This is a genomic window from Mycobacterium saskatchewanense (assembly GCF_010729105.1).
In the GTDB taxonomy this organism is placed as follows: domain Bacteria; phylum Actinomycetota; class Actinomycetes; order Mycobacteriales; family Mycobacteriaceae; genus Mycobacterium; species Mycobacterium saskatchewanense.
The window spans coordinates 5,481,368-5,594,606 of record NZ_AP022573.1 but is presented as its reverse complement, the minus strand read 5'-3'; the positions used below and the strand labels follow the sequence as shown (position 1 = coordinate 5,594,606).

The following is a 113,239-nucleotide window of genomic DNA, read 5'->3' as shown; positions in this document are numbered from 1 at the left end:
GGCTGGTGCGCGAATCCGATTCCCTGATCACGTGTTCGGCGTCGATGGCCGACGAGGTCACCGAGCTGTTCGGCCCCGGGCTGGCGGGAATCACGGTGATCCGCAACGGTATTGACGCGGCGCGGTGGACCTTTGCCGCCCGCCGGCCGCGGACGGGTCCGGCGGAACTGCTCTACCTGGGGCGCCTGGAGTACGAGAAGGGCGTGCACGACGCCATCGCGGCGCTGCCCCGCATCAGACGCACCCACCCGGGCACCATGCTGACCATCGCGGGCGAGGGCACCCAGCAGGAGTGGCTCGTGGAGCAGGCCCGAAAGCACAAGGTGCTCAAGGCGACTCGGTTCGTCGGCCATCTCGACCATGCCGAGCTGCTGGCCGTGCTGCACCGGGCCGACGCGGCGGTGCTGCCCAGCCATTACGAGCCGTTCGGGATCGTCGCCCTAGAGGCCGCCGCCGCCGGCACGCCGCTGGTGACGTCCAACATCGGCGGTCTGGGCGAGGCGGTGATCGACGGCCACACCGGAGTGTCGTGTCCGCCCCGCGACGTCAGCGCGCTGGCCTCGGCGGTGCGGAGGGTCCTCGACGACCCGGACGCCGCCCAGCGACGGGCCCGCGCCGCCCGCCAACGGCTGACGTCGGCCTTCGACTGGCAGACCGTGGCCGCGGAAACCGCGCAGGTGTACCTGGCCGCCAAGCGCGGCGAGCGGCAGCCGCAGCCGCGACTGCCCATCGCCGAGCACGCGCTGCCGGACCGCTAACGTTGCAGCGATGGGGCTCGAATTCTCCAGCGTCGTCGACGCGCCGATCGCGGACGTGTTCGCCTGGCACTCCAGGCCCGGCGCATTCACCCGGCTGTCGCCGCCCTGGCAGCCCATGCGGTTGCTGACCGAGGCCACCTCGCTCCGCGACGGGCGCGCCACGCTGGCGCTGCCCGGCGGGCTGCGGTGGGTCGCCGTCCACCAGCCGGAAGGCTACGACCCGCCGCGGCGCTTCGTCGACGCCATCGGCGGCGACGGCCCGGCCGCGCTGCCGGCGCGAATGGCCGCGAGCTGGCGGCACACCCACGACTTCGAAGACGTCGGCGGCGACCGGACCCGGGTCATCGACCGGGTCGACACGCCGGTGCCCGGGTGGCTGTTGCGTCCCATGTTCGTCTACCGGCACCGCCAGCTGGCCGACGACCTGGCCGCCCATCGGCTGGCGGCCGAGCACGGGTTGACCGCCGCGACGGTCGCCGTCACCGGCTCGTCGGGACTGGTCGGATCCGCGCTGACCGCGTTCCTGAGCACCGGTGGCCACCGGGTGATCCGGCTGGTCCGCGGGGCGGCGAACGGCAACGACGAGCGACGGTGGGACGCCGACGACCCCGACCCGCAGCTGCTGGACGGCGTCGACGCGGTCATCCACCTGGCTGGCGCCTCGATCGGCGGAAGGTTCACCGCGAAGCATCGAAAAGCCATCCGCGACAGCAGGATTGGTCCGACCCGCCGGCTGGCCGAGCTGGCGGGGCGCGCCGGTCCGCGGCCCCCGGCGCTGATCTGCGCCTCGGCGATCGGCTACTACGGGTATGACCGCGGGGACGAAACCCTCGCCGAGGACAGCACTCGCGGCGACGGCTTCCTGGCCGACGTCGTCGCGGAATGGGAGGACGCGGCCGCGCCCGCCGAGCGGGCCGGCGCGCGGGTGGTGCGGGTGCGCACCGGCATAGTGCAGTCCCCCCGCGGCGGCACGCTGCGGCTGATGCGCCCGCTGTTCAGCGCCGGCCTCGGCGGCCGGCTCGGGGACGGCCGGCAATGGCTGTCCTGGATCGGGATCGACGACCTGGTCGACATCTATCACCGCGCACTGTGGGACACCGCGCTGTCGGGACCGGTGAACGCCGTTGCACCGCAACCGGTTCGCAACAGCGAGTACACACAGACGCTGGCGCGGGTCCTGCACCGGCCCGCGGTGTTGCCGGTGCCGGCGTTGGGGCCGCGGCTGTTGCTCGGCGCGCAGGGCGCACGCGAACTGGCGTGCGCCAGTCAACGCGCGCTGCCCCGCAAGCTGACCTCGGCCGGGCACCGGTTCCGCCAACCGCAGCTCGACGAGGCGTTGCGTCACCTGCTCGGCCGCTAGGGCCGATCCGCTTCGGCATCGGAACTCAGTCCGCGTCTCTGCCGTCGCGGCTGCGCTCGTAGGCGCTGGCCCGCAGTTCAGCGAGCCACCGCGGCGAGAGCTTCACACCGGGTGCGGTGTTGATGGCCAGCGGAAACGAGCCCTACGCCAGATCAAGGGTTTTGAGCCCCCCTGCCCGTCGGGCGTCGCGGTTGCGCCCGGCGTCGAAGTTCACGCGGACGTCAGCGAGGCGTCTACGTAAGCAGGGACGTCTCGTCGCGTTACCTGGCGCCCGATCGGCGGCACCCGGGTGGCGCGGACGTAGACGGTGTCGCCGTCGCGCAGGGCCAACGCCTCGGCGTCGCCGCGGGTGATCTCGGCGGTGAACGGCCGCTTGGTGGCCGCGCTCGTCAACTCCACCCGCACCTCGAAACCCAGCGCGACCACCCGGTCGACAGTGGCACGCACGACCCCGATGGACTCCGCGGTCCCATCACCCCCGGCAACGGCCATATCGGGCTTGCGGCCCACCCGGATGTCGTGCGGGCGCACCAACGCCCCGTTGAGCTCGGAGACCGCACCCAGAAACGACATCACAAACGTGCTCGCCGGCGAGTCATACACCTCAGTCGGCGAACCCACCTGCTCGATGCGCCCTTGTTGAGCACCGCGATCCGATCGGCCACATCCAACGCCTCTGCCTGATCATGGGTCACCAACACCGTCGTCACATGCACCTCGTCATGCAGCCGCCGCAACCACGCCCGCAAATCCTCACGCACCTTGGCATCCAACGCACCGAACGGCTCATCAAGCAACAACACCTGCGGATCGACCGCCATCGCCCGCGCCAACGCCATCCGCTGCCGCTGCCCACCCGACAACTGATTGGGATAACGCCGCTGAAACCCGCTCAGCCCCACCACTTCCAACAACTCATCCACCTTGGCCTTAACTCGGTTTGGGTCGCTTACGGATCTTCAACCCGTAAGCCACGTTATCGCGCACCGTCAAATGCTTGAACGCCGCATAATGCTGAAACACAAACCCGATCCCACGCCGCTGCGGCGGCACCCGGGTCACGTCCTGACCATTGATGGTCACCGTCCCGCTGTCAGGCTGATCCAACCCCGCGATCGCCCGCAACAACGTCGACTTACCCGAACCACTCGGACCCAGCAACGCCGTCAACGACCCCGTCGGCACCACAAAATCCACATGATCCAGCGCAACAAAATCCCCGTAATGCTTATAGGCATCACGCACCACGATGGCGTGAGGGGTGCCATCGGTATCGGTTTCGGTCATTGCGTCACTCTCCTTGTCAGGCAGGGGCGTTCGCTCGCGCCCGGCGAACGAGCAGGATCACCTTCACAACCAGGAAGGCCACGGCGACGCCCATGAGCAGCGTCGACAAGGCGTAGGCGCCGTACTCGGCACCCCGGTTGTAGCGGTCGTTGACCAGCAGCGTGAGCGTCTGGGATTCCCCGGGCAGGTTGGACGACACCATGATCACGGCGCCGAACTCGCCGAGGGTGCGCGCGGTGGTCAGCACGATGCCGTAGGTCAGCCCCCAGCGGATGGACGGCAGCGTGATCCGCCAAAAGGTCTGCCACCAGCCCGAACCCAGGGTGGCCGCCGCCTGCTCCTGCTCGGTCCCCAACTCCACGAGCACCGGTTGAACCTCGCGCACCACGAAGGGCAGCGTGACGAAGATGCTGGCCAGCACGATGCCGGGCACGCCGAAGATGATCTTGAAGCCGAGATTGTTCTCGATGAAGCCGAACGCGCCGGCCGACCCCCACAGCACGATCAACGCCACGCCCACGATGATGGGCGACACCGCGAACGGCAGGTCGATGATCGTCTGCAGGACGGCCCTGCCGCGGAAGCGGTTGCGGGCCATCAACAAGGATGTAGGTATGCCGAAGGCCACGTTGAGGGGTACCACGATGGCCACTACCAGCAGCGACAAGTTCAGCGCCGAGATCGCGGCCGGGGTGCTGATCCAGTCGACGAATTGACCGAGCCCGGGCCGGAAGGTCCGCCACAGGATCAGCGTCACCGGAACGACGAGCATCACGGCGATATAGCCCACCACGGCGTAGCGGGTGAGGTAGCGAACCCAGGGCAACGATGTCATGCGGCCTTCTCCTCACGCTTGGCCGCGCGGCCGCCGACGATCCGCAACATGAGCAGCACGGTGAACGAGATCGACAACAGCACAATCGATATCGCTGCGGCGCCGGTACGGTCGTCATTCTCGATCAGGGCTCGTATCCACTGGGACGACACCTCGGTCTTGCCCGGCACCGCGCCCCCGATGGTCACCACCGAACCGAACTCGCCGATGGCCCGCGAGAACGCCAAACCCGCGCCGGACAGCAGCGCCGGGGTCAGCGCGGGCAGCACGATCGACGTGAATATCCTGGGGCCGGTGGCGCCCAGTGAGGCCGCCGCCTCTTCGACTTCCCGATCGATTTCCAGCAGCACCGGCTGAACCGCGCGCACCACTAACGGCAATGTGACGAACACCAGCGCCACGGTCACCCCCGGCGGGGTGTGTTGCAGGTGCAGGCCCACCGGACTGTTCTTGCCGTACAGCGCGAGCATCACCAGGCTGGTGACGATGGTCGGCAGCGCGAACGGCAGGTCGATGATCGCGTCGAGCACGCCTTTCCCGATGAAGTTGTCCCGCACCAGCACCCAGGCGGTCATCAGACCGAACACGACGTTGACAAGGGTGACCACAACGGAGATCGTCAGCGTCACCCGAAACGACTCGATGGCGGCATGGGACGTGATCGCCAACCAGAAGGCCTGCCAGCCATGGCCGGTCGCCTGCCAGGCAATGGCGGCGAGCGGCAACAGCACGATCACCGAAAGCCACAGCGTCGCCACGCCGACCCGAAGTGACGTGCCGACCGGCGGGCTGGGCGAGGACACGACGGGCAGGGCCCGCTCGAGTTCACTGCCCGGCTGAACGAGTTCGGGGCGGATCGCCTCCGGATCGGGAATGATAGCGGTCGTCATCCGGTGGCCTTCAGGTAGATCTTGGTGATGCTGCCGGTGCTCTTGTCGAAGAGCTGTGGATCCGCCGCCGCCCACCCCCCGAGGTCGGCGATCGTCCACAGCTTTACCGGCACCGGATACTGGTCGCGGAATTTGGCCGCAACGGCCGGATCGACCGCCCGAAAACCCGCCTGCGCCCAAACCTGCTGCGCCGCAGCGGTGTACTGGAAGTTCTTGAACGCGACCGCCGCATCCAGATGCGGGCTGGTACTCACCACCGCCACTGGGTTCTCGATCTTGAAGGTCTGCGGCGGAATGACGTGTTCGACCGGCTTGCCCTGCCGTTCGGCCGCGATCGCCTCGTTTTCGTAGCTGATCAACACGTCGCCGCTGCCCTCGACAAAGACGTCGGTGGCGACCCGCCCCGACCCGGGACGCAGGTTGACGTGCTCACTCACCAGCTTGCTGATGTACGCGATGCCCGCTTGGGCATCGGCACCGCCGCCGCTCTTCGCGGCGTACGGGGCCAGCAGATTCCATTTCGCCGAACCGGAACTCAGCGGGCTCGGCGTGATCACTTCGATTCCCGGTCGCAGCAGGTCATCCCAGTCTCTGATGTTTTTCGGATTGCCTTTGCGCACCACCAGCGTCACCACCGACCCGAACGGGATACCCTTGGTGCCGTCTTTATCCCAGTCGGCAGAAACCTTGCCCGCCTTGACCAATCGAGTGACGTCGGGCTCGACGGAAAAGTTGACGATATCGGCCGGCTTGCCCTCCACGACGCCACGCGACTGGTCGGCCGAGGCCGCATACGACGTGATCACCTGCACGCCCCTGCCTTCCTCGGAGGCGTTGAACGCCGGAATCACCTTGCTCCAGCCCGGTTCGGGGACCGAGTACGCGACGAGGGTGATCTTCGTGTTGCCCTTGGCCAGTCCGCCACCGCCCACGGTGTCGGCGGCCCCTCCCTGACAGGCCGCCGCCACACCGACGAGCACGGCGAGCACGGCGACGCGCCGCGCGACCGACGCGTTCCCGCTGTCCCCGATGTAGTTGGACAATGGTGGCCTTCCCGTGCGGACTTATGGACTTCTTCCGTTGCTGCGCAGGAAGGCATCGAGACCCCGACGGGAATCCACCGACTCCATACCGGACCGCTGCACGGCTCGAGAGTCAGCGACAACAACGCACGAAGACAGGGCACCCGTGAACCGGAGATGTCTCGTACATGGCCGGAAGCCTAAGCCTCTCCGCGATCTGTCAGCAACGCGACGAGCGACCGCACGCACCCTGACGGCACAGCGATGAGTTCTCCCCGGGGACCGGTTTACCCCGGTGTAACGTCCGTCCGGTGAGCGCGGGGCGCCGGCTCGATGGCCTTGCGGCGCAAGCCGTCCAACGCTGTGACCCAGCCGCGGGTCACCGCCGGGCGCGTCACGCGGGGGTGGGACGCCAAATCCACAGGTGGACGGCCTGCACGCCCACTCAGCAACCCCGACGGGGCACCCTCGGCCCAGCGCGGAGGTTGAGCGACACGTCAGCGGTCGGCGGACGGACGCGTCGTCCCGCCCGCGCGCGCCTCGCACGGTGGTCGGCACGCGTTCGGGCCCGGGGGGGACGCCCCGGTGTAAAAGTCACGGTGACGGAAAGGCGGCGGGGCGCGGCTGGCGGATCCCGCCGACGGCCGGTGCGCTCGAGCGGTACTAGGCGGGGCGGTGCGTCCCGCAAACCGTCACCCGCCCTCACCCTGTCGACCGGCGCCGCTGGTATCGAACACCACGTCAGGCGTGCGGGTGGCCAAGTTCATTCTGAAAGTCCCTCATCGCGGCGATCAGCCCGGCGAACACTCGGTGGGCGGCCAGCAGATCCTCATCCGGGAAGTGCTGTAGAGCGGCGCGCGTGTGCGTGGACAGCGGGCTGAAGAACGAGCGCGCCGTGGCCAGAGCCGAGTCCCCGTGGCGGAGAATGACCTTACGCCGGTCGTCCGGGTGGGAGTCGCGCCGAAGGTGACCCGATTCGATCAGCCGATCCACCAGGTAGGTGATGGCCGACCCAGACAGTCCCATCCGTTGGCTCAGATCACCCGACGTCATCGGGCGGCCCGCGGTCTCGGCAACCATGATGTGCAGCAGGGCGCGGAAATCGTTGGGCCTTAAGTCTTGCGACACCGCGAACAGCCGGCCGATCTGGTCGGATTCGGTGGAAATCTCCCGCAGGTCGGCCGAGATCAGCGACTCCAGGGCGTCTCGCCCCCAGCGCTGCTCCTCAGCGTCCATAACCCGACCAGCATATCTTGGATACACGAATTATTTCAGTTGGTTAACGTTTAACTTGGTGAAAAGCACAGCGGCGGGATCGGAGCACCCTCGTCCCCGGCCGCGCTGACGCCGGCGCTGCGCGGGCGAAAAGGCCGGCGACGGGGGATGCACGATTCCTTTCAATAAGTTAATGTTTAAAAAAATGAAACTACGTCGCGTGATACATCGCGTAAGCAGATCCACCTAACGATCTCCGGGTTGGAGCGGGAGGGAAGCGCGTGGGCGAGATGCGTGCATTGTCGTTGAAACCGGTCACCGAAGCGCCGCCAGTTGCCGCCGGCCGCCTGAGCGCCGACGGACTCGACGCCTGGCGGTCCGGGTTGCGGCACGCCGCGCTTGCCGACGTTGCCGAGTTCGTGGCTCGCCAAGCCCGCGAGCTGGACACGACGCGCGTCGACGCGGCCGCCAAGATCTTGGTGGAGTTCGTCTCGGGCGGTAAATGCCTGAGATCGATCTTCATGTATCTCGGCTGGCTGTGCGGCGCGGCGCCGAGCCGGGCCGCCCTGCGCGCCGCGGCCAGCCTGGAGTTGCTGCACGCCTTTGCGCTGCTGCAGGACGACGTGATGGACGGTTCACCCGAACGGCGCGGCCGCCCGGCGGCGCACCTGCAATTCTCCGACTGGCATCGCCGGCGCGGCCTGGCCGGTTCCGCCCGCCGGTTCGGCGAATCGTCGGCCATCCTGCTGGGCGACCTATGCCTGATCTGGGCCGAGCAGATGCTGCGCGAAAGCGGCGTCGGGCCGCGGCGGCTGCAACCGGTGTGGCCGCGCTACGACGCGATGCGCACCGAGCTGGCGGTGGGCCAATTCGCGGATCTGGCAAGCGATATCGGCAACCTGCCGACCCTGGAGGTCGTGCTCGACGTGGCGCGGCGCAAGTCGGGCAATTACACGGTGCGCCGGCCGCTGGAGATGGGCGCGGCCATGGCCGGGTGCGACGAGCGGACCCTGGCGCAGCTCGGTCGGTACGGCGCCGATGTCGGGGAGGCGTTTCAACTCCGCGACGACGTACTCGGCGTCTTCGGCTCCCCGGCCACCACCGGTAAGCCCAGCGGAGGCGACCTGCTCGAACGGAAGGCCACCAGCGTGGTGGTCACCGCCTTGCAGCTGGCCGACGCGCCGACCCGGCACGAACTCGGCGCGCTGCTGAACAGCGAGCGCCTCGACGAGGCCGGGCTGGACCGGTGCAAGGCGCTGATCATGGCCAGCGGCGCCGTCCAACTGATAGAAGGAATGATCAGCGACCGTGTCGCGTCAGCGCGCGAACACGTCGGCGGCATGGCGATCGACGAGGGCCTGCGCGGCGCGCTGGACGAGATGGCGGCCGCATGCACGGACAGGGAAGTATGAGAATGACGAAGATGAGAACCAGTTGACCATGCGGACCATCGGGGGACGCAGCGATCGCGTCGTGGTGGTCGGCGCCGGCCTGGCCGGGCTGGCCGCGGCGCTACACCTGGCCGGCCGTGGCCGCGAGGTCACGGTCGTCGAACGCTACCCCTGGCCCGGCGGCCGGGCCGGGCGGCTCGACGTGGACGGCTACCGGGTCGACACCGGGCCCACGGTGCTGACCATGCCGGACATCATCGACGACGCGTTCGCGGCCGTGGGCGAGAGCCGGTCGGATCGCCTCGAGCTGTTGCCCGTCGATCCGGCATACCGTGCGGTCTTCGCGGATGGCAGCGCGATCGATGTGCACAGCGACGCGGAGCGGATGACCGCGGCGATCGAACAGTTCGCTGGCTTCGGGCAGGCAGCGGGCTACCGGCGGCTGCGCGAGTGGCTGGGGCGCTTGTACCGCATCGAGTTCGACGGCTTCATCGCCGCAAACTTCGATTCCCCGCTGTCGATGCTGACCCCACAACTCGCGCGGCTGGCCGCGATCGGGGGCTTCCGCAAGTGGGAGCGAATGGTCCAGCGCCACATCAGCGACGAACGGCTGCAGCGGGTCTTCACCTTCCAGTCGCTGTACGCCGGCGTGGCGCCGCGCGACGCGTTGGCGGTCTACGCGGTGATCGCGTACATGGACACCATCTCGGGTGTGGTGTTCCCGCGCGGCGGCGTGCGGGCGCTCCCCGACGCGCTCGCCGCCGCGGCGATCGACGCGGGGGTGACGTTCCGCTACGGCGCCGCGGTCACCGGACTGGAACGCGTCGGCGGCCGGGTCAACGCCGTGCGCACCGACCGGTCCGAGCGCATCGAGTGCGACGCGGTGGTGTTGACCACCGAGCTGCCGCAAACCTATGCCTTGCTGGGCCGCAGACCGCGGCGGGTGCTGCCGCTGCGGGTGTCGCCGTCGGCCGTCGTGGCCCATGTCGGATGCCGCGCCGTTGCACCCGAAACCGCGCATCACACAATCCTTTTCGGCGACGCGTGGGATCAGACGTTCACCGACATCGTCCGCGATGGGCGGCTCATGCGGGATCCGTCGCTGCTGGTGACCCGCCCGACGGCGAGCGACCCGACGCTCGCCCCGGCCGGGCGCGACCTGCTGTACGTGCTCGCACCCGCGCCGAACCTCGCCCGCGGCACCGTCGACTGGGCCGCGGTCCGCGGCGCCTACACCGACGACATGATCGACCACGTCACCGAGCGACTGCTGCCCGGATTGCGTGACGACGCGACCGTCCTGGACGTCGTCACCCCGGCCGACTGGGCGCGTCAGGGCATGGCCGCCGGCAGCCCCTTCGCGCTCGCCCATACGTTCGCCCAGACCGGCCCGTTCCGGCCGGCGAACATGGTGCGCGGCATCGACAACGCCGTGCTCGCCGGCTCGTCCACCGTCCCCGGAGTGGGTGTCCCGACCGCGCTGATCTCCGGGCGACTCGCCGCGGACCGCATCACCGGCCCGCATCCCGACGCGACCGGGCGAAAGATGACGCACATCGACACGAAAGCCGGAACGCGATGATCCGCAGCGAGCTCGACGCGGCTGGAATCGACGACCCCCGCCTGCGTGAGGGGTACCGCCGCTGCCGCGAACTCAACGCCGCACACGGCCGTACGTTCTTCTTGGCCACCCGGTTGTTGGCGCCGGACCAGCGGCCCGCCGTGCACGCGCTGTACGGCTTCGCCCGCTACGCCGACGACATCCTCGACGACCTCGACCCGACGGTGGGCACCGACGCCCGGGCCGAACGGCTGCAGCGCCTTGCCGACCGGTTCTTCGCCGGCGGCGACCACGCCGACGACCCGGTCCTGACGGCCGTCACCCACACCGTCCGCCGCTACCGCATCGGCGCCGCGCTGTTCGAGGACTTCCTGGCGTCGATGCGGATGGACCTCACCATCACCGACTATCCCGACCGGGAAGCGCTCAATCTCTACATGCGCGGTTCCGCGGAGGCGATCGGCCTGCAGGTGCTGCCCGTGCTGGGCGCCGTGGTGCCGGTGGAGGAGGCCGCGCCGTACGCCGCGGCGCTCGGCCGGGCCTTCCAGCTGACCAACTTCCTGCGCGACGTCGACGAGGACCTGCTGCGCGGTCGGGTTTACCTGCCGGCCGACGAGCTGGCGGCCCATGGCGTCGACCGGGACCTGCTGATGTGGTGTCACCGGCACCGCCGCACCGATCCGCGGGTTCGCGACGCCCTGGCGGCCCAGCACGAGATCACCCGGGAGACATACAGATTCGCCGACTCGGGGATCGCCACGCTGGCGCCGCGGTCGCGGCCGTGCGTCGCGACGGCCGCCGAGCTCTACTCGGAAATCCTGGACCGCATCGAGGCGAGCGACTTCGCCGTGTTCAACCACCGCGCCACCGTGGGCAAGGCGCGACGGCTCCAGGTCGCCGGTATCGGGCTGATACGGTCGTGGCGGGCGCGCAACAGCGCGGCGACTGTTTCTGATCCTCCAGGAGCCGCATGAGCGATCGGTGGCAATACCTGCTGGTCCTGGCCGCCTGCCTGGCGATCACCGCGCCGTTGGAGGCGTTCGGCCCCGGCGTCTACCGTCAGTGGCGGCGGCTCACCCGAGCGGTCCTGCCGGTCGCGGCCGTCTTCTTGATCTGGGACGAGTTCGCCGTAGCCGCGCGCGTGTGGAGCTACAGCCCCACCTACATCAGCGGCCTAATCATCCCGTTCCGCGTGCCCATCGAGGAAGTGCTCTTCTTCCTGGTGATCCCGGTGTGCGGCCTGCTGACGTACAACGCCGTCAGCACCATCCTCGGCAAGGTCCACCGCCGATGACCGGGCTGGGCTACACCCTGCCCGCCGCGGTGGCCGTCGCGGCGGTCTGCGCGTTGGAATTGGCGGTGCTGCGCACCGGCCTGTTCCGCCGGCCCGCCTATTGGCTGTCGATGGTGATCGTGCTGGGCTTCCAGATCCCCGTCGACGGCTGGCTGACCAAACTCAGCTCGCCCATCGTCATCTACGACGATCACCAGACAACCGGCCTGCGGTTCCCGTTCGACATCCCGATCGAGGATTTCCTGTTCGGTTTCGCGATGGTGACCGCGGTGCTGCTGCTATGGGAACGGCAACGTGCGCGTCGGTGATCTGGGGCTGCCCCACGGCGACCTGTCCGCCGCGTTCGACGCCGGGGCCTCGGCATACGACCGGCTCGTCGGCGCCAACCCCGGCTATCACGCCCACCTGCTGCTCTCGGCGCGCCGCATGCGACTGCCAAACCGCGGCAAGGGATTACGGATACTCGACGCCGGATGCGGAACCGGGGCGTCGACCGCCGCCCTGCTCGCCGTCGCGCCCGAGGCCGACATCGTCGCCGTGGACGCGTCGCGCGGCATGCTCGACGCGGCGCGCGCGAAGGACTGGCCCGCGTCGGTGCGCTTCGTGCACGCGCCCATCGAGGGCCTGGCCGCGGAGGGCATCACCGGGCCGTTCGACGGCATCCTCGCCGCGTACCTGATCCGCAACGTGGCCGAACCCGACGAGCAATTGCGGAGATTCCGCGCGCTGCTGCGCCCCGGCGGCACCCTGGCCGTGCACGAGTACTCGGTGCGTGACTCCCGCGCCGCCACGGCGATCTGGCACGCCGTCTGCTGGAGCATCATCATCCCCGCGGGGTGGCTGCGCACCCGCGACACCGCCCTGTACCGCTACCTGTGGCGCAGTGTGCTGACGTTCGACGGCGCGGAGCGGTTCCGCCGGCGCCTCGCCGACGCGGGGTTCGCCGCGGTGCACAGCGAGACGGTGCCCGGCTGGGAAGCCAACATCGTGCACACGTTCCTCGCGGACGCCCCGTCATGACGGGGACCGATCGCCGCCGTGAGACGTTCGCGGCCCCAGAGGGACTGCCGAATGCCGACGCCCTGCCGGCGCGCCCGCGGGCGGTCGTCGTCGGCGGCGGCATCGCGGGTCTGACCGCCGCCACCGGGCTGGCCGAACGCGGCGTCGCCGTCGAGGTGATCGAACGCGAGAACTACCTCGGCGGCCGGGTGGGCGGCTGGACCGAGCAGCACGGCGCGTCGCCGCTGGCGATGAACCGCGGTTTCCACGCCTTCTTCCGCCAGTACTACAACCTGCGGGCCCTGCTGGCGCGCATCGACCCGCAGCTGCGGATGCTCACCCCCGTCGAGGACTATCCGCTCATCGACGGCGCCGGCCGGCGCGACAGCTTCCGTGGGCTGCCCCAGACCCCGCCGTGGAACGCCGTGGCCTTCGCCGCGCGCAGCCCCACCTTCCGGCTCCGCGACTTTCTCGAGATCGACGCCCGGGCGGCGGCGCCCCTGGCCGCCGTGTCGGTGCCCGACATCTATCGGCGGCTCGACAACTCGGACGCCGCAACGTTTTTGACGAACATCCGGTTTCCCGAAGCCGCGCGGCACCTGGCGTTCGAGGTGTTTTCGCGGAGCTTCTTCGCCGACCCCTCGGAATTGTCCGCGGCCGAGCTGGCCACCATGTTCCACATCTATTTCCTGGGCTCCAGCGAGGGACTCATCTTCGACGTCCCCAACGAGAACTACGACAGCGCCCTGTGGCGACCGCTCCAGCGCCACCTCGAAAAACACGGCGCCCGAGTCCGGCTCGGCACCGGCGTGGCCCACATCGAGGCGGGCCCCGCGGCACCGTTCCGGGTGCACACCGACTCCGGGGAACACCTCGACGCCGAGGCCGTCGTGCTCGCCACCGACATCGCCGGCCTGCAGAGGATTGTCGCCGCGTCCGACGGCCTCGCCGGTGACACCTGGCGCGCGCAGATAGAGCGGATGCGCGTCGCCCCGCCATTCGCCGTGCACCGGCTCTGGCTCGATCGCCCGGTCGCGGCCGACAGGCCGGCGTTTCTGGGAACCGCCGGCCACAAGCCGCTGGACAACATCAGCGTCCTGGAGCGCTACGAGCTCCAAGCCGCCGAATGGGCCCGGGCGCACCAGGGCTCGGTCGTCGAACTGCACTGTTACGCCTTGCACTCCCCCGACTCGCGCGCGGCGGCCATCGGACAGCTACACCGGCTGTACCCGGAAACCGTGGCGGCGCAAATCGTTTCCGAGGTTTCGCTGGTGCGTGATGACTGCCCGTTGTTCGCCCCGGGTTCGTACGATGACCGGCCCCGAGTGGTCACCCCTCATCCGGGTCTGCTGCTGGCCGGCGACGCCATCCGCATCGACCTGCCGGTGGCGCTGATGGAACGCGCCGCGACCACCGGATGGTGCGCGGCCAACGAATTGCTGAGATCATGGGGACTGGCCGGGCACCCGCTGCAATCCGTACCCACCCGGGGCCGCTCGCCACTCCTGCGGTGGCTGGCCACGCGTGAAAGAGCCACACGACGATGAACATTCGCGAACAGATCCGCCAACGGTGGCCCAAAGACTTGCCCCTACAGGTCATCCCGCGCACATCGTGGGCCGCACAGCAGCCGACGTATCGAGAGGCGGATCCGACCCTCATCGAATCCGCGCTCAACCGCTCCCAGCGGAAGCCGACCGGGAACTGGTATGCGTTCGCCCCGAGCCGCGACGTGCGCGCCGGTCGGCCATACGGGGCCCGTGTTGCCGGTGTGGACGTCGTGGCCTGGCGCGACGGCCTGCGCCGGCTTCGCGTCGGTCCGCGCGGCTGCCCCCACCTGGGCGCCGACCTTGCCACCGGAATCGTCGACGACGGCAGGCTGATCTGCCGGTGGCACGGGTTGGCGCTGGACGGCGCCCGACGCGAGTTCGGCTGGAGCCCGCTGCCGAGCCACGACGACGGCACGCTGGCATGGGTGCGGCTCGACAAGGTCGGCGGCGAGGCGCCCCTGGAGGCGCCGGTGCTCCCGGAGCGCCCGGCCGGTGACACGATGGCCGCCGTCACCAGCATGGTTGGGGTGTGCGAGCCGGCCGACATCATCGCCAACCGCCTCGACCCCTGGCACGGCGCGTGGTTCCACCCGTACTCGTTCGCCAGGCTCGAGGTGCTCACCACGCCCACCGAAGCCGCCGACCGCTTCCTGGTCGCGGTCACCTTCCGGATCGGCCGGCTCGGGGTGCCCGTCATCGCGGAGTTCACCTGCCCGGAGGCCCGCACCATCGTGATGCGCATCGTGGACGGCGAGGGCGTCGGCAGCGTCGTCGAAACACACGCCACGCCAATGGGTTCGGGGCCCGACGGGCGGCCACGGACCGCCGTGCTGGAAGCGACCATCGCCCACTCGGACCGCCCGGGTTTCAAGCGGGCGTCGCGGTTGGCGCCACTGATCTCACCGCTGATGCGCCACGCCGCCGGCCGCCTGTGGCGCGATGACCTCGCCTACGCCGAGCGCCGCTTCGACGTCCGCGCGTCCCGGCCGTGAAGAAGGGATACGCCGCCGCCGTGGCGGCGACCGTCGCGGCCCACTTCGCCTACCTCGTGTACGTCCCGTCGGGTGGCTTCCTCGCGCTGCGCTGGCCTCGCACGTTGGTGGTACACGTGCCCGCGGTTGCCTGGGGCGTCGCCGTGGTCGGGCTCGAGCTCCCCTGCCCGTTGACGTGGCTGGAAGCGTGGTCGCGCCGGCACGCCGACATGGATCCCTTGCCGGCGGCGGGGTTCATCGACCGCTACGTCGCCGGGGTGCTCTACCCGACCGGCCGGACTGGGACCGCGCAGGGATTCGCGTTCGCTGCCGCCGCGGCCTCCTGGGTGCTGTTGGCGGCGAGGCGTTCTGGCCGCCGCTAGCTGTCGGGGCCCGCGACGGTGGGCTGCGCCACGTCGACCGGCGGCGGGGTCGTGCCCGCCGCCTCGCGCACGCCCGACCTGCGTTGCCACAACAGCCAGGCGCCCGCCGCCAGCAAGACCGCCGACAGGAGGATGGCCGGCCACAGCGCCAACTCCGCCAGCCAGAGGCGCCGTTGTAGGCCCACCACCCGCCGTTGCCCGTTTCGGGCGCTCCGCAACGCAGTCTTGACGGTCATGCATCCGATATACCCGCAGGCCGGAGGGTCAAACCCCGCACCCCCAGGAGCGTTTGGCCGGGCCCGTTACGGGCTAGTCAACAGCATGAGCACTAATCCATCGGTTCCATCTCAGCCGTCGCCTGGGCCTGCGACGGTCGCCACCCCACGGGCAGGCCGTTCCTCGTTCACGCGACTGGCGGCGGCCTGGTGGGCGCTGGTGGTCGGCTTGCTGATCCTCGTCGTCCTGCTCGTCTTCGTCGCTCAGAACACCGATTCCGTGACGGCTCACTTTCTGATGCTGCACTGGAACCTCCCGGTCGGCGTGGGGTACCTTCTTGCCGCCGTGGCGGGCGCGACCACCACCGTCCTCGTGGGCGCGTCGCGCATGATCCAGCTGCGGCGAGCGGCCAAGAAGAACCTCACCCCGCTCTGATTCGCTGAAGGTGCTTCGGCCGCGACGTTCACCGGCGCCGGCATGTGTAAGCACCGCGATTTTGGGTTACCGACTCGACTATTAAGTTACTTAACCAGCTTTTCCGGCCGAGGCTGAATTCCCGCGCCGTGGAAGGCCCTGGCATTGACAAGCGGGGAGGGGCGCGGTGAAGGACGATGTCGCGCAGGCGGTGGGCAAGGTCACCGAGGCGCTCGAAACCGTCGAGCGGGCGCGGGGCCACCTGTACTCGTTTCACCAGCTGACCGGCCGGGCCGACCAGCAACTCGACGAGGCGGTGGCCCGGTTACGCGACCTCGGGCAGGCGGATCTGGCCGAACACATCAGCCGCGAGCTCGTGGGCCGCAACGTGCTGCCGGGCCGATGGAGTTTTCAGGTCGTCGAGGACTACGACGACGGCTATTACCGGTGCTTCCAGGACATCGAGCGGCTGGTGCGAAACCGGCTCACCGACGGCCGGCGCCACGCCCATGAAGCGGGCATGAAGGAACGCCAGCGCACGCACGGTCACCCCGCTCACACCGCGTCCCCCGACAAGGAGGAGTGAATCGATGCGCTGTGTCGCCTCCGGCACACGACTGGTCCCGCAGCTGCTGTCCGCCGGGTCGTCGACGCCGCCGCCGGGACCGAAACCGCCTGGGTCTGGAGCTCTCCGCGGCCCCGACGGTGACGGCTCGCTGTATCGTCAGCGCGCGCTCTTCCAGCCCTATGGGCTTATCGGACAACTCTTTTGGAGCGCCTCGGCGGCCATCTCGCGACGCGGTGTTCGGCGGCATCGCGCGTGACGTCACCGCCACCGCGCGGCGGGGCGAGAAACGCGCGGAAATCGCGGCGACCGGGAGGTGAATTAGCATGAAAGACAAGGCATTATGTCGGATACCGAGGCGGCCGGACGAACCGTCCGCGCGCCGGACGCACTGAAGTACGCAGACTGAGAGCTCCACGACGACGAAACCACTTGGCGAAACTTCTCCGAGACGGTCAATATGACCGCGCGCGCTGGAGAAGTGGGTCGCCACCGACGACTCCCGCGGCGCGGGCCAGAAGCAGGGCGACCAGGAGTCGACCGGCCATCACAGCGGGCGGCGCATCGTCGAGATACTCAGAGCCAAGCGCGCCGACCTCACCGACGACGACTACGCCCACGTGCGCAAGGTCGGCGGCTACGCCGGCGCCACCTGCCGCAACGGCCATAGGGCGACGTCGAGCACAACCCCTGGCGCTACTCGCTGATGAATTGGGCCCACGACCCCGCCAAATCCTGACCAAAACCTGGTCGACGCGCACGTTCGCACATCCATCGGCTAGAAATGAGAAACGCCCGACGGCGTTCGTCGGCCGCGACTTGCGGTCGCCGATACGCTGATCGGCGGATCTCATCAGAAGGATGCGGACACGTGACCAAGCGCGGCGCTGCTGATCGGCAACAGGACCGGGCCGAACTGGAGAAGCTCATGTCGGCCGACATGCGCGCGCTCACCGCTCAGTCTGACCGCATCGGCCGCCATTTCGCGCGTCAGAACGAGGTCGGCGGCAGCGACTTTCACGCCTTGCTACACATCATGGTCGCCGAAACCGCCGGTGAACCCCTCACCCTGGCCCAATTGCGGCAGCGGATGGACGTCTCGCCCGCCGCCATCACCTATCTGGTCGACCGGATGATCGACGCCGGCCACATTCGGCGGGAGGCCGATCCCGGCGACCGGCGGAAGTCGTTGCTGCGCTACGAAAAGCCCGGAATGGCGCTGGCCCGCTCCTTCTTCACTCCGCTCGGCGACGAACTGCACTCGAAGCTCGCCGATGTGCCGGATCGGGATCTCCTTGCGGCACACCGCGTTTTCCTGGCGATGATGGAAGCGATGGCGGCCTTCGAGGCGCAGCTCGCCGCGCAACGCGCGAAACCGACCGCAGCCCAGCCGAAGGCGGCCGCTGCCAAAGGCCGACGGCGCACCGTGCGCTAGCGGCCCAGCGATTCGGCCGTCGACCCGAGGACGCGTTGCTCGATCAGGTCGGCCCCGTGGGCCACGCCCCCGGTCGCGGCGAATCCGGCGGCCACCCGGCGTGCGCCGCCGGCCATCGTGATCGCCTCGCGGACCCTGGCCCTCAGCCGGGCCGGGGTGAGCTTGTCGGCGGGCAGGCGGGTACCGCAGCGGGCGACCTGCACGCGCCGGGCGACCTCCGCCTGGTCGCGGGCGAACGGCACGACGACCACGGGCACGCCGTGGTCGAGGGCTTTGAGGGTGGTACCCATCCCCCCATGGGTGATCGCGCAGCTGGCCCGGGCCAGGATCGCGGCGTGCGGGACGAATCGGCAGACGGTGGCGTTCGCGGGTCGCGTCAGGCCGGCGGGCACGCCCGCCGGGAACGTCGCGACCACGTGGACGTCCTCGTCGGCCAGCGCCTGCAGCGCGGTACGGCCCAAGGCGGTGTCGGGTTGTTTGATCGAGGAGGTGTTGACGAGCACCAGCGGCCGCCCGATCGCGTCGATCCAGTCCGGCGTTTCCGTCGCCGACGGCTCGAACACGCACGCCCCGATGTGGTGCACCAAGTCACCCCACCCCGGGTGCGGGTATTCGAACGGCTCCCCGCCGACCGCCAGCAGCAGCGGGGCCCGCCGCATGAAGGCGTCGACCGATCGGACCGGCGGCACACCGACCTGGCTGCGAATTCGGTTGAGGCGCGGCAGCATTGGCCGGTCGAAGAGGTGCCGCACAATCGGGCGGACCGAGGCGTCGCGAAAGCCACCGAGGATGCCTGGAAGCGGCCGCATCCCCGGCCCGAACGGCGGCACCCCGCGGGACCGCAGGTACGGGGTGAAGGGTGAGAAGACCAGCCAAGGAATTGTTCCTGCCTCGGAGGCCGACATCGCGCCCCAGCAGTTCGCGTCGACGATCACCGCGTCCGGCCGGACCGCATCCACCGCTCGCCGCAGGTCTTCGACCTCCAAAGCCGCACGGCGGCAGAGCACGTCGATCGTCAGCTTCAGCACTTCCAACGCAGTCCGCGCGCGCCAATCCTCCCCGACGATCGCTTCGATCCCGGGATCGACGGGCTCGGCGTGGATGCCGGCATCGCGCATCGTCGACACCCCGGCGGACATCGTGCGCACGTGGACCTCGTGACCGCGCTCGGCGAGTTCCCGCAGTAGCGCGCCCACGGGCAGCAGGTGCCCGAGCCCCAGCGAGCCGTAGGCCAAGATCACCGACATGTCACCGGCATCACGGGCTGGGGGTCAGGTCGAGTGCGCGCAAGCCGCGCAGGTCGGCGACGCCGCAGCCGTGCAGGCAGACCCGGAGCTCGTCGACGAACGGCTGCAGCCAATCCACAACCGCGTCCGCGGATTGGATCGCGGCCGCCAGCAGCGGCCGCGCCACCGCCACCACGTCGGCGCCCAGCGCGATCGCCTTGGCCGCGTCCATGCCCGTGCGGATCCCGCCGGAGGCCACGAGCGGGACTTCCGGCAGCGCCGCACGCACTTCCACGACCGCGCGCGCGGTGGGAATGCCCCAGTCCGCCAAGTGCGGGTAGCGCAACTTCCCGTACCGGACGAACTGCTCGACCCGAGACCACGAGGTACCCCCGGCGCCCGCGACATCGATTCCGGCGACGGGCAGTTTGCGCTCGGGACCAAGCAGTTCCGCGACGGCCGCGGCGCCGATCCCGTGGCCGACCTCCTTGAGCAGCACCGGGTAACCGATCTCGCCGGCCACCTCACGCAGCCTCGACAGCGAGCCGGAGAAGTTGGTGTCGCCGTTGTGCTGCATCGCTTCCTGCAACGGGTTCGTATGCACGGCAAGCACGTTGGCGCCCACCCGGTCGAGCGCCTTTGTCAGGTCCCGGGCCGCCGCCATGGTCAACTGGGAAAGACCGATGTTCCCGAACAACAAAACGTCGGGGGCCACGTCCCGCACGGTGAAGCTGGTGGCGGCGCGCTCCCCGAGGGCGCTGCCCAGCATGATCCGCTGGGAGCCGAGCATCATCCCGAGCCCGAGCCGTTGCGCGGCGGTGGCCAGATTCCGGTTGATAGTTCCCGACAACTCGGCGCCGCCGGTCATCGCGCCGATGAGTATCGGAGCGCGCAACCGGCCACCGAAGAAGTCGGTGGACAAGTCGATGTCGCCCAGGTTGGTCTGCGTGCATGCGTTGTAGGGCAACTGATAGCGGTCCAGGCCCGTGGTCAGGCCCGCATAATCGACCTGCTCGCTTAGGCACACGTCGATGTGGCGACGCTTGCGCGTCGTCATCAAGTGCGGGTCGCTGCTCATCGCCGGCGAGCCGCCCGCATGCTGTGCATGGCCTCCATATTGCCTCCTGATTGCCTCCTGACGGCATCCCTTACCCGCGGCCCACGCCATCATTTCAGTTGATTAATTGTTAAGCAACTGAAATGATTGCTTGGTGGTGTGGGAGGGCATGGCGGCCGCGGTCACAAGCCGGCGTTCGTGGCTGCTCGGGTTGGGCGTCCTCTTACTGGGTATCGGTTTCATGGTGCTCATCGGGGAGAACGCCGCGGCAGACCAGGCCCCGCTGTCGGTGCCCCCAAGCTCCGATTCGGCCAAGGCCGAGGCGATGGCACGGCAATTCCCCGGCGGCGGCCGGGCGCCGTTGCTGCTGGTGGTGAGCCGGCCGGACGGCGCTGCCCTCGACACCTCCGATGCCGCGGCCGCGCAGGCCGCCCGCGACCGCATGCTGCGACTCACCGAGCCTGCCGGGGCGGCGCCCCCGATGCCGGTCGCGACCGACCGCAAGGCGGCCATCGCCGTGGTCCCGGTGAGCGCCGACCTGTCCGGCCTAGCCCTCGATGACCGCGTGGCGGCCTTGCGGGGCGCGGCCCGCGACGGGCTCCCCCAGGACCTCACCGCCCACGTAACGGGTGGTCCGGCCTTCGGCGCCGACATCGCGAATGCCTTCACCGACGCCAATGTCACCCTGCTGGCGGTGACGGCTTCGGTGGTCGCGTTGCTGTTGATCGCGACGTACCGCTCGCCGGTGCTGTGGCTGGTGCCGCTGGTGGTGATCGGGTTCGCCGATCGCGTCGCCTCGGCGGTCGGCACCGCGGTGGCGTCGCTGACGGGGCTCAGCTTCGACGGCGCCACCTCCGGCATCACCAGCGTGCTGGTCTTCGGCGCCGGCACCAACTACGCGCTGCTGCTGATCTCGCGCTACCGGCAGGAGCTTTCAACCCATCGCGACCACCGCGACGCGCTGCGCCGAGCGGTGCGGACGGCCGGACCGGCCGTCGCCGCGAGCAACGCCACCGTGGTGCTGGCGCTGCTCACCCTGCTCCTCGCCGCCACGCCCAGCACGCGCAGCCTGGGCGCCCTCGCCGCGTGCGAGTTGGTCGTGGCGGCCCTGTCGGTGCTGGTAGTCCTGCCGCCCCTACTGGCGCTGTGCGGCCGCCGACTGTTCTGGCCGTTCATCCCGCGCCCGGACGACGGCGCGACCATCGAGGCCGGGCCCTGGCATCGCGTCGCCGCGTGGGTGGCCCGACGTCCCGCACCGGTGGCCGCCGTCGCGATCGTGACCCTGCTGACACTGGCCACCGGCCTGCTCGGAACCCGAATCGGCTTGTCGCAGACCGAACAGTTCCGGGTGCGCGCCGACTCGGTGAGCGGTTATGACGTGGTGGCCGCGCACTTCCCCGCCGGCGCGGTCAACCCCACGCTGGTCGTCGCACCGACCGCCTCGGCGCCGCGCATCCAACAGGCCCTCGGCGCCGCCCCCGGCGTGGCGTCGGCGGTTCAATCCGGCCAGTCGGCAACCGGCCTGACGAAATGGTCGGTGGTGACCGACGCGCCACCGTCGTCCGACCGCGCATTCGCAACCGTTGCCGCCCTGCGCGATTCGACGAGATCGATCGACGCGAGGGCGATGGTGGGCGGATCCGACGCCCAGGCTCTCGACGTCCGCGACGCCGCCACGCGCGACCGCCTCGTGGTGATCCCGGCGATCCTGGGCGTGATCCTCGCCGTTCTCTTTCTGTTGTTGCGAGCCGCGCTGGCACCGCCGATCCTGCTGGCTGCCACGATCCTCGGCGCGTTGGCCGCGCTCGGCCTCGGCGGCTGGTCCAGCATCCACGTATTCGGTTTCCCGGCGCTCGACAACACCACCCCGTTGTTCGCTTTCCTGTTCCTGGCCGCGCTGGGTGTGGACTACACGATTTTCCTGGTCGCCCGCGCCCGCGAGGAGGCGGCCGGCCGCGGCGCCCGCGCCGGCATGGTCCGCGCCGTGTCGGCCACCGGGGGCGTCATCACCAGCGCCGGAACCGTTCTGGCGGCCGTGTTCTGCGTGCTCGGCGTGCTGCCGCTGATCGTGCTGACCCAGCTCGGCATCATCGTCGGCCTCGGGATCTTGCTCGACACCTTCATCGTGCGCACGCTCGTCATCCCCGCGGTGTTCGCCCTCGTCGGAGATCGCGTCTGGTGGCCCACCGACCCCGTCGGCACCGATAGTCCTGCAGCACATGCCATTCCGGAACCGCCAGATGGGAGCGCACCATGAACAAATCAACACTCGCCGGGACATCGATTGCCGTCGCCGCGGCCGCCGGCGCCGGAAGCACGGCCAGCGCGAAACAGGTGCCGCTGTGGTACGCGCGGCTGCGCAAGCCGCGGTACCAGCCTCCCAATGTCGCATTCCCGGTGGCATGGACGACGCTCTACACCGACATCGCGACGACGTCCGCCGTGGCCATCGACCGGTTCCGCGCCACGGGTCAGCACGATAAGGCCCGCCACTACATCGCGGCCCTGGGCGTGAACCTGATCCTCAACGGCGGATGGAGCTGGCTCTTTTTTCGCTACCACAAGCTCGGAGCGTCCGCGGTGGGCGCCGCTGTGCTGACGGCCAGCAGCGCCGACCTCGTGCGCCGCACGGCCGAGGCGGACCCGCGCGCGGGGCTGGCGCTGTCGCCGTATGCGTTGTGGACCGGTTTCGCGACCGTCCTGGCCAGCCACGTGTGGTGGCTCAACCGCTGAGGAATCCTCGAAGATGTCGTCGTTGTTGTGGTTTCGCCGGGACCTGCGGTTGCTCGACCATCCGGCCCTCGCGGCCGCGGTCCGCGACGGCGATGTGCTCGCGTGCTTCGTCCTCGACCCGCGGCTGGAGGCGTCGGCGGGCCCCCGCCGGCTGCAATTCCTGGGCGATTCACTGCGGCAACTCTGCGAGAACCTGGACGGTCGGCTGCTCGTGGCCCGCGGTCGGCCCGAAGAGCTGATTCCCCGCATTGCCAAGGAGATTGATGCGTCCGCCGTGCATGTCTCGCAGGACTTCGCGCCGTTCGGAAAGCGCCGCGACGAACGGGTGAGCGCGGCGCTGGGCTCGGTGCCGTTGACGGCCACGGGATCGCCCTACCTGGTTTCCCCGGGCCGCGTGACCAAGAAGGACGGCTCCCCCTACAAGGTCTTCACCCCGTTCTTTCGCGAGTGGCGTGCGACCGGCTGGCGGGCACCGGTCAAATCGGGCGCCGAGTCGGCAGGCTGGCTCGAGCCCGACCGGCTCGACATCGAGCAGTGCGACATTCCGGATCCCGGCGCCGCACTGGATCTCGCCGCCGGGGAGCACGCTGCGCGCGTGTTGTGGGAGGCGTTCGTCCACGACGGCCTCGAGCGTTATGCGCAGGATCGCAACCGGCCCGACCGCCAGGGAACGAGCCGCATGTCGGCGCACCTGAAGTTCGGCACGATCCATCCCCGGACCCTGGTCGCCGACCTGGACCCGCGACGCGGTGGCGAGCCAAATTATCTGCGGGAGTTGGCGTTTCGCGACTTCTACGCCGACGTGCTGCATCACTGGCCGGGCAGCGTCTGGCGCAATTGGAACGCGGACTTCGACGCCATCCAGACCGATACCGGCGACGACGCGAAGCGCCGCTTCGAGCGCTGGAAAGCCGGTCAGACCGGATTTCCGTTCGTCGACGCGGGGATGCGCCAGCTCCGGGAGACCGGCTTCATGCACAACCGGGTGCGGATGACCGTGGCGTCGTTCCTGGTCAAGGACCTTCACCTGCCATGGCAATGGGGCGCCCAGTGGTTCCTGGAGCAGCTCGTCGACGGCGACATGGCCAACAATCAGCACGGCTGGCAGTGGTGCGCGGGTTGCGGCACCGACGCCGCGCCCTATTTTCGGGTCTTCAACCCGACCAAGCAGGGCGAGAAGTTCGATCCGTCGGGCGACTACATCCGCCGCTGGGTCCCCGAATTGCGCTCGGTCGAGGATGTTCATCTGCTTAAAGGCGAACGGCCGCAAGGCTATCCGGCGCCGATGGTCGACCACAGCGCCGAGCGCGGCGAGGCCCTGCGCCGATATCAGAGCATCTGAGCGACGGCGCGGCCCCCCGTTGCACCAAGCTGCAACAGCAGGTCGGCAAGGAGCTGGACGCGGTGACGTGCCCGACAACCGGGTGTCGAGGGCGCGACGCTACGGCGTCGACTCACCGGCGGCAGCGTCACAATACGGCGCGAATGCCACCGCCATCGATCCAGCGATGACCGCGAGCGCGGCGCAGCCGGGCGAAGCGGGTCACCGCCATCGATCCAGCGGTGACCGCGAGCGCGGCGCAGCCGGGCGAAGCGGGTCACCGCCATCGATCCAGCGGTGACCGCGAGCGCGGCGCAGCCGGGCGAAGCGGGTCACCGCCATCGATCCAGCGGTGACCGCGAGCGCGGCGCAGCCGGGCGAAGCGGGTCACCGCGATCTCTCTAGCGGGCCGCCTTCTTGCGTTCGATATCGGCGAGGGCGGCGGCCAGCTCGGCGCGCTGCGCGGCGGAGCTCTCCCACGACAACTGCCGGTTCTTGACCACCTTGGCCGGCGCGCCGACGGCGATCGAATAGTCCGGGATTTCGCCGCGCACCACCGCGTGCGAGCCAAGCACGCAGCCGCGCCCGACGGACGTGCCGCGCAGCACGGTCACCTTCACGCCCACCCAGGTGTCGGGGCCGATCCGCACCGGGGATTTGACGATGCCCTGGTCCTTGATCGGCATGGTGATGTCGTCCATGCGGTGGTCGAAGTCGCAGACATAGCACCAGTCGGCCATCAGCACCGAGTCACCCAGCTCGATGTCGAGGTAGGCGTTGATCACATTGTCGCGGCCCAGCACCACCTTGTCGCCGAAGCGCAGCGAGCCCTCGTGCGCCCGGATGGTGTTCTTGTCCCCGATGTGCACCCAGCGGCCGATCTCGAGCTGCGCCAGCTCAGGCGTCGCGTGGATCTCGACGTCCTTGCCAAGGAAAACCATGCCGCGGGTGATGATGTGCGGGTTGGCCAGCTTGAACTTCAGCAGCCGCCAATAGCGCACCAGGTACCACGGCGTGTACGCGCGGTTGCGCAGCACCCATTTCAGCGAGGCCAGCGTGAGGAACTTGGCTTGTCGTGGGTCCCGCAGGTTGGATCCACGCCAGCGGCGATGGACCGGGGCCCCCCACATGCTCGTCATGGCCGGAAAGCCTAACGATGAGAAGTCACGCGATCGCGACGGGTTACCCTCACCTGTACTCGCAAACCTTCGTCGAACGTCGAGTCGTTGCGGGTTTTCTTGCGTAAATGGCCCAATAACTCGACGTTCGGCGGCAAAGGAAGGATTTGGGAAACCGAGGTGCTTGCCCGACTCATGCGTGGGCTTCGGTGTTCGTCATCGGTGGTCCTGGCGGCGGCCCTCGTGGCCGGGCTCGCGGGGTGCGGTAACACCGATTCGTGGGTCGAAGCATCGCCCGCCCAAGCATGGCCCGCGCAGTACGGCGACGCCGCCAACAGCAGCTACTCCCCCATCGGCGGGGCCACCAAGCTTTCCCTGCAGTGGACGCGGTCCGTCAAAGGCAGCCTGGCCGCGGGGCCGGCGCTCAGCGCGCGCGGTTACCTCGCCCTGAACGCCCAGACCCCCTCCGGATGCTCGCTGATGGAGTGGGAGAACGACCACAACGGCCGGCAGCGCTGGTGTGTGCGGCTGTTCCAGGGCGGCGGCTTCGCCGGCCCGCTGTTCGACGGGTTCGACAACCTCTACGTCGGCCAGCCGGGCGCCTTCCAGTCCTTCCCGGTCACGCAGTGGACCCGGTGGCGGCAGCCCGTGATCGGGATGCCCACCACCCCGCGATTCCTGGGGAACGGCCAATTGCTGGTCAGCACCCACCTGGGCCAGGTGCTGGTCTTCGACGCGCACCGCGGAGAGGTCGTCGGGAGTCCGCTGGACCTGGTGGACGGGGTGGATCCCACCGACGCCACCCGCGGCCTGGCCGATTGTGCGCCCGCCCGCCAAGGCTGCCCGGTCGCGGCCGCGCCCGCCTTCTCGGCCGCCAGCGGGACGGCGGTGATCGGCGTGTGGCAGCCCGGCGCCCCGGCCGCGAGCCTGATCGGGCTCAAGTACCACCCTGGCCAGACCCCGCTGCTGGTGCGCGACTGGACCAGCGATGCGGTGACCTCCGGCGTCATCGCCAGCCCGGTGTTGTCCGCCGACGGGTCCACCGTGTACGTCAACGGGCGCGACCAGCGGCTGTGGGCGCTGCACGCCGCCGACGGGAAGGTGAAGTGGTCCGTGCCGCTCGGCTTCCTGGCGCAGACGCCGCCCGCAGTCACCCCGCAGGGGCTGATCGTGTCGGGCGGCGGCCCCGACACCCGGCTGGCGGCGTTCAAGGACGCGGGCGACCACGCCGACCAGGTGTGGCGGCGCGACGACGCCGTCCCCCTGTCGTCGTCGAGCCTGGCCGGCGGCGGTGTCGGCTACGCCGTGGTCAGCGGTCCGGCCGCGAACGGCTCGCCGGGCATGTCGCTGCTGGCCTTCGACCCCGGCAACGGTCATACGCTGAACAGCTACCCCCTGCCCGCCGCCACGGGCTACCCCGTCGGGGTGTCCATCGGCGCCGACCGCCGTGTGGTGGCCGCGAGCAGCGATGGGCAGGTCTACGGTTTCGCGCCGGCCTGAGCGGCGGCCATACTCGTTCAGTGCCCGCTGATGACCCCGAGGCCGCCCACAACAAGACCGGCCAACAAGGCCAGGCGGCGGACCGCGTGGTCACCATCGTGCTGCTCGCCGCGCACGCGTTCCTCGTCACGGTGACGGTCGGTGTGCTCGGCATGCTCGTCATGGCCACCGACCCCTGCGGCTACCGGAAGTGCGGCGATCCGGCCTGGATCGATCGCGCCATGCTGCTGGGAGTTGGCGGGGGCGCCGTCGTCTTCGTCGTCACCCTGATCGTCGCCGTGCGCCGCCTCGCCCGCCAGCGCACCGCGTTCTTCGTGCCTCTCGCCGGGGGTGCCGCGCAGGTGGCGCTGGCGATCGGCGCCGCCGCGATGGAGACACTGGCCGGGCCGGTCTAGCCGCCGAGGGTGGGGGTGCGAGGAGCCCCCGAACGCCCGTTAAACGGCCAGCGGCGGGATCGCATTGCGGGGCACGGACGCCTGGACGGGCCCGGCGAACGCCGGCAGCATCTCCCCCGGGGCGAAGTAGAAGATCAGCTGGTCATCGGTGATGGCGAAGTTCTGGTAGTGCGAAGGGTCGCGCCCGGTCGAGGGCAAGATCGCTGCCCCCAGGGGATTCTGGCGCGCGAGATCGCGCTGAACGGCCGGGAAGAGGCTGTCCATCGGCGTGGTGTTGGGCGGGAACAGCGTGTCGAAGGTGATGGGCTGCTTGGTGCCGAGGTTGTAGTTGAACGCTTTGTACCAAGTCGAGGGGTGCGCTCCGAGGTCCTGGAAGAACTTGAGCACGACGCTGCGCGTGTTATGCGGCGGCTGCCCGGAGCCGTGCTGCTCCGTGGTGGCCTCCATCTGATACGGCTGGTCGCGGCTGCCGGAACTGCGGGCGACGCTGACGAACCCGTCGCGGTTCTGGGTGATGTAGTCGGTCAGGGCCTGTTCGTCGGGATAGTCGGCCGGAAACGTCATGCTGAGCGTGTAAGTGGGGCCGGTGTCCTGGATGTGGCACAGTTGTCCGGCGTCGACCGTGCCGCCCAGGCCGACGCAGGGTGGCGGGGCCGCCGACGACGGCGCTGCCGCCGGCCAGCCCAACAGGACCGCGGGCGCGAGCACCGCGGCCGCTAGCAGATAACGCATGGTCGAACTGTCCTCGCAAACATTAAAGGGGTTGGGCGACCGGGTGAGTGCCGGCAGCCAGCGTACCCGGCGCTACCGGGACGGACGGCAGACGAACGCCGCCGCATGGGCCCCGGGGCCGGTGCCGATGCGGGTGATGACCACCGACAGGCCCGCGTCGCCGCGCGGGCGCAGCCGGCGCCGCAGCGCGTCGGGATCGACCTGCACGCCCCGGACCAGGATCTCCAGTGCCCCGCAATCGAGTGCCGACAGCGTCTGACGCAGGCGCCGCTCGTCGAACGCCAGCCGCTCGAGCACTTCGAAGCCCCGGACTCCCGGCGGCAGCGCATCCCCGGACAGGTAGGCGATGTCGGGATCGAGTTGCCACAGCCCGTGCCGGGCGGCGTAGTGCCGCACCAGCCCCGCGCGCACCACCGCGCCGTCGGGGTCGACGATCCATCGGCCGGCGGGCAGCACCGGGCAGTCGGAAGGCTCCGCGTCGGTGACCTGCTCGCCGCGATCCAGCACGGTGGCCCGTCGGCGCACACCCGGCGACGCCAGCCCCGGTGACCACAGGCACGCCTCCCGGACCGACCCGCGGTAGGAGGTCACCTCGATCTCGCCGTCGAACCCCAGGCGCCGCACATCGTCGAAATCGATGCCCGGAGCGCACTTTACGACGAAGTCGCGGCCGCGGCAGGCGTCCATCAACGAGCCCAGGCCGGGCCGGTAGTCGTCGATGCCGAAGCGCCGGCGGCCGTCCTGCCGCCGCGCCGGGTCGACCAGCAGGACCGCGTCGCGGGTCACCGGATGCAGGGCGTCAGCCCGGCAGAGGTGGGCCGTCTCCCCCAGGTTGTTGCGCGCCATCGCCAGCCGCACCGGATCGATGTCGCTTCCGACCGCGCCGATCTCCGCGCGGTGCAACGCGGCCAGCTCGGTGCCGATCGAGCACGTCGCATCGTGCACCACCGTTGCCGCGCCGGCGAGTCGCCGGGCCCGATGCACGGCCACCGGACCCGCAGTGGCCTGCTGCAGCGCCTCGTCGGTGAACAGCCAGTCCGATACGTCGCCGAGTCCGTCGAGCTTGTCGGCGGCGCGCCGGCGCAGCAGGGTGGTTTCCACCAGAACGGCCGCGCGGTCGCCGAACCGCGCACGCACCGCCGCGACGTCGGCGATCCGGGTGGCGCCGGTCAGCGCCAGCTCGGCGACCTCCCGCAGCGCCGCGGCACCGGGTTGCGACCGCAGGTAGGCGACGTCGTCCGCGGTGAAGGCTAACCCGGCACTCAGGAGGGTTTGACCCCGGTGACCATGACGTTGTAGAACCAGCCCTTCGGCACCACGCGGCGCCAGACGTTCGCGTCGGCCCAGCTCAGCGCCTTCCAGCCGCTGAACGCGAACCTCGCCCAGCCCCAGCCGAGGCGCCCGGGCGGCACCGACGCCTCGAAGGTGCGGACCGGCCAGCCGAACATCGCGGCGGTGAACTCTTCGCTGACGGTCCGCACCTCGGCGGCACCCGCGTTGGTGGCCATGCGTTCGAGGTCCCCGGGGGTGAAGGTGTGCAGGTCGACGATCGCCTCCAGGGCCGCGGCCCGGGAGGATTCGTCCAGCTCGGCCTGCGGCCGCCGCCAGCCGCCCAGGCCGGGGAGCCGGGTGACGTTGGTGGCGACTTTCCAGGTCAGCGTCGACAGCTCGCGGGCGTAGACGTCGCCGGCGCTGGTCGGCTCCCCGGCGAAGACGAAGCGGCCACCGGGGCGCAGCACCCGCATCACCTCGCGCAGCGACAGCTCCACGTCGGGGATGTGGTGCAGCACGGCGTGCCCGACCACGAGGTCGAAGGTGTTGTCGTCGTACGGGATGCCCTCGGCGTCGGCGACCCTTCCGTCGATGTCCAGGCCCAGCGATTGCCCGTTGCGGGTGGCGACCTTGACCATGCCCGGCGACAGGTCGGTGACCGACCCGCGCCGCGCAACCCCGGACTGGATCAGGTTGAGCAGGAAAAAGCCCGTGCCACAACCTAATTCGAGAGCCCTGTCATAGGGCAGTTGGCGCTGAACCTCGTCGGGAACGATGGCGTCGAACCGGCCCCGGGCGTAGTCGATGCAGCGCTGATCGTAGGAGATCGACCATTTGTCGTCGTAAGACTCGGCCTCCCAGTCGTGGTAGAGCACCTGGGCCAGCTTGCTGTCGTGCCGGGCCGCCTCCACCTGCTCGGCGGTGGCGTGCGGGTTGGGAACGGCGTCGGTCGAACTCGTCGTCATGCAGGGCAGCCTAACGGGCGTCGAATGCGGACTCCGCCGCACCGCCTTGACCTGCGGCGAACGCGTCGTTGATGCCCGCCTTGACGGCCGCCAGCGCGTGCCGCGGACCGTCGAGGAAACGGCGCGCCCACGCCGCGGCGGCGTCGTACACATCGTCCGGGGCCACCAGCTCGTCGACCAGGCCGAGCGCCAGGGCCTCCTCGGCGCCGACGAAGCGTCCGCTGAACGCGAGTTCCTTGGCCTTGCTCGCCCCGGCCGCGCGGCTGAGGCGGGCCAGGCCGCCACCCCCCGGGACCCGGCCGGCCAGGATCTCGGTCGCACCGAACCTCACATTGTCGCCGCTGACCCGCCAGTCGGCGGCCAGGGCGAGCGTGAGGCCCGCGCCGAGTGCATAGCCGGTGATCGCGGCTACGGTCGGCTTGGGAATGGCGGCGACGGCGTCCACGGCCTGCCGCCGGACCGCGGCCGCAGTGCGGGCCTCGGCGGCGTTCAGGGTCCGCAGCTCCGGCAGGTCGTCGCCGGCGGAGAAGATCTCGTGGCCGCCGAACAGGATCACCGCCGCGACGTCGTCGCGCCGGCCTAGCTCGTCGGCCGCGGCCACGATCTCCCGGTAGACCTGGCGGGTCATCGCGTTGGTCGGCGGCCGCGACAGCAGCAGCATGGCGAGGCCGGCGTCCCGCGTGCCGTCGCTCACCACGACGCTGACGAACTCACGCCCGGATCCGGTCAATGGCGCCACCCCATCCCGCCGGCCTTGCGTGCCTGGTGGTACCGGTCGGAGTCGAAGAACTCGAATATCCAGTTGTCGCCTTGGATCTCGAGACGCGGCTGCACCGTGACGATCTGGCGCTCGACGGACAGCACGTCCTCGACGGTGCGGCCCGCGAGCGAGTCCAGCTGCGTCCAGGTCGGCGGCAGCAGGAAGCTCTCGCCGGCCGCGAAGTCGTCGATGGCGGCCTGCGGCGTCGTCCATCCGGCCCGGTCGGATTCGGTGTTCTCGCCGTCCGCCCGTTGTCCCGCTGGCAGTGCCCCGACGAAGAAGTAGGTGTCGTAGCGGCGGGTGCGCTCGGCTTCCGGGGTGACCCAGTTCGCCCACGGCCGTAGCAGGTCCGACCGCAGCACCAGCTTCTCGCGGCGCAAGAAATCCGCGAAGGACAGCGTTCCCTCCGCCAGGGCGTGGCGGGAGTCGCGGTACACCGACGCGTCGCCGACGATGCCGTCCGGTGCGGAACTGGACCGGCCGGCCGGTCCGGCGAACAGCACGCCCGACTCCTCGAAGGTCTCGCGGGCGGCGGCGCAGACCAGCGCCTCGGCCAGGTCGGGCTCGATGCCGAACCGCTCGGCCCACCACTGCGGCGGAGGACCGGCCCAGGCCCCCGACCCCAGGTCGGCGTTGCGGTCGCGGTCGTCGACGCCGCCACCCGGGAACACCATGGTCCCCGCGGCGAAGTGCATCCGGGCGTGCCGGCGCATCAGGAAGACGGCCAGCCCGGTCTTTGAGCCCTCCGGCTCGGGGCGGATCAGCATCACGGTCGCCGCCGGCCGGGGTACGAGGGGCTGGTCGTTGGATTCGGTCATTGGGCCCTCCGGTGGGCAGCGCGGGCGCGGATGCGCCGGGCGAAATAGCGCCCGTCGACGACTTCCAGGGCGATCGACTGGCCGAACGCGACGGACAGGTTCTCGGCGGTCAGCACGTCGGTCAGCAAACCCGACGCCACCACCTCGCCCTCCGACAGCAGCATGCAATGGCTGAAGCCGGGTGGGATCTCCTCGACGTGGTGGGTGACCAGGACCAGCGCCGGCGCATCGGGGTCGGCGGCCAGGTCGGCCAGCCGCGCCACCAGCTCCTCGCGCCCGCCCAGGTCCAGGCCGGCGGCCGGTTCGTCGAGCAGCAGGAGTTCGGGATCGGTCATCAGGGCGCGGGCGATCAGCACCCGCTTGCGCTCACCTTCCGACAGCGTCCCGTAGGTGCGGTCCGCGAGGTGCTCGGCGCCGAGGCTCTCGAGCATGTCGATCGCGCGCCGGTAATCGACGTCCTCGTAGCGCTCCCGCCACCGGCCGAGTACCGCGTAGCCGGCCGAGACCACCAGGTCGCGCACCACCTCGTCGGTGGGAATCCGTTGCGCCAGCGACGACGAACTCAGCCCTATCCGCGCACGCAGCTCCGACATGTCCACCCGGCCCAGCCGCTCCCCGAGGACGAAGGCGACACCCGATGAGGGGTGCTCGGCCGCCGCCGCGATGCGTAGCAGCGACGTCTTGCCGGCGCCGTTCGGGCCGATGATGACCCAGCGCTCGTCGAGTTCGACCGCCCAGTCCAACGGCCCCACCAGGACCCGCCCGTCCCGGCGCAGCGAGACGTCGCGCATTTCGATCAGCAGATCGGGGTCGGCTGCCTCGTCAGTTTGGTCGGGCACCCGACCATCGTGCCGTACCGCGGCACCCGAATACGTGCCGGGTCACCGCCTTCCGCGTTGCCCGCCCGACCGCTACGACCCGGGCGGGATCTCCACTCGGCGCACCTCGCCGTCGACCGCGTCGGCGGCCTCGATCTCGCCGCGGGTGATGCCGAGGAGAAACAGCACGGTGTCCAGGTACGGGTGGCTCAGCGACGCGTCGGCGACCGCGCGCAGCGCGGGCTTGGCGTTGAACGCCACACCCAGCCCGGCGGCGGCCAGCATGTCGATGTCGTTGGCGCCGTCGCCGACCGCGACGGTCTGCGCCATGGGCACCCCGGCCTGATGCGCGAAGTCCCGGAGCGCCTTGGCCTTGCCGGCCCGGTCGATGATCGGGCCGGCGACCCGGCCGGTGAGCGTGCCGTCGACGATCTCGAGATCGTTGGCGGCGACGAAGTCGAGCATCAGCTCCTCGGCGAGCGGTTCGATGATCCGGCGGAATCCGCCCGACACCACGCCGCAGTGGTAACCCAGCCGCCGCAGCGTCCGCAGCGTGGTGCGGGCGCCGGGCATCAGCTCCAGCTGATCGGCGACCTCGTCGATCACCGTGGCGGGCAGTCCCGCCAGGGTCGCCACCCGCTGCTCGAGCGACTGCGCGAAGTCCAGCTCGCCGCGCATCGCGGCCTCGGTGATCGCGGCGACCGCCCCCTCGGCGCCGGCCTTGGCCGCCAGCATCTCGATCACCTCGCCCTGCACCAGGGTCGAGTCGACGTCGAACACGATGAGCCGCTTGGCTCGCCGCTCGAGGCTGTAGTCCTCGACCGCGATGTCGACACTTTCGTCGGCGGACACCCGGTTCAGGGCGGTCCGCAGCGCGCCGTCGGCACCCGGCGGCACCGAGACCCGCAGCTCGAGGCCGGTGACGGGGTAGTCGGAGACCCCCCGGATGAGGTCGATGTTGACGCCCAGCGCCGCGGCCTCGCGGGCCACCGCGCTGAACGCGCCGGCGGTGATCGGCCGGCCCAGCACGTAGATGGTGTGGGTCGAGGGGTCGCGGATGATCGGCACGTCGTCGCTGCGCTCGATGCTCACGTCGAGGCCCAGGCCCCGGATGGCGGCTTCGACGTCCTCGCGCAGCACCGTCCCGTCGGCCACGTCGGACGGGCAGCACACCAGCACCCCCAGCGTCAGCCGGTGCCGGATCACGACCTGCTCGACGTTGAGCAGCTCGACGCCGTGCCGCGACAGGACCTCGAAGAGCGCCGATGTCACGCCGGGCTGGTCCACGCCGGTGACGGTGATGAGCACCGACACCTTGGGTGGGGATGTCACTAGCGACTCATAGCGATTCGCCGCTACTGCTCAGCGGTCGCGCGATCCGCTTCCGTCCGTGGGCCGAAACCCTTCGGCGACTCCATCGCCGTCGCGTGGCGACCCACGTGAGCCTCGGCGCGCATCCGTTCCACCATGTGCGGGTGGTGCAGCTCGAAGGCAGGCCGCTCCGAACGGATGCGGGGCAGCTCGGTGAAGTTGTGCCGCGGTGGCGGGCAGCTGGTCGCCCACTCCAGCGAGTTGCCGTAGCCCCAGGGGTCGTCGACGGTCACCACCTCGCCGTAGCGCCAGCTCTTGAACACGTTCCACACGAACGGGAACATCGACGCGCCCAGGATGAAGGCGCCGACCGTCGAGACGATGTTGTAGGGCTGGAAGCCGTCGGTGGGCAGGTAGTCGGCGTAGCGGCGCGGCATGCCGAGGTCACCCAGCCAGTGCTGCACCAGGAAGGTGGTGTGGAAACCGATGAACGTCAGCCAGAAGTGCAGCTTGCCCAGCCGCTCGTCAAGCAGGCGTCCCGTCATCTTCGGGAACCAGAAGTAGACGCCTGCGAAGGTGGCGAACACGATGGTCCCGAACAGCACGTAGTGGAAGTGCGCCACCACGAAGTAGGTGTCGGTCACGTGGAAGTCCAGCGGCGGGCTGGCCAGCAGCACACCGGTCAGGCCCCCCAGCAGGAAGGTGACCAGGAAGCCCACCGAGAACAGCATCGGCGTCTCGAAGGTCAGCTGCCCCTTCCACATGGTGCCGATCCAGTTGAAGAACTTGATCCCGGTCGGCACCGCGATCAGGTAGGTCATGAACGAGAAGAACGGCAGCAGCACGGCCCCGGTGGCGAACATGTGGTGCGCCCACACCGCCACCGACAGCGCCGCGATCGACAGCGTCGCGTACACCAGCGTCGTGTAACCGAAGATCGGCTTGCGGGCGAACACCGGGAAGATCTCGGTGACGATGCCGAAGAACGGCAGCGCGATGATGTACACCTCGGGATGGCCGAAGAACCAGAACAGGTGTTGCCACAACAGAACCCCGCCGTTCGCGGGGTCATAGACGTGGGCGCCCAGATGCCGGTCGGCCGCGAGCCCGAACAGCGCCGCGGTCAGCAGCGGGAAGGCGATCAGGATGAGGATCGACGTCACCAGGATGTTCCAGGTGAAGATCGGCATCCGGAACATGGTCATGCCCGGCGCGCGCATGCACACCACCGTGGTGATCATGTTGACGGCACCCAGGATGGTGCCCAGACCGGCGACGGCCAGGCCCATGATCCACATGTCACCGCCCGCCCCCGGTGAGTGGGTGGCGTCGCTGAGCGGGGTGTAGGCGGTCCAGCCGAAGTCCGCGGCGCCGCCAGGGGTGATGAAGCCGGCCATGCCGATGGTCGCGCCGAACAGGAAGAGCCAGAAGGAGAAGGCGTTCAGCCGCGGGAAGGCGACGTCCGGGGCACCGATCTGCAGCGGCAGCACCAGGTTCGCGAAGCCGAACACCACCGGGGTGGCATAGAAGAGCAGCATGATCGTGCCGTGCATGGTGAACAGCTGGTTGTACTGCTCATTCGATAGGAACTGCAGGCCCGGCGCGGCCAGCTCGGTCCGCATCAGCAGCGCCAGCAGGCCACCGATGAAGAAGAACACGAAGCACGTGACCGTGTACATGATGCCGATCATCTTGTGATCGGTCGTGGTGATCAGCTTGTAGACCAGGCTTCCCTTGGGACCCGTCCGGGCCGGGTAAGGGCGGAAGGCCTCGAGTTCCCGCAACGGGGGGGCTTCGGCTGTCAACAGCTCCTCCAAACATCCATCCCGGACAGTGTCATTGACGAATCTTAGCCTCCTATCGCGCACCGGGCGGGGCTGGTCCTACAAACCGTCGTAAATAGGCCAACCGCAGCGAACGGGCCGTTTCCCCACGCTTCGCTCGGCGGCCGGATGTTAGCGTCGGTCTCAGTGTCAGGGTGAGGTGCCGCTGATCGCGGTGGTGGGATCCTGATCATCTGGTGCTTGGCTCGTAGCGTCGGTGCCGCCTTCGGGTTGGCGTGCATGCGTTTTGTCGGCACCAGGTGTGAAGGACCGGCCGGCGTGACTTGATAGGAGCGTGGCACCGCCCCCACTGAGGTTTGTCCGCCGACCGGCCCAACCGTCACCTCTCAGTGAATGGAGGCAACCACCATGGTTGTTGTTGGAGCCGATGTACACAAGCGCACGCATACCTTTGTCGCCGTCGACGAGGTGGGCCGCAAGGTTGGTGAAGACCGTTACGGCGGTCACCGCTGGGCATGCCGAGGCGGTGATGTGGGCCCGCGAACATTTCGGCGACGACGTCGTCTGGGCCATCGAGGACTGCCGGCACTTGTCGGCGCGTCTGGAACGCGACCTGTTCGGATTTGGTCAGAACGTGGTGCGGGTTCCCCCGAAGATGATGGCTCAGGTGCGGGCTTCGGCGCGCACGCGCGGCAAGTCCGATCCCATCGATGCGTTGGCGGTCGCGCGGGCATTTCTGCGCGAGCCAGATCTGCCCGTCGCCTCTCACGACGAGGTGTCACGTGAGTTGAAGTTGTTGGTCGATCGCCGCGAAGTCCTTGTCGCACAACGGACTGCGATGATCAACCGGCTGCGCTGGCGTATTCACGAGCTCGATCCCGAGCGCGCCCCGGTGGCTCGGTCATTGGACCTGGCCAAACACCGGGTCATCCTCGGTGACTGGCTGAACACCCTCGACGGTCTGCTCGCCGAGCTGGCCAGCGACGAGTTGGCCGACATCACTCGACTCACCGAACAGATCAACGCCTTGGCTAAACGCATCGGTGAGCATGTGCGTGCCGTCGCCCCGGTGCTGCTGGCGATGCCCGGATGCGGGAGCTGACCGCGGCCAAGCTTGTCGGCGAGACCGCTGGCGTCACCCGATTCAAGAGTGAGGCAGCTTTCGCCCGCCATAGCGGTGTGGCGCCGGTGCCGGTGTGGTCGGGCAACACCACGGCCGGGTCCGGATGACGCGTTCGGGCAACCGCCAGCTCAACGCTGCGCTGCACCGCATCGCCGTCACCCAGATTCGCCTCGACGGCCTAGGCCAGACCTACTACCGGCACCGCCTCGCTCAAGGCGACTCCGCCCCCGAAGCTCTTCGTTGCCTCAAGCGCCGCCTCGCCCGCGTCGTCTTTCGCCACCTTCACACCGACCACAACAACCGCCAAAAGCCTTGCCAACTGGCAGCGGCTTGACATAGGAGAAACGCGTGCATTTCGGCGCCACCCGATCCCTTTGGCCGTTCGCGGCCAGGGCCCAAGCGATGGCCCTGGCGATGGCCTTGGCGATGGTCCTGGTGATGGCCCTGGCGTGCGCCGGTTGCGGGTCCGGGCGGGACTCCGCCACATCGAGCCGGTCCCTGGTCACCGCGACCACCCAGATCGCGGGCGCCGGCGTGCTGGGCAACGACCGCAAGCCCGACGAGTCCTGCGCACGGGACGCCGGCGCGCCCGACCCGGGGCCGCCGACGCGTCCGGTTCGCAACGCGCCCGGGGTCAGCCCGGAGGTAGCGCAGGTGCCGGCGGATCCGCAGCGCATCGTAGTGCTGTCCGGTGATCAGCTCGACGCGCTGTGCGCGCTTGGCCTGCAGGCGCGGGTGGTCGCCGCCGCGCTGCCCGACGGCGCGTCGAGTCAACCCGCCTACCTGGGCGCCGCGGTGCACGGCGTCCCGCCCGCGGGGACGCGGACGAACCCCGACCTGGGCCGCATCGCCGCCGCCCACCCGGATCTCATCCTGGGATCGCAGGGGTTGACACCGAAGCTGTACCCGCAGCTCACCTCTATCGCGCCGACCGTGTTCACCGCGGCACCTGGCGCCGCCTGGGAAGACAACCTGCGGGGTGTCGGCGCCGCGACGTCGCGGGGCGCCGCGGTCGACGGGCTGATCGACGGCTTCACGCAGCGCGCCACCCGAATCGGCAGCGCGCACGATGCCGCCCACTTCCAGGCGTCGGTCGTCCAGCTGACCGCCAATGCCATCCGCGTATACGGGGCCAGCAACTTCCCCGCCAGCGTGCTGGCCGCGGCCGGCGTGGACCGGCCGGCGGCGCAGCGCTTCACCGACAAGCCGTACATCGAGATCGCCGCGACCGACGCCGACCTTGCCAAGAACCCCGACCTCTCGGCGGCGGACGCCGACGTCGTCTATGTGTCGTGCGACTCACCCGCCGCCTCCGATCGCGCCGCCGCGGTCCTGGACAGCGACCCCTGGCGCAAGCTGTCGGCTAACCGCGACAATCGTGTCTACGTCGTCAACGACGAGATCTGGCAAACGGGCGAAGGGCTAGTCGCGGCCCGTGGCATCATCGAAGACCTACGGTTGCTGAATGCCCCGATCAACTGAGCGCGGCGCAAGCGGCCGGTTCTGAGCTAATTTTCGGGTAGGCCCTCAAGCCAAGTGGCCCGACCTTCATCACATAGTTAAGCTATCTAGCGACGCAACGACGACGACAACGAGACGACGACAACGAAGAGGACTCTAATGAGCACTGTTTCGGCGTATGCCGCCACCTCCGCTACGGAGCCGCTGACCAAGACCACCATCGAGCGTCGCGAACCGGGTCCGCACGACGTGGCGATCGACATCAAGTTCGCCGGCATCTGCCACTCCGACATCCACACGGTGAAGGCCGAGTGGGGCACGCCGAATTACCCCGTGGTGCCCGGTCACGAGATAGCCGGCGTGGTGACCGCGGTCGGCTCGGATGTCACCAAGCACCGGGTCGGCGACCATGTCGGCGTGGGCTGCATGGTCAACTCCTGCGGCGAATGCAGCAGCTGCAAGGCCGGGCTCGAGCAGTACTGCAAGCCGGGCGCGACGTTCACGTACAACTCCATCGACAAGGACGGCACGCCGACGCACGGCGGCTACAGCCAGGCCGTCGTCGTCGACGAGAACTTCGTCGTGCGCATTCCCGACTCGCTGCCGCTGGACAAGGCGGCGCCGCTGCTGTGCGCGGGCATCACGCTGTTCTCGCCGCTGCGGCACTGGAAGGCGGGCGAGGGCACCCGGCTGGCGATCATCGGCCTGGGCGGCCTGGGCCACATGGGCGTCAAGCTGGGCGCGGCGATGGGCGCCGAGGTGTCCGTCCTGTCGCAGTCGCTGAAGAAGATGGAGGACGGGCTGCGGCTGGGCGCCAGCAACTACTACGCGACCTCGGACCCCGAGACCTTCACCAAGTTGCGCGGCAGCTTCAACCTGATCCTGAACACCGTCTCGGCGAACCTGAAACTGAACGACTACCTCAACCTGCTTGACGTCGACGGCACCCTGGTCGAATTGGGCATCCCCGAGCACCCCATGGAGGTGGGGGCGTTCCCGCTCGCGCTGGCGCGGCGCAGCCTGTCCGGGTCGAACATCGGCAGCATCGCCGAGACCCAGGAGATGCTGGACTTCTGCGCCGAGCACGACGTCACCCCGGAGATCGAGCTCATCGAACCGGACTACATCAACGAGGCCTACGAGCGCGTCCTGGCGAGCGACGTGCGCTATCGCTTCGTGATCGACATCTCGAAGCTATGAGGTTATGAGGCAACCCCGGAGGGCTGCGCCTCGGAGTCCTGGCCCTTGGCGGCCAGCTCTGCGGCTTCGGCGTCCTCGTCGCCCGGGATCACCTCGCTGACATCGATGCCGGCCAGGGGCCAGCCGACGGAGGCCAGCCTGGCGGCGACCCGGATGACGTTCTCCGGCCCCGCGTCGTGGTGGGTCGTTCCGGCGATGAATGCTTCGATCTCGTCGCGGTCGATTGGGTGGTCGACGGTCTCCGGGGAGCCTTCCTTCGCGCTGATCTCGTGCACCACCTGCTTGATCTGATCCTCGGTCAGCGGCGTGCTGCGCAGCAGGGCCATCAGTGGCACCCGGTCGGGCCCCGGGACCCCGTCGGGGTAGCCGGCCGTCAGCCAGCGAACGACCGAGCGGCAGAAGTGGTGGTGCTTCTGGGCGGGCGAGGAGGAGGTGTTCGTCACGCCCTTAGTCTCACGGCAGGGGCGTCACCAGCGCCACCGCGGCGTCGCCCGATCCGGACATTTCATGTTCCGTTCACGCGCTGATCCCCGTGGGCAATTAATCGGCGCTTGGTCCCGGCAACCTCGGCGCCGGTAACTTATGCGCGCTCCGCCCTCATGCCCATGTCGATCGTGCCCTGACACGGACCGCTCAGGATATCGGTGTGCATGGTGCCCGAAAGCGACCCGTCAGGTTGCGGCGTGTAGCGCACGTCGGCATGGGCCGGACTCCACTGGATCGTGGTGTCGGGCATCATGCAGTCCCATTGAAAATCGCTGTGTTGCACCCAGGACGACCCATCCCAGGTGAACTGAACCGGTTGCGGCACCGTCGGATTACTCGGCGGAGGGCCGCTGACGATCGTGGCGACGCACTTCCCGTCCGTGCAGCTCGAGCGGAACCCATAGGTAGAGGTGTGCTGCACTTCGGGGTCGCCGACCGCCATGCTGGTTCCCGACTTCGGGCCGACCATGAACGTGATTGCGTACTGGCCGTTCCAGGACGGGTCATCGGCCAAGGCGATGGGGGCGAGCGAGAGCGGCGCGACCAATAAACCGACGAACCCGATCAGACCATCTGGGGCCATCGTCGCTCCTCCAGGTCCCCGCGCCCACTCTCTATGGTTTCTCTATGGTGTGATGCCGCGCCATCGCCGGCAAGGCTCGGCGCGGTGTTCGACGCCGAGAGCTTAGAAGTCCCAGTCCTCGTCTTCGGTGTTGACGGCCTTGCCGATCACGTACGACGAGCCCGACCCGGAGAAGAAGTCGTGGTTCTCGTCGGCGTTGGGCGACAACGCCGACAAGATGGCCGGGTTCACGTCCGTCTCGTCCCGCGGGAACAGCGCCTCGTAGCCGAGGTTCATCAGCGCCTTGTTCGCGTTGTAGCGCAGGAATTTCTTGACGTCCTCGGTCAGCCCGACCTGGTCGTAGAGGTCCTGGGTGTACTCCACCTCGTTGTCGTAGAGCTCGAAGAGGAGTTCGTAGGTGTAGTCCTTCAGCTCGGCGCGCTTGGCGTCGTCGACCAGGGCCAGGCCGCGCTGGTACTTGTAGCCGATGTAGTAACCGTGCACGGCCTCGTCGCGGATGATCAGCCGGATCATGTCGGCGGTGTTGGTCAGCTTGGCGCGGCTCGACCAGTACATCGGCAGGTAGAACCCGGAGTAGAACAGGAAGCTCTCCAGCAGCGTCGACGCCACCTTGCGCTTCAGCGGCTCGTCCCCGCGGTAGTACTGCAGGACGATCTCGGCCTTGCGTTGCAGGTTCGGGTTCTCCTCCGACCACCGGAAAGCGTCGTCGATCTCGGCCGTCGAGCACAGCGTGGAGAAGATGTTGCTGTAGCTGCGCGCATGCACCGACTCCATGAACGCGATGTTGGTGAGCACGGCCTCTTCGTGCGGGGTCAGCGCGTCGGGGATCAGGCTGACCGCTCCGACCGTGCCCTGGATGGTGTCCAGCAGCGTCAGCCCGGTGAACACCCGCATGGTGAGCTGCTTCTCCCCCGCGTTCAGCGTCCCCCACGACGGCAGGTCGTTGGACACCGGCACCTTCTCGGGGAGCCAGAAATTTCCGGTCAGCCGCTCCCAGACCTCGGCGTCTTTTTCGTCCTGGAGCCGGTTCCAGTTGATCGCGGAAACGCGGTCGATGAGCTTCATGTTTTCGGTCACCAGAACCCCACTTCACCGGAAGGTTTAACTGCAGTACGCAGGCCACAAACACTACCCCTGGGGTCCGACAAGCCGGCGGAACACAAGAAGTTGTGTTGGCGTGTCGCCGCGCCTCGTCCGGTTGCCCAGGCTCGACTATCGCTTCGGGTTGCTAACATCCGTCCTCGTCGTCTCCGTCGCGCAGGAGCTTCTCGGGGTGGTGGAAGGTGTTGATCCGGGGCTGGCCGCGGTCGAGATGGGGTGGCGGAATCCACTCGGTTTCGCCGTTGGCGTTCTTGCGGGTGCTCCAGCCGCCGGGCTTGATCAGCCGGTGCTGGGGACCGCAGGCGAAGGTAAGCTCGTTGACGTCGGTGTGCCGGCATTGGGCGTAGTCGGTGACGTGGTGGACTTCGGAGTAGTAGCCGGGCACCGTGCACCCCGGCGCCGAACACCCACGATCCTTGGCGTACAACACGATTCGCTGCCCCGGAGACGCCAACCGTTTGGCGTGGTAGAGCGCCAGGGCCTTGCCCTTGTCGAAGATCGCCAGGTAATGACGGGCGTGGCGGGACAGGCGGATCACATCGCTCATCGGCACGATGCTCCCCCCACCGGTCAGCCCGCGACCTGCGGCGGCCTCCAGCTCGGCCAGCGTGGTGGTCACGATGATCGAGGCCGGTAACCCGTTGTGCCGACCCAGCTTTCCCGAGGCCAGCAGCGCCCGCAGCCCGGCCAGCAGCGCGTCGTGCTGGCGCTGCGCGGTGCCGCGGGCGTCGGTGTCGATGGCCTCCTGCGACGGGTTGCCGTCCACGCACGGGTTGTCGTCGAGGGGATTGCACATGCCGGGTGCGCCCAGCTTCGCCATAACCGCCTCCAGCGTCGCGCGGGCCTCCGGAGTCAGGCGCCCCCGCAACTCCGACATCCCGTCGGCGCCTTGCGGTCCCAACGTCAGCCCGCGACGTAGGGCACGGTCCGCGTCGGTGTAGTTGCCGTCTGGGTTGAGGCAATCGGCGAGCACCGCCCCCAACTCGCCCAATTGCTCGGGGCGGTAACGGGCGCCCTCGACGGCCAGCCGGTCTTCGACCTGCTCGCGGATCTGCTGATCGATGCAGCGCGGCAGGTGGCGGAAAAACTTCCGGATCACGCCCACGTGCTCGGGCCCGAGCGCACCGTCGCGCTGCGCCGCCGCGGTGTGGGCCAGCACCGGGTCGAGCCGTTCGCCGGTCAACCCACGGCGCGGACCCAGATCGACCGCGTCTTTGACCCGTCGCGACGCCTCGGCGCGACTGATCCGGGCGGCCTCGGCGATTGCGTGAGATAGCTTGCCGCCCAGCTCTTCCGGGGTGGCTTGGCGGCCTAGCAGATTGATCAGCGGGTGCTCCAACGCCGGCAGCCGGCGGCGCACCCGCTCAGAACGCTCCAAGAAGGCCAACGCGTCCTGGGTTGAGAACGCGTCGCAGTCGATCCCCACGCCCTTGTCCATCGCGGCGTCGATGGTGTCGAAGGCGGCCGCCAGCGCCTCCTGACTCACACCTCCGCTCGACGCCATGACCTCAAGCTAGAGACGGCCACCGACAGAAGTGGCCGGATTGTGACTACCGAAACGGAAGTGACACAAGTTTTCTCGATACGATTTCGCGGCCGATCCCAACCCGACGCCAGGACGGATTCAGGCGCGCCGGTCTGCCCGGGCAATCGGGTGTCCGACGAACGACCGGCCCCTGCCGTGACGCCAACCCCAGCCACCAAAACCACTTCGCACAGCGCGTGCGAGGATGTACCATCTGGTACATGATTACAGACGACAGCGTCGAGATCGACGCTCCGGCGACGCTCGTGTGGGAGGTCTTCACCGACGTCGAACGCTGGCCGCAGTGGACCGCATCGGTGACATCGCTTGCCGCGGTGGACGGACCGGGGCTCGCCGTGGGTAAGCGGTTCGCGATCAAGCAGCCCCGCATGCCCAAACTCGTATGGACGGTCACCGCCATCGACCCCGGCACGTCGTGGACGTGGGAGGTGCGTTCACCCGGCGCGTCGACCAGCGCGCGCCACCAGGTGATCTCGCAACCGGGCGGCCGCACCCTGGTCACGCAGCGACTCGACCAGGGCGGTCCGGTCGGCGGGCTCGTGGGGCGACTGACGAGCGCGATGACCAAGCGATACCTCGCCATGGAAGCGCGGGGCCTGAAGGCGCGGTCGGAGCAGCTGAGCCGCACCGGTGGCGCGCACCCCTGACCTCGAACGGCGCCGGCAGCTGCTCGCCGCCGTGGTGGAAGAGTTCGCCACGGGCGGTGTCGGTGACCGTTCGTTGCGCGACGTGGCGGCCGCCGTCGGCACGAGTCACCGAATGTTGTTGCACCACTTCGGATCCCGCGGCGACCTACTCGTCGCGATCGTCGAGGAGGTCGAGCGCCGCCAGATGCGCCTGCTGCCCGAGCTGCCCGCCGATCCGGCCGCGAGCTTCGCCGCGATGTGGGCCGACGTCCGGCGACCCGAGCTGCGCAACTCCGAACGCCTCTTCTTCGAGTGCTACGCGCGCGCCGCCCAGGGCGAGAAGCCCTATGCCCGAATGGTCCCCGACGCCGTCAATGGCTGGCTCGCCGAGGTCGAGGCGGCAGCGGGCGCCCCGGTCGACCCCGCCATGGCAAGGCTCGGGTTGGCCGTGATCCGCGGCCTGCTCCTGGACCTCGTGGCCACCGACGACGACGCCGGGGTCGACGCGGCGGCGCTGCTTTTCGCGGAGTTACTTCGCTCGCGGCAACAGTGAGATCAGCGTGTCGACGAGTTCCTCGGCGTTCGTGTGCCACTTGTCCAGATCCATGTGGCCACTCAGATCCAGGCCCGTGATGCCGTGGGCGCTGGTCAACAGCACCGCCCCGTAGCGTCTCGCCTGCCCGGGCCCGACGATGCGACCCACGAGTTCCAGGAACAGGTTCTGCGTGCGCTCGGCCGCGCGAGCGGCTTCGATCGGGTCGCCCGCGGGCGGGGTGAACATCAGGCGGTACAGGTGGGGCCGGGCGCGGCCGATGGCGATCAACGAAAGCAGACCGGACCGCAACGACACCTCGGGCGGGTCGCCGCTGGCGACCAATCCCTCGAGCGCATCACCCAACTCCGCCAGGGCATTAGTCGCCAGGACCGCCAGCAAAGCCTCCTTGTCGGCAAAGTGCCGATACGCCGCCGAGCGCGACACGCCACTGCGGGCGCCCACCTCGCGCAGCGTCACCGCCTCGACTCCCCCGAGGTCGAGCAACACCCCCGCCGCCGCGAGCAGCGAACGGCGGGTGGCCGCGGCCCTCTCGGCTCGTGTCGCCATCCGCCGAGCATAAGCCGGTATCCGAGTTGACAACGTCAACTCAAATGCTAGTTTGAGATGACAGCGTCAACTCAACCGCTATGGAGGCCGCCATGAGCACCCGAAACAGCGCCGACCGTCATGAGCTGATCGTGGTGAGCGGCGCCTCGACGGGCATCGGTGCGGCGACGGCAAGGGAATTGGCACGCAGGGGATTTCACGTCCTCGCCGGTGTGCGGCGAGAACAGGACGCCGAGGCGCTGCGCGCGGAACGGATCGAGCCCCAGATCCTCGACATCACCGTCGAATCGGACATCGCCGCGATCGCCGACCGCGTCGCGAGCGACCCGCAGCATCGTCCCCTGCGCGCGCTGGTCAACAACGCCGGGATCGCGGTCAACGCGCCGTTCGAAGCGCTGCCGCTGGCGCAGTGGCGCCGGCAGTTCGAGGTGAATCTCTTCGGCCACATAGCGATAACACAGGCGCTGTTCCCCGCCCTCCTGAACGGCGCGGGCACCGTGGTGAACATCAGCTCCATCGGCGGCAAGGTCGTCCTGCCGACGTACGGCGCATACGCCGGTTCGAAGTTCGCGCTCGAGGCGGTCAGCGACGCTCTGCGTCGCGAGGTCATCGGTACCGGGATCAGAATCGTCGTCGTCGAACCCGGCGCGGTGAAGACAACGATGCCGGAGCGGGGGATCGCCACCGCGCTCGAACTGCAGGCCGACATGACCGCAGCCCAACGCGCGCGCTACGGCGACCTCATCGCCGCCAGCACCGCGCAAGCCCGCTCATTCTGCGCAACCGGCGTTTCGGCCGACCATGCCGCAAAGGTGATCGCCAAGGCAGCCACCGCATCGCGTCCCCGGACCCGCTACACCATCGGCCGTGACGCCGCAGTGCTGGCGCGGATCAGCCGGATCGTCTCGGACCGGGTGCTGGATCGCATCGTGGCGCGCGAACTTCGGCGATTCCGCGACGGCGATCAGTCACGCGCCCCGCGCAATACCGTTGGCGCCGTTCAGGCCTGAGCGGCGACGGCTGAGCGATCGGCCCTCGAGCCCTTACCCACGCCGAAGAACTGGTACTCCTCGGGCTTGACCGAGCGGGTCGCCATCCAGTACTGCCACGTGTAGCCGCCCCACAGCACGGTGTTCCGGCCGTGCTCGTCGAGATACCAGCTGCTGCAGCCGCCGCTGTTCCACACCGAGTGCGAAAGGTGTTCCTGCAGTTCGTTGTTGAACCGGTCCTGAGCCACCCGGGTGGGTGCCAGCCCCTGCGCCCCCATCCGGTCACACTTGGCGATGGCGTCGGCCACGTAGTGAATCTGGGATTCGATCATGAACACCACCGAGTTGTGGCCCAGCCCGGTGTTCGGTCCGAGCAGGAAGAACAGGTTGGGCACGTCGGCGACGGTGATCCCGCGGTGCGCGCCGATGCCCTCGCGGTTCCACCGGTCGACGAGGTCCTCCCCGTGCAGTCCCTTGATCTGGACGTAGGTGTAGGAGTCGGTGACGTGGAACCCGGTGCCGTAGACGATCACGTCGACCTTGTGTTCGGTGCCGTCGGCGGTGACGATCCCGTCGGGGGTGATCCGTGTGATGCGGTCCGTGATCAGTTTGGTCTTCGGGTTCGCGATCGCCGGGTAATACGTCGAGGAGTTCAGGATTCGCTTGCAGCCGAGGCGATAGTGCGGGGTCAGCTTGCGCCGCAGGTCGCGATCCTTGATCGAGCGGCGAATGTTGTATTTGGCGTACGCCTCGATGATCTTGAGCAGGTTCGGCCGCTTGGTCATGCCGAACGCCAAAGCCTCCTGGCCCCAATAGATCCCGAGACGCGTCAGCGCGCGCAGCCCAGGCACGTTTTCCATGGCCCGACGAAGCGCCACGGGGATCTCGGGGTTCGACCGCGGCACCACCCACGCCGGGGTGCGCTGGTAGAGCTGAAGTTCGGCGACCTGCCCGACGATCTCGGGCACGATCTGGATCGCGCTGGCGCCGGTGCCGATCACCGCCACCCGCTTGCCGGTCAGGTCGACGCTGTGGTCCCACTCCGCAGAATGGAAGGCGGGTCCGCGGAATTCGTCGCGGCCTTCGAAGTCGGGGATGGACGGGATGTGCAACGCGCCCGCCCCCGAGATCAGGAATTGGGCCACATACTCGCGCCCGTCGGAGGTGAACACGTGCCAGCGGCACTCGTCGTCGTCCCAGTGCCCACGATCGACCAGCGAGTTGAAGACGATGTAGCGCCGCAGCCCGTATTTTTCGGTGACGCCCTTGAGGTAATCCCAGATCTCCGGCTGATAGGAGAACGGGTTCTTCCAGTCCGGCTTGGGCTCGAAGGAGAAGGAGTAGAGGTGCGACGGGATGTCGCACGCGCACCCCGGGTAGCTGTTGTCGCGCCACGTGCCACCGATGTCGCCGGCCTTTTCCAGGATGACGAAGTCGACGCCCTGCTGCTGCAGCTTGATCGCCATGCCGAGCCCGGAAAACCCGGTTCCGATGATGAGGGCGCGGGTGTGCACCGGCTGATGGGCCTGGGACGCCGGCCCCTGGTCGGCGCCTGGCTCGGCAGAAGCCTCGGCAATGGTCATGCTGCGATCCTTCCTGGGAACGCCGGTACCGGATACTTTGTGGGGTTCAGTCTGTCCGGCCAGCGTAAGGCTGTCAACGCGCCCCGGCCGCTGACGCGCGTCAACGCCCCTCGGTCAGCAGAGCGACCGACCGGCGCAGTTGCTGCTCCGGCGGAGCGGGCGGCAAGGGCGGCCCGGGGCGGGCGCGGAACGCGTCAACCATCAGTGCGGCGAAACGGCGCCACGCGTCCGGGGCCGAGGCCCCGGTGGCGCGCAGCACGCCGGCGTTGGCCAGCAGCATCACGACGATGTCCCCGGCCACCACATCAGGGCGCAGCACGCCGGCGCTCTGCGCGCGGCCGATCAGCGTCCGCACCTTCTCGACCGCCTCGTTGGTGCGCTGCTCGACGGCGCTACTGGCGGGAAACGCCGTCGTCAACAGGTCGCGAAGGCCGGCGTCGGCCGCCTGCATCTCGCAGAGCTCGAAGACCAAGCCGCGGAAGCCTTCCCATGCATCGTGGTTGGCCAGGGCGCGATCCACCGCCCGGGTGTAGCCGGCGATGTTGCGCTCGAACGCGGCGGCCGCGAGGTCGGCCCGGGTGGGGAAGCGCCGGTAGAGCGTGGCCACCCCCACCCCCGCGCGCGCGGCAATTTCCTCCAGCGGCACCGACAGCCCGCGCTCGGCGAACAGCTCTGCGGCGGCGGACAGGATCCGGTCGCGATTGAGTCTGGCGTCGGCGCGCAGTGGCCTGGGTCCCTTTGCGCGCGACGTTGCGCGTGAAATCACATGCCGAGCATACCCAGAGAAGTGGAGGACGTCATCCACTTGCGCCTATGGTCGGAACCGCAAGTGGTAACCACCCTCCACATATGAACGGAGCAACTATGTCGGTCGCACTGACCGCCCCGGAGCTGGCGGGAGAACGCCAACATCGCGCGCCGGGCCGCCATGGCATTCGGGGCAATCCCTGGTGGACGCTGGCCGCCGCCTCCATTGGTGTCATCATGGTCGGCCTCGACGCGTCCGTCGTGGCCATCGCCAATCCGCGCATCGCCATCGACCTGCATGCATCACTTCAGGACCTGCAATGGATCACCGATGCCTACATGCTGGCGCTGGCCTCGCTGCTGATCTTCGGCGGAAAGCTCGCCGACCGGTTCGGCAGGCGCCGGGCGTTCTTCGTCGGCGTCGTCGGATTCGCCGTCACCTCGGTGGGAATCGGGCTGATCGGCACCGTGGGCGGCGTGATCACCCTGCGCGCCCTGCAGGGCGTCTTCGGGGCGCTGTTGATGCCGGCCACGTTGGCGATCGTGCGCGCCGCGTTCCCGCCCGAGAAGCTCAACACGGCCATCGGCATCTGGGGCGGGGCATCGGGTGTGTCGATCGCGGCCGGACCCATCGTCGGCGGTCTGCTCGTCGAGCACGTCAACTGGCAGTCGGTGTTCTACATCAACGCGCCGATCGCGGCGCTTGCCCTGCTGGTTGGCGGCCTGGCGATCGCCGAGAGCCGCAGCGCGGGCGGGCGGCGGCTGGACATTCCGGGAACCGTGACGCTGTCCGGCGGCCTGTTCCTCGTCGTATTCGGGCTGATCAAGGCACAGAACTGGGGCTGGCTGGCGGGCCGGACGCTCGGGCTGCTGTTCGCCGGGCTGGCGGCCGTGGCCGCGTTCGTGCTGATCGAGCTGCGGACGGCCGAGCCGCTGCTGCCGATGCGGCTGTTCGCCAACCGGCAGCTGTCGATCGGCACCGCGGTGGTCGTGATCGACTTCTTCGCGCTGTTCGGCGCCGTGTTCTTCCTGTCGCTATACCTGCAGAACGTGCTCGGATTCAGCCCGGTCGAAACCGGGGTCCGCACGCTGCCGCTGAGCCTCACGCTGATGGTCACGGCCCCGCTCAGTGGGTTCCTCACCGAGAAGTTCGGTCCGCGACCGTCGATGGTCCTCGGGCTGGCCGCCGTCTCGGCCGCGCTGTTCTCCCTGGACTTCCTGCGCACCGACTCGGGCTACGGGGCGCTCTGGCCCGCGTTCGTGCTACTGGGCGCCGGCATCGGCCTGGTCCTCACGGCGAGTTCGGAAGCCATCATGGGCAACGCGGGCGACGACGACGCCGGGGTCGCCGGCGGGTTGCAGAGCACGGCCATCCAGCTGGGCGGCGTGCTCGGCACGACCGTCCTCGGCTCGGTGCTGTCGAGCCGGGTCGGCTACGTGCTGGTCGACCAGCTCACCGGCGCGGGCGTCCCGGCCCCGGTGGCCGGCAAGCTGACCGCCGCGAAAGAGCTTGTGGCCCAGGGCTTCAGCCCGACCGTACCCGGCATGCCGGCGCCGTTGGCGCACGCGGTCACGCAGGGCAGCCACGGGGCCTTCATGGTCGGTCTGCACGCCTCCATGGTCGTCGCCGCCGTCGCGGCCGCCGTCGGGGCGGTGCTGGCGATGTTCGTGGGGCGCGGCACCAAGTAGAGCGGTTTCGGGATGGCCCGTCACGCCTTTTGTGGCGGGCCATCTCGTTTGGCCGGTCAGCCCGTCGCGGAGTTGTGCGGAACCACGCTGTGGATCGGCAGGTCCGGGTCCAGCGCGATGCCGAGCGCCTCCGCGGTGCCGACGATGACCCCGATCATGATCGTCGTCAGGTGCGCGACGAACCGCTCGTGCGGCATGCGCCGGGGGCTGTCCGGGTCGGGGCCGAGCCACCACTCGGTGGCCGACGCGGCCGAGCCGAACGCCGCGTGGCCGGCCAATTCGATGGCCGCGTGGTCCAGTTCCATTTCCTTGAGTTCGTTGTCGAACATGTCCGCCACCGCCAAGGTGATGCCACGACCCTCGTTGAGGATCTGGACGGCCGACTGCGGCGTGGCCGACGACTGGCCCTGGATGAACACCCGCAGCACGTTGGGGTGCTGATCGACGAGGTTGACGTACTCCTCGACGGCGCGCCGGATCACCTCGCGGGCCGAATCCGTCTTCAGGTCGATCGACGGGAAGATGGCTCCCCACAACATGTCTCGGAGCCGCTCGCCGATCGCCTGGAACAGGTCGGACTTGTCCTGGAAATGGCGGTAGATCTTCGGCTTGGCGGTTCCGGCCTCTTCGGCGATCTCCCGCACGCTCAGCTCCGGGCCCAGGCGGTCGATCGCGCGGAACGCCGCGTCGACGATCTCACCGCGGACCTTCTTGCGGTGCTCGCGCCAGCGCTCGCTGCGCGCGTCGACTTTGACCCCGGGCTTGACGCTGGGATGGGGTGGACGCGGAATTCTCACCACGTCAAGCACCATACCCCGCTGCTGGGGCTGACCTGGGCAGACCGGCCAGCATCGAGCCGCCGCAACCGGCGCCGAGCGTGAATTGGCTGCGAAATTCGCGCCCGAAAGTCGCAACAGCTTCACGCTCGGCGCGAAGCCTCACAGCATGCAGGACACGCAGCCCTCGACCTCGGTGCCTTCCAGCGCCATCTGCCGCAGCCGGATGTAGTACAGCGTCTTGATTCCCTTGCGCCAGGCGTAGATCTGCGCCTTGTTCACGTCGCGGGTGGTCGCGGTGTCCTTGAAGAACAGCGTCAGGCTCAGCCCCTGGTCCACGTGCTGTGTGGCCGCGGCGTAGGTGTCGATGATCTTCTCGTAGCCGATCTCGTAGGCGTCTTGGTAGTACTCCAGGTTCTCGTTGGTCATGTAGGGCGCCGGGTAGTAGACCCGCCCGATCTTGCCCTCCTTGCGGATCTCGACCTTGGACACGATGGGGTGGATCGAACTGGTCGAGTGGTTGATGTAGGAGATCGACCCGGTCGGCGGCACGGCCTGCAGGTTCTGGTTGTAGATGCCATGCGCCCGCACCGATTCCTTGAGCCGGCGCCAATCGTCCTGCGTCGGAATGCGGATGTCGGCGTCGGCGAAGAGTTGACGCACCTTGTCTGTCTTGGGCTCCCACACCTGCTCGGTGTACTTGTCGAAGAACTCCCCCGACGCGTATTTGGACTTCTCGAAACCCGTGAAATGCGTGCCGCGTTCGATCGCGATGCGGTTGGAGGCCCGCAGCGCGTGGTAGAGCACGGTGTAGAAGTAGATGTTGGTGAAGTCGATGCCCTCTTCGGAGCCGTAGAAGATGTGCTCGCGGGCCAGGTAGCCATGCAGGTTCATCTGGCCGAGTCCGATCGCGTGGGACTCGTTGTTGCCGTGCTCGATCGAGGGAACGGATGAGATGTGCGTCTGGTCGCTGACGGCGGTCAGCCCCCGGATCGCCACCTCGATCGTGTGGGCGAAGTCCGGCGAGTCCATCGTCTTGGCGATGTTCATCGACCCGAGGTTGCACGAAATGTCTTTGCCCACCTTGGCATACGAGAGGTCTTCGTTGAACAGAGACGGCGTGGACACCTGCAGGATCTCCGAGCACAGGTTCGAGTGCGTGATCTTGCCTTCGATGGGATTAGCCCGGTTCACCGTGTCCTCGAACATGATGTACGGGTAGCCGGACTCGAACTGCAGCTCGGCCAACGTCTGGAAGAACTCCCGCGCCTTGATCTTGGTCTTGCGGATCCGGGCGTCGTCGAGCATCTCGTAGTACTTCTCGGTCACCGAGATGTCGGCGAACGGCACGCCGTACACGCGCTCGACGTCGTACGGCGAGAACAGGTACATGTCCTCGTTCTTTTTTGCCAGCTCGAAGGTGATGTCGGGAATCACCACGCCGAGGCTCAGCGTCTTGATCCGGATCTTCTCGTCGGCGTTCTCCCGCTTGGTGTCCAGGAAGCGGTAGATGTCGGGGTGGTGGGCGTGCAGGTACACCGCGCCGGCGCCCTGGCGCGCCCCCAGCTGATTCGCGTAGGAGAAGGAGTCCTCCAGCAGCTTCATGATCGGGATGACTCCCGAAGACTGGTTCTCGATGTTCTTGATGGGGGCGCCGTGTTCCCGAATGTTGCTCAGCAGCAACGCAACTCCCCCGCCGCGCTTGGACAGCTGCAACGCTGAGTTGATCGACCGCCCGATCGACTCCATGTTGTCCTCGATGCGAAGCAAAAAGCAGCTCACCGGTTCGCCGCGCTGCTTCTTGCCCGAGTTCAGAAACGTCGGGGTGGCCGGCTGGAATCGCCCCTCGATGATCTCGTCGACCAGCTTCTCGGCCAGCCCGGTGTCACCGGCCGCCAACGTCAGCGCGACCATGCACACCCGGTCCTCGAACCGCTCCAGGTAGCGCTTGCCGTCGAAGGTCTTCAGCGTGTACGAGGTGTAGTACTTGAACGCGCCGAGGAACGTCGGGAACCGGAACTTCTTGGCGTAGGCGCGTTCCACCAGGGACTTGACGAAGTTGCGCGAGTATTGGTCGAGAACCTCACGCTCGTAATAGTTTTCGCGGATGAGATAGTCGAGCTTCTCGTCGTAGTTGTGGAAGAAGACCGTGTTCTGGTTGACGTGCTGCAGGAAGTACTCGCGCGCGGCAAGGACGTCCTTGTCGAACTGAATCTTGCCGTCCGCGTCGTACAGATTCAGCATGGCGTTGAGCGCGTGGTAGTCCGTCTCCCCCGGCAGCGCGTGGGCGCCGGACGTTACAGGCTCTGCAGCGACGGTTGGTGGCACGTCTGTTCCTTCCAGAAGTCGGCGAGCCCCGCGCGGACGGCTTCCACGTCGTCGGCGGTTCCCATGAGTTCGAAGCGGTAGAGGTAGGGGACGCCGCACTTGCGGGACACGACGTTGCCCGCGTAGGCGAATTCGGCGCCGAAGTTGTTGTTGCCCGCGGCGATGACGCCGCGGATCAACGACCGGTTGTGTTCGTTGTTCAAGAAGGCGATGACCTGCTTGGGCACATAGCCGCCCGCATTGAGGTCGGGGGTGGCCCGGCCGCCCCCGTACGTGGGCAGGATCAGCACGTACGGTTCGTTCACCTCGATGCGGCCGTGCAGCGGTATCCGCGTGGCGGGCAGACCCAGCTTCTGGACGAAGCGGTGGGTGTTCTCCGACACACTGGAGAAGTAGACCAGTGCGGAAGGCGGGTCGCCACTCGTCAAGTCCCGTGGCGATCGCAAGGGCGGCGTAGCCGGGCGAAGCGGGTCGCCACTCGTCAAGTCCAGGTTGCGCGAATGCACCGCAACCTCCTTATCTATCGTCTCCTCGTTTAGGCGCTGAGCGCCGACGCGGCGAGCGCCTTGATCCGGTCGGGCCGGAAACCCGACCAGTGGTCGTTGCCGGCCACCACCACGGGGGCCTGAAGGTAACCCAGCGCCATCACGTAGTCGCGGGCGTCGGAGTCCAGCGTGATGTCGACCTTGTCGTAGGCGATGCCCTGCTTGTCCAGCGCCTTGTAGGTGGCGTTGCACTGCACGCATGCCGGCTTGGTGTACACGGTGATGCTCATGGGAGCCGCTCCTTTGCGGAAGATGGGAGGACGTACGACTGGCAACTACTCAAGTACTGCGTCTTTGCAATGTTCAGCGGTCCGCCAAGCCCCTTGATTCCCGTCGTGCGGCTGTCGGTGCCGAAGCCGTCGCTTCGCCATCCTCACTCCGATTCCGGAAGGTTCACCGGGCCGGGCCGGCTCGGTGGACCTGGGATCTGCCGGCGCTCGAAACACTACACCTAGTGGCTGACAAGATGTCCAGATACAAGATGTTCTGAATAACATTTCTGAAATTCCCTGGTCGTAAGGCCTCTCGCGGAGAAAATGCGACACGCCCCCGGCGTGTCGCAGGTCACAAACGTCGGGCCGCGTGCTTGTGTGCTCTGGTATAGCACCGGGCACCGACAAGACCCGGGCGACGGCTGGGCCCCTCGAGAGCTAGCAAAGCCGCCAGCTGTGGCTGGCGGCTTTGGCTATGCAGCGGCTTGGGCTATGCAGCGGCTTGGGCTATGCAGTTGTGATGAAGCGGTTGTGAGTGGCTGGTCCGCGGCGAGCGGCTTGTGAGTTCCGCCGCGTCAGCCGACCTCGGCAGCGAGCTTCCCGACGACGTCCCGCACGTTCTGCGTCAGTTCGGCGTGCTCGGCCGGAGCCTTGCCCTCGAGCGTCTGGAATGGCACCGACAGCTTGAGCGCCTCGACGACCCGGGCGCCGGCGATCCCGAACGACTTGCGCGTCTCGTCGTGCGCCCACACCCCGCCGTACCGGCCGAACGCTCCCCCGATCACTGCCAGCGGCTTGTCCTTCAGCGCGCCGTCACCGAACGGGCGCGACAGCCAGTCGATGGCGTTCTTGACGACACCGGGGATGCTGCCGTTGTACTCGGGGGTGACCACGAGAGCGGCGTCCGCCCGGGCCGCCGCGGCGCGGAGCGCGGCGACCGCTGCTGGGGGCTCCGCCGCCTCACTGCCCACCGCGGGGTCGAGGTCCTCGTTGTAGAAGGGCAGCTCGCCCAGCCCCTCGAACACGGTGACCGCGACGCCCTCCGGCGCGACCTCCGCGGCCAGTTCGGCGATTTTGCGGTTGATCGATTCCGCGCGCAGGCTTCCCACGAGCGTCAAGATGGTGATGTCCGACTTCGTCTCCGCCACTGTTTCCGTTCCCCTCTGTTGTCGACTCGATCCTTGCATCCCCAACCGGACTATAGTCCGGTTTTATTCCGGTCGCGTTAAGGTACAGGGATGAGCCACCCAGCACACGGCCTGCACGTGTGCGCTCCACGCGCGGCGCAGCGCGAGCGGGGTGACGCGGCCCGCAACCGCGCGCTCCTGCTCGACGCCGCTCGCAACCTGGTCGCCGAGCGGGGCGCCGACGCCGTGACCATGGACGATATCGCCGCGGCGGCCGGCGTCGGCAAAGGCACGTTGTTCCGCAGGTTCGGCAGCCGGGCCGGCTTGATGATGGTGCTCCTCGACGAGGACGAGCGGGCCAGCCAGCAGGCTTTTCTGTTCGGACCCCCGCCGCTTGGACCCGACGCGCCGCCCCTGGATCGGCTGGTGGCCTTCGGCCGGGACCGGATCCGGTTCGTCCACGCCCATCACGCACTGCTGTCGTCGGTCAACAACGATCCGCAGTCCCGCTACAACGCCCCCGCCATGGTGCAACGCACGCACGTCCGGGTGTTGCTGCAGGAAGCCCACACCACCGGCGACCTCGAAGCCCAGACCGAGGCGCTGCTCGCTCTGCTCGATGTCGATTACGTCGAGCACCAGCTCGACGAGGGCGGGCACACCCTGCAGTCACTCGGCGACGCCTTTGAGAGCGTGGCGCGCAAACTCTGCGGACATTGATGGCAGGCGCCTGGGTGCTGCACGTCGACCTCGACCAGTTCCTGGCCTCGGTGGAGCTGCGACGCCATCCCGACCTGGCCGGACTGCCGGTGATCGTCGGCGGCAGCGGAAACCCCACCGAACCGCGCAAGGTCGTCACCTGCGCCTCGTACGAGGCCCGAGAATTCGGCGTGCACGCCGGGATGCCGTTGCGCGCCGCAGCCCGCCGCTGCCCCGGCGCGACGTTCCTCCCGTCGGATCCGCCGGCGTACGATGCGGCGTCCCAACAGGTGATGGGGCTGCTGCGGGATCTGGGTCATCCGGTCGAAGTGTGGGGCTGGGACGAGGCCTACGTCGGCGCCAGCGTCGACGACCCCGTGCGATTGGCCGAACAGATCCGCGCCGTCGTCTCCTCGGAGACGGGGCTGTCCTGCTCGGTCGGCATCAGCGACAACAAACAGCGCGCCAAGGTCGCGACCGGCTTCGCGAAACCGGCCGGCATCTTCGCGCTCACCGATGCGAACTGGATGACGCTCATGGCCGACCGCCCGGTCGACGCGTTGTGGAGCGTGGGGCCGAAGACCGCGAAAAAGCTTGCCGGCATTGGGATCACGACGGTGCGGGAGCTCGCGTACGCCGACGCGGAGCTGCTAACGGCCACGTTCGGCCCGCGGACGGGCCTGTGGCTGCTGCTGCTCGCGAAGGGCGGCGGTGACACCGAGGTCAGCGCCGAGCCCTGGGTCCCGCGCTCGCGCAGCCACGTCGTCACCTTCCCCCACGACCTCACCGACCGGGCCGAAATGGACGCGGCCGTCACCGAATTGGCGCGGCAGGCCCTGGAGGAAGTCATGGCGGCGGGCCGGCTCGTCACGCGGGTGGCGATTACCGTGCGAACCGCGACGTTCTACACCCGCACCAAGATCCGCAAGCTCGACGCCCCCACCACCGACCGCGACGTCATCACCGCCGCCGCCCTGCGCGTGCTCGACCTATTCGAGCTCGACCGCCCGGTCCGGCTGCTGGGGGTGCGCCTCGAGCTGGCCATGCCGGACTAGCGGCGCCGGCGCGGGCCGCAGCGCGCGCGTGAAGATCACGTTCACCTGCCGCATCGCCACGCTGTACGGCCACCACGCCAGCCGTTTGAACGCGTACAACGCCCAGATGTCGGGAGACGTGTAGATCAGGTAGCGATTCCTGGCAATCCCGGCCAGGATCTTGTCCGCCGCCTTCTCCGGCGACACGGCATGGCCGGTGAACCGGTTGACCCAGCGTGCGACCTTCGGGTCCTCGCGGTCGACGCCCGCGATCTCGACGGTGTTGACCAGCGGAGTGTTCACCGCGCCCGGCACCACCAGCGAGACACCGATCCGGTGCCGGGCCAGGTCGAAGCGCAGCACCTCCGACAGCCCGCGCAAGCCGTACTTGCTGGCGCTGTAGGCGGCGTGCCAAGGCAGCGCGACCAGACCGGCCGCCGACGACACGTTGACCAGGTGACCGCCCCGCCCCGCCGCCACCATCGCGGGAACGAACGTCTCGATGACGTGGATCGGACCCATCAGGTTGATCGCGATCATCTTGGTCCACTGCTCGTGGCTCAACCGGTCGACCGTGCCCCAGGCCGACACCCCGGCGATGTTGAGGACGACGTCCATGCTGGGGTGCCCGGCGTGGATGTCGGCGGCGAACGCCGCCACCTCGTCATAGTCGGCGATGTCGAGGGCCCGGTGCTCCGGCACGTCGGCGCCGAGCGCACGGGCGTCGGCAACGGTTTGCCGCAGGCCGTCCGCGTTGCGATCGGTCAGGTAGAGCTCGGCGCCCTGCGCGGCCAGCCGCAGCGCGGTGGCGCGGCCGATGCCGCTCGCCGCGCCGGTGACGAGACATCGCTTCCCGGCGAAGTACCGCCCGGAATCCTTGGGTGCCATGGCCGCGACGATACCGACGGTAACGGGCTATCCCGCTCCGCCACCCCACAAGGCGTGGAGCCACAGCTGCTCGAGGACGCGCACGCGGCGCTCGACGTCGACCCGAAGACCCTGCGGGCCGACGAGCAGCGGGTCACCGGTCAGCATGAGTGACGTGGTGCCGGCGAGGGTGCGCACCAGGGTCGGGATGTCGTCGCTGATCGGGGCGGCGGTCCCGGCCTTCATCTCGGCGTCGACGACGGCGACGATCTGCCGCAGCACCGCTTCGAATTGCCGCTCGAGGATGTTGCGGATCTCGGCGTCCGTGTGGCGGGCGGCGTTGCACGCCGCCACCACGGGGTCGTTGTGGGAGTAGACCGCGGCGGCGCTGCGGACCATCCGCTTGGCGAACTGCTCGGGCGACTCCCCGGGCTGGCGGGGCGCGAAGTAATGGGTCAGCTCCTCCAGCTCTTCGGCCGCCTCGGCCAGGATCTGCGCGAGCACCGCGTACTTGGAGTCGAAGTAGAAATAGAACCCGGATCGGGCCACGCCGGCGCGCAGGCTGATGGTGCTGACCGACAGCTCCGCGAACGGCTTCTCCTGCAGCAGCTCCCGCACCGCCTGCAGGATGGCCTGGCGCTGCTTGTCACCGCGGCGTCGGATCACCGGCTCCGGGCTCGCGGCATGGCTGCTCACCCTCCCGACCTTGCACCACGACGCACGAAAAGCAAACTTGACAGGCGTCAAGTTTTTCCCGAAGGATAGGCCTCAAGTGACCGCTGTCACCCTCCCGAGGGTTAAACAGGAGCGCAAAGGAGCCTCATGGCCGCCACCATCAGCACCCCGCACTACCTGCTCGACCAGGCGCGCCGCCGGTTAACGCCGTCGTTCAACAACTTTCCCGGCATGGGCGTCGTCGAACGCAGGCTGCTGAACACCACCTTCCCGGAGCACAAGCTCGCCGATCCGCCGCCGGGCAGCGGGCTCAAGCCGGTCATGGGTGACGCCGGGCTCCCCGTCATCGGCCACATCATCGAGATGTTGCGCGGCGGCCCGGACTACCTGATGTTCCTGTACCAGACCAAGGGGCCCGTCGTCTTCGGTGATTCGCCGGTGCTGCCGGGCGTCGCGGCGCTGGGTCCCGACGCCGCGCAGGTCATCTACTCCAACCGCAATAAGGACTACTCGCAGCAGGGTTGGGTCCCGGTGATCGGCCCGTTCTTCAAGCGGGGGCTGATGCTGCTCGACTTCGAGGAACACATGTTCCACCGGCGGATCATGCAGGAGGCGTTCGTCCGGTCCCGGCTGGTGTCCTACGTCGAGCAGATGGACCAGGTGGTGTCGCAGACGGTCGCCAGCGACTGGGTGATCAACGACGCGCGGTTCCTGCTCTACCCGGCGATGAAAGAGCTGACCCTGGACATCGCATCGATGGTGTTCATGGGTCACGAGCCGGGCACCGACCGCGAGCTGGTCACCAAGGTCAACAAGGCCTTCGCGGTGACCACCCGGGCGGGCAACGCGATCATCCGCACGCCGGTTCCGCCCTTCACGTGGTGGCGCGGCCTCAAGGCGCGCGAATTGCTGGAGAACTACTTCCGGGAGCGGGTCAAGGAGCAGCGCGGCAAGGACGGCAACGACCTGTTGTCGGCGTTGTGCCACACCGAGGACGAGGACGGCAACAGCTTCTCCGACGAGGACATCGTCAACCACATGATCTTCTTGATGATGGCCGCGCACGACACCTCGACGTCGACCGCGACGACGATGGTCTACCAGCTGGCCGCCCACCCGGAGTGGCAGGAGCGCTGCCGTGACGAGTCCGACCGGCTCGGCGACGGGCCGCTCGACATCGAGTCGCTGGAAAAGCTGGAGTCGCTCGATCTGGTGATGAACGAGTCGATCCGGCTGGTGACCCCGGTGCAGTGGGCGATGCGCCGGACGGTGCGCGACACCGACCTGCTGGGCTACTACATCCCCAAGGGCACCAACGTCATCGCCTACCCCGGGATGAATCACCGGCTCCCCGAATTATGGACCGATCCAATGACTTTCGACCCGGAGCGGTTCACCGAGCCCCGCAACGAGCACAAGCGGCACCGCTACGCGTTCACGCCGTTCGGCGGCGGCGCCCACAAGTGCATCGGCATGGTGTTCGGCCAGCTCGAGATCAAGACGATCCTGCATCGCCTGCTGCGCCGATACCGGCTCGAACTGCCCCACGCCGGCTATCAGGCCGAGTGGGACTACGGCGGCATGCCGGTGCCCAAGGACGGGATGCCGATCGTGCTGCGTCCGCTGTAACTCCGGCGGGTCAGGCAGCGCCGGCCAGCCGGTTGGCGCAGGCGATGACGGCGCGCAGGGCCGACTGTGTCGCGTCGTCGGCCACACCCATTGCCCACTCGGCGCGGATTCCGTTGCTGCCGTGGATAAATGTGGCGGTGCAGCCCGCCGAACGCACCTGGTGGAACTTCAGCGTCTCGAGGGTGAACCCGCGCTCGTGCAGCATCGCGGTGAGGGCCGCGACGGGCCCTCCCGCCGCGGCGGTCGAGGTGGCGATGCGGTCGCCGACGGCGATCACGGCCCGAAAGTTGCGGGCTTGCGGCCCGAGGCGGCCGGCGGGCCGGTCGGGGTCGGTGCACGCCCAGTGGCCCAGCCGGATCGGGCCGGAGGTCGGGGCGTACGCGGCGACGAAGGCGTCCCACGTGAGGTCGCCGGCGCCCTCGCGCAGCCCCCGCGGCAGGGCGACGCCGAAATGGTCGGCGAACCAGTCAGCAGCAGTGCGCCGGGGCGAGTCGACGTTGACGGTGTCGAAGTCCGGAGAGGTAAGAGTCACGGTGTCGGTCTTCTCTGATCAGCAGGAGCGACCGACGCCAGCAGCATTCGACCCGCAGCGGGGGGTCGGTCTGGATCAGACCCCGCTGCGGGTGCTGGCTACTACCGCACGCTCAAGAAGACGCACGAGCGGTGACTTTAGACCCCACGCGCGGTCGATGCAAATCCCTTGTTACGCCGGGCAGAACATATTGAACACACGTCCAACATCCGGGAAATCGTTGCTGCTCAACGGGTCAGAGCCGCTCGGCACGCGGATAGCATCCGGGTCGTGGCGTCGCTGAACCGCTGCTACGCCCCCGCGATGAGAGGCAGAGCCGATGCAAGATGACCGCAGGACGAGATTGCTGAAGGCCGGCGCACTGGCGGCCACGTTGTTCGCTGTGTCGCCGATGACGGGGTGTGCGCTCCTTCCCCACCCCCCGGCCCCGCTGGGGCCCGGCCCGGTGGTGGCGCCGCCCCCGCAGGCCCCGCCGTCACTCGACATGGGCCAACCGGCCGCCAGGTAGGGCGGTCAGCCGTTCGGCGCGGGCGACGGGTCGACTCGGAGGTAGGCCTGGATCGTGGTGCCGGTGGCCGTGGTGTGCGTGCGCACCAGGTCCGAGATGGCGTTGACGAGGAACAGGCCGCGGCTCGCCGGGCCGCTGGGACCCGGGTCGAGGCGCCCGACCAGCGGGTCGTCGAACCGTCCGGTGTCCCGCGCCTCACAGACCAGGTGCTCATCCTCCCGCCAGAAGGCCAGTCGGCAGGCTCCGTCGGTGTACATCAGGCTGTTGGTGGCCAGCTCGGTGGCGATCAACTGCAGATCCTCGATGCCCGCCCGCGACAGCCCGATCCAGCCGGCGTACCTGACCGCAAAAGACCGGGCTGGGCTGAGGTCGCCGGAGCTGCGGACCAGGTAGGTGACGGCCCCCGGGTTCGCCGGCAAGGGCCGGTTGCAGCGCTCCAGGACGTCCCGCGGCGCGTACTCGTCGCTGGGCTGCAGCGAGCCGCAACTCCACAGCAGGGGGTGGGTCGCGCGGGCGTCGGCCAACACGCCGTCACCGAGGCGGCTCGCGTCGTAGAGGCACAATCCGGTCGCCTGGTATCCGTCCAGGGCCCCGTTGACCAGCGCCTCGTGCTCGACGCAAGCCGCAAGCTCGCCGTCGGTGCGGCCCGGCCACGCCAGCTGGCTGACGATGCGCACCCGGCGGCCGGGATGGGAATCGGCGAAGGATCCCTGCATCGCCATGAACCTGGTCGGGTTGCGGGCGACCTCGGTGATGTCGGTCATGCGCACGTCGTCGAGCAGCCCGCCGCCGCTGTGGAGGGCGTCGTGCAGCAGGGCCAACTCGTCACCTGGCACCGCAACCAGAACCGCCTCGTCCATCGCCAGCCCGTCGACCACAAAGCGCTCCACCGAGTCCAGAAACTCCTGCTCCGAGCTGTAGAGCAGCGCCGAATGAACGAACCCGGGCCCTTCGGTCTGGGTGCCCGCGGTCATAGACGCCCTCTCGCTGTCGATCACTGATGCCAACCCCCTGCTGGACCGGCCCCCACTCTCTTCTGTTCCCAGTACCCTTCGCGCGTCTCCGATATACGCGTGACGGCCGACATACGGGTGCGCAGGCCGCGCTACACCCACCACGACGCGGCGGCATCCAGGTGGCGCCGGATGCGGTGACGGGCCAGGCTGTCGTCGCCGGCCTCGATCGCCTCCACGATCCGCGTGTGGGCGTGCTCGACGGCCGCCGCGTCGTCCGGGGTCGGCAGAGCCTGACCCGTGCTGGACCAGTGCCGCCGGAACAGCTCGACGATGATGCGCAGGAACAGGTCTAGCAACGCGTTGCCGGCCAACTGCGCCAGGCCGACATGGAACAGGAACTCGTCGACGCCGGCCTTGCGCACGTCGCCGACGGCATCGGTCGACCGATGGTTCCCGAGGAAGGTGGCCACCTCGGCTTCGGTGCGCCGGCGGACGACTTTGGCGACGTTGTCGATCTCGATCGCGTCGCGGACGCAGCTCAGGTCTTCGCGACTCGGGCTGCGGTACTGCAGGTACAGGGCGATCGTGTCGATGCTCGCCTGGGCCTCGGGCTTGGTGACGACCAGCCCGCCGCCCGGCCCACGACGCATGCGGGCGATCGAGTGATACTCGAGCAGCCGCACGGCTTCCCGAAAGACCGAGCGGCTGACCCGGTACCGCTCGATCAACGCCGTCTCGGTGCCGAACACGGAACCGACCTGCCAGCCCCCGGCGGCGATGTCGTCGCCAATGCTGGCCGCGAGCAACTCCGCGAGCTTGCCCCGCGGCCCCATGTCATGTCGCCGCGGTGCCCGCTGGACCCGTGCCCGGCTTCCCGGGTGATGTTCCCGCAGCCAGGCCGTCACCGCTTCAACGTGTCGCTCGGTGAGCGTCTTGGCCCGAGCCGCGTCGCCCGCGGTCACCGCGGCGACGATGGCGGTGTGGTCGCTGTGCATGTGGTCGACCGCCTCGATGGCCTCGGTGGCCGACTCGGTGCGCGACTGGAGGGCGTACCTGGTGGTGAGCCGCATCAAGATCTCGATGAACAGCTGCAACACGGGGTTTTTCGATCGCTCGGCCAACGCGACGTGGAATCCATCGCGGGGCGCGGGCAGCCCCGGCCGCCAGTGCTCTTCTGCCCGCAGCACCGCTCGCAGCCGGTCGATGCCGGCCTCGTCGATCCGCTCCGCGGCGAGGGCGGCCGCGAGGGGCTCGAGCACCAGCCGTGCATTGAGGAGGTCATCCAGCGTGGTGCCCAGGTATTCGAGATAGATGACGACGGCGCGGGTGGCGGGGGCGGCGTCGGGCTCGCAGATCAGCAGCCCGCCACCGGGCCCGCGGCGCATCCTGGCCACCTGGTGGTGCTCCACGAGGCGGACGGCTTCGCGGAGCACCGATCGACTCACGCCATAGCGTTGTTGCAGAGCCTGTTCGGAACCCAGCGATTCGCCGACCGTCCAGCCGCGGCGGACGATGTCCGCCTCGATGCGGCGGGCGACCGTCGACGCCAGCTTGTCCGCTCGGCCCGCCTGCGGCCGCGCGCTCGTCCCAGGCTCAATTACGTTCGGCAACGGGCCATCTCAGCAGGTGAGCAGCATGCACCCGGCGACGGGCCCACCGCCGACCGACACGACGCCCACTTGCGGGCGCTCCGACACCTGCCGCTCCCCCGCCTCGCCGCGCAACTGCAGACATCCCTCGTGCAACGCCCAGTAACCGTGCATCCGCCCGGCCGACAGTTGTCCGCCGTACGTGTTCAGCGGCAGTTGGCCATCACGGGCGATCCGCGTGCCCCCCTCGACGAACGGCCCGCTCTCGCCGTCGCCGCAGATCCCCAGGGCCTCGAGCCACGCGATCGTGAGAAAGGTGAAGCCGTCGTACAACTGGGCGACATCGAGGTCGGCGGGGGTCAGGTCGGTCCGGGACCACATCTGCGCCGCCGCGTCCGACATCGCCATCTTGGGATAGTCGTCGCGGTGGAACCAGCCACCCGCGCCGTCGGACCCGCCGATCGCCTCCACCGCCACCGCGCGGTGCGGGCAGTCGCCGGCGTACTCCGCGTTCGAGACCACCACCGCGATCGACCCGTCGATCGGCACGTCGCAGTCCAGCAGCCCGAACGGCGTGGAGACGGGCCGCGCGGCCAGGTAGTCGGCCATGGTCATCGGATCCCGGTAGACCGCAAGCGGATTGAGGGCCGCGTTCCGCCTGCCGTTGAGAGCCACCGAGCCCAGCTGCTCCTTGGTGGTCCCGTACAGTTCCATGTGTCGGCGGCAGTTCAGCGCCAACCAGTTCGCGGCCGAATAGGCATGCGCCGCAAGGAGTTCGTTGATGTCGTCCATCGCCCCCACGGCGGGACGTGGCTCGCCCTCGGGCGTTTCGAACATCCGCGCCAGCGGCGGGGCGGGCGCATCCTTCTCCTTCGGCAGCACGGTGCCGCCCAGCATCTGGATCGTCCGGTACACCACCACGTGCCGGGCGCGGCGCTCGGCGACCGCGCGGCACGCCGACATGACGGGGCTGAGCAGGCCCCCGGTGCCGAACCCCGCCCCGCAGTCGGCCGCGTCGATCCCCAGTTCGGCGTTGACGTCCTGAGCCGGGGTGTCGCCCAGCGTCGCGATGCCGTCGACGTCGTTGGCGTGCAGGCCGGCGTCGGCGATGGCGGCCCGCACCGCCTCCATCGTGAGCTCGACGCCCGGAATGCCGGTGCGGCGGCCGATCCTCGATATGCCGATGCCCGACAGGATCGCGTCCTTCTCGAAATGCGCCATAGCCACCGCCGTCCAACCAAACCCGACACCCGTCTCGGACCAATAGAGTGTACTGTATTGGTCGTGTCAGCCGAGCCGACGTCTCAGTTGCTCATCGAGCATTGCGGCGCCTGCGCCAAGTGGGTCCATCCGGCGGCCGGCGAATGCCGCGAATGCGGCGGCGCGCTGGTGCAGCGCCCGGTCACCGGCCGGGGCACGGTCTTCACCTACACGGTCAACCACCACCCCTACAACCCGGAGATCCCGCTTCCGTACGTGATCGCCATCGTGGAGCTCGCCGAGCAGAACGGCCTGCGGGTGGCGGCCAATATCGTTGGCTGCGAACCGGAATCGGTGACGTGCGGGATGGCCGTCACCCTGCGGCCCGAGCCGGGCAGCGGCGGGGCCCCGCAGTTCGCCCCGGCCTGAGCAGGGCTTGACCTCTCCCCTCCGGCCGCGAGCGGCCGCATAATGTCGGCCCGCACGGCGTGTTGCTGTACGAACACGGTCGCTCGCCGGCAGAAGGGGACCTAGTTGATCAGCGGGTCGCGCGGCATGCCCAGTATCCGTTCGGCGATCTGGTTGCGGGTGACCTCCGAGGTGCCCCCGGCGATCGCCATGCCGCGCGAGCCCATCATCATCCGGCCGGCCAGCGCACCCGGCCCGTCGAGCAGCGCCACCTCCGGCCCGAGCAGCGCCGCGGTGATCGCGCCGCCCTCGATCATGTGCTCGGCCAGCTTGAGCTTGGTGATGTTGCCCTCCGGTCCGGGGCCCGCGCCTTCGACGCTGCGGGCCGCGCGGCGCAGGTTCAGCAGGCGCAGCGCGTGGTCCTCGGCGAGGTAGTAGCCGACGCGAATCTCGGCACCCGCCAGTCGGTCTCGGTTCTGCCGGGTCAGCTGCACGAGGCGCGCCGCCAGGCCCTCGTAGAACGAGCCGCTGCCACCGATGCTCACCCGCTCGTTGCCGAGCGTCGCCCGCGCCACCGTCCAGCCGGAGTTGGGAGCGCCGACGACATCCTCGTCGGGAACGAAGACGTCGTTGAAGAACACCTCGTTGAATTCCGAGCCGCCGGTGATCTGCCGCAGCGGCCGCACCTCGACCCCTGGGCCCTTCATGTCGATGATCACGGTGGTGATGCCCGCGTGCTTGGGCGCCTCCGGGTCGGTGCGCACGGTCGCCAGGCCGCGGCTGCAGTACTGCGCCCCGCTGGTCCACACCTTCTGCCCGTTGATCTTCCAGCCGCCGTCCACCCGCGTGGCGCGGGTCTTGACCGAGGCGGCGTCCGAGCCGGCCTCCGGTTCGGAGAACAGCTGGCACCAGATCTCCTCCTGGCGCAGCGCCTTTTCGACGAAACGTTCTATCTGCCAGTCGGTTCCGTGCTGGATGAGCGTCAGGATCACCCACCCGGTGATGGAGTAGTCGGGCCGCTTGATGCCCGCCGTGCGGAACTCCTCCTCGATCACCAGCTGCTCGACGGCATCGGCCGCCCGACCCCACGGTTTGGGCCAGTGCGGCATCACATAGCCCGTCTCGATCAGCTTGTCGCGCTGGGCGCTGCGGTCCAGCGCGGCGATCTCCGCGGCGTCGGCGCGGATCCGGGTGCGCAGTTCTTCCGCCTCGGGCGGCAGGTCAAGGCTGTTCTCCCGGGTGGCGCCCGCCGCGGTGCGCTCGAAGACGTCACGGGCCGGCGCGTCCCCGCCGAACAAGGCCGCCACCACCAGCGCGCGGCGCAGGTGCAGGTGCGCGTCGTGTTCCCAGGTGAAGCCGATGCCGCCATGCACCTGAATATTGAGCTCGGCGTTGCGCGCGTACGCCGGGAACGCCAGCGCGGCGGCCACCGCGGCGGCCAGCCGGAACTGGGCCTCGTCCGTCGACGAGTCCTCGGCCGCCGCCCGCGAGGCGTCCCACACCGCGGCGATCCCGGACTCGGCGGCGACCAGCATGTTGGCGCAATGATGCTTCACCGCTTGGAAAGTCGCGATCGTCCGGCCGAATTGCCGGCGCACCTTCGCGTAGTCGACCGCGGCGTCCACGCAGTCGGACGCCCCGCCCACCGCCTCGGCGGCCAGCAGCGTCCGCGCCAGCGCCAGCGCGGATTCCCGGGCGCCCGGCACGATGTCGTCGGCAACCACGGTCACGTTGCTCAGCCGGACGCGTCCGGACCGCCGCGTGGGGTCGAAGTTGTCCGGCACGTCCACCGACACCCCGGCGCGGCCGCGGTCCACCAGCAGGATGTCCTCGCCGGCGGCCACCAGCAACAGGTCGGCGAGCCCGGCACCCAGCACAATGCCGGCCTCGCCGTCGGCGACACCGCCGGACACCCGCACCCGGCCGTCGAGTCCGACTCCGGCGGTAACGGTGCCGTCGATCAGTCCGGGCAGCAGCCGCGACTTCTGTTCGGGGGTACCGTTTTTCGCGATCGCAGCCGACACGATGACGGTCGGCACGAATGGTCCCGGGGCCACCGCGCGCCCGAGTTCCTCGATCACGACCACCAGTTCGGGCAGGCCGTAGCCCGAGCCGCCGTGCTCCTCGTCGATGTGCAGGCCGAGCCAGCCCAGCTCGGCCAGCTGCTGCCAGAACCCCGGCCGGCCCTCCTCCGGCGCGTCGAGCAGCGACCGCGCCGCCCAGCGCGCCTTCTGCGAAGTCAAGAACGAACGGGCCACCTCGGCGAGTTCGCGATGGTCGTCGGTCAGTGCGATGCCCATGGGGCCCTCCTCGCTGCGGGCTGGGTGCCTGCCCCGCTTCGAGGGGAAGCGGGGCGGCTGGCTAAAGAGTGTACTTAATGCGAGGAGGGCGCGGGCCCGGGTGGTGCTACTTGGGCGCGAACCGCTGCCCGGCGTCCAGCCGGATGCACTGGCCGTTGAGCATCGGGTTGTCGACGATGGCCGCCGCCAGCTTCGCGTACTCGATCGGCCGGCCCATCCGCTTGGGGAAGGCGGCGTCGCGGGTCAGGGTCGCCGCCATCTCGTCGGGCACCATGGCGGTCAGCCCGGTGAGAAACAGGCTCGGCGCGATCGCCAGCACCCGGATGCCCATCGAGCCCAGGTCGCGGGCCATGGTGAGGCACATCCCGGCTATCGCGGCCTTGGCCGCGGTGTAGGCGACCTGCCCGATCTGGCCCTCGAAGGCGGCGATCGACGCGGTGTTGATGATGACGCCCCGCTCCTCGTCCTCGGGTTCGTTCTTGGCCATGTGCGCCGCCGCCAGCCGGCTGATGTTGAAAGTGGCGATGAGATTGAGGTCGATCACGGACTGGAAGGACTCGAGGTCGTGCGGGCCGGACTTGGTCAGGGTGCGCTTGGCGATGCCGCCGCCCGCGGTGGTGACCACCACGTGCAGGCCGCCGAGATTGTCGACCGCGGTCTGCAGGGTGTCCTCGGTTCCGGTGAAGTCCGTGACGTCAACCGGGTAGAACGCCCCGCCGATCGCCTCGGCCACGGTCTTGCCGTCGGAATTCTGCCGGTCCAGCACCGCCACCTCGGCGCCGCGCTCGGTGAGCAGCTCGGCGGTGGCGCGGCCCATCCCCGATGCGCCGCCGATGATGACGACCTTCTTCCCGTTGATCTCCATCCGGACCTCTCCTTTGTGGCGTGCCAGAATTCCTGGAAACTGTAACGTTACGTGGGCACGTTAGCGCGTCCGTCGCGGAGGCTTGTCGGCGAGCCGTGTCAAGCTGGCTCCGTGCTCCTCATCGACGTGGCGACCACCTCGGCCGAAGTGGGCGGCACCTCGTCTCGCCTGGCCAAGGTCGCCCGCATCGCCGACCTGCTGCGCCGGGCCGCCCAGGAACCCGGCGTGGTCACGACGGTGGTGTCGTGGCTGTCCGGCGAGCTGCGGCAACGCCAGATCGGTGTCGGATGGGCGTCGCTGCGCTCCCGTCCGCCGCCCGCCTCGGTGCCGGCGCTCACGGTCACCGCGGTCGACGCGGCCTTCTCCGAAATCGGCGCCGTCTCCGGCAAGGGATCACAGGCCCGCCGCGCCGACCTCCTGGCCGCCTTGTTCGCCGCCGCGACCGAACTCGAGCAGACGTTCCTGACCAGGCTGCTCGGCGGCGAACTGCGCCAGGGCGCGCTGGGCGGGATCATGGCCGACGCGGTGGCGAAGGCCGGCGCGATCCCCGCCGCGACCGTCCAGCGCGCGGCGATGCTGGGCGGGGACCTGCCCGCCGTGGCGGCCGCCGCCCTGGGCGGCGGGGCCGGCGCGCTGGACGCGTTCACGCTGCGGGTGGGCCGGCCCGTCGGGCCGATGCTGGCGCAGACGGCGGCGAGTGCCGCCGAGGCGCTCGAACGCCACGGCGGCGCAACGATTCTCGAGGCGAAGCTGGACGGCGCGCGGGTGCAGATCCACCGGGCCGGTGACGAGGTGACCGTCTACACCCGCAGCCTCGACGACGTCACCGCCCGGCTGCCCGAGGTCGTCCGGGCGACGCTGGCACTCCCGGTGGAGACCCTGATCGCCGATGGCGAGGCGATCGCGCTGCAGCCCGACAACCGCCCACACCGGTTCCAGGTCACCGCGTCGCGGTTCGGCCGATCGGTCGATGTGGCGGGGGCCGTTGCGAACCAGCCACTTTCGGTGTTCTTCTTCGACCTTCTGCACCGCGACGGTGTCGACCTGCTCGACGCGCCGACCACCGACCGGCTGGCCGCGCTGGACGAGCTGGTGCCGCCCGCGCACCGGGTCGACCGGCTGGTCACCTCCGACCCCGCCCGGGCCGCCGCCTTCCTGGACGCGACGCTGGCCGCCGGCCACGAGGGGGTGATGGCCAAGGCGCCGGCGAGCCCGTATCAGGCGGGCCGCCGCGGCGCGGGCTGGCTGAAGGTCAAGCCGGTGCACACGCTGGATCTGGTGGTGCTGGCCGTGGAGTGGGGATCGGGCCGCCGCCGCGGAAAACTCTCCAACATCCACCTCGGTGCGCGCGATCCGGACACCGGCGAATTCGTCATGGTGGGAAAGACTTTCAAGGGCATGACCGATGCGATGCTGGTCTGGCAGACCGCCCGGTTCACCGAACTCGCCGCCGGCCCGACCGACGGCTACGTGGTGCGGCTGCGACCGGAGCAGGTGGTCGAAGTGGCCCTGGACGGAGTGCAGAAGTCGTCGCGGTACCCGGGCGGACTGGCGCTACGGTTCGCCCGCGTGGTGCGCTACCGCGACGACAAGGGCCCCGCCGAGGTGGACACGATCGACAACGTCCGTCGCCTGTACTGAAACATTCGCGCGGCGGCGGCCGGGTCGTCGTAGGGTTTTGAGCGTGACAGCGCAGCACGAACACGTCAGCTATGTCCGCACCGACGAAACCCTGCCGCCCGTCGCGATCGTCGACCGCTCCCCCATCACCGCGCGGCACAAGGCAATCTTCGGGATCATCGCCGTCATCGGCGCCGCCGCCTGGGCCGTCATCGCGTTGACGCGGGGCGAGACCGTCAACGCGGTATGGCTGGTGGTCGCCGCCGTCTGCACCTACATCATCGGGTTCCGGTTCTACGCGCGGCTGATCGAGGCGAAGATCGTCCGCCCGCGCGACGACCACGCCACCCCGGCGGAGGTGCTGGACGACGGGACCGACTACGTGCCGACCGACCGGCGGGTGCTCTTCGGGCATCACTTCGCCGCCATCGCCGGGGCCGGTCCGCTGGTGGGCCCGGTGCTGGCAGCGCAGATGGGCTACCTGCCGTGCACCATCTGGATCGTCCTCGGGGCGGTGTTCGCCGGGGCCGTCCAGGACTACCTGGTGTTGTGGATCTCCACCCGGCGGCGCGGACGCTCCCTGGGTCAGATGGCCCGCGACGAGCTCGGCGCCACCGGCGGCGCCGCCGCCCTGCTCGGCGCGTTCGTCATCATGGTGATCATCATCGCGGTGCTGGCGCTCGTGGTCGTCCGCGGGCTGGCGCAGAGCCCGTGGGGCGTGTTCTCCATCGCCATGACGATCCCGATCGCCCTCTTCATGGGCTGCTACCTGCGCTACCTGCGGCCCGGCCGGGTGGGCGAGGTGTCGGTCATCGGCTTCGCGCTGCTGCTGATCGCCGTCGCCGCGGGCAGCTGGGTGGGTGAAACATCATGGGGCGCCTCATGGTTGAACCTCTCGCCGGTCACGGTGTCCTGGCTGATCATCGGGTACGGGTTCGTGGCGTCGGTACTGCCGGTGTGGCTGCTGCTCGCGCCGCGCGACTACCTGTCGACGTTCATGAAGGTCGGCGCCATCGCTCTGCTGACGGTCGGCATCTGCCTCGCCAGGCCCGTCATCGAAGCGCCGGCCGTGTCGCGGTTCGCCGCCGCCGGCGACGGGCCGGTGTTCCCCGGCTCGCTGTTCCCGTTCCTGTTCATCACCATCGCCTGCGGCGCCCTGTCCGGATTCCACGCGCTGATCTCGTCGGGCACCACGCCGAAGCTGCTGGAGAAGGAAAGCCAGATGCGGCTGATCGGCTACGGCGGGATGCTCACCGAGTCGTTCGTCGCCATCATGGCGCTGATCAGCGCGGCCATCCTCGACCAGCACCTGTACTTCGCCCTCAACGCCCCGGCCGCGCAGACCGGCGGCACCGCGGCCACCGCAGCGCATTACGTCAACGGGCTCGGGTTGTCCGGCGGCCCGGCCACCGCCGATCAACTCAACCAGGCCGCCGCCGGCGTGGGCGAGAAGTCGATCGTGTCGCGCACCGGCGGAGCCCCGACGCTGGCCGTCGGCATGTCCGAGGTGCTGCAGCGGGTGTTCGGCGGCGCGGGCCTCCGAGCGTTCTGGTACCACTTCGCGATCATGTTCGAGGCGCTGTTCATCCTGACCGCCGTCGACGCGGGCACCCGCGTCGCCCGGTTCATGCTGTCGGACACGCTGGGCAACCTGGGCGGTCCGCTGGCCAAGCTGCGCAACCCCAGCTGGCGCCCGGGCGTCTGGACCTGCAGCCTCGTGGTGGCGGCGGCGTGGGGCAGCATCCTGCTGATGGGCGTCACCGATCCGCTGGGCGGCATCAACACGCTCTTCCCGCTGTTCGGCATCGCCAACCAGCTGCTCGCGGCCATCGCGCTGACGGTCATCACCGTGATCGTCGTCAAGAAGGGCCTGCTGCGGTGGGCGTGGATCCCCGGCGTTCCGCTGCTGTGGGACCTGGCGGTGACCCTGACGGCGTCGTGGCAGAAGATCTTCTCCGCGGATCCGGCCGTCGGCTACTGGACCCAGCACCATCAGTACCTGGCGGCCAAACACGCGGGTAAGACGGCGTTCGGCTCGGCAAAGAACGTCCATCAGATCGACGAGGTGATCCGGAACACCTTCATCCAGGGCACCCTCTCGGTCGCGTTCGCGCTGGTCGTCGTCATCGTGGTGGTCGTCGGAATCCTGGTGGCCTACAGCGCGATTCGGGGTGGAGGGCGTCCCCTGACCGAGGCCGAGCCGGTACCGTCGCGGTTCTTCGCGCCGTCAGGCCTGCTTCCCACGGCCAGCGAACGCGAGGTGCAGCGGCAGTGGGATGCGGCCAAACCCGTTGCCGCGAACAAGGATTGACGATCAGACCGGATCGAACCCGGAGACCAGCCACCGCCCGCCGACCCTGTCCAAGGTGACTCGGACGCTCGACGCCGTGTAAGCGGGCACGTCGGTTCCGACGATCGTCGTCTGGTTGACGAACAAAAGCACCACCCCGTGGTCGGGTCCCGCCTGCACCGCCGCCGCGGACTGGACGGTCGCCACCGCGGAAATGTGCTTCTGCTTCGCACCGGGAATGACGACGTCGCGGGCCAGCGCCGCGTAGGCCTGGGCGAACCGGCCCGTCAGCCGGTCGCGCGCGGCGCCCAAGTCGCGCTCGACCGTGTCGGGCCGGTAAGTCAGCAGTGCGACGGTGGCATCCCGCGCCGCCTGGGTCGCCTCGGTGCGTCCGCGGTCGGCGTCGGCGGCCGACGAGCCCTGCCACTTGAGGAAGCCGGCCATCGCCGCGAGCAGCAACGCCAGTCCGGGCAGCACGCCGCGGGCCAGCGCGCGCGACCAACCGAGTCGGCGCGCTGGCCGGTCCTCGACCGGCTCAACGGTTTCCTCGACATCCGGCCGCCCGGTCATGGGACGAACTCGACGTTCGACACCTTCGGCACGCCGCCGACTTTCTGCAGGGACAGCCGCATCCGCCAGGCGTGCGGCTCCGGCTGGGCCGCGACGGCGTTCGACGTGTGCACGATGACCGTGACCAGAACCTCCGCCCGGTCGCCGGATTGGGATTCGACGCCCGCTTCGGTGATCGTGCCGACGGACTTCGACTGGGTCCGCATCAGCACCTCGACGAAGGGCTGCGAACGCTTGGCGAAGCTGTCGTACAGCGAGCCGGTCGCCCCGTTCAAGATGCGTTGCACGTCGGCGTCGGCTTCCCGGAAGTCCATCGTGGTGAGGTTCAGCGCGCCCTCGCGAGCGGCCTGCAGAAAGAGCGCCCGCCGCTCCTGGGCCTGGTGCGCTTGATGCGCTCGCAGCCCGACCCACCCGACGAGGCCGGTCAGCGCCAGCACGATCACGGCCCCGATGACCAACATGCGGCCGTTGACGGCCGAGTCGCCGTCGACTTGCGCTGCGCCGCCGGTCAATTCGGCGGCAGCAACATCGTCTGCCATGTGTGCTCCTTTCCGCCGGGTGCGGCCAGGTCGGATTGGGTGTAGACGTGCCCGTCCGGGCCGACGTAGGTGCCGGTGGCCGGGTCGTACTCGGCGGCCGCGATCGGCAGCGGTTCGGGGCCCGGGGTGGGCGGGGCCGCCGAACGAGGCTGCGGGACGGGCTGACCGGACAGCGTGGCGTTCGGGTCGCCCTTCCAGTTGTATCCGTCATTGAGCGGCACGTAGCTGTCGTCGCCGTTGCACATCTGCGCCGTCGGCGCGCGCTTCCCGGGGCGGCCCACGCACGGCGTGTTGCGTACGCCGCGGACGTTTTGCGCAGAGTCCTGCGGCACCCGGCAATACAGGTCGCCGGCCGGGCGGTCCGGGTGGTCCTCCCACGACGGCACCCGCTGCTGCTGGGCCGGCAGGAAGCCGGTGAGACACGGCGGCGGCAGGTTCAGGCGCAGGTTGAAGCTCAGGAACGCGCCCTTGTAGCCCTGCTTGGTGTTCCGGTTCGGGACGTTGATCGCCTGGATCGTCGCCACCGCCTGGGGCAGCAGCACCAGCAACTGCTCCAGGCCGGCGTGATAAGTCAACGCGACCTGCCCGACGCCGATCACGTTGGCGAGCAGGACAGGCAGCGTCGGATTCAGCCGGTCCAGCAGCTGGCGCGCCTCGCCGACGGCGGCCCCGCCTTGCTCCAGCACGGTGTGGACCGCGGTGTCGCTGTTCCGCAGCCCGCCCGCCACGTCGGCCAGGTGCGCGGCCCACGCGCGTACGGCATCAGGCGAATCGGCCTGCGTATCCAGCACCGGCCGCGACCGATCGATGAGCGTGAGCAGCGAATCCAGGTTCTTGCGGGCGTCCGCGGACAACGCGCTCGCGCCGGCCACGAGCCGGGAGATGTCCGGCCCGAGCCCGCCGACGGCGGCGGAGGCCTCGTCGACGACGGTCTTGAGGTCCTCCCGCGGGACCGACTCGAGGCCCCGGTTCGCCGCGTCCAGCATCGTGTCCAGGTCGGGCGGCACCGACACCCGGTCGCCGCGGATCACGTCGCCGTCCCGCAGCGGCGGGGAGGCCCTGCGCGGCAGCAACGCAACATACTGCTCGCCCACCGCCGACTGACTGTGTACCTCGGCATCGAGGTCCGACGGGATGTCGACGCCCGACTTCAGCGAGAGCACCGCCGCCACGCCGGTGTCGGTGAGACGAACGCTGTCGACGCGGCCGACCTCGGTCCCCCGATAGGTGACGTTACCGCTCGGATACAGGCCGGCGGCCCGGGGCAGCTCGACGGTGACCCGATAACGCCCGATGCCGAACATCGCGGGGAGCTGAATGTAGCCGAACACCATCACGGCGCCGCCGACCAGCGCGACGATCACGAAGATCGCCAGCTGGATGAGGATTCGTCGAGGCAGAGGCGGCATGTCAGCGCCCTTGATCCCAGTGATACGGCACGACAAGCGGATTGCCGGCGGTGTAGGGGCTGGGCATCTGGCCGATCGTGCGGCCCCACTGCAGCTCCAGCTCGGTCAGGTTGCCCTCGAACCGGGTGCCGGTGAGGAAGGACGCGTCGAGCCGGCTCAGCGTGAGGTCGATGATGGCGGTCAGGTTCGCGTAGTCCCCCCGCGCCCACTTGCTGATGGTCTCCTTGGGGAACGGATAGGTGGCGAGCAGGCTCAGGGCGCGGGTCATGGCGGGACCGGCGTTGGCCAGTGATTCGAGCACCGGCGCCAGGTCCTTCAGTTCCTTGACCAGGGTGTCTTTGGTCTGGCGCACCGAATCGGCAACCAGCGCACTGAATTTGCCGAACTGGTCGAGCGCCTCGACGAGCGTCTGCCGCTCGTCGGCCAGGGTGTGCAGCGCGGCCGGGATGGTCCGCAACGCGCGGTCCACCACCGGCTTCTGGTCCGCGAACTGGCCGACCAGGTTGTTGAGGCTCTCGGCCGCGGCGACGATGTCGTCGGTCTGGTCGGTGACGTGGCCGGTGAACTCGTCGAGCTGGGCGATCAGGCCGCGCAGGTCATCGGCGCGGCCGGCCAGCGCGGTGCTCAGCGACTGGGTGATGTCCTGGATCTGCCCGATCCCACCCCCGTTGAGCAACAGGGAGATTGCGGCGAGCGTCTGCTCGGTCGAGGGGTAGGTGCCGGCCGACGACAGAGGAATCAGCGACCCCTCCCTCAATCTGCCGCGGGGCGGGACGCCGGTGGGCGCGGCCAGCTCGACGTGCAGCGAGCCCAGCAGGCTGGTCTGGCCGATCGTCGCCGCCGCGTTGGCCGGCAGGTCGACGTCACCGTCGAGCCGGAGCGTCAGCAGCGCATGCCAGCCCTGCCGCTCGATCCTGCTGACGTTGCCCACCGTGACGTCGCCGACCTGCACGCGGGAGTTCTGCTCGAGGGTGCCCACGTCGGGGAGCTGCGCCTGAATCGTGAACGAGCCGGGACCGCGCCCGGCGGTTCCCGGCAACGCCACCGAGTTCAGGCCCCGCCAGCCGCAGCCGGCCGGTGCGACCACCACCAGCGCCGCCAGCAGGCCCAGGGCGACGTGCCGCCGGCGCGTCACGATCCGTCCCCGGTCGGCAGCAGCAGGCCGCGCAGGCCGTCGGCGGGATTGGCCGGATGCACCACGGACGGGTCTGGTTGCGGCGGAACATAATCCGGCCGCATCCAATCCTCGCTGTAAGTCACCTCGTTCGGCCGCGCCGTCGCGCCGACCACCAGGTTCTCCCCCAGCGGCGGGAAGTTGTACTGACGATTCTTGATGATCGGCGCCAGATATTGCACGCACAGCTTGGCCGACTGGTCCCAGCCCAGACGCGACGCGGCCTGTATCGCCCCGCACAGGAACGCCACCGGGTTGGCGAAGTTGGCGAACGCCGGCGCGCCGCTCAGCGTGCCCTGCGCGGGCTGGTAGATGTTCATGAAGTTCTGCAGCTCGGTGGGCGCGATGTGCAGCGCCTGCCTGACGTCGTCGAGGCTGTTGTTGAGCGCCGTCGACACCGACGCCAGCCGGTCCGAGGTGGTGCCCAGCGCCTCCCTGTTGTCGGCCACGAAGCTCCGGACGTCGCCGACGACGTCGGCCAGCGCCGTGACCGCGTTGGCGACCTCGTTCGGGTCGTTGGCCAGCAGTCCGGTCACCGAGGCCAGGTTCTGGTTGAGCTGTCGCATCAGGTCACCGCTGCTCTGGAGCGCCGAGACCAGGATCGACAGGTTCCTGACCGTGCTGAACAGATCGCTGCTGTGGTCGCCGAGCGCCGAAACCGCCTCGGAGAGCTTGACGATGGTGTCCCGGATGGTCACGCCCTGACCGCGCAAATTGTTCGCGGCGGTGGTCACGAGCGACCCCAGGGGGCTCAGGCCACCTTGGGTGGGCTGCAGCATCTGCGTGAGCTTCTGCAGGTCCTGGCGCAGGTCGTCCCACTCGACCGGTACCGCGGTGCGGGCCTGCGGAATGACGGCGCCGTCGCGCAGCTGCGGACCGCCGGTGTAGGCGGGCGTCAGCTGAATGGCCCGCGAGGTGACCAGCGAGGGCGACAGAATCACGGCCATGGCGTCGGCGGGCACCGGGTATTTGGCGGCGTAGGAAAAGGTGATCTTGACGCGCTCGGGTTGCGGCTCGATTCTGCCGATCCTCCCGACGGCCACCCCCAGGATGCGCACTTCGTCGCCCACGAAGATGCCGTTGCTGTTGGCGAAGTAGGCGACCACCGTCGTCGCGCGGTTCGCTCCCGACGAGTGCCAAAGCGCGGCGATCCCGGCGATCAAGCTCAGCGCCAGCACGGCGGCGAGGCCGATTCGCGCGTTGCCGCGGTTCACCTTTCGCCGCCCTCGGGCGCGGGTGCCGGCTGCGCGGCGGGCAGCGGCGGCGGTCCCGGGGGCGGGCCGCCCGGCGGCGGTGCGGGGGGCGGCTCGCGGTACGGGTAGCGGGGGTCACCCGGCTTGCCGGTGATCGCGTCCGGGAGGTTCAGCCGCGGCTCGCCGCCCTGACCGGTACGGGGGAACGGCACGGGCAGTGCCGGCGTTCCCGGCTGACCGACCTGCGGGTCGGTGAGTTGCGACGGCAGTAGCACGTTCGGGTCCAGACCCAGGTCGGAGAACGCGGCGTCGACGAAGGGCTGGATGAACTGCCCGGGGATCAGGTTGGCGATGTAGAAGTTGAACCACGGTCCCGCGGACATCGATTCGCCGAGGGACAGCGCGTAGTCGTCGAACTTCTTGATCGCCTGTCGCAGGCGCTCCTTGCGGTTGTCGACTATCGCCAGGACCTCGTCGAGCTTGTCGAGTGTCGGTTTGAGGGTTTGCCGGTTGTCGGCGATGAGCCCCTTGATCTGCCGGCTCACCGCCTCGATGTTGCCGGAGATCTGGTCCAGCGCGCCGCTCTGGCCCTGCAATTGCACGAGCAGCGCGTTGCTGTCGCTGACCAATCGGGCTATCTGGTCGCTGCGCTCGGCCAGCACCGCGGTCGCTTTATTGGCGTTGCTCAACAGGTTTCGCAGTTGCGTGTCCCGGTCACTCAAGGTCTGCGAAAACCGCGCGACGCCGGCCACCGCGATCCTCAGGTCGGCCGGGGTGTCGGAAAAGGTGTCCGCCAGCACGGCCAGGGATTCGGACAACCGGTTGGTGTCCAGGCCGCTGATGGCGGCCCCGAGGTCACCGAGCGCGTCGGGAAGCTGATAGGGCGAGTGCGTGCGCCCGAGTGGGATCGGGCCGGGCAGCCGGCCGTCGCCGCGGGCGGTGACCTCGAGGATCTTGGCGCCCAGCAGGCTCTTCGTCTTGATCGACGCCTCGGTCCGATCCCCGAGCCGGATGTGCTTGTCGACCCCGAACTTCACCAGCACCCGCGGTCCGTCGAGCTCAATGGTGTTCACCGTGCCCGCCTTGTAACCCGAAACCTGCACGGCGGCACCGGTCAACAGGCCGCCGGCGTCGGCGAAATACGCCGAGTACTGTCTTTCCGATGTGAAGAACGGCAGCTTGCTGTAGGTCAGCGACGCCGCCACCACCCCGCCGACCACCACGACACCGATCGCGCCGACGATAAGCGGGTTGCGTTCGGCGAAATACTTCATCGCGGCGTGCACCTCCCCGAGGGCTGCCCGATCACCTTGACGTAAACCGGTTGCCCGCCTTTGCCATTCACCTTGAACAGCAATTCACACAGGTAGAAGCTGAAGAAGTCGCCGTAGAGGCCCTGCCGGTTCAGCATCTGGTAGGCGTCCGGCAGGGTGTTGAGGAAGTCGTCGAAGTAGTCGCGGTCGGCCAGGATGAGGTCGCCGGCGCGGTCACCCTCGTGGAGGATCTTCGCGAGCGGCGCACGGCCTTTCGCGAGGAGGTCGGCGATGGAGCCGGCCGCGGCGTTGGCGTAGGCGAGCCCGTTGGCGATGTCCCGCTTGCGGTCGGCCAGCGTGGCCAGCAGCTGGGCCAGCGAATCGACGCTCTTGGCGAACTGGGTGCTCTGGTCCCCGAGCGAGCCGAGCACGGTGTTGAGATTGACGATGACCTGCCCGATCAACCGATCCCGGTCCGCGAGCGTGTTGGTCAGCGCGGCGGTGCGCGCCAGGACGGAGCCGATGGTGGCGCCCTCGCCCTGGAACGCCTTGATCAGCTCGCCGGACAACGCGTTGATCTGGTTGGGGTCCAACGCATGAAACAACGGCCGGAACCCGCCGATGAGTGCGTCCAGGTCCAGCGCGGGCGAGGTCCGGGATAGCGGAATGGTGTCGCCCGGCCGCACTTGCCTGGTGCCCCCGGCGCCGTCTTGCAGCGCCAGGTAACGCCCGCCGATCAGGTTCTGGTAGCGGATGACCGCCTTGCTGCCCTCGGTCAACACGACGGTGTTGTCGGCGCTGAAGTCGACGACGGCCGTGCCGTCGTCCTGGATCGAGATCTTGTTCACCTTGCCGACCTCGACGCCCGCGATGCGGACGAAGTTGCCGGCCTCGAGCCCGGACACGTTGCTGAACCGCGCCTTGTACGGCAGCTCGTTGCCGAACCGCAGTTGGGCGAAGATCGCCAGCATGGCGATCAGGCCGAGGGTGCACACCACCATGAAGACGGCCAGGCGCCAGATGGCGCCGGGCAGGTTCTCCCTCATGGTGACTCCTGGTCGCGTGGGTCGGTGGCTCGTCAGGGCGGCGGTGGCGCGGGGGTGGGCTGTAGCTGTGCGGGGGCCGGGATCACGGCCGGCTCGGATCCCGGTGGCGGGGACCCCGGTTCGGGTGGCGCGCCCGGCGGTGGCGCCGGGGGCAGTCCGGGGTACAGGGGTGTCCCGTCCGCGGCGTACTGCGGGGCACCGTACGGAGGCGCGCCCGGGTACGGGATCGGCCCGGGCGCGGGGCCGCCGGGATACCGGATGCTGGGCGGTTCTGGAATCCCCCGGGTGACGGGCAAGTAGTCGGCGTATCCGGGGAAGGCGATGCCGGGGTTGGGCCGGATGTCCAGGCCCGTCCCCCAGCCGGTATCCGTGATCAACTGGCGCAGTGGCCAATTCGCGGCAACGTCCGGCAGTGACCCGCAACCCGGCCGGCCGCCGGGACCACCCTTGGCGCCCACGATCGGAAGGTTCTGGGGAAACCGGTATTGGTCCGGCCCGAATAACGGTGTGCTGTCGACGATCAGCGAGTACCCGTTGGCGCCACCCATCGCGTCCCGCCACCCGGTGTCCAGCGCCGTCTTGGCGCCGACCAGCATGCAGGTCAGCTCGGGGTTGTATTTCATCAGCAGGCTGGTCGTCGGATCGAGCAGATTCACCGCCCGGACGAGGTCGTCCCTGTTGGGCCCGACGAGTGCGATGCCACTACGCGAAAGGCCGACGACCCCGGAGAGCAGCGAGTCCAGCGCGGGCGAGTCGGCGCTGACCGTGCCGGCGGTGACGCTCGCGGCATCGAGCACCCGCAGGATGTCCTGCGCGGCAGCGCCATAGGTGTCGCCGGCGCCCTTGACCGCCCGGATGTCCGCGCGGACGGTGTCGGCGCGGGGATTGATCGCGCGCAGCACCTCCACGGTGTCGGTGATGCCCGTCCCGAGGGCGGCGCCCTGGCCGCGCAGGCCGTCGGCCAGCGCGGAAAGCACACCCTGGAGCTTGGCCGGGTCGATCTCGTCGAGGACGCCGACAAGGGTGGCGAACAGGGTGTTCACCTCGGTGCCGACGCTGTCGACCCCGATGACGGCCCCGGCGGCCAGGCGCTTCGGACTGGGCCGGCTCGGGTAGACCAGGTCGACGTATTTGGCGCTGAAGAACGTGGTAGCGCGGATGCGCGCTCCCACGTTGGCCGGAATGAATCCCACCTGGCCCGGATAGAGGTCCAGCCGGAGCGTCACCCGGTCCTTGCCGGTGGTGACCTGGGCGACCCGGCCCACCTGCACGCCGCGCATCTTGACCCTGCCGCCGCGGTCCATGACGAGGCCGGCCCGGTCCGACGTGACCGTCACCGGCACATACGACTTGAACGAACCGGAGAACAGGGCGGACGTCAGCCCGACGACGCCGACGCTGGCGACGACCAGGATGAGCGTCCACCACGCGGGATGCAGGCCCTCCGAGCGCGATTCCGACATGTCCGCCTACCCCGACAGATTGAAGTGGCCGGATTGACCGTGCACGGAAAGCGAGATGGCCAACACGATGAGCGTCAACACGATCAGCGACGTACGAACCGAGTGACCGACGGCCCGGCCGACCCCGGCCGGCCCGCCCGAGGCGTTGTAGCCGTAGTAGGTGTGGACGAGCATGATGGCGGTCGCGGCGATGATGACCGTGACGAACGACCACAGCAGGTCCGTCGAATTGAGGAACGTGCGAAAGTAGTGGTCGTACACGCCCGTTGACTGGCCGTAGATCCCCGTCGTGCCGAACCGCGCCGCCTGGAAGGCACACACCACCGCCACGCAGTACAGCGGAATGACCACCACGACTCCCGCCACCACCCGGGTGGAGACCAGGTAGGCGACCGACCGGACCGCCATCACCTCGAGCGCGTCGATCTCGTCGGCGATCCGCATCGCGCCCAGTTGCGCGGTGGCGCCCGCGCCGATCGTCGCGGCCAGCCCGACGCCGGCCACGGCGGGCGAAATGATGCGCACGTTGACGTAGGCGGAGATGAATCCCGTCATCGCCTCGACCCCGATGCCCGACAGCTGGTTGTAGCCCTGGACCGCGATGACCGCACCGGTCGACAGCGTGAGGAAGCCGACGATCACCACCGTGCCGCCGATCACCGCCAGCGCGCCGGTGCCCAGGCTCATCTGGGCGATCAGGCGGATTATTTCCTTGCCGTACCGGACAAAGGCGGTCCGCATCTCGGTAGCCGTCATCGCATAGAACTTGACCTGCCCGCCGACACTGTTCCAGCGGGCCGCAACGCCGCCGGCCAGGTGCGGCAGCCACGCGAATCGCGGCTGCGCCGCGCCGTCGGCGCTCATTGCGGACCCGTGTAGTAGACCGCGGTCGCGACGATGTTGATCACGAACAGCGCGATGAACGAGTAGACGACGGTCTCGTTGACGGCATTGCCGACGCCTTGCGGGCCCCCACCGACGGAGATGCCCTTGTAGCAGGCGATCAAGGCGGCCGCCATGCCGAACAGCGCCCCCTTGACCAGGCCGAGGATGAGGTCGGGCAGGTGCGTCAGCAGCGTCAGGCCCGCCGCGAACGCGCCGGGCGTGACGTGCTGGACGAAGACCGAGAAGAAGAACGACCCGGCCAGGCCCACGAGCGTCACCAGCGACACCAGGGATACCGCGACGACCGTGGCCGCCAACACCCGCGGCGCCGCCAGCCGGCGGACCGGATCGACCCCGAGCACCCGCAACGCATCGAGTTCATCGTGGATGGCGCGAGCGCCCAGGTCGGCACACATGGCGGTTGCCCCGGTGCCGGCGACGACGAGCACGGTCACGACCGGCCCGATCTGGGTAACCGAGGCGGTCGCGGCGCCGGTGCCGGAGAAGTCGGCCGCCCCGAATTCGACCAGGAGGATGTTCATGGTGAACACGACGAGCACGGTGAACGGGATCGTCAGCAACAGCGTCGGGATGATGGAAACCCGCGCCACGAACCACGTCTGCAGGAGAAATTCGCGCCACGGGAAAGGCAGCTTGACCATCGCGACGAACGTGTCGAGCGACATGGCGAAGAAATCGCCGAGCGAGCGCAGCGGCTTGGTGACCGACTCCGCGGGCATCATCGCGAACCCCTCCGCGCCTCTCGCCGCCGATGAACGAATTCGGTTTCGGCTGATCGACATTCGCGACGGGGTGGCCGACCAACTTTGATTCGTGCTGTCACTGCACTCACCACCCCGTCGGCACATACCCGGCGGCAGATTGCCGCAACGGCCAGATCTGTGCGGGGCATAGCTCCCCCACCGCTTGGCCGATCAGATATGACGCCTGATACTCGTCGGTGGTGCCGAAGTCGGTCTTGACGTCTGCCATCAGCTGCGGGTAGCGCTCACCGGCGCGCACCTTTGTGCAGATGCCGTTCCCGTACGCCAACGCGGCCTCGGCGCTGGGGAAGTTATAGCCCGGGCGCGCCGTCACATTGACGAGGTAGGCCACCGCGTCGGCCCGCGCGGCGGGCGGGTCCATCCACAGCAGGGCACCCGTCGACGCTGCGGTCGCCGTCGTCAGCAGTGTGCGCAGCGCCCCATGCCGGGTCATCTCGGTGGCCGATTAGCGGGAGCGCCGTACACGGCGACGACCACACTGCGGTCCAGGCTGTTTTCCGACCACACGCCCATCTGGGCGTGGGCGCAGTCCCGCATGATCGCGAGGTAGCCGGGGTTGGCATACCACTGGTTGATGACCTCGAGGCCACTGATCGCGAGCGCGGGATTGATTGCGACCGTCTCGGCGACGGTGCCGCGGTAGCCCGCGGCGGTCGCGCGGTCCTGTGGTGTCGAGCCGTCGGAGCCGACGTCGCCGTCGAGCGCTCGGTTGGCGAGCACATCGTCGGTGTGCCACTGCGCCGCCAGCTGCAGCTGCGGGTTGATCCGCACGTCGTTCGTGCATCCGGCGTTGTGCTGGATGGTGTAGACGTTCGCGACGACACCGTCGTTGAGCCGCTTGTTGTCCGCGTTCGCCGGTGCAGAGCGGCCGGCCGCCGCAACGACGAGAACGACGACTACCGAGGCGCCGCGACCGCAGATGACATCGCGTAATCTCATGCGGCCCCGCGGCTGCCGTCGGCCTCCGTGATCCATCGGCGCGCTTCGTCGGCTTGGGCCTCGGTGAACGTGCGGTACTTCCCGGGCCACAGGAACCCGAAAAGTTCGCTGAGTTTGGCCACGTGCTTCACCCACGGCACGTCGCTGACGATCGCGCAGCGGTCCCAATCGAAGTAATGGTCCACACCGAACTTCGAATCGGCCCACACGGCACCCGGCCCGAGACCCGCCAAATCGGGCGAGATTTCGCAATACAACCGCAGCTTTCGGTGGCGACTCAGCCGGTCTTCGAAACCCGGTATCAACACCGTGTCGTAATCGGCTTTCGTGATGTGCCCATGAAAAGCGAATGCGGCAACGTCGTCGGGGAAGCCGGCAAGCATTTCGATCACGAAGCCTCCCGAAAGACAAGAAATCCATTTCCGCTATGGTCATCGTCTCCTCGTCGAGCACGGCGGCCTAGGGGCCAAAGTCCCCGGACGATACGACCGGAGGTCGTCAGACCGGGGCGCCTCCGCCCCCGCGGCGCGCCGGGGGAAAAGCTTGTTCCAAGAGCCCGGCGCGGTCCTAAGATTGCGCGATGAGAGTCGGTATCGACTTCGGCACCACCCACACCGTCGTCGCGGCCGTCGACCGCGGCAACTATCCCGTCGTATCCTTCGACGGCTTCGGAGGCCTGGACGCGTGGCCCTCGATCATCGCCGCCAATGCCGCCGGCGAGTTGCGCTTCGGCGCGGACGCCGCCGCGGTCCGCCACGACCCACAGTGGTCGGTGCTCAGATCGTTCAAGCGCCTCCTCAACGACGCGGGCCCGCAGACCCAGGTGAACCTCGCCGGCCGCGACCATCGGCTGAGCGACCTTCTCACCGGCTTTCTGACCCACCTCAGAAGTGACCTGGCGCGCCGCTCGAACGCCGGCCTGGCGCCGGGCGAAGAGGTCGAGGCCGCGATCAGCGTGCCGGCCAACGCCTCCAGCGCCCAGCGCCTGCTGACGCTGGATGCCTTCCTGGCGGCGGGTTTTCACGTCGCCGCGCTGCTCAACGAGCCCTCGGCCGCGAGCCTCGAGTACGCCCACCGCTACCGCAACACCATCACCGCCAAACGCGAGTACGTCCTCGTATACGACCTCGGCGGGGGCACCTTCGACGCGTCGCTGCTGAGGATGACCGGCCACGCGCACGAGGTGGTCGTCAGCGAGGGCGTCCAGCGCCTCGGCGGGGACGACTTCGACGAGGCGATCCTCGACCTCGTCGCATCCCGGTCGGGTCTGCACGACCTGGATCCCGCCGCGCGGGACCTGCTGAAAGAGGAGTGCGCGGCCCGCAAGGAGGCGGTGGGGCCGCAGACGCGGCGCTTCCTGGTGGACCTGACCGGGGTCGCCGGGGCCGACCGGGCACCGTTTTCCTGCGCCGTCGACGACGTCTACGCCGTCTGTGCGCCGCTGGTGGACAGGACCGTGACGTTGCTGGATCGCGTGCTGCGCGAACCGACGCCGGGCGGCCGGGACGTGTCGTGGTCCGAGGTAGCCGGTATCTACGTGGTCGGCGGGGCCGGGAGCTTCCCGCTGGTGTCCCGGATGCTGCGGACGACGTTCGGCGAGAAGCGCGTGAAACGCTCACCGCACCCGTTCGCGGCCACGGCCATCGGCCTGGCGGTGTTCCTCGACAAGGAAGCAGGTTACGCGCTGTCCGAGCGGTTTTCGCGGAACTTCGGGGTGTTTCGCGAGGCGCAGGCCGGGGCCGGTGTCGTCTTCGACCCGATCGTGAGCAAGGACGCCGCGCTCCCCGCCGATGGGCGAACGCCGCTGGTGGTCAAGCGGACCTACCGGGCGGCGCACAACATCGGGCACTTCCGGTTCGTCGAATGCAGCCGGCTGGTCAACGGCCGCCCGGACGGCGACGTGACGCCCTACGATCCCGTCCTCTTCCCGTTCGACCCGGCCCTCTACGATCGGGAGGACCTGAAACGGCAGCCGGTCGGCCGCTGGAAAGACGGACCCGACGTCGAGGAACGCTACGTCATCGCCCCCACCGGCGCGGTGGAGGTGACCCTGACCACGCAGCCGGCCGGCTTCAAGCGCACATTCCGCCTGGAGCGGTGCGCTTCGGCGAGTGGTTAAGGCGGTCATGGAGCTATACGACGTCATGCGAACGGTGTTCGCGGCGCGCGAATTCACCGATGACCCGGTGCCCGACGAGGTGTTGGCGCGGATCTTCGACAACGCCCGGTTCGCGCCCAGCGGCGGCAACCGGCAGGGCGCCCACGTCACGGTGGTGCGCGACGCGGCGGCCCGCCGCCGGCTCGCCGATCTGGGCAAGGCCGCCGCGCGCCGTTACTCCGCCCAGGTGCAGGCGGGCGAAAACCCTTGGAACCCGGTGCATCCCACCGGGGTTCCGCAGGACGTCATCGATCACACCGAAATCCCGGAGGCATTCGTCGCGTCGATCGCCGAAGCGCCCGTGGTGCTTGTCTTCTCGGTCGACCTCGGCGTCGTCGCGGCCCTCGATCAGGACCTGGACCGCATCGGAGTGGCCGGCGGGGCATCGATATATCCGCTGGTGTGGAACGTCCTGCTGGCCGCCCGCAACGAGGGCTACGGAGGGACCATCACGACCATGGCCATCGCGGAGGAGGACCAGGTTCGGCAACTGCTGGGGATTCCCGACCCGCACGCGGTCGCCGCGATCGTCCCGATCGGCAAACCCGTGCGGCAGCTGACCAGGCTGCGCCGCCGGCCCGTGGGAGAGTTCGTCACCCGCGATCGCTTCGACGGCCCGGCGTTCGAGGGCTGACGGTCCGCCACCGCAGCGATAGCGTCGACTCTATGACCGACGTAGATCTGAACGAGCTGTCGACCGCCGACCACGGGTACACCGTCGATGACCAGGATGATGACGACCCGGTGCTGCTTGATCGACAGGGCAACCATGTCGACACGTGGCGGGAGCGATACCCCTACGACCACCGGATGGAACGCGACGAATACGAGTGCCTGAAGCGCCGACTGCAGATCGAGTTGCTCAAGCTGCAAAAGCACAACAAGCGCGCCGGCGGCAGGCAGGTGATCGTATTCGAGGGACGCGACGCGGCCGGCAAGGGTGGCACCATTCAGCGCTTCATGGAGCACCTCAACCCGCGCAATGCGCGCGTGGTGGCACTGGATAAACCCACCGACCAAGAGAAGACGCAGTGGTATTTCCAGCGCTATATCGGCCACCTGCCGTCCGGTGGCGAGATCGTTTTGTTCGACCGGTCCTGGTACAACCGGGCCGGCGTGGAGAAGGTGATGGGCTTCTGCAGTCCGAGCCAATACGCCGAATTCATGGAACAGGCGCCGTTATTCGAACGGATGCTCGTCGACAACGGCATCAACCTCACCAAATTTTGGTTCTCTGTGTCGCCCGCCGAGCAGCGAACCCGATTCGCCGTCCGCATAGTCGACCCGGTGCGGCAGTGGAGATCTTCGCCGATGGATATGGAATCGGTGAACCGATGGGACGACTACACCGCAGCGAAGGAAGCGATGTTCGCCGCCACCGACACCGGCATCGGCCCCGTGGATCGTGGTCAGGAGCAACGACAAGAAGCGGGCCAGGATCAACGCCATTCGCTACGTGCTCGCCCGGACCGACTATGACGGCAAGGACGACGGGGTGGTCGATGAGCCGGACCCGTTGATCGTGGGCCGCGCACTGACGGACTGACGGCGGGGGGTGATCCGTCCGTTGCCACAACCTGCCGACCTCACATCGGGTCGTTGCGCTTCGGGACTGGCTGCACTATTACAATCACTTCGGCCCCACACCGGCATCGGCGGAAAAACACCCATCGACGCCTACGCGTTCACAACCTGCCAGTGAAGAACAGCTGGGCCGGCCGCGCGTTGATCCCACTCCTTAAGCGTTGATCCCACTCCTTAATAGGATTCCGGTTCGGAGCACACTCCCGACCAGAGCGGAGTCCCCCATGTCCACGTGGCTCGTCACCGGCTGCTCGACCGGCCTTGGTCGCGCGGTGGCCGAAGCCGTCCTCGGGGCGGGCCACAACGCCGTGGTTACCGCGCGCGACCCCGCGAAAGTGAGCGACCTGGCCGAGGCGGCGCCGGAACGCGCGCTCGCCGTCACTCTCGACGTCACCAAGCCCGACCAGGTGGCCTCGGCCGTCGACCGCGCCGACAAGCGATTCGGTGGCGTGGACGTGCTGGTCAACAACGCCGGCTACGGCTATCGCGCCGCCGTCGAAGAGGGCAACGATTCCGAGGTGCGAAACCTGTTCGAGACGCACTTCTTTGGCACCGTCGCGATGATCAAAGCCGTGCTGCCGGGCATGCGGGCACGCCGCAGCGGCGCGATCGTCAACATCTCCTCGATCGGCGCTCAGGTCACCCCGGTGGGATCGGGCTATTACGCGGCGGCGAAGGCCGCGATGGAGGGCATGAGCGGGTCCCTGCGCGGCGAGCTGGCCCCGCTGGGCATCTCGGTGACGGTCGTCGAGCCCGGCGCCTTCCGCACCGACTTCGCTGGCCGTTCCCTCGTGCAGTCCGCGACGATCATCGACGACTACGCGAACACCGCGGGGCGCCGCCGCAAGGAGAACGACACCATGCATGGCAACCAGACCGGCGATCCGGCGAAGGCCGGCGCGGCGATCATCGCGGCGGTCGAAGCGCCCGAGCCTCCGGGTTTCCTGCTGCTGGGCCCGGACGCCCTGGCGATCTACCGCTACGTGACCGAGCAACGCGCGAACGAGATCGCCGCATGGGAAGACCTCACGAGCGGGACTGACTTCGAGCGCTGATCCTCAGCCGCGCAGCTGGGGCAGCACGTCGCGCTCGTACGTCGCGAAGAAACCCTCGATATCCGGCCCGACCTGCTGCACGTAGACCTCGTCGATGTCGGCGTCGAGGTACTTGCGCACCCGCGCGACGTGCATGTCGGGGTCCGGCCCGCTGGCGATGCTCTCGGCAATCTGGTCGGGCGTGACGAGAGACATCAGCGCGGCGAAGTCCTTGGGCCGCGGCAGCGTCTGCGCCGATTGGCCGGGCAGCGCATCGTTGCCCCACAACCGATGCGCCGCCTCGAGGGCCGCGTCGGCGTCCTCGTCCCAGCTGACCTTCATGCCGGCCTGCACGGGCTTGTCCCCGCCGCCGGACTCCCGGAAGGTCTTCACCAACTCGGCCTCGGGCGTCACCAGGACGTACCCGTCGCCGAGGCGTCCCGCGAGCTCCGCCGCCTGCGGACCGAACCCTGAAACATAAATGGGCAAGGGCTGCTCGGGCCGCGTGTAGATGCGCGCCTCCTGCACTTCGTAGTGCTTCCCGTGGTGGCTCACCTCGCCGCCGCGGTGCAGCAGCCGGATGATCTCCACCGCCTCCTCCAGCATTTCCTGGCGCACACCCACCGACGGCCAGGGATCGCCCAGGATGTGTTCGTTGAGTGCCTCGCCGCTGCCGACCCCGAGCACGAAGCGGCCGTCGAGCTGGACCGCCGCGGTGGCCGAGGCCTGCGCGATGATCGCCGGGTGGGTCCTGATGGTGGGGCACGTGACGGCGGTGCTGACGGGCAGCGACGTCACCTGAGAAAGGGCACCGATCACGCCCCACACGAAGGGGCTCTGCCCCTGCTCGTCGTTCCAGGGATGGAAGTGGTCGGAGATCCACAGCGCGTCGAACCCGGCCGCCTCCGCGCGCTTGGCCTGGTCCACGAGTTCCTTCGGGCTGTACTGCTCGCAGGACAGAAAGTATCCGATCTTGGTCATGGCCGGGGGCTACCCGCTGCCCGCCGCGTTATGCATGCCGGGACCTGTTTACGCGCTGTGAATCCCGGGAATTCGTGTGCGTGTCCCCCGCCCCGGAGCTAGATCCCGAAACGTCGGCGGCGACCGAGTCCCCTTATCGCACAGATGGTTTCGCCGCGTTGCGCAGCTACGCGCCGATCGGCGACGGCCGCACCGTGGCGCTGGTCGCCGAAGACGGCGCGATCGACTGGTTCCCGGTCCCGGACCTCGATTCCGTGCCGGTTTTCGCCGCGCTCATCGACCGCCCGAACGGGGGGCGGGTGGACCTCACCCCGACCGTGCCGTTTCGCACCGAGCGCCGCTACCTGCCGGGAACGAACGTCCTCGAGACCACCTTCATCACCGAGTCCGGGCGCGTGCGGGTGACCGACGCGCTGAACATCGGCTTCGGCGGCCGATTGCCCTGGACCGAGCTGGCGCGGCGGGTGGAGGGCCTCGGCGGCGAGGTCCCGATGCGCTGGCGGGTCGCTCCCGGCACGTGCCTGAACTCCGCGTCGCCCTGGGCGCGGCGAACCCCCCACGGTCGGGTGCTTCGGGCCGGCGCACTGAATCTGGCGGTCTGCCTGTCGGACAATGTGGATGCGCGATGGACCGACCAGGCGGCATCGGGAACGTTCACGACCGCGGCGCATGAACGCCGCGTGATCGGCCTCGTCGCCTCGGAATCCGAGCCGCTGATGCTGTCGTCGGCCGATGACATCGATCAAGGACTGGACAGGACGATCGAACTCTGGTGCAACTGGTCGGGCCAGTTCGAGTACACCGGATCCTGGGAGGAAGAGGTGCGCCGCAGCGTGCTGATGCTGAAGCTGCTCATTTTCAGCCCGACGGGCGCGATCGCGGCGGCCGCCACCACGTCGCTGCCCGAACGCTTTTCGGGCGGTAAGAATTGGGATTACCGTTTCGCGTGGGTGCGCGACACCGCGTATACGCTAGGCGCGTTGCGCCGCTTCGGGATTCGCGAGGAGACGCATTCGGCGGTCACCTGGCTGCTGCGGACCGTCCGCCGCCATGGTCCGGAAGTCGGAGTGTTCTATCGCCTCGACGGGTCGTCGCCCGACCCCGTCACCGAGTACGAGGCGGCAGGCTGGCGCGGAATCGGCCCCGTCGTGACCGGAAACCGCGCCGACGGCCAACTGCAGCTGAGCATCTTCGCCGACCTGTTCGACACCGTTCGGCTCTACGTCGACAGCGGCCACGTGCTGGATACCGAAACCGGCCACCTACTGGCTGGTTTCGCCGACCGCGCCTGCGACGCCTGGCGGCACCGCGACTCGGGCATGTGGGAGTTGCAGCGGCGCGAGCACTACACGTCGTCCAAACTCGGTTGCTGGCAAGCCCTTCGGTGCGCGGTGTATCTCGCCGAGATCGGCCAGATTCCCGGCGATCCGCACCGGTGGGCCGACGAGGCGGAGCGGATCCGCGACTGGGTGCAACGACGCTGCTGGTCCGAGGGACTGGGCAGCTACGAGTGGTATCCGGGCAGCGGCAAGCTCGACACCTCGATCCTGCTACACGCCGGCAGCGGCTTCGACCGCGGTCCCCGGATGTCGGCGACCATCGACGCGCTGCGCCGCGAATTAGGCAGCGGGCCATTGCTTTTCCGCTTCAGCGGGGCGCGCGATGACGAACACGAGGGCGCGTTCGTCGCATGTGGGTTCTGGGCCATCTCCGCGTTGCATCACGTCGGCAGGACCGACGAGGCGCGTGATCTGATGAAAGAGCTCGTCGGGCTCACCAACGACGTCGGCGTGCTGCCCGAGATGATCGGGGCGGAAGACGGCGCGTTCATGGGGAACCTGCCGCAGGGCCTGAGCCACCTGGCAATGATCGGTGCCGCCCTGGACCTGCAGTCCTGAGACAGGCCGCCGCGCCCGGCCCCGTCCACCGCGGGCCGATCACACGGCTTTGGTGACGCCGACGTAAGACAGCACCACGTCGGATTGGTCGGTCATTCGGGTCAGCACCGCATACGACCGGATGAACGACTGACCCACGCACCCGTCGATCTTGACGTGGAAGTTGCTGATCATCACCCAGGGGTTCGCGCCCTTGAACTGTTTCCTGATCACCGGAACCACGATCACCAGACCCGGCTTGAGTCCCACGCTCATCACCCCGTTGACGGGCGTGGACACGTACGGCAGCAAGGGCGGCAATGTACCGGTGGTGTCGAACGTCGGACTGACGCCGGGGATGACGCCGACGCCACCTTCCATGATCACGCCGTTGGACGTGCTCATGTCGATCCCGCAGCCGATTTGGTAGCCGACTTCCAGGATGCCGTGGGGCTCTTCCGGCCCTTTCAGCGAGCCGACGAAAATCCCGCTGGACACGTATTCGCGGGACGCGAGAGAGGTGGTCAAAGGCGGCACCGGAATTTGCATCTCGTCCTTCGCGCCCAGGCCCAGCGTCCAGCCGTCGGGAGTGTTGAGGATGGCGGGCGGATTCGATGGCACCGCGCCGCCGGCCGGCGGCGCAGCTGCACCGGCGGGTTCGACCTCGGGGTCGGCGCTGGTCGAGGGCGGCACGGCCACTGACATGAGGAGGCAGACGCCGACGGCCAGGGCGCGACGAACGACCACGGCTATCGGCCTCACAGACAACAAAGTACGCAGTAGCGGTCGCGAGACCCGAAATCGCTCGGACGTCGACCAAAGTCGTTGTTTATTCGTGATTGGTATGCGATACGGATGCCGAATGTAGAATCGGCTCATTGAGCCGGCAGTTCGGTCAGGTGACGGAGGGTCCGCGATGAGTTGTCGCAGATGCACTCGTGGATTGATTGCCGCCGCCGCCATCGTCGCCGCGTTGACGGGCGGCACCGGCGTTGCGCTCGCCTCGCCCGACCCTGGTCAGCAGCCCGACATCCCGACCATCGACGAGTGGCAGATACAGTTCCCGACCACGATGACGAACCCTCAGGACGAGAGCGGCCCGACCGGTGACTGGGGGGGCGTCGGTATGTATTGCGAGAATCTCTTCGCGCACTGCGGTTGATCACGAAGGCCGCTGAATCCGCATAACGGTGCGGGACCCCGCGGCACGTCCGGACCTAGTCCCGACCCCGCCGGGCGTCGATCGAATACCGTCCCGCGCCGGCGAAGACCAACAGGAAGAACCCGAAGCAGAAGAGGATCGCCGCGAGTCCGCCGTTGCCGACCGGCGGATCACCGATCGGCCACAGCGCTTTGGGCTGATGCATCCAGAAGTAGGCGACCGCCATTGCCCCCGAGGCGACGAACGCGGCGGCCCGCGTCCACAGCCCCACGGCGATCAGGAGCCCCGTGATCAACTCGATCACCCCGGCATACCAAACGGGCCAGGCTCCGACCTCGACGGGGTGCGGCCACCGGTATGGCCAACCCAAGATCGTGATCGAACCGTGCACGGCGAACAGCAGGCCGTAGACCAATCGGAACAGGCTCAGGACCGCGGGCTCGTAGCCGTCCAAACGGCGATTGAGGGGCTTCGTCATGGTGCCCAGATTACGGTTTCGGCCCACCCGCGCAGCCGCCTCCACATTCGGTGCCTGTCGGTCGCTGTGTTGTGGCAGTGCCCGCTTCCGGCCAGGACGACGGTGGTGATGTCGGCGCTGCTGCCGTGCTGGGCCGCCTCGGCGCGCGGGCCCGCGGAGACGTCGACGCCGCCATAGCCGAGGAATACCGGGACGTCGACCTGTGCGCGTGCTCGGCGACGACGCCCGCGATCAGGGCAATGCCGAATACGCGCCCCGGCAGCGATCTCGGAGAAGCCGAAATCCCGCGTCGGTCTCGAGCTCTCACCGGTCCCCAGCGGATCGACCGTGACTACGGGATATCCCATCCCGGTGGCGAACTCGGCGAAGTAGGTGCCGCCCCGGCACGCAAAGGACGACGCGGGACGGTGGCGTCCACGCCGGCCGGGTAGTAGGTCGCCGCCGGCGACGCACTCTCCCCCACGGCATCGCTCACGTCGAAGCGCAGCGGGTGGCCGCCACCGGGCATGCGACGAACGCATCCATGTTCGACGCGATGTCAACCTCCACGCTAGATTGACGAGCCGATAAGGAGGCGCCGTGACGTATCTGGTACTGCTGTGCGCGATCTTCGCGGAGGTGGCGGCCACCAGCCTGCTCAAGAGCACGGACGGGTTCACCCGGCTGTGGCCGACCGTGCTCTGCCTGGTCGGCTACGCCATATCGTTCGCGCTGCTGGCGTTGTCGATCTCGCGCGGCATGCAGACGGACGTCGCCTACGCGCTGTGGTCGGCGATCGGTACCGCCGCCATCGTGTTGATCGCCGTGGTGTTCCTGGGTTCGTCGATGTCCGCCACAAAGGTCGTCGGCATCGGCCTGCTGATCGCCGGCGTGGTCACGCTGAACCTCGGCGGCGCGCACTAAGTAACGAAGGGGGCCGTGCCGCAGATACCCCCATCGTCGGCTTCGAGAAGGACAGGCACATGATCGGCATCCGCATCGTCCGCGCCGCCGGCGCCGCGGTGCTGGCCGGCGCAAGCGCGCTGGCCTTGGCCGTGGGCACGGCGCAGGCCGCCCCGGGCGCGCCCGATCCGCCCACGGGGGAGGGCACGCTCCACGGCAACCCGGCGGCGGCCGCGCCGTTCTGGCGTTACCAGCAATACGACGACGACTGCGTGGAGATGTCCGTCGCCGACGTGGTCGGCGAATTGACCGGACGCCAGCCCTCCGAGCAGGCCATCGTCAGGGTGGCGCAAACGACGCCGAGCACGGTCCATCCCGGGCCGATCTATACCAAGCCCAAAAAGCGCAAGCCGGGCAGCGGCACGTCGTTCGAGGACGAACCCGCACTGCTCGCGCACTACGGCATCCACGCCGTGGACACGGACACCGAAAGCGCTGCCAAGACCGGTGTCCCGACCGGCATGAGGGCGCTCGAGCAGGACCTGGTGACGGGGCGCAAGGTGATCGCCGCCATCAACGCCGAGATCATCTGGCGGGAACCGGTCGAGGACAAATCCCCGGACGGCGAGCCGGAGTCCAATCACGCCGTGGTGGTGACCGGCGTCGACACCGCGGTCGGGGTCGTGCACCTCAACGACAGTGGCAGCGAGGATGGCCGGGACGAACAGGTGCCCGTCGATCTCTTCATCCGATCGTGGGCAACCAGCGACGACGAGATGACGGTCACCGGCTAGGGGGCGCACGGGCCACGCGGCCGCGGACTTCAAGCCAGGGATACGAAACAGTGCGGCGATCGCGCCTTTCAGTAGGGCGCCGGGCCGACGAGAAGCCGCCGGACAACGGGTGCGGCCCAGCGGCTGAGTTCCTCGCGGCTCATGGCGGCTATCGGCGGGTTCACCAGCACGTATCTCGTTGCGGCAAGGCCGATCACGAATGCGCCCACCAAACCCACACGGGCGATGGGATGGTCCGGCGTGGCGACGATCAGTTTGGGCGCAACCTGCTCGGCGAAGACCCGGCGCAGCGCCTCGGCTGCGGCATTGCTCGTCATCGCGGCCCGCAACAGCGCCACGAACGTCTCGTCCTCTTCCCAGATCGCGAAGAACCGCGGCAGCAATATGCCGGCAATGTCGTCCGGGTCGACGGTCGACAGGTCCGGCAACTCAATCGCGAAATCCGCCGCCGCGGCGAATAATTCCTGCTTGCTGCCGAAATAACGGATCACCAGCGCCGCATCCACACCGACGTCCGCCGCGACGGCCCGCAGGGTCGACCGTTCGTACCCTTCTGCGGCGAAACGCCGCCGCGCCGCCGACAGAATGTCGGTGCGGGTCTGACTGGCATTGCGGGGCCGCGCGGTCGTCATTCCGTCGGCGCCGGCCCGACCAGGAGCTGCTGAAACACCGGGGCGGCCCACTGGCTCAGTTCTTCGCGGCTGAGGTCGGCCACCGGCGGATTGGCGAGGACCGACCTCGTCGTCGCCAGTCCGATGACGAAGGCATCCGTCACCGCGATCCGCTGTTGGTGATGGTCGGGGGTGGCGGCCCTCAGCGTTGGCGCCACGTGGGTCGCCAGCGTCTCGTTGAGCGTGTCGGCTGCGACCCGGCTGGTCATCGCCGCCCGCAGCAACGCCAGAAATGTGTGATCGTCTTCCCACACCGCAAAATAACGCGGCAACAGCATGCCGGCGATCTCTTGCGGATCCACCCCGGTCAGGTCCGGCAGGTCGATGGTGAAGTCGGTGGCCGTGGCGAACAAGTCCCGCTTGCTGCCGAAGTAACGGATCACCAGCGCCGCGTCCACGCCCACGTCGGCGGCGATCGCACGCAGCGTGGTGCGCTCGAATCCTTCCGTCGCGAACCGGCGGCGCGCCGCCGCCAGGATGTCGGCCCGGGTTTGGGCGGCATTGCGCGGCCGTTGCGTTTCCATCCCCAGACTGTATGTCAGCCTCTGTTGACTTCGGCGAAAACACCGGCGTATGGTCCAAGTCACCAAGTGTTGACAAATGTCATCGGCTGTTGAATTTCCCACGCAGAGGGCGGGTGGTCACCATGGGTGACGGCATCGATCGGTCTGGCACCGCTTGTCCCCGGACTGCGACCCGCGACATGGGCCGTCTCCCGCGCCGGGGGCTGCTGGACCGCACGGCGCGGCTCGCCATCGCGGCACCGCGGCGAACCATCGCCGTGGCGGCGCTGACCATGCTCGCCGCCGGGATCTTCGGCATCCCGGTCGCCCGCACCCTCTCCGCCGGCGGTTTCCAGGACCCGACCTCGGAATCAGCAAGGGCGACAAGCGTTCTCACCGATAAGTTCGGTCGGGGCGACGCGCAGCTGCTGTTCGTCGTGTCCGCACCCGGCGGTGCCGCCGGCCCGGCCGCCCGCGCGGTCGGCACCGAGATCGCCGACCAGCTGACCCGGTCGGCGCACGTGTCGAGCGTGACCTCGGCGTGGACCGCGCCGCCGCAGGCGACCGCGGCGCTGGTCAGCAAGGACGGCGGCTCGGGACTGATCGTGGCGGGCATCACCGGCGGGGAGACCGAAGCGCAGAAGTACGCCGCCGCCCTGTCCGACCGATTCGCCCACGACCGCCACGGTGTCGACGTGCGGTCCGGCGGACTGGCCATGGTCAACGCGCAGATCACCGACCAGGCGCAGCGCGACGTCCTCCTGATGGAGGCGATCGCCATTCCCCTCAGCTTCATCGTGTTGGTCTGGGTCTTCGGTGGACTGCTCACCGCCGCGCTTCCGGTCGTCATCGGCGGCCTGTCGATCCTGGGCTCCCTGGCGGTACTGCGCCTGATCGCCTACGCCACCGACGTGTCGATCTTTGCCCTCAACCTCACCACCGCGTTGGGCCTGGCCCTGGCCATCGACTACACGCTGCTGATCGTGAGCCGGTTCCGGGACGAATTGGCCGGCGGCGCGAGCCGTGACGACGCGCTGGTGCGCACCATGGCGACGGCGGGGCGCACCGTGCTGTTCTCCGCGACGACGGTGGCGCTGTCGATGGCCGCGATGATCGTGTTCCCGATGCACTTCCTCAAGTCGTTCGGCTATGCCGGCATCGCCACCGTCGCCTTCACCGCCGTCGCGGCGGTGGTGATGACGCCCGCGGCCATCGTGCTGCTCGGCGACCGAATGAGTGCGCTCGACGTGCGCCGGCTCGCGCGAAACCTGCGCGGCCGCCCGCCCAGCCCCGGTGGATCCACCGAGTTCTGGTATCGCTCGACCATATTCGTCATGCGCCGCGCGATTCCCGTCGGATCGGCCGTCGTTGTGCTGCTGTTGTTGCTCGGTGCGCCGTTCCTCGGCGTGCGCTGGGGCTTTCCCGACGACCGGGTGCTGCCGGCCTCCGCCTCGGCCCGCCAGGTTGGCGATCAGCTGCGCGACGACTTCGCCGACAACTCGGCGACCGCGCTCGAGGTTGTCATCCCCGAGGCCGACGGATTGCCGAGCACCGAAATCGCAAGGTATGCGGCCGATCTGTCGCGAACGCCTGACGTGTCGGCAGTCTCCTCCCCCGCGGGCACCTTCGCCGGCGGGGCACTGGCTGGACCACCCTCGGCACCCACCGGCCGGGCGAGGGGCAGCGCGTTTTTCACCATCAGCAGCGCCGCGCCGCTGTTCTCCGGCGCCTCCGAGGCGCAGCTGCGCAGGCTGCACGGCGTCGCGCGGCCCGGCGGCAGGGCGGTCGAGTTCACCGGGACCGCCCAGATCAACAGGGACAGCGTCGATGCCATCACCTCGCGCCTGCCACTGGTGCTCGGCCTGATCGCGGCAGTCACCTTCGCATTGCTGTTCTTGCTCACCGGCAGTGTCGTCATGCCGCTGAAAGCCCTTGTTCTGAACGTGCTTTCGTTGACCGCCGCCTTCGGGGCGATGGTCTGGGTCTTCCAGGACCACCATCTCGGCGGTCTCGGCACCACATCGACCGGGACCCTGGTCGCCAACATGCCCGTGCTGCTGTTCTGCATCGCGTTCGGCCTGTCGATGGACTACGAAGTCTTCGTGGTGTCCCGGATCCGGGAGTTCTGGCTCGCGTCGGGACGCACCCGGGCCGACCACGACGAAAGCGTCGCTCGGGGGGTGGCCCACACCGGTCGAGTGGTGACGGCCGCAGCGCTGGTGATGTCGGTCTCATTTGCTGCATTGATCGCCGCGCATGTGTCGTTTATGCGAATGTTCGGCGTAGGTCTTACGTTGGCCGTCGTCGTAGACGCCACACTGGTGCGCACGATTTTGCTGCCGGCGTTCATGCATGTGCTGGGCACCCGATGCTGGTGGGCTCCGAAGTCGCTGGCCCGGCTGCACCGGCGTTTCGGCATCACCGAGGGGACCAATCTTCGTAAAGCGGCAATGGCGCCGGCAAAGCACGCGTTGCAAGAAGGGTGAGAAACATGACGGGACCTGTACGCGCCAACGCCTTCCGCGTCCACCGGGCCGGCGGCGTGATAGCGGGGGTGCAGGGCGCACTGCCCGAGCATCAATATGCGCAGTCCGAGATCACCGAGACGCTGGCCGCGCTGCCGGCGTTCGCCAGCTTCGGCGACGCTCTGCGCAAGTTTCACGGGAGCTCCAAGGTAAACAGCCGCTACCTGGTTCTGCCTCTCGAGCAGTACGCATCCCTCACCGACTTCGGTGTCGCGAACAGCATCTTCATCGACAAGGCGGTGGAACTCGGGTGTGCGGCGCTGGCCGGCGCGCTGGACGAGGCGGGACTGCGGCCGCAGGACGTCGACGTCATCTTCTCGACGACCGTCACCGGCCTGGCGGTCCCCTCCCTGGAGGCCCGAATCGCGGCGCGCCTGGGGCTGCGCCCCGACGTGCGCCGTGTGCCGATGTTCGGGCTGGGGTGTGTCGCCGGCGCCGCGGGGGTCGGCCGGCTCAACGACTACCTGCGGGGTGCGCCCGACGATGTGGCGGTCCTGCTGTCCGTGGAGCTGTGTTCCCTGACGTTTCCGGCCGCCAAGCCGTCGATGGCGACCCTTGTCGGTTCGGCGCTGTTCGGCGACGGCGCCGCGGCGGTGGTCGCCGTCGGCGAACGCCGGGCCGAGCGAATCGGCGCGGCGGGACCCGACATCCTGGGATCGCGCAGCCATCTGTATCCCGACTCCCAGGACACGATGGGGTGGAGCGTCGGTTCGTCCGGCTTCGGCCTCATCCTTTCTCCCGACGTGGCGACGGTCGTCGAGCGGTACCTGCCCGACGACGTGGGCACGATGCTCTCGGCCTTCGGCCTGGACACCACCGACGTGGGCGCGTGGGTGAGTCACCCCGGCGGTCCGAAGGTCATCGAGTCGATCGTCGCGTCACTCGGGTTGCCCGACGACGCACTGGAGCTGACGTGGCATTCGCTGAGCGAGATCGGCAACCTGTCGTCGTCCTCGGTGCTGCACGTGTTGCGGGACACCATCGCCAAGCGGCCGCCGAGCGGCAGCCCGGGCGTCATGCTGGCGATGGGCCCCGGCTTTTGTTCCGAACTCGTCATGCTGCGCTGGCACTGAGCTCGTCATGACCTGGTACGTGTTGCTGATCGGCGCAATCGCAGCCGAGCGGATCGCGGAAGTATTTGTCGCACAGTGGAACCGGGCGTGGAGCAGGCAACACCGCGGCGTGGAATTCGGCGGCGGGCATTACCCGGCGATGGTTGCGCTGCACGCGGGGCTGCTGGCGGGCTGCCTGGTCGAACCGATCGCGTTGGACCGGCCGTTCATCCCCGCACTGGGCTGGCCGATGCTCACGGTGGTGCTGACCGCGCAGGCGCTGCGCTGGTGGTGCATCGCCACGTTGGGCCGACAATGGAATACCCGCGTGATCGTCATACCGGGTGCGCCGCGAGTCGGCGGGGGCCCGTATCGCCTCGTGCCGCATCCGAACTACGTGGCGGTGATCGCCGAGGGGGTTGCGCTGCCGCTGGTGCACACCGCGTGGATCACCGCCGTGGCGTTCTCGTTGCTCAACGGATGGCTGTTGCGCACGCGGATCGCGGTCGAAAACGAGGCCCTGGTGAGCCTGAGATGATCGACCTTCTGGTGGTCGGCGGTGGGCCGGCGGGACTGGCCACCGCCATTCACGGCGCAAAGGCGGGACTGGACGTTGTCGTGGTGGAGCGGCGCAGCGGGCCGATCGACAAGGCCTGCGGGGAAGGGCTGATGCCGCATACCCTGCGACACCTGGGAGCCCTCGGGGTGCACCCGTACGGCAAGCCCATCCGGGGGATCAGTTATCGGGACGGCAGTCGGCGCGCCGACGCGCGGTTCGCCAGGGGCGCGGGGCGCGGCGTTCGGAGGACTGTGTTGCACCGCGCGCTTCTGGACGCGGCCGCCGGTGCGGGTGTGCGGATCTGCCAGGGCGAGGTGGGCGAGATCCGCCAAGACGCCGCTTCCGTTGGGGCGGGGCAGTGGCGGGCGCGTTACCTTGCCGCGGCCGACGGCCTGCACTCCCCCATCCGCCGGTCGCTCGGCCTCGAGCGGCCCAGCGGCGGCGCGCGCCGGTGGGGCGTCCGCCGTCACGTCCGGGTCGAACCGTGGTCGGACTACGTCGAGGTGCATTGGGCCCCCGGTGTGGAGGCGTACGTGACGCCGGTTGCCGACGACTGTGTCGGCGTGGCGATGCTCACGTCGCGGCGCGGCGGGTTCGACAGGCATCTCGACGAGTTCGCGGCGCTGCGCGACCGCCTCGGGGGGCGGCCGCACGAGCCGGACAGAGCCGCGGGCCCACTGCGCCAACGCGTTTCGAACCGCGCCTGCGGGCGGGTGCTGCTCGTCGGCGACGCCGCGGGCTACGTTGATGCGCTCACGGGCGAGGGCTTGGGACTGGCCTTCGGCGCCGCACAGTTGGCGGTCGACTGTGTGGTGGCCGACCGGCCGGACACGTATGACCGCCGGTGGCGCAGGATGACACGGCGGTATCGCATGCTGACGGCCGCCCTGCTTCAGGCCAGCTCTCACCCCCCCACCCGGGCACGCATCGTGCCGGCGGCGGCCGCCCTGCCGACGGTATTCACCGGCGTCGTCAACCTGCTCGCCCAATAGCCGCCGCGGCGGCCCCACTTTGTCGCCGGGCTGTGAGCTGGCGTTTACGCAACCGTCGTCAATTTCGCGCCTGGTGTGCAAACATCGCTGCCAGACTGACGGCCGGCGTCACGGTGCCGCCGCAAAGTTCAGGGAGGACCATTATGACCGATGTCGATCAGACGCCCTCAGAAGCAATGACCGCGACCGGTCGCCATCAGATGGAGCACTCCCGCACCGGGATGAGCGCGGACGCGCTGCGGCGCGCCATCACCGATCACCTGCGCTACTCGATTGGCCGGCCCGCCGCCGCGCTGCGGCCCGAGCACTACTACCGCGCGCTCGCGCTGGCCGTGCGCGACCGCATGCAGGACCGGCGCGTGGCGTCGACGCAGACCTCGCTGGACCTGGGCCGCAAGGTGGTCTGTTACCTGTCGGCCGAATTCCTGATGGGACCGCAGCTCGGCAACAACCTGCTGAACCTCCGCATGGAGGAGGCCGCGAAGACCGCGCTGGCGGAGATGGGTCAGGACCTCGACGAGGTGCTGGCCTGCGAGGAGGAACCGGGACTGGGCAACGGTGGCCTCGGGAGGCTCGCCGCGTGCTACCTGGACTCGCTGGCGACCCTCGAGCGCCCCGCGATCGGCTACGGCATCCGCTACGAATTCGGCATCTTCGACCAGGAGATCCGCGACGGCTGGCAGGTCGAGAAGACCGACAACTGGCTCGTCAACGGAAACCCTTGGGAGATACCCAAACCCGACGTCAACTACCTCGTCAAATGGGGTGGCTACGCCGAGCATTACACGGACGAAGCCGGCCATGACCGGGTGCGCTGGGTGCCGGGACGGGTGCTCAAGGGCGTCGCATACGACACGCCCATTCAGGGCTACGGCGTCAACACGTGCAACGTCCTGACGTTGTGGAGCGCGCGGGCCGTCGAGTCGTTCGCGCTGGAAGCCTTCAACACCGGCGACTACTACAAGGCGGTCGAGGACGAGGTCACGTCCGAGACGGTCACCAAGGTGCTCTACCCCAACGACGAGCCCGAGGCGGGCAAGCGGCTGCGCCTCTTGCAGCAATATTTCTTCGTGTCCTGCTCACTGCAACACGTCCTACACATCATGGACGATCTCGCGGACGTGTCGGTGCGGGAGCTGCCGGATCGATTCGCCCTGCAGCTCAACGACACTCACCCGTCCATCGCGGTCGCGGAGCTCATGCGGCTACTGATCGACGAGCGCCACCTCGAGTGGGAGGACGCGTGGGACATCACGGTCGCGACCTTCGGCTACACCAACCACACCCTGCTGCCTGAGGCGCTGGAGACCTGGCCGCTGGAGATGTTCGCCGAGTCGCTGCCGCGCCACCTCGCGATCATCTACGAGATCAACCGCCGGTTCCTCGACGAGGTGCACGCGAAGTTCCCCGGCGACGGCGACCGGCTGCGCCGGATGTCGATCATCGGCGAGGACGGCAACAAGAACGTCCGGATGGCGCACCTCGCCACCGTCGGCAGCCACGCCGTCAACGGCGTCGCCGCCCTGCACTCGGAGTTGCTGAAAACCAGCGTGTTACGCGACTTCTACGAGATGTGGCCGGAGCGGTTCAGCAACAAGACCAACGGCGTGACGCCGCGCCGCTTCCTCGCGCTGGCCAATCCCGGCCTGCGGGGCCTACTGGACCGCACGATCGGTGACGGGTGGCTCTCCGACCTGGATCGCCTCCGGGGCCTCGAACGGTTCGCCGACGACGCGTCCTTCCGGCACCAGTGGCGTGACGTCAAGCGCGGCAATAAAGCACGGCTGGCCGACTACGTCCGGTCGGCGACGGGCGTCGAGCTGAACCCCGACTGGCTGTTCGACATTCAGGTCAAGCGCCTGCACGAGTACAAGCGGCAGCACCTCAACGTGCTGCACGTCGTCGCGCTGTACAACCGGCTCAAGGGCAATCCCGGGCTGACCATTCCCGAGCGCGCGTTCATCTTCGGCGGCAAGGCCGCGCCCGGCTACTTCATGGCCAAGCGAATCATCAAGCTGATCAACGCCGTTGGAGAGACCGTCAACGCCGACCCGGACGTCAACCGGTTCCTCCGGGTGGTCTACGTGCCGAACTTCAACGTGCAGAACGCGCAGCTGATCTACCCCGCTGCCGACCTGTCCGAGCAGATCTCCACCGCGGGCAAGGAGGCCTCGGGCACCGGGAACATGAAGTTCATGATCAACGGCGCCCTGACGATCGGCACGCTCGACGGGGCCAACGTCGAGATGCGCGAGGAGGCCGGGCCGGAGAACTTCTTCCTCTTCGGCTTGACCGAGCAGGAGGTGCAGGACATCAAGGCGCGGGGTTACTGCCCCGCCGATTGGATCGACGCCAACGAGGAACTGCACACGGCGCTCGAACTGATCGCCGGCGGAACGTTCTCCCACGGGGACACCGAGGTGTTCCAGCCGCTGGTCGACAACCTGCGCTACGACGACCCCTTCCTGGTGTGCGCCGACTTCGCCTCCTACCTCGAGTGCCAGGAGCGGGTCAGCGCCGCGTGGCAGGACCGGGAGGCGTGGACGAGGATGTCCATCCTCAACACGGCGCGCGGCGGGAAGTTCTCGTCCGACCGGGCCATCGCCCAGTACTGCGACGAGATCTGGAACGTCTGGCCGCTGACCGTCAAGACCTGAGCGATGCCCCCTGGCTAGCCGTGTCGTCGCCCGCCCGACCCCGTGGGATTTACACTGGGCCGGCAGGGCACGCGACCGAAGGTGAACCACGTTGAGGAGCACGAGAATCGCCGCCGGCGCACTCGTCGGCGTGGTGTCGCTGTTCGACTCGGGCATCGCCCGCGCCGACAGCGCCCAGGAACAGCAGGCGTGTCAGCTGATGGACGACCCGGCCGCCAAGGAATCTGGTTACGCACCAGCCGAATACGCCTTCATGATGCTGCGCGCCAAGATGTCGGCCGAGGCCGCGCGGAACGTCATGTCCGAGGCCGCCTACGATTACTGCCCCAATCACATCATCGACCTGCCGGCCGGCTGGCGCTGACGTCGGCGCGCGACCGAGGCGCGGCTGCGGGGACCTTGAGCAACACCGTTTTGAGGTAGCGTTTGCCGGGAGTCTTCGGTGTAATGAGCGAAGGACCAGCCATGCACACGGCCTTATTCGGTTATCTGACCATCGTCGCCCTTTTGCTGGCGGTGCTCCTCGCGGCCATCGCCTGGGTCTTCGTGACACGGCTGGAGAGGCGGCCAACGGCTCCGATCAGCGAAGAGATCGGGAGCGCAAAGACGGTGATCAAGAAAGTGCGTAAAGGCGAACCACTGTCACAAGACGAGCTGGCCTACGCCAAGCAAGTCGTCGCCGACCGGGGCTCCCCGATGGCGCTCTGCATCCCCGGCGCCTTGTTCATGCTGGGCTGCTTCTTCGTGTTCGGCAGCCTCTACCACCTGCACGGCGCGACACCCTCCGAACGCACCTTCCTGGGGGTGATTCCCATGCTGACTTCGACGAATCTGGCCCTTCGCGTGCTCAGCAGCGCGAGGCTGAAGCGGCGTGTGCGCGGCATGTCTTGACCGCGCTGCATGCCGCGCGGTTACCGCCAGGTGGGCGCGCCAGAGGACTTCGCGGTCGCGTTCGGGCCGCGGTGCCGCTATGTTTGCACGATCATCTGCCCATTGGGCACATGACCGTCTACTATTCGCATTGGCGTGACGGCGGGAGAGCAGGGGCGAGCAGACGATGTCCGGACCGGATCCTTCGGAGGTGATCGAGTGAGCCCTCGGTCGGCCGGTAGGACCGTCCTGCAGCGCGCCTGGATGCCGTTGGTCACCGTCGTCGCGGTCGGGGTGGGCCTCCTGTGCATGCACAAGGTGCACCAGTTCTCCGAACCAGAGCCGGTCATCACCGTCAACGGTCCGCAGGCGCCCGAGGAGTTCAATCTCAAGCGGATCACCTACGAGGTGTTCGGCTCGGCTGGGGATGGCGGCAAACTCGTCTACGTCGACATCGACGGCCATCCGCATGAGGTTGACATCACGACCCTGCCGTGGTCGCACACGGAGACCACCACGCTCACGGTGGCGTCCGGCAGCATCTCGGTGCATGTCCATGGCGGCCAGGTGAGTTGCCGGATGCTGGTGGACGGCATAATCCGCGACGAGCGGTCCGGCAACCATCAGGACGCGGACGTCGAGTGCAGGGTCAAATCGGCATGACCGGGCATCGCCTCGACGAGCCCCGGCCCGAACGCCCGTTCATCCCCCGCATGGTCCGGACCTTCGCGATACCGATCATTCTGTTCTGGGCGCTCCTCGCGGTCACCACGAACACGTTCATGCCCCAAGTCGAACGGGTCGCAGAAGAACTCGCCGGGCCGATGGTCCCGCACTATGCGCCCTCGCAGCGGGCCCTGCTGCACATCGGCGAGAAGTTCCACGAATCCAACTCGACCAACCTGACCATGGTGGTATTCGAGGCGAACCGACCGCTCGGCGACCAGGACCACCGGTACTACGACGATCTGATGCGCCGCCTCGAGCACGACACCCAGCATGTGCAGTACGTAATGGATCTGTGGGGCAAACCGTTTACCGCGGCGGGCGCGCAGAGCGTGGATGGCAGGTGCACGTATGTGCTGCTGCGTCTCGCCGGCGACATCGGCCAGATCCAGGCCAACCAATCCGTGGACGCCGTCCGCGACATCATCAAGAAAGACCCGCCACCGCCCGGCCTCAAGGTCTACGTCAGCGGCGCTGCTCCGCTGGCGTCGGACACGCTGTCCATCGCGAACGCGAGCCTGAACAACGTCACGATCGTCACGATCTGCCTCATCGTCGTGATGCTGCTGCTGGTGTACCGCGCCCCCTCCACCCTGTTGGTGCCCCTGCTCGGAGTGCTCATCGAGATGCTCGTCGCGAAGGGCATCGTCTCGACGCTCGGGCATTACGGGTACATCGAGCTCTCGTCCTTCGCCGTGAACATCGTCATCGCGCTGACCCTGGGAGCGGGAACGGATTACGGCATTTTCTTGATGGGCCGTTATCACGAGGCGCGACAGGCGGGCGAAAGCCGCGAGGATGCCTTTTACATCGCCTACAAGGGTGTGGCGCCCATCATCATCGGTTCCGGACTGACGATTGCCGGTGCGTGTTACTGCCTGACGTTCGCGCGGCTGAACTATTTCCACACCATGGGCCCGGCCGTGGCGATCACCATGCTGTTCACCATCGCGGCCGCGATGACGCTGGGACCGGCGGTCTTGACGGTCGGCAGCCTGTTCGGGATGTTCGACCCGAGGACCACCGCCAGAGGGCATCTGTATCGGCGCATCGGGGCGAGCGTGGTGCGGTGGCCGGTGCCGATCCTGGTGGCCAGCTCTGCCGTCGTGATGATCGGGGCGATCTTTGTGCCCACCTACCGGCAGAACTACGACGACCGGCAGTACCAGCCGGCCGGTGCGCCGGCCAACCTGGGCTTCCAGGCGGCGGATCGGCATTTCCCGAAGAGCAAGCTGTTCTCCGAGATGCTGATGGTCGAGACCGATCACGACATGCGCAACTCGGCCGACTTCATCTCGTTGGACCGGGTCGCGCGGGCTCTGATCCGCCTGCACGGTGTGGCGATGGTGCAGGGCATGACGAGGCCCTTGGGCCGGGCGCTCGAGCACGCGAGCATCCCGTACCTGTTCACCACGCAGGGCAGCGGCAACGGCCAGCAACTCCCGTTCAACAAGGAGCAGAACTCCAACACCGACGCCCAGGCCGACATCCAGGCGCACTCGGTCGCGGTGTTGCGCAAAGAGATCGGCTTTTTCCAGAAGGTGTCCGACGAGCTGCACCAGACGGTTCTTACCGTCGAAGACCTGCAGAGGGTCAGCGACGACATCAGAGACGAGGTCTCCAACGTCGACGATTTCTTCCGCCCGATCAAGAGTTATTTCTATTGGGAGAGACACTGTTTCGACATCCCCATCTGCTGGACGTTCCGGTCGCTGTTCGAGACGATCGATCAAGTCGACAAGCTGGCCGACGACATCGCGGACGCGAGGGTGTCCCTCGAGGAGGTCGATAAGGCCTTCCCCCAGATCATCGCCCAGCTGAAAGCCACCGCCGACGACACCGAGGCGCTGCAGTCGAAGCTGGTCAACAGCTACGGATCGGCGGACCTGCAGAGCATCCAAACCAACGAGACCTACGACGATCTGATCAACGTGGGGAACGACTTCGACAAGTCCCGCAGCGACGACTTCTTCTACATCCCGCACGAGGGATTCGACAACGACGACGTCAAGGCCGGCATGAAGTTGATGATGTCGCCGGACGGCAAGGCGGCTCGCTTCATCGTCACCCACGAGGGCGACGCGATGGGCCCCGAGGGCGTGGAGCACGTCGAGCAATTCCCCGAGGCGATAAAGACGATCCTCAAAGAGACCTCGTTGGCCGGCGCGCGCATCTACATCGGCGGTTCGGGCTCCAACGACAAGGACATCAAGGAATACGCGATGTCCGACCTGATGATCGCGGCGATCGCCGCCTTCGTGCTGATCTTCCTGATCATGATGTTCTTGACCCGAAGTCTGATCGCCGCCTTCGTCATTCCCGCCACGGTGGCCTTTTCGTACGCCGGGGCGTTCGGGCTCTCGATACTCGTCTGGCAACACCTCATCGGCCTGCACCTGCACTGGCTGGTGCTGCCGCTGACGTTCATCATCCTGGTGGCGGTGGGTTCGGATTACAACCTGCTGCTGATCGCCCGGGTCAGGGACGAGCTGCACGGCGGAATTCACACCGGTCTGATCCGTGCGCTCGGCAGCACGGGCGGTGTGGTGACCTCGGCCGGTCTGGTGTTCGCGTTCACCATGCTGGCCATGCTCACCAGCGATCTGCGCACCATCGGCCAGGTCGGCTCCACCGTGTGCATCGGCCTCCTGCTCGACACCCTGATCGTGCGGTCGTTCGTCGTGCCGTGCATCCTGCGGATCCTCGGCCCCTGGTTCTGGTGGCCGACGCTGGTGCGCGCCCGTCCGCTGCGGCAGGCATAACGGCGCTAGCCCGCGCCCTTGCCGTTGTCGACGCGATATACGGCGCCGTGCACGGCCGCCGCGGCATCGCTGGCGAGGAAGGCGATCACGTTCGCGACGTCGAGCGGCTGCATCATGCCGCGCGGCGAGGCCGTCCGCATGATCAGGTCGTAGTTCGGGCCGTCCGGCGGGGTGAAGTGCTCGATCTGCGGCGTGACCATGCCGCCGGGACAGACGGCGTTGACGCGCAAGCGATCCGCGGTGTATTCGACCGCCAGGGCGCGGGTGAGCCCGATCAACCCGTGCTTGGCGGCGCAGTAGCCGGCGGAGTAGGCCTGGCCTTCGACGCCCGCGATGGAGCTGACGTTGACGATGTTGCCGCCCCGCGCCAGCAGATGGGGCAGCGCGGCGCGGCAAAGGTAGAACGGACCGTTGAGATTGACCGCGAGGTCCTGCGCCCAGTCGTCGTCACTCATCGACTCGGTCCGGCGCATCTGGTGTCGCCCGGCGATATTGATCAGGACGTCCAGGCCGCCGAACTCGCGGACGCACCGCTCGACCGCGTCGCGGCAGGCCTGTGCCGAGGCGACGTCCGCCGAGGCATAGGAGCCGCGTTCCACGTCCGCGAAGACGTCGGCCAGGCGCCCGCTATCCCTTCCAATACCGAAAACCGTTGTACCCCGGCGGGATAACAATCGCGCCGTCTCCGCGCCAAGCCCGGATGACGCGCCGGTCACCAGCGCCACCTTGTCCTGTAGTGCCGACATCGCCGTCATCGTCGCTCAGTAAGGCCGCACCCGCGGGACGCCGCCCCGCAGCAGGTCGAGCGGCGCAATGACTTTCGGCCCCCAGAACCGCAGCGCGGGCTCGGCGCGGGGATTTCGCCGCACGCGGCGCGCGGCGAGCACCACGAGCAGACCGATAGCGGTCCTGCCCACCGCGACCCGGCTCGTCCGCCTCTTCCAGGTCGACGGCGCCGAGGCCGACCGTCTGCCGAAGTAATAGCCGACGCACGCCGCAAGCGCCAGAGCGGCGATTCCCGCAAGCACCGTCATGGTGATCAGCGTTCTTGGTCACCGTCGCGGCGGGGTCACGCGTGGGCCACACCTCGGTCACTAACCGCGGCGGTCCACCCGGTTTGCGCTAGCCGATCTCGCTTGCGACATACACCGCGACATATCCGATCGGGATGCCGGTCCACGTCGCGATGCATTGCCGTGCCGCCACTTCCACGGCGGCCCGGTGGCCGGCGCGGGCGGTCCTGCCGATCTCGGGGATGCGGATCATCCATCCGTCGCCGTCGCGGGTGACCTCGATGTCGAAACACTGGCCGACCATCGGACACTTCACGCGGGGAACGACACGTCGTGAACCGGTGCTGCGCAGCACTCGCGGGCGCAGCAGAGTGGGCTGAGTGGGCATGGCTGCTTTCCTGAGTCGCAATCGAACCGCGGGCAAGAGTAATGCGCATCGGGGCGAAAACCTAATCGGCCGGTGCCGGCACGCTCCCGCTGAGGTGGGCGCGGGCGGCCTGGACGAACCCGGCGACGAGCGGGTTCGGATCACCGACCCGAGTGGCGACCACAACCTTGCTGGCAGGGAAGCCCCGGACCGGCACGGTGGTCAGATCGGCGCGCAGGGAGGCCCGCCGGTCCCCCGCCGGCACGACCGCGATCGCCTGGCCGCTCGCGATGAGTTCGAGCCTGTCTTCGAAGCTCTGGTTGACCGGTCCGACAGAGATCGGCCCGGGGTCACTGGGCCGGTAGGAGGCCGTCGGGTAGATCGCGCGGGCCCCGCCGTGCGGGCAGATGAAGTCCTCGCCGGCGAAGTCGTCCGCCGACACCGACGCACGGCCGGCGAGGTGATGCCCGACCGGCACCACGAGGACCCGCGGCTCTTCGTAGAGCACGGTCATCCGGGCCTCGTCCGCCGAGAAGGACAGCGGCTCCCTGGCGACCAGGACGTCGACCTGCCCCTCGATGAAGGCCCGCTCCTCCTTGCACTCCAGATGGCGGGTGCCGATCTCGGCCCTCGGGTGGCGGCGGCGCAGGTCGCGGACCGCCGGGGTGACGACGAGATCCTCGACGTACCCGATGATGATCTTGCCGGCCGGCGCGTAGGCGCGGGCGGTCAGCGCGGCCTGGCGAGCGGCGCGCAGAAGCGCCTGCGCCTCCGGGAGGAACGCCTTGCCGGCCTCCGTCAGCCGACTGCCCTGCGGCGTGCGGTCCAACAGCCGCACCCCGAGACGAGCCTCCAGGCGCTGAATCTGCCGGCTCAGCGCCGGCTGCGCCACGTGCAGCTCGGCCGCCGCCCTGCCGAAGTTCAGGTGCTCCGCGACGGCCGTGAAATAGCGGACCAGCCGGAGCTCCAGGTCGGTTCCGAGATCGTTCACCGGATAGTCCCCACGGGAACCTTCAACCCGGCCTGCGGTCGGAGGTATTCCGCGCCCCGCGCCCCATACCGTTTCCGCATGACGGGTTGCCGAGCAGGTCTTGGACTCGCACGCCGGACTGCCAAACACTCGAAGGGACAGGTTGCGGCGAGAGAGGCGGTGCAAGTGGACAAATACGACGGCAAACGGGTCGTCATCACCGGGGGGACGAGCGGCATCGGCCTTGCCACCGCCAAGGCGCTGATCGCCGGCGGCGCGCGCGTCCTGGTCACCGGCAGGACCCCGGCGTCGCTCGAAAATGCAAGGGCCACACTCGGTTCGGGAGCGCTCGTCGAGGCAAGTGACGCCATCTCCGGCATTGACGCGCTCGCCGGCCGCGCGGCCACCGCGCTCGGGGGCGTGGACTTGCTCGTGCTCAACGCGGGCGTGACCCTCGCCTCCGCCGTCGAAGAAACCAGCGTGGCCCTTTACGACGAACTGTTCGACGTCAACACCAAAGCGCCCTATTTCACGGTGCAGAAATTTCTGCCGCTGCTGCCTGCGGGCAGCTCGGTTGTGATGACGACCTCGGTCAGCAACACCAAGGGCATCGCGTCGACGAGCGTCTACTCCGCGACGAAGGCGGCGCTGCGGTCCATGACGCGCACGTTCGCTCGCGAATTGATCGGCCGCGGCATCCGCGTCAACGCCGTATCGCCCGGACCCATCGACACCGGCATCCTCGAACGAACCATGCCCGCCGACGCGGCCCGCGAGTTCCTCGCCCAGATGAATGCCGACAACCCGATGCAGCGGCTGGGCGAGCCAGAGGAAGTGGCGAAGGCGATCATCTTCCTCGCGTTCGACGCGACGTACACCACCGGCACGGAGCTGCTCGTCGACGGCGGGGCGTCGGATCTGTGACGCCCGAGCAGTCGGCACATCGATGTTCGGCCGGCGCCGAAGGCCCTGGCGACGCAGCCATCTCGATACCGTGGCTCAAACCGGCAACAGCGTCCTACCGTCCAGCGTGCGAACGGGACGACCGATCCGCTCGAGCAGGGTCAGGGACTTGTGCACGCCACCGTTGAGACCGTCGCGGTCGCTCGTGCAGAGCGTCAAGGCGGCTTCGGCCATCGCCTCGATGGGCTCGAGGATGTCGTCGCCGGCGATGGCGTCCTCGCCGAGCGTCGCCCGCACACCCTCGGTCAGGACGGCCCGCACCGGGGCGAGGGCGTTCACCACTATCGAGTCGGCGTAGTACTCGGACGCGAGCCCTTCGCTCAGCCTGTTCAGGGCCGCCTTCGACGAACCGTACGCCGTCCCCTGGAGGTGGTAGATCGGGTCCGGCGGAGGCGTCGTCGGGATGTCGCCCGACAGCGAGGTGATGTTCAGCACCCAACCGCCGCCCCGTTCCCTCATCGCCGGAATCACTCGTTGGCACAGGTCGAACGGGGCGAAGTAGTTGATCGTCGTGATGAGCCGCAACCGCTTCTCCGTGATGTCGGTGAAGGGGATGAAGACCGAGGTGGCGGCGTTGTTGACCAGGACATCGACCGGGCCGAGGTCCGCGACCACGCGATCCACCAGGCTGGCCCGGGACTCCGACGACGTGAGGTCGACCTGATAGGGACTCACACGGCCCCCGGCCGCTTCGATGTCGGCCACGGTCTCGCGCAAGGTGCCCGGAACGGCACCCTGCGCCGGCTCGTCCAGGCTGCGGGCGGCGACAGCGACTATGGCACCCTCGCACGCGAACCGCTTCGCGATGGCGGCCCCGATGCCGCGGCTGGCGCCGGTCACCAGGGCCACTCGGCCCCGCAGCGGCCCCCCGGCGCCGCCCTCAGATGAATTCATGACCGTCCGATCGGGTTCTGGGAGACTCCGATCGGGTTCTGGGAGACATAGTGTCCCTGCTCCACGTGCGGTGGCCACAGGGTCGCGGGCAGGTCGGCGTAGCGGTAGTGGCCCGGCATCTCCATGCCGGGGATGCTGATCCGGTCCAGGAAAGCCTGGGGCGCGTTCCCGGACTTCGCGATCTCGACGAAGGTGTGCGCGGTCGATCCGAGGTCGAACCAGTCACGCTGCCAGGCGAATCGGATCTTGCCGTCGGTATCGTCCCTGGCCACGCCGAACCAGCTGCCGCCGATGCCGCGGATCTCGTATTCCCGTCCCTCTCCGTCCAGCAGGCCCGACCGTTGCTTCCAAAAGCCGACGATCATGGCGTTTTCCTCGTCGAGGACGGTCGCCATGTAGTCGTAGTGCCACCCCTCCAACCCCGCCATCTCCGTGCCCATCGCCCAGCGACGGATCTCGTCGCGGCCCATCGCCATGAAGTGCTCGTCAGGGGTGAACATCCAGCCATAGGTGGCGTTTTCGAGATAGCAGTCCGCCAACTTCCCCCAGTCGCCGGACCGTTCCGCCTCGCGGTTCATCTCCAGCCACTCGTCCCAGAACGCCTTGATCTCGGTGCGGGTAAAGCTGTCGCTCATGGCGTTGCCTTTCGTGGTGGTTGTCGATGCTTAGTACTGCCGGTAGCGGCGTTGGACGTGCTGCTGGCGGACGCGCACCTGTTCGCGCCGCTCCTCCGGCGACACTCGACGCGTCGACGCGGGAAGGTGGTCGTCGAGCCCGCCGAACGGGATCTTGCGCGCCGACACCGTGGGCAGCCGGTCCGTCGGCCGAGGGTAGGTCCAACGGATGGCCATGAAGCCCACTCGTAGTCCGGTCGTGTCGAGCCAGTTGGGCACGCCCGGGTCGCGGTGCGCGACGACGTACCGGTAGTGGCCGTCGTCGTCGCGCTCGGCCTGCGCACCGTTCAGGCTGCTCACGTGATTGGCGTAGTCGTGCGACTCGCCCCACACGTTGGCCAGGTGAAAGCCCATGTACGCCGGCGGCGCGAACACCTCGGTGTCGACGAGGAGGGCCTCGTCCTCCCCCAGTTCGTAGACGCCACCGGAGTAGATGTTGGTGCTCTGTCCGCCGCCGGCGGCCAGGGACGCGGCGGCCGGGGT

Annotated in this window: 110 protein-coding genes and 4 pseudogenes (2 of these 114 cut by a window edge); 52 read left to right on the top strand and 62 right to left on the bottom strand. The window is 68.6% G+C overall.

The window, feature by feature from the left end; all coding sequences use genetic code 11:
• Positions 1-758, top strand: partial view of a glycosyltransferase family 4 protein gene (locus G6N56_RS26275; RefSeq protein WP_085256952.1) — the 3' portion only. Its footprint begins 496 nt before the window's first position; 758 of the gene's 1,254 nt are visible here — the last part of the coding sequence; the start codon falls outside the window, past its left edge; the stop codon is at positions 756-758.
• Positions 759-768: 10 nt separating this feature from the next.
• Positions 769-2,118, top strand: a complete 1,350-nt coding sequence (locus G6N56_RS26270) for a TIGR01777 family oxidoreductase (protein ID WP_085256951.1) — start codon at positions 769-771, stop codon at positions 2,116-2,118.
• A gap of 210 nt (positions 2,119-2,328) precedes the next feature.
• On the opposite strand, the pseudogene G6N56_RS26260 reads toward G6N56_RS26270, so the two are convergent.
• The 5 genes and pseudogenes from G6N56_RS26260 to G6N56_RS26240 all read right to left on the bottom strand — a co-directional run bounded on the left by G6N56_RS26260 (position 2,329) and on the right by G6N56_RS26240 (position 7,388).
• Positions 2,329-3,405: pseudogene (locus G6N56_RS26260) on the bottom strand (sulfate/molybdate ABC transporter ATP-binding protein).
• A 16-nt stretch (positions 3,406-3,421) separates the two neighbouring features.
• Positions 3,422-4,240: a sulfate ABC transporter permease subunit CysW gene (cysW, locus tag G6N56_RS26255; RefSeq protein ID WP_085253824.1), complete on the bottom strand. Its 819-nt coding sequence runs from the start codon at positions 4,238-4,240 to the stop codon at positions 3,422-3,424.
• Positions 4,237-5,130 (bottom strand): sulfate ABC transporter permease subunit CysT, encoded by an 894-nt coding sequence (gene cysT, locus G6N56_RS26250; protein WP_085253825.1) that lies wholly within the window; start codon positions 5,128-5,130, stop codon positions 4,237-4,239. The genes cysW and cysT overlap by 4 nt, the downstream gene beginning before the upstream one ends.
• On the bottom strand, positions 5,127-6,119 hold the full coding sequence (locus G6N56_RS26245; RefSeq protein ID WP_408632717.1) for a sulfate ABC transporter substrate-binding protein: 993 nt from the start codon (positions 6,117-6,119) through the stop codon (positions 5,127-5,129). The genes cysT and G6N56_RS26245 overlap by 4 nt, the downstream gene beginning before the upstream one ends.
• A 774-nt stretch (positions 6,120-6,893) precedes the next feature.
• Positions 6,894-7,388 (bottom strand): MarR family winged helix-turn-helix transcriptional regulator, encoded by a 495-nt coding sequence (locus G6N56_RS26240; protein WP_085253826.1) that lies wholly within the window; start codon positions 7,386-7,388, stop codon positions 6,894-6,896.
• 269 nt (positions 7,389-7,657) lie between these two features.
• Between G6N56_RS26240 and G6N56_RS26235 the strand changes: the two genes are divergently transcribed.
• Genes G6N56_RS26235 through G6N56_RS26195 form a run of 9 tightly spaced genes read left to right on the top strand, consistent with a single transcriptional unit; the run spans position 7,658 to position 15,516 of the window.
• Positions 7,658-8,779, top strand: coding sequence for a polyprenyl synthetase family protein (locus G6N56_RS26235; RefSeq protein WP_085253853.1), 1,122 nt, complete (start codon positions 7,658-7,660; stop codon positions 8,777-8,779).
• 28 nt (positions 8,780-8,807) lie between these two features.
• Complete coding sequence (gene crtI, locus G6N56_RS26230; protein ID WP_085253827.1) at positions 8,808-10,340, top strand: phytoene desaturase family protein; 1,533 nt, start codon at positions 8,808-8,810, stop codon at positions 10,338-10,340.
• Positions 10,337-11,293, top strand: coding sequence for a phytoene/squalene synthase family protein (locus tag G6N56_RS26225; protein WP_085253828.1), 957 nt, complete (start codon positions 10,337-10,339; stop codon positions 11,291-11,293). The genes crtI and G6N56_RS26225 overlap by 4 nt, the downstream gene beginning before the upstream one ends.
• Positions 11,290-11,613: a lycopene cyclase domain-containing protein gene (locus G6N56_RS26220; RefSeq protein ID WP_085253829.1), complete on the top strand. Its 324-nt coding sequence runs from the start codon at positions 11,290-11,292 to the stop codon at positions 11,611-11,613. Before G6N56_RS26225 ends, G6N56_RS26220 begins: the two co-directional genes overlap by 4 nt.
• Positions 11,610-11,921, top strand: coding sequence for a lycopene cyclase domain-containing protein (locus G6N56_RS26215; protein WP_085253830.1), 312 nt, complete (start codon positions 11,610-11,612; stop codon positions 11,919-11,921). Before G6N56_RS26220 ends, G6N56_RS26215 begins: the two co-directional genes overlap by 4 nt.
• The gene (locus G6N56_RS26210; protein ID WP_085253831.1) at positions 11,908-12,633 is read left to right on the top strand and encodes a class I SAM-dependent methyltransferase; all 726 of its coding nucleotides are present in this window, start codon (positions 11,908-11,910) and stop codon (positions 12,631-12,633) included. The genes G6N56_RS26215 and G6N56_RS26210 overlap by 14 nt, the downstream gene beginning before the upstream one ends.
• Positions 12,630-14,159, top strand: coding sequence for an FAD-dependent oxidoreductase (locus tag G6N56_RS26205; RefSeq protein WP_085253832.1), 1,530 nt, complete (start codon positions 12,630-12,632; stop codon positions 14,157-14,159). Before G6N56_RS26210 ends, G6N56_RS26205 begins: the two co-directional genes overlap by 4 nt.
• On the top strand, positions 14,156-15,154 hold the full coding sequence (locus G6N56_RS26200; protein ID WP_085253833.1) for a DUF5914 domain-containing protein: 999 nt from the start codon (positions 14,156-14,158) through the stop codon (positions 15,152-15,154). Before G6N56_RS26205 ends, G6N56_RS26200 begins: the two co-directional genes overlap by 4 nt.
• Positions 15,151-15,516 (top strand): DUF2784 domain-containing protein, encoded by a 366-nt coding sequence (locus tag G6N56_RS26195; RefSeq protein ID WP_085253834.1) that lies wholly within the window; start codon positions 15,151-15,153, stop codon positions 15,514-15,516. Before G6N56_RS26200 ends, G6N56_RS26195 begins: the two co-directional genes overlap by 4 nt.
• On the opposite strand, the gene G6N56_RS26190 is transcribed toward G6N56_RS26195, so the two are convergent.
• Positions 15,513-15,752, bottom strand: coding sequence for a hypothetical protein (locus G6N56_RS26190; RefSeq protein WP_085253835.1), 240 nt, complete (start codon positions 15,750-15,752; stop codon positions 15,513-15,515). The two genes, G6N56_RS26195 and G6N56_RS26190, sit on opposite strands and share 4 nt — an antisense overlap.
• Positions 15,753-15,951: 199 nt before the next feature.
• On the opposite strand from G6N56_RS26190, the gene G6N56_RS26185 reads away from it, so the two are divergent.
• From G6N56_RS26185 to G6N56_RS26170, 4 genes are all read left to right on the top strand, one after another.
• Entirely contained in the window at positions 15,952-16,167 is a 216-nt protein-coding gene (locus tag G6N56_RS26185) for a lipopolysaccharide assembly protein LapA domain-containing protein (protein ID WP_324616539.1), read from the top strand.
• Positions 16,168-16,333: 166 nt separating this feature from the next.
• Positions 16,334-16,732 carry a hypothetical protein gene (locus tag G6N56_RS26180; RefSeq protein WP_085253837.1) on the top strand — a complete coding sequence of 133 codons (399 nt, stop codon included), beginning with the start codon at positions 16,334-16,336 and terminating at the stop codon, positions 16,730-16,732.
• A gap of 452 nt (positions 16,733-17,184) precedes the next feature.
• Positions 17,185-17,418, top strand: coding sequence for a DUF3140 domain-containing protein (locus G6N56_RS26175; RefSeq protein WP_232069400.1), 234 nt, complete (start codon positions 17,185-17,187; stop codon positions 17,416-17,418).
• Between the two features lie 164 nt (positions 17,419-17,582).
• Positions 17,583-18,146, top strand: a complete 564-nt coding sequence (locus G6N56_RS26170) for a MarR family winged helix-turn-helix transcriptional regulator (protein ID WP_085253838.1) — start codon at positions 17,583-17,585, stop codon at positions 18,144-18,146.
• Here the strand turns inward: G6N56_RS26170 and G6N56_RS26165 are convergent.
• Both G6N56_RS26165 and fni read right to left on the bottom strand, forming a co-directional pair.
• Complete coding sequence (locus G6N56_RS26165) at positions 18,143-19,393, bottom strand: glycosyltransferase (RefSeq protein ID WP_085253839.1); 1,251 nt, start codon at positions 19,391-19,393, stop codon at positions 18,143-18,145. The two genes, G6N56_RS26170 and G6N56_RS26165, sit on opposite strands and share 4 nt — an antisense overlap.
• 10 nt (positions 19,394-19,403) lie before the next feature.
• On the bottom strand, positions 19,404-20,450 hold the full coding sequence (gene fni, locus G6N56_RS26160; RefSeq protein ID WP_085253840.1) for a type 2 isopentenyl-diphosphate Delta-isomerase: 1,047 nt from the start codon (positions 20,448-20,450) through the stop codon (positions 19,404-19,406).
• Positions 20,451-20,583: 133 nt separating this feature from the next.
• On the opposite strand from fni, the gene G6N56_RS26155 reads away from it, so the two are divergent.
• From G6N56_RS26155 to G6N56_RS26145, 3 genes are read left to right on the top strand one after another with little or no spacing between them, the layout of a single operon-like run.
• Positions 20,584-22,686: an MMPL family transporter gene (locus tag G6N56_RS26155; RefSeq protein ID WP_232069158.1), complete on the top strand. Its 2,103-nt coding sequence runs from the start codon at positions 20,584-20,586 to the stop codon at positions 22,684-22,686.
• Complete coding sequence (locus tag G6N56_RS26150; RefSeq protein ID WP_085253841.1) at positions 22,683-23,162, top strand: TspO/MBR family protein; 480 nt, start codon at positions 22,683-22,685, stop codon at positions 23,160-23,162. The genes G6N56_RS26155 and G6N56_RS26150 overlap by 4 nt, the downstream gene beginning before the upstream one ends.
• 13 nt (positions 23,163-23,175) lie before the next feature.
• Positions 23,176-24,504, top strand: a complete 1,329-nt coding sequence (locus tag G6N56_RS26145; RefSeq protein ID WP_085253842.1) for a cryptochrome/photolyase family protein — start codon at positions 23,176-23,178, stop codon at positions 24,502-24,504.
• A 380-nt stretch (positions 24,505-24,884) separates the two neighbouring features.
• Here the strand turns inward: G6N56_RS26145 and G6N56_RS26135 are convergent, their stop codons facing one another.
• Complete coding sequence (locus tag G6N56_RS26135; protein ID WP_085253843.1) at positions 24,885-25,622, bottom strand: acyltransferase; 738 nt, start codon at positions 25,620-25,622, stop codon at positions 24,885-24,887.
• Between the two features lie 201 nt (positions 25,623-25,823).
• On the opposite strand from G6N56_RS26135, the gene G6N56_RS26130 reads away from it, so the two are divergent.
• Both G6N56_RS26130 and G6N56_RS26125 read left to right on the top strand, forming a co-directional pair.
• Entirely contained in the window at positions 25,824-27,101 is a 1,278-nt protein-coding gene (locus G6N56_RS26130; protein ID WP_180150620.1) for an outer membrane protein assembly factor BamB family protein, read from the top strand.
• 20 nt (positions 27,102-27,121) lie between these two features.
• Positions 27,122-27,496 (top strand): DUF6264 family protein, encoded by a 375-nt coding sequence (locus tag G6N56_RS26125; protein WP_085253845.1) that lies wholly within the window; start codon positions 27,122-27,124, stop codon positions 27,494-27,496.
• 39 nt (positions 27,497-27,535) lie between these two features.
• On the opposite strand, the gene G6N56_RS26120 is transcribed toward G6N56_RS26125, so the two are convergent.
• From G6N56_RS26120 to ctaD, 8 genes are all read right to left on the bottom strand, one after another.
• On the bottom strand, positions 27,536-28,228 hold the full coding sequence (locus G6N56_RS26120) for an esterase (RefSeq protein ID WP_085253846.1): 693 nt from the start codon (positions 28,226-28,228) through the stop codon (positions 27,536-27,538).
• A gap of 72 nt (positions 28,229-28,300) precedes the next feature.
• Entirely contained in the window at positions 28,301-29,533 is a 1,233-nt protein-coding gene (locus G6N56_RS26115) for a THUMP-like domain-containing protein (RefSeq protein ID WP_085253855.1), read from the bottom strand.
• Entirely contained in the window at positions 29,491-30,465 is a 975-nt protein-coding gene (locus G6N56_RS26110; RefSeq protein ID WP_085253847.1) for a class I SAM-dependent methyltransferase, read from the bottom strand. Before G6N56_RS26110 ends, G6N56_RS26115 begins: the two co-directional genes overlap by 43 nt.
• 10 nt (positions 30,466-30,475) lie before the next feature.
• Positions 30,476-31,126 (bottom strand): enoyl-CoA hydratase, encoded by a 651-nt coding sequence (locus G6N56_RS26105; RefSeq protein WP_408632716.1) that lies wholly within the window; start codon positions 31,124-31,126, stop codon positions 30,476-30,478.
• Positions 31,127-31,191: 65 nt separating this feature from the next.
• Positions 31,192-32,043 (bottom strand): NUDIX hydrolase, encoded by an 852-nt coding sequence (locus G6N56_RS26100; protein ID WP_085253849.1) that lies wholly within the window; start codon positions 32,041-32,043, stop codon positions 31,192-31,194.
• Positions 32,040-32,834, bottom strand: coding sequence for an ABC transporter ATP-binding protein (locus G6N56_RS26095; RefSeq protein WP_232069398.1), 795 nt, complete (start codon positions 32,832-32,834; stop codon positions 32,040-32,042). Before G6N56_RS26095 ends, G6N56_RS26100 begins: the two co-directional genes overlap by 4 nt.
• 120 nt (positions 32,835-32,954) lie before the next feature.
• Positions 32,955-34,193: a phosphoserine phosphatase SerB gene (gene serB, locus G6N56_RS26090; RefSeq protein ID WP_085253851.1), complete on the bottom strand. Its 1,239-nt coding sequence runs from the start codon at positions 34,191-34,193 to the stop codon at positions 32,955-32,957.
• A 23-nt stretch (positions 34,194-34,216) separates the two neighbouring features.
• Positions 34,217-35,977, bottom strand: coding sequence for an aa3-type cytochrome oxidase subunit I (ctaD, locus tag G6N56_RS26085; protein WP_085253856.1), 1,761 nt, complete (start codon positions 35,975-35,977; stop codon positions 34,217-34,219).
• A 372-nt stretch (positions 35,978-36,349) separates the two neighbouring features.
• On the opposite strand from ctaD, the pseudogene G6N56_RS26080 reads away from it, so the two are divergent.
• The 3 genes and pseudogenes from G6N56_RS26080 (at position 36,350) to G6N56_RS26070 (ending at position 39,740) form a co-directional block, all read left to right on the top strand.
• A pseudogene (locus G6N56_RS26080) lies at positions 36,350-37,413 on the top strand (IS110 family RNA-guided transposase).
• A gap of 68 nt (positions 37,414-37,481) precedes the next feature.
• The gene (locus G6N56_RS26075; RefSeq protein ID WP_180150616.1) at positions 37,482-38,561 is read left to right on the top strand and encodes an iron-siderophore ABC transporter substrate-binding protein; all 1,080 of its coding nucleotides are present in this window, start codon (positions 37,482-37,484) and stop codon (positions 38,559-38,561) included.
• Between the two features lie 138 nt (positions 38,562-38,699).
• Positions 38,700-39,740, top strand: a complete 1,041-nt coding sequence (locus tag G6N56_RS26070) for an NAD(P)-dependent alcohol dehydrogenase (RefSeq protein ID WP_085254991.1) — start codon at positions 38,700-38,702, stop codon at positions 39,738-39,740.
• 2 nt (positions 39,741-39,742) lie between these two features.
• Here G6N56_RS26070 and G6N56_RS26065 read toward each other — a convergent pair whose 3' ends face one another.
• The 4 genes from G6N56_RS26065 to G6N56_RS26050 all read right to left on the bottom strand — a co-directional run bounded on the left by G6N56_RS26065 (position 39,743) and on the right by G6N56_RS26050 (position 43,414).
• Complete coding sequence (locus tag G6N56_RS26065; protein WP_085254992.1) at positions 39,743-40,183, bottom strand: DUF3349 domain-containing protein; 441 nt, start codon at positions 40,181-40,183, stop codon at positions 39,743-39,745.
• 137 nt (positions 40,184-40,320) lie between these two features.
• Positions 40,321-40,809, bottom strand: a complete 489-nt coding sequence (locus G6N56_RS26060) for an Rv2253 family sensor-like surface protein (RefSeq protein WP_085254993.1) — start codon at positions 40,807-40,809, stop codon at positions 40,321-40,323.
• 102 nt (positions 40,810-40,911) lie between these two features.
• Positions 40,912-41,886, bottom strand: coding sequence for a class 1b ribonucleoside-diphosphate reductase subunit beta (nrdF, locus tag G6N56_RS26055; RefSeq protein WP_180150425.1), 975 nt, complete (start codon positions 41,884-41,886; stop codon positions 40,912-40,914).
• Between the two features lie 151 nt (positions 41,887-42,037).
• Entirely contained in the window at positions 42,038-43,414 is a 1,377-nt protein-coding gene (locus G6N56_RS26050; protein ID WP_085254995.1) for an HNH endonuclease signature motif containing protein, read from the bottom strand.
• 242 nt (positions 43,415-43,656) lie between these two features.
• On the opposite strand from G6N56_RS26050, the gene G6N56_RS26045 reads away from it, so the two are divergent.
• A complete protein-coding gene (locus tag G6N56_RS26045) occupies positions 43,657-44,103 on the top strand; it encodes an SRPBCC family protein (RefSeq protein ID WP_085254996.1) in 447 nt (148 codons plus the stop codon).
• Positions 44,087-44,635 carry a TetR/AcrR family transcriptional regulator gene (locus G6N56_RS26040; protein WP_085254997.1) on the top strand — a complete coding sequence of 183 codons (549 nt, stop codon included), beginning with the start codon at positions 44,087-44,089 and terminating at the stop codon, positions 44,633-44,635. Before G6N56_RS26045 ends, G6N56_RS26040 begins: the two co-directional genes overlap by 17 nt.
• Here the strand turns inward: G6N56_RS26040 and G6N56_RS26035 are convergent.
• Positions 44,612-45,184, bottom strand: a complete 573-nt coding sequence (locus G6N56_RS26035; protein WP_085254998.1) for a TetR/AcrR family transcriptional regulator — start codon at positions 45,182-45,184, stop codon at positions 44,612-44,614. The genes G6N56_RS26040 and G6N56_RS26035 overlap by 24 nt on opposite strands.
• A gap of 92 nt (positions 45,185-45,276) precedes the next feature.
• Between G6N56_RS26035 and G6N56_RS26030 the strand changes: the two genes are divergently transcribed.
• The gene (locus tag G6N56_RS26030; RefSeq protein ID WP_085255162.1) at positions 45,277-46,194 is read left to right on the top strand and encodes an SDR family NAD(P)-dependent oxidoreductase; all 918 of its coding nucleotides are present in this window, start codon (positions 45,277-45,279) and stop codon (positions 46,192-46,194) included.
• Here G6N56_RS26030 and G6N56_RS26025 read toward each other — a convergent pair.
• Entirely contained in the window at positions 46,185-47,756 is a 1,572-nt protein-coding gene (locus G6N56_RS26025) for a flavin-containing monooxygenase (protein WP_085254999.1), read from the bottom strand. The genes G6N56_RS26030 and G6N56_RS26025 overlap by 10 nt on opposite strands.
• Positions 47,757-47,856: 100 nt before the next feature.
• Positions 47,857-48,522 (bottom strand): TetR/AcrR family transcriptional regulator, encoded by a 666-nt coding sequence (locus G6N56_RS26020; RefSeq protein WP_232069157.1) that lies wholly within the window; start codon positions 48,520-48,522, stop codon positions 47,857-47,859.
• Between the two features lie 98 nt (positions 48,523-48,620).
• On the opposite strand from G6N56_RS26020, the gene G6N56_RS26015 reads away from it, so the two are divergent.
• Entirely contained in the window at positions 48,621-50,192 is a 1,572-nt protein-coding gene (locus tag G6N56_RS26015; protein ID WP_180150423.1) for an MFS transporter, read from the top strand.
• Positions 50,193-50,248: 56 nt separating this feature from the next.
• On the opposite strand, the gene G6N56_RS26010 is transcribed toward G6N56_RS26015, so the two are convergent.
• The 5 genes from G6N56_RS26010 to G6N56_RS25990 form a co-directional block, all read right to left on the bottom strand.
• A complete protein-coding gene (locus G6N56_RS26010; protein ID WP_142280521.1) occupies positions 50,249-50,992 on the bottom strand; it encodes a TetR/AcrR family transcriptional regulator in 744 nt (247 codons plus the stop codon).
• A 138-nt stretch (positions 50,993-51,130) separates the two neighbouring features.
• Entirely contained in the window at positions 51,131-53,296 is a 2,166-nt protein-coding gene (gene nrdE / locus G6N56_RS26005; protein WP_085255000.1) for a class 1b ribonucleoside-diphosphate reductase subunit alpha, read from the bottom strand.
• Entirely contained in the window at positions 53,266-53,724 is a 459-nt protein-coding gene (gene nrdI / locus G6N56_RS26000) for a class Ib ribonucleoside-diphosphate reductase assembly flavoprotein NrdI (protein ID WP_085255001.1), read from the bottom strand. Before nrdI ends, nrdE begins: the two co-directional genes overlap by 31 nt.
• Positions 53,725-53,831: 107 nt before the next feature.
• Positions 53,832-54,071: a glutaredoxin-like protein NrdH gene (gene nrdH / locus G6N56_RS25995; protein ID WP_085255002.1), complete on the bottom strand. Its 240-nt coding sequence runs from the start codon at positions 54,069-54,071 to the stop codon at positions 53,832-53,834.
• A gap of 557 nt (positions 54,072-54,628) precedes the next feature.
• Entirely contained in the window at positions 54,629-55,201 is a 573-nt protein-coding gene (locus G6N56_RS25990) for an NAD(P)H-dependent oxidoreductase (protein WP_163645174.1), read from the bottom strand.
• Between the two features lie 90 nt (positions 55,202-55,291).
• On the opposite strand from G6N56_RS25990, the gene G6N56_RS25985 reads away from it, so the two are divergent.
• Both G6N56_RS25985 and G6N56_RS25980 read left to right on the top strand, forming a co-directional pair.
• On the top strand, positions 55,292-55,900 hold the full coding sequence (locus tag G6N56_RS25985; RefSeq protein WP_085255004.1) for a TetR/AcrR family transcriptional regulator: 609 nt from the start codon (positions 55,292-55,294) through the stop codon (positions 55,898-55,900).
• Positions 55,900-56,934, top strand: coding sequence for a DNA polymerase IV (locus G6N56_RS25980; protein ID WP_085255005.1), 1,035 nt, complete (start codon positions 55,900-55,902; stop codon positions 56,932-56,934). Before G6N56_RS25985 ends, G6N56_RS25980 begins: the two co-directional genes overlap by 1 nt.
• Here the strand turns inward: G6N56_RS25980 and G6N56_RS25975 are convergent.
• Both G6N56_RS25975 and G6N56_RS25970 read right to left on the bottom strand, forming a co-directional pair.
• A complete protein-coding gene (locus tag G6N56_RS25975) occupies positions 56,869-57,801 on the bottom strand; it encodes an SDR family oxidoreductase (RefSeq protein ID WP_085255006.1) in 933 nt (310 codons plus the stop codon). The two genes, G6N56_RS25980 and G6N56_RS25975, sit on opposite strands and share 66 nt — an antisense overlap.
• Before the next feature lie 27 nt (positions 57,802-57,828).
• A complete protein-coding gene (locus tag G6N56_RS25970) occupies positions 57,829-58,476 on the bottom strand; it encodes a TetR/AcrR family transcriptional regulator (RefSeq protein ID WP_085255007.1) in 648 nt (215 codons plus the stop codon).
• Between the two features lie 126 nt (positions 58,477-58,602).
• Here G6N56_RS25970 and G6N56_RS25965 point away from each other — a divergent pair, with 126 nt between their 5' ends.
• Positions 58,603-60,084 carry a cytochrome P450 gene (locus tag G6N56_RS25965; protein ID WP_085255008.1) on the top strand — a complete coding sequence of 494 codons (1,482 nt, stop codon included), beginning with the start codon at positions 58,603-58,605 and terminating at the stop codon, positions 60,082-60,084.
• 10 nt (positions 60,085-60,094) lie between these two features.
• Here the strand turns inward: G6N56_RS25965 and G6N56_RS25960 are convergent, their stop codons facing one another.
• The 4 genes from G6N56_RS25960 to G6N56_RS25945 all read right to left on the bottom strand — a co-directional run bounded on the left by G6N56_RS25960 (position 60,095) and on the right by G6N56_RS25945 (position 64,890).
• Entirely contained in the window at positions 60,095-60,616 is a 522-nt protein-coding gene (locus G6N56_RS25960; protein ID WP_085255009.1) for a 2-isopropylmalate synthase, read from the bottom strand.
• Between the two features lie 513 nt (positions 60,617-61,129).
• Complete coding sequence (locus G6N56_RS25955; RefSeq protein WP_180150421.1) at positions 61,130-62,122, bottom strand: sensor histidine kinase; 993 nt, start codon at positions 62,120-62,122, stop codon at positions 61,130-61,132.
• Between the two features lie 107 nt (positions 62,123-62,229).
• Positions 62,230-63,690, bottom strand: a complete 1,461-nt coding sequence (locus G6N56_RS25950; protein ID WP_408632652.1) for a FadR/GntR family transcriptional regulator — start codon at positions 63,688-63,690, stop codon at positions 62,230-62,232.
• A 9-nt stretch (positions 63,691-63,699) separates the two neighbouring features.
• Complete coding sequence (locus G6N56_RS25945; protein ID WP_085255011.1) at positions 63,700-64,890, bottom strand: thiolase family protein; 1,191 nt, start codon at positions 64,888-64,890, stop codon at positions 63,700-63,702.
• A 63-nt stretch (positions 64,891-64,953) separates the two neighbouring features.
• Between G6N56_RS25945 and G6N56_RS25940 the strand changes: the two genes are divergently transcribed.
• Positions 64,954-65,298, top strand: a complete 345-nt coding sequence (locus G6N56_RS25940) for a Zn-ribbon domain-containing OB-fold protein (RefSeq protein WP_232069156.1) — start codon at positions 64,954-64,956, stop codon at positions 65,296-65,298.
• A 101-nt stretch (positions 65,299-65,399) separates the two neighbouring features.
• Here G6N56_RS25940 and G6N56_RS25935 read toward each other — a convergent pair whose 3' ends face one another.
• On the bottom strand, positions 65,400-67,577 hold the full coding sequence (locus G6N56_RS25935; protein ID WP_085255012.1) for an acyl-CoA dehydrogenase family protein: 2,178 nt from the start codon (positions 67,575-67,577) through the stop codon (positions 65,400-65,402).
• 106 nt (positions 67,578-67,683) lie between these two features.
• The gene (locus G6N56_RS25930) at positions 67,684-68,442 is read right to left on the bottom strand and encodes an SDR family NAD(P)-dependent oxidoreductase (protein ID WP_085255013.1); all 759 of its coding nucleotides are present in this window, start codon (positions 68,440-68,442) and stop codon (positions 67,684-67,686) included.
• 111 nt (positions 68,443-68,553) lie between these two features.
• On the opposite strand from G6N56_RS25930, the gene G6N56_RS25925 reads away from it, so the two are divergent.
• Both G6N56_RS25925 and G6N56_RS25920 read left to right on the top strand, forming a co-directional pair.
• Positions 68,554-70,083, top strand: a complete 1,530-nt coding sequence (locus G6N56_RS25925) for an ATP-dependent DNA ligase (protein WP_085255014.1) — start codon at positions 68,554-68,556, stop codon at positions 70,081-70,083.
• A gap of 43 nt (positions 70,084-70,126) precedes the next feature.
• Complete coding sequence (locus tag G6N56_RS25920; RefSeq protein ID WP_408632651.1) at positions 70,127-72,373, top strand: carbon starvation CstA family protein; 2,247 nt, start codon at positions 70,127-70,129, stop codon at positions 72,371-72,373.
• 3 nt (positions 72,374-72,376) lie between these two features.
• Here G6N56_RS25920 and G6N56_RS25915 read toward each other — a convergent pair whose 3' ends face one another.
• The 13 genes and pseudogenes from G6N56_RS25915 to G6N56_RS25855 form a co-directional block, all read right to left on the bottom strand.
• Positions 72,377-72,922: a hypothetical protein gene (locus G6N56_RS25915; protein ID WP_085255016.1), complete on the bottom strand. Its 546-nt coding sequence runs from the start codon at positions 72,920-72,922 to the stop codon at positions 72,377-72,379.
• Complete coding sequence (locus G6N56_RS25910) at positions 72,919-73,461, bottom strand: Rv1363c family protein (protein WP_085255017.1); 543 nt, start codon at positions 73,459-73,461, stop codon at positions 72,919-72,921. Before G6N56_RS25910 ends, G6N56_RS25915 begins: the two co-directional genes overlap by 4 nt.
• Complete coding sequence (locus G6N56_RS25905; RefSeq protein WP_085255018.1) at positions 73,431-74,870, bottom strand: MCE family protein; 1,440 nt, start codon at positions 74,868-74,870, stop codon at positions 73,431-73,433. Before G6N56_RS25905 ends, G6N56_RS25910 begins: the two co-directional genes overlap by 31 nt.
• 1 nt (position 74,871) lies before the next feature.
• Positions 74,872-76,005: a virulence factor Mce family protein gene (locus G6N56_RS25900; protein ID WP_085255019.1), complete on the bottom strand. Its 1,134-nt coding sequence runs from the start codon at positions 76,003-76,005 to the stop codon at positions 74,872-74,874.
• Entirely contained in the window at positions 76,002-77,258 is a 1,257-nt protein-coding gene (locus G6N56_RS25895) for an MCE family protein (RefSeq protein ID WP_085255020.1), read from the bottom strand. Before G6N56_RS25895 ends, G6N56_RS25900 begins: the two co-directional genes overlap by 4 nt.
• Positions 77,255-78,511 (bottom strand): MCE family protein, encoded by a 1,257-nt coding sequence (locus G6N56_RS25890; RefSeq protein ID WP_085255168.1) that lies wholly within the window; start codon positions 78,509-78,511, stop codon positions 77,255-77,257. The genes G6N56_RS25895 and G6N56_RS25890 overlap by 4 nt, the downstream gene beginning before the upstream one ends.
• On the bottom strand, positions 78,508-79,536 hold the full coding sequence (locus G6N56_RS25885; protein WP_085255021.1) for an MCE family protein: 1,029 nt from the start codon (positions 79,534-79,536) through the stop codon (positions 78,508-78,510). The genes G6N56_RS25890 and G6N56_RS25885 overlap by 4 nt, the downstream gene beginning before the upstream one ends.
• Positions 79,537-79,568: 32 nt before the next feature.
• Positions 79,569-80,999, bottom strand: a complete 1,431-nt coding sequence (locus G6N56_RS25880) for an MCE family protein (RefSeq protein WP_085255022.1) — start codon at positions 80,997-80,999, stop codon at positions 79,569-79,571.
• 6 nt (positions 81,000-81,005) lie between these two features.
• Positions 81,006-81,863, bottom strand: a complete 858-nt coding sequence (locus G6N56_RS25875; RefSeq protein WP_085255023.1) for an ABC transporter permease — start codon at positions 81,861-81,863, stop codon at positions 81,006-81,008.
• On the bottom strand, positions 81,860-82,627 hold the full coding sequence (locus tag G6N56_RS25870) for an MlaE family ABC transporter permease (protein ID WP_085255024.1): 768 nt from the start codon (positions 82,625-82,627) through the stop codon (positions 81,860-81,862). Before G6N56_RS25870 ends, G6N56_RS25875 begins: the two co-directional genes overlap by 4 nt.
• Positions 82,628-82,733: 106 nt before the next feature.
• Complete coding sequence (locus G6N56_RS25865) at positions 82,734-83,102, bottom strand: DUF732 domain-containing protein (RefSeq protein ID WP_085255025.1); 369 nt, start codon at positions 83,100-83,102, stop codon at positions 82,734-82,736.
• Positions 83,102-83,608: pseudogene (locus tag G6N56_RS25860) on the bottom strand (CAP domain-containing protein); the annotation flags it as partial. The pseudogene G6N56_RS25860 and the gene G6N56_RS25865, both read right to left, overlap by 1 nt.
• The gene (locus tag G6N56_RS25855) at positions 83,605-83,991 is read right to left on the bottom strand and encodes a SpoIIAA family protein (RefSeq protein WP_232069395.1); all 387 of its coding nucleotides are present in this window, start codon (positions 83,989-83,991) and stop codon (positions 83,605-83,607) included. The gene G6N56_RS25855 and the pseudogene G6N56_RS25860, both read right to left, overlap by 4 nt.
• 197 nt (positions 83,992-84,188) lie before the next feature.
• Here G6N56_RS25855 and G6N56_RS25850 point away from each other — a divergent pair, with 197 nt between their 5' ends.
• The 4 genes and pseudogenes from G6N56_RS25850 to G6N56_RS25835 all read left to right on the top strand — a co-directional run bounded on the left by G6N56_RS25850 (position 84,189) and on the right by G6N56_RS25835 (position 88,405).
• Positions 84,189-85,727 carry an Hsp70 family protein gene (locus G6N56_RS25850; protein ID WP_085255028.1) on the top strand — a complete coding sequence of 513 codons (1,539 nt, stop codon included), beginning with the start codon at positions 84,189-84,191 and terminating at the stop codon, positions 85,725-85,727.
• Positions 85,728-85,734: 7 nt separating this feature from the next.
• Complete coding sequence (locus G6N56_RS25845) at positions 85,735-86,400, top strand: nitroreductase family protein (protein ID WP_085255029.1); 666 nt, start codon at positions 85,735-85,737, stop codon at positions 86,398-86,400.
• A 32-nt stretch (positions 86,401-86,432) separates the two neighbouring features.
• Positions 86,433-87,312, top strand: a pseudogene (gene ppk2 / locus G6N56_RS25840) (polyphosphate kinase 2).
• Between the two features lie 262 nt (positions 87,313-87,574).
• A complete protein-coding gene (locus G6N56_RS25835; RefSeq protein ID WP_085255030.1) occupies positions 87,575-88,405 on the top strand; it encodes an oxidoreductase in 831 nt (276 codons plus the stop codon).
• A 3-nt stretch (positions 88,406-88,408) separates the two neighbouring features.
• Here the strand turns inward: G6N56_RS25835 and G6N56_RS25830 are convergent, their stop codons facing one another.
• Entirely contained in the window at positions 88,409-89,365 is a 957-nt protein-coding gene (locus G6N56_RS25830) for an LLM class F420-dependent oxidoreductase (protein WP_085255031.1), read from the bottom strand.
• Positions 89,366-89,445: 80 nt separating this feature from the next.
• On the opposite strand from G6N56_RS25830, the gene G6N56_RS25825 reads away from it, so the two are divergent.
• Complete coding sequence (locus tag G6N56_RS25825) at positions 89,446-91,263, top strand: glycoside hydrolase family 15 protein (RefSeq protein ID WP_085255032.1); 1,818 nt, start codon at positions 89,446-89,448, stop codon at positions 91,261-91,263.
• 39 nt (positions 91,264-91,302) lie between these two features.
• On the opposite strand, the gene G6N56_RS25820 is transcribed toward G6N56_RS25825, so the two are convergent.
• Complete coding sequence (locus tag G6N56_RS25820; RefSeq protein ID WP_408632715.1) at positions 91,303-91,989, bottom strand: MspA family porin; 687 nt, start codon at positions 91,987-91,989, stop codon at positions 91,303-91,305.
• A gap of 196 nt (positions 91,990-92,185) precedes the next feature.
• Here G6N56_RS25820 and G6N56_RS25815 point away from each other — a divergent pair, with 196 nt between their 5' ends.
• The gene (locus G6N56_RS25815) at positions 92,186-92,404 is read left to right on the top strand and encodes a hypothetical protein (RefSeq protein WP_232069154.1); all 219 of its coding nucleotides are present in this window, start codon (positions 92,186-92,188) and stop codon (positions 92,402-92,404) included.
• 55 nt (positions 92,405-92,459) lie between these two features.
• Here the strand turns inward: G6N56_RS25815 and G6N56_RS25810 are convergent, their stop codons facing one another.
• The gene (locus tag G6N56_RS25810; protein ID WP_085255034.1) at positions 92,460-92,882 is read right to left on the bottom strand and encodes a DoxX family protein; all 423 of its coding nucleotides are present in this window, start codon (positions 92,880-92,882) and stop codon (positions 92,460-92,462) included.
• Positions 92,883-92,959: 77 nt separating this feature from the next.
• Here G6N56_RS25810 and G6N56_RS28600 point away from each other — a divergent pair, with 77 nt between their 5' ends.
• From G6N56_RS28600 to G6N56_RS25795, 3 genes are all read left to right on the top strand, one after another.
• The gene (locus tag G6N56_RS28600; protein WP_158090708.1) at positions 92,960-93,313 is read left to right on the top strand and encodes a hypothetical protein; all 354 of its coding nucleotides are present in this window, start codon (positions 92,960-92,962) and stop codon (positions 93,311-93,313) included.
• Between the two features lie 148 nt (positions 93,314-93,461).
• On the top strand, positions 93,462-93,785 hold the full coding sequence (locus G6N56_RS25800; protein WP_085255035.1) for a DMT family transporter: 324 nt from the start codon (positions 93,462-93,464) through the stop codon (positions 93,783-93,785).
• Between the two features lie 59 nt (positions 93,786-93,844).
• A complete protein-coding gene (locus G6N56_RS25795) occupies positions 93,845-94,558 on the top strand; it encodes a cysteine peptidase family C39 domain-containing protein (protein ID WP_085255036.1) in 714 nt (237 codons plus the stop codon).
• Positions 94,559-94,626: 68 nt separating this feature from the next.
• Here the strand turns inward: G6N56_RS25795 and G6N56_RS25790 are convergent, their stop codons facing one another.
• Entirely contained in the window at positions 94,627-95,190 is a 564-nt protein-coding gene (locus tag G6N56_RS25790) for a TetR/AcrR family transcriptional regulator (protein WP_085255037.1), read from the bottom strand.
• Positions 95,187-95,753 carry a TetR/AcrR family transcriptional regulator gene (locus G6N56_RS25785; protein ID WP_085255038.1) on the bottom strand — a complete coding sequence of 189 codons (567 nt, stop codon included), beginning with the start codon at positions 95,751-95,753 and terminating at the stop codon, positions 95,187-95,189. Before G6N56_RS25785 ends, G6N56_RS25790 begins: the two co-directional genes overlap by 4 nt.
• A 203-nt stretch (positions 95,754-95,956) precedes the next feature.
• Between G6N56_RS25785 and G6N56_RS25780 the strand changes: the two genes are divergently transcribed.
• The 9 genes from G6N56_RS25780 (at position 95,957) to G6N56_RS25740 (ending at position 107,875) form a co-directional block, all read left to right on the top strand.
• Entirely contained in the window at positions 95,957-98,218 is a 2,262-nt protein-coding gene (locus tag G6N56_RS25780; protein WP_085255170.1) for an MMPL family transporter, read from the top strand.
• 5 nt (positions 98,219-98,223) lie between these two features.
• A complete protein-coding gene (locus G6N56_RS25775) occupies positions 98,224-99,330 on the top strand; it encodes a type III polyketide synthase (RefSeq protein ID WP_085255039.1) in 1,107 nt (368 codons plus the stop codon).
• Positions 99,331-99,337: 7 nt separating this feature from the next.
• Positions 99,338-99,847, top strand: a complete 510-nt coding sequence (locus G6N56_RS25770) for an isoprenylcysteine carboxyl methyltransferase family protein (protein WP_085255040.1) — start codon at positions 99,338-99,340, stop codon at positions 99,845-99,847.
• A complete protein-coding gene (locus tag G6N56_RS25765; RefSeq protein WP_085255041.1) occupies positions 99,844-100,860 on the top strand; it encodes an NAD(P)/FAD-dependent oxidoreductase in 1,017 nt (338 codons plus the stop codon). Before G6N56_RS25770 ends, G6N56_RS25765 begins: the two co-directional genes overlap by 4 nt.
• Positions 100,861-101,036: 176 nt before the next feature.
• Positions 101,037-103,517 (top strand): glycogen/starch/alpha-glucan phosphorylase, encoded by a 2,481-nt coding sequence (locus G6N56_RS25760; protein WP_085255042.1) that lies wholly within the window; start codon positions 101,037-101,039, stop codon positions 103,515-103,517.
• 91 nt (positions 103,518-103,608) lie between these two features.
• Positions 103,609-103,881, top strand: a complete 273-nt coding sequence (locus G6N56_RS25755) for a hypothetical protein (protein ID WP_085255043.1) — start codon at positions 103,609-103,611, stop codon at positions 103,879-103,881.
• A gap of 101 nt (positions 103,882-103,982) precedes the next feature.
• Positions 103,983-104,408, top strand: a complete 426-nt coding sequence (locus G6N56_RS25750; protein ID WP_085255044.1) for a hypothetical protein — start codon at positions 103,983-103,985, stop codon at positions 104,406-104,408.
• A 243-nt stretch (positions 104,409-104,651) separates the two neighbouring features.
• Positions 104,652-105,050, top strand: a complete 399-nt coding sequence (locus tag G6N56_RS25745) for an MmpS family transport accessory protein (protein ID WP_085255045.1) — start codon at positions 104,652-104,654, stop codon at positions 105,048-105,050.
• Positions 105,047-107,875, top strand: coding sequence for an MMPL/RND family transporter (locus G6N56_RS25740; RefSeq protein ID WP_085255046.1), 2,829 nt, complete (start codon positions 105,047-105,049; stop codon positions 107,873-107,875). The genes G6N56_RS25745 and G6N56_RS25740 overlap by 4 nt, the downstream gene beginning before the upstream one ends.
• A gap of 5 nt (positions 107,876-107,880) precedes the next feature.
• On the opposite strand, the gene G6N56_RS25735 is transcribed toward G6N56_RS25740, so the two are convergent.
• The 4 genes from G6N56_RS25735 to G6N56_RS25720 form a co-directional block, all read right to left on the bottom strand.
• Complete coding sequence (locus G6N56_RS25735) at positions 107,881-108,621, bottom strand: SDR family NAD(P)-dependent oxidoreductase (protein WP_085255171.1); 741 nt, start codon at positions 108,619-108,621, stop codon at positions 107,881-107,883.
• A 15-nt stretch (positions 108,622-108,636) separates the two neighbouring features.
• The gene (locus G6N56_RS25730; RefSeq protein ID WP_085255047.1) at positions 108,637-108,909 is read right to left on the bottom strand and encodes a hypothetical protein; all 273 of its coding nucleotides are present in this window, start codon (positions 108,907-108,909) and stop codon (positions 108,637-108,639) included.
• An 88-nt stretch (positions 108,910-108,997) separates the two neighbouring features.
• Positions 108,998-109,192, bottom strand: a complete 195-nt coding sequence (locus G6N56_RS25725) for a long chain fatty acid-CoA synthetase Faa4p (RefSeq protein WP_085255048.1) — start codon at positions 109,190-109,192, stop codon at positions 108,998-109,000.
• A gap of 145 nt (positions 109,193-109,337) precedes the next feature.
• On the bottom strand, positions 109,338-110,246 hold the full coding sequence (locus tag G6N56_RS25720) for a LysR family transcriptional regulator (RefSeq protein ID WP_085255049.1): 909 nt from the start codon (positions 110,244-110,246) through the stop codon (positions 109,338-109,340).
• 165 nt (positions 110,247-110,411) lie between these two features.
• Here G6N56_RS25720 and G6N56_RS25715 point away from each other — a divergent pair, with 165 nt between their 5' ends.
• Complete coding sequence (locus G6N56_RS25715; protein WP_085255050.1) at positions 110,412-111,149, top strand: SDR family oxidoreductase; 738 nt, start codon at positions 110,412-110,414, stop codon at positions 111,147-111,149.
• 75 nt (positions 111,150-111,224) lie between these two features.
• On the opposite strand, the gene G6N56_RS25710 is transcribed toward G6N56_RS25715, so the two are convergent.
• The 3 genes in view from G6N56_RS25710 to G6N56_RS25700 are tightly spaced (at most 30 nt apart) and all read right to left on the bottom strand, a layout consistent with a single transcriptional unit that may run on beyond the window.
• A complete protein-coding gene (locus tag G6N56_RS25710) occupies positions 111,225-112,082 on the bottom strand; it encodes an SDR family NAD(P)-dependent oxidoreductase (protein WP_085255051.1) in 858 nt (285 codons plus the stop codon).
• Positions 112,079-112,717: a nuclear transport factor 2 family protein gene (locus G6N56_RS25705; RefSeq protein ID WP_180150419.1), complete on the bottom strand. Its 639-nt coding sequence runs from the start codon at positions 112,715-112,717 to the stop codon at positions 112,079-112,081. The genes G6N56_RS25710 and G6N56_RS25705 overlap by 4 nt, the downstream gene beginning before the upstream one ends.
• A gap of 30 nt (positions 112,718-112,747) precedes the next feature.
• Positions 112,748-113,239 carry the end of a hypothetical protein gene (locus tag G6N56_RS25700; protein ID WP_085255052.1) on the bottom strand. The gene runs 867 nt beyond the window's last position, so only the last 492 of its 1,359 coding nucleotides appear in the window; the start codon falls outside the window, past its right edge; the stop codon is at positions 112,748-112,750.

Excerpts from the sequence above, each read along its gene's own strand:
- G6N56_RS26270 (WP_085256951.1), top strand. The coding sequence starts at position 769 with ATGGGGCTCGAATTCTCCAGCGTCGTCGACGCGCCGATCGCGGACGTG.
- cysW (WP_085253824.1), bottom strand. The coding sequence starts at position 4,240 with ATGACATCGTTGCCCTGGGTTCGCTACCTCACCCGCTACGCCGTGGTG.
- cysT (WP_085253825.1), bottom strand. The coding sequence starts at position 5,130 with ATGACGACCGCTATCATTCCCGATCCGGAGGCGATCCGCCCCGAACTC.
- G6N56_RS26240 (WP_085253826.1), bottom strand. The coding sequence starts at position 7,388 with ATGGACGCTGAGGAGCAGCGCTGGGGGCGAGACGCCCTGGAGTCGCTG.
- G6N56_RS26235 (WP_085253853.1), top strand. The coding sequence starts at position 7,658 with ATGCGTGCATTGTCGTTGAAACCGGTCACCGAAGCGCCGCCAGTTGCC.
- crtI (WP_085253827.1), top strand. The coding sequence starts at position 8,808 with ATGCGGACCATCGGGGGACGCAGCGATCGCGTCGTGGTGGTCGGCGCC.
- G6N56_RS26225 (WP_085253828.1), top strand. The coding sequence starts at position 10,337 with ATGATCCGCAGCGAGCTCGACGCGGCTGGAATCGACGACCCCCGCCTG.
- G6N56_RS26220 (WP_085253829.1), top strand. The coding sequence starts at position 11,290 with ATGAGCGATCGGTGGCAATACCTGCTGGTCCTGGCCGCCTGCCTGGCG.
- G6N56_RS26215 (WP_085253830.1), top strand. The coding sequence starts at position 11,610 with ATGACCGGGCTGGGCTACACCCTGCCCGCCGCGGTGGCCGTCGCGGCG.
- G6N56_RS26205 (WP_085253832.1), top strand. The coding sequence starts at position 12,630 with ATGACGGGGACCGATCGCCGCCGTGAGACGTTCGCGGCCCCAGAGGGA.
- G6N56_RS26200 (WP_085253833.1), top strand. The coding sequence starts at position 14,156 with ATGAACATTCGCGAACAGATCCGCCAACGGTGGCCCAAAGACTTGCCC.
- G6N56_RS26190 (WP_085253835.1), bottom strand. The coding sequence starts at position 15,752 with ATGACCGTCAAGACTGCGTTGCGGAGCGCCCGAAACGGGCAACGGCGG.
- G6N56_RS26165 (WP_085253839.1), bottom strand. The coding sequence starts at position 19,393 with ATGTCGGTGATCTTGGCCTACGGCTCGCTGGGGCTCGGGCACCTGCTG.
- fni (WP_085253840.1), bottom strand. The coding sequence starts at position 20,450 with ATGAGCAGCGACCCGCACTTGATGACGACGCGCAAGCGTCGCCACATC.
- G6N56_RS26150 (WP_085253841.1), top strand. The coding sequence starts at position 22,683 with ATGAACAAATCAACACTCGCCGGGACATCGATTGCCGTCGCCGCGGCC.
- G6N56_RS26145 (WP_085253842.1), top strand. The coding sequence starts at position 23,176 with ATGTCGTCGTTGTTGTGGTTTCGCCGGGACCTGCGGTTGCTCGACCAT.
- G6N56_RS26135 (WP_085253843.1), bottom strand. The coding sequence starts at position 25,622 with ATGACGAGCATGTGGGGGGCCCCGGTCCATCGCCGCTGGCGTGGATCC.
- G6N56_RS26120 (WP_085253846.1), bottom strand. The coding sequence starts at position 28,228 with ATGCGTTATCTGCTAGCGGCCGCGGTGCTCGCGCCCGCGGTCCTGTTG.
- G6N56_RS26110 (WP_085253847.1), bottom strand. The coding sequence starts at position 30,465 with ATGACGACGAGTTCGACCGACGCCGTTCCCAACCCGCACGCCACCGCC.
- G6N56_RS26105 (WP_408632716.1), bottom strand. The coding sequence starts at position 31,126 with ATGCTGCTGCTGTCGCGGCCGCCGACCAACGCGATGACCCGCCAGGTC.
- G6N56_RS26100 (WP_085253849.1), bottom strand. The coding sequence starts at position 32,043 with ATGACCGAATCCAACGACCAGCCCCTCGTACCCCGGCCGGCGGCGACC.
- G6N56_RS26095 (WP_232069398.1), bottom strand. The coding sequence starts at position 32,834 with ATGCGCGACGTCTCGCTGCGCCGGGACGGGCGGGTCCTGGTGGGGCCG.
- G6N56_RS26075 (WP_180150616.1), top strand. The coding sequence starts at position 37,482 with ATGGCCCTGGCGATGGCCTTGGCGATGGTCCTGGTGATGGCCCTGGCG.
- G6N56_RS26070 (WP_085254991.1), top strand. The coding sequence starts at position 38,700 with ATGAGCACTGTTTCGGCGTATGCCGCCACCTCCGCTACGGAGCCGCTG.
- G6N56_RS26060 (WP_085254993.1), bottom strand. The coding sequence starts at position 40,809 with ATGGCCCCAGATGGTCTGATCGGGTTCGTCGGTTTATTGGTCGCGCCG.
- G6N56_RS26050 (WP_085254995.1), bottom strand. The coding sequence starts at position 43,414 with ATGGCGTCGAGCGGAGGTGTGAGTCAGGAGGCGCTGGCGGCCGCCTTC.
- G6N56_RS26045 (WP_085254996.1), top strand. The coding sequence starts at position 43,657 with ATGATTACAGACGACAGCGTCGAGATCGACGCTCCGGCGACGCTCGTG.
- G6N56_RS26035 (WP_085254998.1), bottom strand. The coding sequence starts at position 45,184 with ATGGCGACACGAGCCGAGAGGGCCGCGGCCACCCGCCGTTCGCTGCTC.
- G6N56_RS26030 (WP_085255162.1), top strand. The coding sequence starts at position 45,277 with ATGAGCACCCGAAACAGCGCCGACCGTCATGAGCTGATCGTGGTGAGC.
- G6N56_RS26025 (WP_085254999.1), bottom strand. The coding sequence starts at position 47,756 with ATGACCATTGCCGAGGCTTCTGCCGAGCCAGGCGCCGACCAGGGGCCG.
- G6N56_RS26015 (WP_180150423.1), top strand. The coding sequence starts at position 48,621 with ATGTCGGTCGCACTGACCGCCCCGGAGCTGGCGGGAGAACGCCAACAT.
- nrdH (WP_085255002.1), bottom strand. The coding sequence starts at position 54,071 with ATGAGCATCACCGTGTACACCAAGCCGGCATGCGTGCAGTGCAACGCC.
- G6N56_RS25985 (WP_085255004.1), top strand. The coding sequence starts at position 55,292 with ATGAGCCACCCAGCACACGGCCTGCACGTGTGCGCTCCACGCGCGGCG.
- G6N56_RS25980 (WP_085255005.1), top strand. The coding sequence starts at position 55,900 with ATGGCAGGCGCCTGGGTGCTGCACGTCGACCTCGACCAGTTCCTGGCC.
- G6N56_RS25975 (WP_085255006.1), bottom strand. The coding sequence starts at position 57,801 with ATGGCACCCAAGGATTCCGGGCGGTACTTCGCCGGGAAGCGATGTCTC.
- G6N56_RS25965 (WP_085255008.1), top strand. The coding sequence starts at position 58,603 with ATGGCCGCCACCATCAGCACCCCGCACTACCTGCTCGACCAGGCGCGC.
- G6N56_RS25945 (WP_085255011.1), bottom strand. The coding sequence starts at position 64,890 with ATGGCGCATTTCGAGAAGGACGCGATCCTGTCGGGCATCGGCATATCG.
- G6N56_RS25935 (WP_085255012.1), bottom strand. The coding sequence starts at position 67,577 with ATGGGCATCGCACTGACCGACGACCATCGCGAACTCGCCGAGGTGGCC.
- G6N56_RS25930 (WP_085255013.1), bottom strand. The coding sequence starts at position 68,442 with ATGGAGATCAACGGGAAGAAGGTCGTCATCATCGGCGGCGCATCGGGG.
- G6N56_RS25915 (WP_085255016.1), bottom strand. The coding sequence starts at position 72,922 with ATGACCGGGCGGCCGGATGTCGAGGAAACCGTTGAGCCGGTCGAGGAC.
- G6N56_RS25910 (WP_085255017.1), bottom strand. The coding sequence starts at position 73,461 with ATGGCAGACGATGTTGCTGCCGCCGAATTGACCGGCGGCGCAGCGCAA.
- G6N56_RS25905 (WP_085255018.1), bottom strand. The coding sequence starts at position 74,870 with ATGCCGCCTCTGCCTCGACGAATCCTCATCCAGCTGGCGATCTTCGTG.
- G6N56_RS25890 (WP_085255168.1), bottom strand. The coding sequence starts at position 78,511 with ATGAAGTATTTCGCCGAACGCAACCCGCTTATCGTCGGCGCGATCGGT.
- G6N56_RS25885 (WP_085255021.1), bottom strand. The coding sequence starts at position 79,536 with ATGAGGGAGAACCTGCCCGGCGCCATCTGGCGCCTGGCCGTCTTCATG.
- G6N56_RS25880 (WP_085255022.1), bottom strand. The coding sequence starts at position 80,999 with ATGTCGGAATCGCGCTCGGAGGGCCTGCATCCCGCGTGGTGGACGCTC.
- G6N56_RS25875 (WP_085255023.1), bottom strand. The coding sequence starts at position 81,863 with ATGAGCGCCGACGGCGCGGCGCAGCCGCGATTCGCGTGGCTGCCGCAC.
- G6N56_RS25870 (WP_085255024.1), bottom strand. The coding sequence starts at position 82,627 with ATGATGCCCGCGGAGTCGGTCACCAAGCCGCTGCGCTCGCTCGGCGAT.
- G6N56_RS25865 (WP_085255025.1), bottom strand. The coding sequence starts at position 83,102 with ATGACCCGGCATGGGGCGCTGCGCACACTGCTGACGACGGCGACCGCA.
- G6N56_RS25855 (WP_232069395.1), bottom strand. The coding sequence starts at position 83,991 with ATGCTTGCCGGCTTCCCCGACGACGTTGCCGCATTCGCTTTTCATGGG.
- G6N56_RS25850 (WP_085255028.1), top strand. The coding sequence starts at position 84,189 with ATGAGAGTCGGTATCGACTTCGGCACCACCCACACCGTCGTCGCGGCC.
- G6N56_RS25845 (WP_085255029.1), top strand. The coding sequence starts at position 85,735 with ATGGAGCTATACGACGTCATGCGAACGGTGTTCGCGGCGCGCGAATTC.
- G6N56_RS25835 (WP_085255030.1), top strand. The coding sequence starts at position 87,575 with ATGTCCACGTGGCTCGTCACCGGCTGCTCGACCGGCCTTGGTCGCGCG.
- G6N56_RS25830 (WP_085255031.1), bottom strand. The coding sequence starts at position 89,365 with ATGACCAAGATCGGATACTTTCTGTCCTGCGAGCAGTACAGCCCGAAG.
- G6N56_RS25810 (WP_085255034.1), bottom strand. The coding sequence starts at position 92,882 with ATGACGAAGCCCCTCAATCGCCGTTTGGACGGCTACGAGCCCGCGGTC.
- G6N56_RS25795 (WP_085255036.1), top strand. The coding sequence starts at position 93,845 with ATGATCGGCATCCGCATCGTCCGCGCCGCCGGCGCCGCGGTGCTGGCC.
- G6N56_RS25790 (WP_085255037.1), bottom strand. The coding sequence starts at position 95,190 with ATGACGACCGCGCGGCCCCGCAATGCCAGTCAGACCCGCACCGACATT.
- G6N56_RS25785 (WP_085255038.1), bottom strand. The coding sequence starts at position 95,753 with ATGGAAACGCAACGGCCGCGCAATGCCGCCCAAACCCGGGCCGACATC.
- G6N56_RS25775 (WP_085255039.1), top strand. The coding sequence starts at position 98,224 with ATGACGGGACCTGTACGCGCCAACGCCTTCCGCGTCCACCGGGCCGGC.
- G6N56_RS25770 (WP_085255040.1), top strand. The coding sequence starts at position 99,338 with ATGACCTGGTACGTGTTGCTGATCGGCGCAATCGCAGCCGAGCGGATC.
- G6N56_RS25765 (WP_085255041.1), top strand. The coding sequence starts at position 99,844 with ATGATCGACCTTCTGGTGGTCGGCGGTGGGCCGGCGGGACTGGCCACC.
- G6N56_RS25760 (WP_085255042.1), top strand. The coding sequence starts at position 101,037 with ATGACCGCGACCGGTCGCCATCAGATGGAGCACTCCCGCACCGGGATG.
- G6N56_RS25750 (WP_085255044.1), top strand. The coding sequence starts at position 103,983 with ATGCACACGGCCTTATTCGGTTATCTGACCATCGTCGCCCTTTTGCTG.
- G6N56_RS25745 (WP_085255045.1), top strand. The coding sequence starts at position 104,652 with ATGCCGTTGGTCACCGTCGTCGCGGTCGGGGTGGGCCTCCTGTGCATG.
- G6N56_RS25740 (WP_085255046.1), top strand. The coding sequence starts at position 105,047 with ATGACCGGGCATCGCCTCGACGAGCCCCGGCCCGAACGCCCGTTCATC.
- G6N56_RS25735 (WP_085255171.1), bottom strand. The coding sequence starts at position 108,621 with ATGTCGGCACTACAGGACAAGGTGGCGCTGGTGACCGGCGCGTCATCC.
- G6N56_RS25730 (WP_085255047.1), bottom strand. The coding sequence starts at position 108,909 with ATGACGGTGCTTGCGGGAATCGCCGCTCTGGCGCTTGCGGCGTGCGTC.
- G6N56_RS25725 (WP_085255048.1), bottom strand. The coding sequence starts at position 109,192 with ATGGTCGGCCAGTGTTTCGACATCGAGGTCACCCGCGACGGCGACGGA.
- G6N56_RS25710 (WP_085255051.1), bottom strand. The coding sequence starts at position 112,082 with ATGAATTCATCTGAGGGCGGCGCCGGGGGGCCGCTGCGGGGCCGAGTG.
- G6N56_RS25705 (WP_180150419.1), bottom strand. The coding sequence starts at position 112,717 with ATGAGCGACAGCTTTACCCGCACCGAGATCAAGGCGTTCTGGGACGAG.